At 69.4% G+C, this 115,343-nt stretch carries 94 protein-coding genes (1 of these 94 running past the window's edge); 55 read left to right on the top strand and 39 right to left on the bottom strand.

The window, feature by feature from the left end; all coding sequences use genetic code 11:
* The 4 genes from AC07NX_RS11805 to AC07NX_RS11790 all read left to right on the top strand — a co-directional run.
* A protein-coding gene (locus tag AC07NX_RS11805; RefSeq protein WP_494641969.1) for an efflux transporter outer membrane subunit crosses the window boundary here: on the top strand, positions 1–962 show its 3' portion. Its footprint begins 496 nt before the window's first position; only the last 962 of its 1,458 coding nucleotides appear in the window; the start codon falls outside the window, past its left edge; the stop codon is at positions 960–962.
* Positions 959–2,071: an efflux RND transporter periplasmic adaptor subunit gene (locus AC07NX_RS11800; protein WP_494641968.1), complete on the top strand. Its 1,113-nt coding sequence runs from the start codon at positions 959–961 to the stop codon at positions 2,069–2,071. The genes AC07NX_RS11805 and AC07NX_RS11800 overlap by 4 nt, the downstream gene beginning before the upstream one ends.
* Positions 2,068–5,196 carry an efflux RND transporter permease subunit gene (locus AC07NX_RS11795; RefSeq protein ID WP_494641967.1) on the top strand — a complete coding sequence of 1,043 codons (3,129 nt, stop codon included), beginning with the start codon at positions 2,068–2,070 and terminating at the stop codon, positions 5,194–5,196. The genes AC07NX_RS11800 and AC07NX_RS11795 overlap by 4 nt, the downstream gene beginning before the upstream one ends.
* An 87-nt stretch (positions 5,197–5,283) precedes the next feature.
* Positions 5,284–5,877, top strand: coding sequence for a TetR/AcrR family transcriptional regulator (locus tag AC07NX_RS11790; RefSeq protein WP_494641966.1), 594 nt, complete (start codon positions 5,284–5,286; stop codon positions 5,875–5,877).
* Between the two features lie 71 nt (positions 5,878–5,948).
* On the opposite strand, the gene AC07NX_RS11785 is transcribed toward AC07NX_RS11790, so the two are convergent.
* Positions 5,949–8,585, bottom strand: a complete 2,637-nt coding sequence (locus tag AC07NX_RS11785; RefSeq protein WP_494641965.1) for a glycoside hydrolase family 2 TIM barrel-domain containing protein — start codon at positions 8,583–8,585, stop codon at positions 5,949–5,951.
* 451 nt (positions 8,586–9,036) lie between these two features.
* On the opposite strand from AC07NX_RS11785, the gene AC07NX_RS11780 reads away from it, so the two are divergent.
* From AC07NX_RS11780 to AC07NX_RS11755, 6 genes are all read left to right on the top strand, one after another.
* Positions 9,037–9,330, top strand: a complete 294-nt coding sequence (locus tag AC07NX_RS11780; RefSeq protein ID WP_494641964.1) for a hypothetical protein — start codon at positions 9,037–9,039, stop codon at positions 9,328–9,330.
* Positions 9,331–9,534: 204 nt separating this feature from the next.
* Positions 9,535–10,281 carry an SDR family NAD(P)-dependent oxidoreductase gene (locus AC07NX_RS11775; RefSeq protein WP_494641963.1) on the top strand — a complete coding sequence of 249 codons (747 nt, stop codon included), beginning with the start codon at positions 9,535–9,537 and terminating at the stop codon, positions 10,279–10,281.
* Positions 10,282–10,676: 395 nt separating this feature from the next.
* On the top strand, positions 10,677–12,074 hold the full coding sequence (locus AC07NX_RS11770) for a B12-binding domain-containing radical SAM protein (RefSeq protein ID WP_494641962.1): 1,398 nt from the start codon (positions 10,677–10,679) through the stop codon (positions 12,072–12,074).
* Between the two features lie 8 nt (positions 12,075–12,082).
* Complete coding sequence (locus tag AC07NX_RS11765; RefSeq protein ID WP_494641961.1) at positions 12,083–12,901, top strand: class I SAM-dependent methyltransferase; 819 nt, start codon at positions 12,083–12,085, stop codon at positions 12,899–12,901.
* A gap of 11 nt (positions 12,902–12,912) precedes the next feature.
* Positions 12,913–13,701 (top strand): class I SAM-dependent methyltransferase, encoded by a 789-nt coding sequence (locus AC07NX_RS11760; protein WP_494641960.1) that lies wholly within the window; start codon positions 12,913–12,915, stop codon positions 13,699–13,701.
* A complete protein-coding gene (locus AC07NX_RS11755; RefSeq protein WP_494641959.1) occupies positions 13,698–15,281 on the top strand; it encodes a B12-binding domain-containing radical SAM protein in 1,584 nt (527 codons plus the stop codon). Before AC07NX_RS11760 ends, AC07NX_RS11755 begins: the two co-directional genes overlap by 4 nt.
* Here AC07NX_RS11755 and AC07NX_RS11750 read toward each other — a convergent pair.
* The gene (locus AC07NX_RS11750) at positions 15,228–16,337 is read right to left on the bottom strand and encodes a nucleotidyltransferase family protein (protein ID WP_494641958.1); all 1,110 of its coding nucleotides are present in this window, start codon (positions 16,335–16,337) and stop codon (positions 15,228–15,230) included. The two genes, AC07NX_RS11755 and AC07NX_RS11750, sit on opposite strands and share 54 nt — an antisense overlap.
* A gap of 234 nt (positions 16,338–16,571) precedes the next feature.
* On the opposite strand from AC07NX_RS11750, the gene AC07NX_RS11745 reads away from it, so the two are divergent.
* From AC07NX_RS11745 to AC07NX_RS11735, 3 genes are read left to right on the top strand one after another with little or no spacing between them, the layout of a single operon-like run.
* Positions 16,572–17,465 carry a hypothetical protein gene (locus AC07NX_RS11745; RefSeq protein WP_494641957.1) on the top strand — a complete coding sequence of 298 codons (894 nt, stop codon included), beginning with the start codon at positions 16,572–16,574 and terminating at the stop codon, positions 17,463–17,465.
* A 4-nt stretch (positions 17,466–17,469) separates the two neighbouring features.
* Complete coding sequence (locus tag AC07NX_RS11740; protein ID WP_494641956.1) at positions 17,470–18,585, top strand: glycosyltransferase family 4 protein; 1,116 nt, start codon at positions 17,470–17,472, stop codon at positions 18,583–18,585.
* On the top strand, positions 18,582–19,691 hold the full coding sequence (locus AC07NX_RS11735; protein ID WP_494641955.1) for a glycosyltransferase: 1,110 nt from the start codon (positions 18,582–18,584) through the stop codon (positions 19,689–19,691). The genes AC07NX_RS11740 and AC07NX_RS11735 overlap by 4 nt, the downstream gene beginning before the upstream one ends.
* Positions 19,692–19,812: 121 nt before the next feature.
* Here the strand turns inward: AC07NX_RS11735 and AC07NX_RS11730 are convergent, their stop codons facing one another.
* Positions 19,813–21,723 carry a polysaccharide biosynthesis protein gene (locus AC07NX_RS11730; protein WP_494641954.1) on the bottom strand — a complete coding sequence of 637 codons (1,911 nt, stop codon included), beginning with the start codon at positions 21,721–21,723 and terminating at the stop codon, positions 19,813–19,815.
* 229 nt (positions 21,724–21,952) lie between these two features.
* Here AC07NX_RS11730 and AC07NX_RS11725 point away from each other — a divergent pair, with 229 nt between their 5' ends.
* Genes AC07NX_RS11725 through AC07NX_RS11710 form a run of 4 tightly spaced genes read left to right on the top strand, consistent with a single transcriptional unit; the run spans position 21,953 to position 26,459 of the window.
* Positions 21,953–22,990 (top strand): polysaccharide biosynthesis protein, encoded by a 1,038-nt coding sequence (locus AC07NX_RS11725; RefSeq protein WP_494641953.1) that lies wholly within the window; start codon positions 21,953–21,955, stop codon positions 22,988–22,990.
* Positions 22,980–24,095: a polysaccharide biosynthesis C-terminal domain-containing protein gene (locus AC07NX_RS11720; protein ID WP_494641952.1), complete on the top strand. Its 1,116-nt coding sequence runs from the start codon at positions 22,980–22,982 to the stop codon at positions 24,093–24,095. Before AC07NX_RS11725 ends, AC07NX_RS11720 begins: the two co-directional genes overlap by 11 nt.
* Positions 24,092–25,228 (top strand): non-hydrolyzing UDP-N-acetylglucosamine 2-epimerase, encoded by a 1,137-nt coding sequence (gene wecB / locus AC07NX_RS11715; RefSeq protein ID WP_494641951.1) that lies wholly within the window; start codon positions 24,092–24,094, stop codon positions 25,226–25,228. Before AC07NX_RS11720 ends, wecB begins: the two co-directional genes overlap by 4 nt.
* A gap of 25 nt (positions 25,229–25,253) precedes the next feature.
* Entirely contained in the window at positions 25,254–26,459 is a 1,206-nt protein-coding gene (locus tag AC07NX_RS11710; protein ID WP_494641950.1) for a glycosyltransferase family 4 protein, read from the top strand.
* Here AC07NX_RS11710 and AC07NX_RS11705 read toward each other — a convergent pair.
* The 3 genes from AC07NX_RS11705 to AC07NX_RS11695 are packed head-to-tail and all read right to left on the bottom strand — an operon-like array spanning position 26,431 to position 30,332.
* Positions 26,431–27,681, bottom strand: a complete 1,251-nt coding sequence (locus tag AC07NX_RS11705; protein WP_494641949.1) for an oligosaccharide flippase family protein — start codon at positions 27,679–27,681, stop codon at positions 26,431–26,433. The genes AC07NX_RS11710 and AC07NX_RS11705 overlap by 29 nt on opposite strands.
* Positions 27,681–29,087: a hypothetical protein gene (locus AC07NX_RS11700; protein ID WP_494641948.1), complete on the bottom strand. Its 1,407-nt coding sequence runs from the start codon at positions 29,085–29,087 to the stop codon at positions 27,681–27,683. Before AC07NX_RS11700 ends, AC07NX_RS11705 begins: the two co-directional genes overlap by 1 nt.
* A gap of 15 nt (positions 29,088–29,102) precedes the next feature.
* Positions 29,103–30,332 carry a glycosyltransferase family 4 protein gene (locus AC07NX_RS11695; protein WP_494641946.1) on the bottom strand — a complete coding sequence of 410 codons (1,230 nt, stop codon included), beginning with the start codon at positions 30,330–30,332 and terminating at the stop codon, positions 29,103–29,105.
* 108 nt (positions 30,333–30,440) lie between these two features.
* Between AC07NX_RS11695 and AC07NX_RS11690 the strand changes: the two genes are divergently transcribed.
* The 7 genes from AC07NX_RS11690 (at position 30,441) to AC07NX_RS11660 (ending at position 37,622) form a co-directional block, all read left to right on the top strand.
* Positions 30,441–31,571 carry a DegT/DnrJ/EryC1/StrS family aminotransferase gene (locus AC07NX_RS11690; protein WP_494641945.1) on the top strand — a complete coding sequence of 377 codons (1,131 nt, stop codon included), beginning with the start codon at positions 30,441–30,443 and terminating at the stop codon, positions 31,569–31,571.
* Positions 31,568–32,401, top strand: a complete 834-nt coding sequence (locus tag AC07NX_RS11685; protein WP_494641944.1) for a transketolase — start codon at positions 31,568–31,570, stop codon at positions 32,399–32,401. Before AC07NX_RS11690 ends, AC07NX_RS11685 begins: the two co-directional genes overlap by 4 nt.
* The gene (locus AC07NX_RS11680; protein WP_494641943.1) at positions 32,394–33,359 is read left to right on the top strand and encodes a transketolase family protein; all 966 of its coding nucleotides are present in this window, start codon (positions 32,394–32,396) and stop codon (positions 33,357–33,359) included. Before AC07NX_RS11685 ends, AC07NX_RS11680 begins: the two co-directional genes overlap by 8 nt.
* 104 nt (positions 33,360–33,463) lie before the next feature.
* Positions 33,464–33,700 carry a hypothetical protein gene (locus tag AC07NX_RS11675; RefSeq protein WP_494641942.1) on the top strand — a complete coding sequence of 79 codons (237 nt, stop codon included), beginning with the start codon at positions 33,464–33,466 and terminating at the stop codon, positions 33,698–33,700.
* Between the two features lie 192 nt (positions 33,701–33,892).
* Positions 33,893–35,140 carry an O-antigen ligase family protein gene (locus tag AC07NX_RS11670; protein ID WP_494641940.1) on the top strand — a complete coding sequence of 416 codons (1,248 nt, stop codon included), beginning with the start codon at positions 33,893–33,895 and terminating at the stop codon, positions 35,138–35,140.
* Complete coding sequence (locus tag AC07NX_RS11665) at positions 35,137–35,844, top strand: TylF/MycF/NovP-related O-methyltransferase (RefSeq protein WP_494641939.1); 708 nt, start codon at positions 35,137–35,139, stop codon at positions 35,842–35,844. The genes AC07NX_RS11670 and AC07NX_RS11665 overlap by 4 nt, the downstream gene beginning before the upstream one ends.
* Positions 35,844–37,622 (top strand): ATP-binding cassette domain-containing protein, encoded by a 1,779-nt coding sequence (locus tag AC07NX_RS11660; protein WP_494641938.1) that lies wholly within the window; start codon positions 35,844–35,846, stop codon positions 37,620–37,622. The genes AC07NX_RS11665 and AC07NX_RS11660 overlap by 1 nt, the downstream gene beginning before the upstream one ends.
* On the opposite strand, the gene AC07NX_RS11655 is transcribed toward AC07NX_RS11660, so the two are convergent.
* Genes AC07NX_RS11655 through AC07NX_RS11640 form a run of 4 tightly spaced genes read right to left on the bottom strand, consistent with a single transcriptional unit; the run spans position 37,565 to position 40,728 of the window.
* Complete coding sequence (locus AC07NX_RS11655; protein ID WP_494641937.1) at positions 37,565–38,221, bottom strand: TorF family putative porin; 657 nt, start codon at positions 38,219–38,221, stop codon at positions 37,565–37,567. The genes AC07NX_RS11660 and AC07NX_RS11655 overlap by 58 nt on opposite strands.
* A gap of 43 nt (positions 38,222–38,264) precedes the next feature.
* The gene (locus tag AC07NX_RS11650; RefSeq protein WP_494641935.1) at positions 38,265–39,542 is read right to left on the bottom strand and encodes a S8 family peptidase; all 1,278 of its coding nucleotides are present in this window, start codon (positions 39,540–39,542) and stop codon (positions 38,265–38,267) included.
* Positions 39,539–40,192, bottom strand: a complete 654-nt coding sequence (locus AC07NX_RS11645) for a zf-HC2 domain-containing protein (RefSeq protein WP_494641934.1) — start codon at positions 40,190–40,192, stop codon at positions 39,539–39,541. The genes AC07NX_RS11650 and AC07NX_RS11645 overlap by 4 nt, the downstream gene beginning before the upstream one ends.
* An 11-nt stretch (positions 40,193–40,203) precedes the next feature.
* Complete coding sequence (locus tag AC07NX_RS11640; protein WP_197060821.1) at positions 40,204–40,728, bottom strand: sigma-70 family RNA polymerase sigma factor; 525 nt, start codon at positions 40,726–40,728, stop codon at positions 40,204–40,206.
* 330 nt (positions 40,729–41,058) lie between these two features.
* On the opposite strand from AC07NX_RS11640, the gene AC07NX_RS11635 reads away from it, so the two are divergent.
* The 7 genes from AC07NX_RS11635 (at position 41,059) to AC07NX_RS11605 (ending at position 48,801) form a co-directional block, all read left to right on the top strand.
* Entirely contained in the window at positions 41,059–41,409 is a 351-nt protein-coding gene (locus tag AC07NX_RS11635; RefSeq protein WP_494641933.1) for a cupredoxin domain-containing protein, read from the top strand.
* Positions 41,410–41,596: 187 nt separating this feature from the next.
* Positions 41,597–42,274 (top strand): class I SAM-dependent methyltransferase, encoded by a 678-nt coding sequence (locus AC07NX_RS11630; RefSeq protein WP_494641932.1) that lies wholly within the window; start codon positions 41,597–41,599, stop codon positions 42,272–42,274.
* A 3-nt stretch (positions 42,275–42,277) separates the two neighbouring features.
* The gene (locus AC07NX_RS11625; RefSeq protein ID WP_494641930.1) at positions 42,278–43,339 is read left to right on the top strand and encodes an amidohydrolase family protein; all 1,062 of its coding nucleotides are present in this window, start codon (positions 42,278–42,280) and stop codon (positions 43,337–43,339) included.
* Positions 43,336–44,724 (top strand): hypothetical protein, encoded by a 1,389-nt coding sequence (locus tag AC07NX_RS11620; protein WP_494641929.1) that lies wholly within the window; start codon positions 43,336–43,338, stop codon positions 44,722–44,724. Before AC07NX_RS11625 ends, AC07NX_RS11620 begins: the two co-directional genes overlap by 4 nt.
* Positions 44,725–44,726: 2 nt before the next feature.
* On the top strand, positions 44,727–45,443 hold the full coding sequence (locus AC07NX_RS11615) for a polysaccharide biosynthesis/export family protein (protein WP_494641928.1): 717 nt from the start codon (positions 44,727–44,729) through the stop codon (positions 45,441–45,443).
* Positions 45,444–45,445: 2 nt separating this feature from the next.
* Complete coding sequence (locus tag AC07NX_RS11610; protein WP_494641927.1) at positions 45,446–47,632, top strand: GumC family protein; 2,187 nt, start codon at positions 45,446–45,448, stop codon at positions 47,630–47,632.
* Positions 47,633–47,634: 2 nt separating this feature from the next.
* On the top strand, positions 47,635–48,801 hold the full coding sequence (locus tag AC07NX_RS11605; protein ID WP_494641925.1) for a hypothetical protein: 1,167 nt from the start codon (positions 47,635–47,637) through the stop codon (positions 48,799–48,801).
* A gap of 60 nt (positions 48,802–48,861) precedes the next feature.
* On the opposite strand, the gene AC07NX_RS11600 is transcribed toward AC07NX_RS11605, so the two are convergent.
* Together AC07NX_RS11600 and AC07NX_RS11595 are read right to left on the bottom strand one after the other, a co-directional pair.
* The gene (locus tag AC07NX_RS11600) at positions 48,862–49,386 is read right to left on the bottom strand and encodes a GNAT family N-acetyltransferase (RefSeq protein WP_494641924.1); all 525 of its coding nucleotides are present in this window, start codon (positions 49,384–49,386) and stop codon (positions 48,862–48,864) included.
* Complete coding sequence (locus AC07NX_RS11595) at positions 49,383–50,222, bottom strand: sugar transferase (RefSeq protein WP_494641923.1); 840 nt, start codon at positions 50,220–50,222, stop codon at positions 49,383–49,385. Before AC07NX_RS11595 ends, AC07NX_RS11600 begins: the two co-directional genes overlap by 4 nt.
* A gap of 819 nt (positions 50,223–51,041) precedes the next feature.
* On the opposite strand from AC07NX_RS11595, the gene AC07NX_RS11590 reads away from it, so the two are divergent.
* The 6 genes from AC07NX_RS11590 to AC07NX_RS11565 all read left to right on the top strand — a co-directional run bounded on the left by AC07NX_RS11590 (position 51,042) and on the right by AC07NX_RS11565 (position 57,360).
* Entirely contained in the window at positions 51,042–52,331 is a 1,290-nt protein-coding gene (locus tag AC07NX_RS11590; RefSeq protein ID WP_494641922.1) for a Xaa-Pro dipeptidase, read from the top strand.
* Between the two features lie 109 nt (positions 52,332–52,440).
* Positions 52,441–54,567, top strand: coding sequence for an ATP-binding protein (locus AC07NX_RS11585; protein ID WP_494641921.1), 2,127 nt, complete (start codon positions 52,441–52,443; stop codon positions 54,565–54,567).
* A gap of 97 nt (positions 54,568–54,664) precedes the next feature.
* Positions 54,665–55,678, top strand: coding sequence for a methionine ABC transporter ATP-binding protein (locus tag AC07NX_RS11580; protein WP_494641919.1), 1,014 nt, complete (start codon positions 54,665–54,667; stop codon positions 55,676–55,678).
* The gene (locus AC07NX_RS11575; RefSeq protein ID WP_494641918.1) at positions 55,675–56,340 is read left to right on the top strand and encodes a methionine ABC transporter permease; all 666 of its coding nucleotides are present in this window, start codon (positions 55,675–55,677) and stop codon (positions 56,338–56,340) included. Before AC07NX_RS11580 ends, AC07NX_RS11575 begins: the two co-directional genes overlap by 4 nt.
* Before the next feature lie 313 nt (positions 56,341–56,653).
* Complete coding sequence (locus AC07NX_RS11570) at positions 56,654–57,025, top strand: hypothetical protein (protein WP_494641917.1); 372 nt, start codon at positions 56,654–56,656, stop codon at positions 57,023–57,025.
* Positions 57,022–57,360 (top strand): hypothetical protein, encoded by a 339-nt coding sequence (locus AC07NX_RS11565; protein WP_494641916.1) that lies wholly within the window; start codon positions 57,022–57,024, stop codon positions 57,358–57,360. The genes AC07NX_RS11570 and AC07NX_RS11565 overlap by 4 nt, the downstream gene beginning before the upstream one ends.
* Here the strand turns inward: AC07NX_RS11565 and AC07NX_RS11560 are convergent.
* On the bottom strand, positions 57,357–57,605 hold the full coding sequence (locus AC07NX_RS11560; protein ID WP_019848154.1) for a hypothetical protein: 249 nt from the start codon (positions 57,603–57,605) through the stop codon (positions 57,357–57,359). The genes AC07NX_RS11565 and AC07NX_RS11560 overlap by 4 nt on opposite strands.
* A 153-nt stretch (positions 57,606–57,758) precedes the next feature.
* On the opposite strand from AC07NX_RS11560, the gene AC07NX_RS11555 reads away from it, so the two are divergent.
* Entirely contained in the window at positions 57,759–58,571 is an 813-nt protein-coding gene (locus AC07NX_RS11555) for a MetQ/NlpA family ABC transporter substrate-binding protein (protein ID WP_494641915.1), read from the top strand.
* Between the two features lie 17 nt (positions 58,572–58,588).
* Here AC07NX_RS11555 and AC07NX_RS11550 read toward each other — a convergent pair whose 3' ends face one another.
* Positions 58,589–59,083, bottom strand: a complete 495-nt coding sequence (locus AC07NX_RS11550) for a pyridoxamine 5'-phosphate oxidase family protein (RefSeq protein WP_494641913.1) — start codon at positions 59,081–59,083, stop codon at positions 58,589–58,591.
* Positions 59,084–59,296: 213 nt separating this feature from the next.
* Here AC07NX_RS11550 and AC07NX_RS11545 point away from each other — a divergent pair, with 213 nt between their 5' ends.
* From AC07NX_RS11545 to AC07NX_RS11535, 3 genes are all read left to right on the top strand, one after another.
* Positions 59,297–60,022: a GntR family transcriptional regulator gene (locus tag AC07NX_RS11545; RefSeq protein ID WP_494642072.1), complete on the top strand. Its 726-nt coding sequence runs from the start codon at positions 59,297–59,299 to the stop codon at positions 60,020–60,022.
* A 217-nt stretch (positions 60,023–60,239) separates the two neighbouring features.
* Entirely contained in the window at positions 60,240–62,651 is a 2,412-nt protein-coding gene (locus AC07NX_RS11540) for a TonB-dependent siderophore receptor (protein ID WP_494641912.1), read from the top strand.
* Positions 62,652–62,818: 167 nt separating this feature from the next.
* On the top strand, positions 62,819–64,084 hold the full coding sequence (locus AC07NX_RS11535) for an MFS transporter (RefSeq protein WP_494641911.1): 1,266 nt from the start codon (positions 62,819–62,821) through the stop codon (positions 64,082–64,084).
* A 69-nt stretch (positions 64,085–64,153) separates the two neighbouring features.
* Here the strand turns inward: AC07NX_RS11535 and AC07NX_RS11530 are convergent, their stop codons facing one another.
* Positions 64,154–64,876: a TorF family putative porin gene (locus tag AC07NX_RS11530; protein WP_494641910.1), complete on the bottom strand. Its 723-nt coding sequence runs from the start codon at positions 64,874–64,876 to the stop codon at positions 64,154–64,156.
* 254 nt (positions 64,877–65,130) lie between these two features.
* Positions 65,131–65,955, bottom strand: a complete 825-nt coding sequence (locus AC07NX_RS11525) for an SDR family NAD(P)-dependent oxidoreductase (protein WP_494641908.1) — start codon at positions 65,953–65,955, stop codon at positions 65,131–65,133.
* Between the two features lie 70 nt (positions 65,956–66,025).
* Between AC07NX_RS11525 and queF the strand changes: the two genes are divergently transcribed.
* Positions 66,026–66,481 (top strand): preQ(1) synthase, encoded by a 456-nt coding sequence (queF, locus tag AC07NX_RS11520; protein WP_019848146.1) that lies wholly within the window; start codon positions 66,026–66,028, stop codon positions 66,479–66,481.
* Positions 66,482–66,648: 167 nt separating this feature from the next.
* On the opposite strand, the gene AC07NX_RS11515 is transcribed toward queF, so the two are convergent.
* Positions 66,649–69,498, bottom strand: coding sequence for a TonB-dependent receptor (locus AC07NX_RS11515; RefSeq protein ID WP_494641906.1), 2,850 nt, complete (start codon positions 69,496–69,498; stop codon positions 66,649–66,651).
* Between the two features lie 300 nt (positions 69,499–69,798).
* Positions 69,799–70,416, bottom strand: a complete 618-nt coding sequence (locus AC07NX_RS11510; RefSeq protein WP_494641905.1) for a nitroreductase family protein — start codon at positions 70,414–70,416, stop codon at positions 69,799–69,801.
* Positions 70,417–70,491: 75 nt separating this feature from the next.
* Here AC07NX_RS11510 and AC07NX_RS11505 point away from each other — a divergent pair, with 75 nt between their 5' ends.
* Both AC07NX_RS11505 and cysE read left to right on the top strand, forming a co-directional pair.
* A complete protein-coding gene (locus AC07NX_RS11505; RefSeq protein WP_494641904.1) occupies positions 70,492–71,100 on the top strand; it encodes an NUDIX domain-containing protein in 609 nt (202 codons plus the stop codon).
* Positions 71,101–71,209: 109 nt separating this feature from the next.
* Positions 71,210–72,040, top strand: coding sequence for a serine O-acetyltransferase (gene cysE / locus AC07NX_RS11500; protein ID WP_035077709.1), 831 nt, complete (start codon positions 71,210–71,212; stop codon positions 72,038–72,040).
* A 59-nt stretch (positions 72,041–72,099) separates the two neighbouring features.
* Here the strand turns inward: cysE and AC07NX_RS11495 are convergent, their stop codons facing one another.
* From AC07NX_RS11495 to AC07NX_RS11485, 3 genes are all read right to left on the bottom strand, one after another.
* On the bottom strand, positions 72,100–72,774 hold the full coding sequence (locus AC07NX_RS11495) for a hypothetical protein (RefSeq protein WP_494641903.1): 675 nt from the start codon (positions 72,772–72,774) through the stop codon (positions 72,100–72,102).
* Between the two features lie 48 nt (positions 72,775–72,822).
* Positions 72,823–73,350 carry a hypothetical protein gene (locus AC07NX_RS11490; RefSeq protein ID WP_494641902.1) on the bottom strand — a complete coding sequence of 176 codons (528 nt, stop codon included), beginning with the start codon at positions 73,348–73,350 and terminating at the stop codon, positions 72,823–72,825.
* A gap of 161 nt (positions 73,351–73,511) precedes the next feature.
* Positions 73,512–74,477, bottom strand: coding sequence for a hypothetical protein (locus AC07NX_RS11485; RefSeq protein ID WP_494641900.1), 966 nt, complete (start codon positions 74,475–74,477; stop codon positions 73,512–73,514).
* 140 nt (positions 74,478–74,617) lie between these two features.
* Here AC07NX_RS11485 and AC07NX_RS11480 point away from each other — a divergent pair, with 140 nt between their 5' ends.
* Entirely contained in the window at positions 74,618–75,211 is a 594-nt protein-coding gene (locus AC07NX_RS11480; RefSeq protein ID WP_494641899.1) for a PAS domain-containing protein, read from the top strand.
* 408 nt (positions 75,212–75,619) lie between these two features.
* Here the strand turns inward: AC07NX_RS11480 and AC07NX_RS11475 are convergent, their stop codons facing one another.
* The gene (locus AC07NX_RS11475) at positions 75,620–77,284 is read right to left on the bottom strand and encodes a choline dehydrogenase (protein WP_494641898.1); all 1,665 of its coding nucleotides are present in this window, start codon (positions 77,282–77,284) and stop codon (positions 75,620–75,622) included.
* A gap of 425 nt (positions 77,285–77,709) precedes the next feature.
* On the opposite strand from AC07NX_RS11475, the gene AC07NX_RS11470 reads away from it, so the two are divergent.
* The 3 genes from AC07NX_RS11470 to AC07NX_RS11460 are packed head-to-tail and all read left to right on the top strand — an operon-like array spanning position 77,710 to position 80,510.
* Positions 77,710–78,654, top strand: coding sequence for a YybH family protein (locus AC07NX_RS11470; RefSeq protein ID WP_494641897.1), 945 nt, complete (start codon positions 77,710–77,712; stop codon positions 78,652–78,654).
* A 60-nt stretch (positions 78,655–78,714) separates the two neighbouring features.
* A complete protein-coding gene (locus AC07NX_RS11465; protein WP_494641895.1) occupies positions 78,715–79,773 on the top strand; it encodes a sensor histidine kinase in 1,059 nt (352 codons plus the stop codon).
* On the top strand, positions 79,770–80,510 hold the full coding sequence (locus AC07NX_RS11460) for a LytR/AlgR family response regulator transcription factor (RefSeq protein WP_494641894.1): 741 nt from the start codon (positions 79,770–79,772) through the stop codon (positions 80,508–80,510). Before AC07NX_RS11465 ends, AC07NX_RS11460 begins: the two co-directional genes overlap by 4 nt.
* Positions 80,511–80,534: 24 nt before the next feature.
* Here AC07NX_RS11460 and AC07NX_RS11455 read toward each other — a convergent pair whose 3' ends face one another.
* The 7 genes from AC07NX_RS11455 to AC07NX_RS11425 form a co-directional block, all read right to left on the bottom strand.
* Positions 80,535–80,972, bottom strand: a complete 438-nt coding sequence (locus tag AC07NX_RS11455; RefSeq protein WP_494641893.1) for a DUF6265 family protein — start codon at positions 80,970–80,972, stop codon at positions 80,535–80,537.
* A 110-nt stretch (positions 80,973–81,082) separates the two neighbouring features.
* Entirely contained in the window at positions 81,083–82,141 is a 1,059-nt protein-coding gene (locus tag AC07NX_RS11450) for an alpha/beta hydrolase (protein WP_494641892.1), read from the bottom strand.
* 235 nt (positions 82,142–82,376) lie between these two features.
* Entirely contained in the window at positions 82,377–82,700 is a 324-nt protein-coding gene (locus AC07NX_RS11445) for a DUF6683 family protein (protein WP_494641891.1), read from the bottom strand.
* A 338-nt stretch (positions 82,701–83,038) separates the two neighbouring features.
* Positions 83,039–83,563, bottom strand: coding sequence for a DUF4303 domain-containing protein (locus AC07NX_RS11440; protein WP_494641889.1), 525 nt, complete (start codon positions 83,561–83,563; stop codon positions 83,039–83,041).
* Positions 83,564–83,621: 58 nt separating this feature from the next.
* On the bottom strand, positions 83,622–84,152 hold the full coding sequence (locus tag AC07NX_RS11435) for a DUF4303 domain-containing protein (RefSeq protein ID WP_494641888.1): 531 nt from the start codon (positions 84,150–84,152) through the stop codon (positions 83,622–83,624).
* Positions 84,153–84,168: 16 nt separating this feature from the next.
* Positions 84,169–88,629, bottom strand: a complete 4,461-nt coding sequence (locus tag AC07NX_RS11430) for an RHS repeat-associated core domain-containing protein (protein ID WP_494641887.1) — start codon at positions 88,627–88,629, stop codon at positions 84,169–84,171.
* Entirely contained in the window at positions 88,626–89,045 is a 420-nt protein-coding gene (locus tag AC07NX_RS11425) for a DUF1795 domain-containing protein (protein ID WP_494641886.1), read from the bottom strand. Before AC07NX_RS11425 ends, AC07NX_RS11430 begins: the two co-directional genes overlap by 4 nt.
* A gap of 414 nt (positions 89,046–89,459) precedes the next feature.
* Between AC07NX_RS11425 and AC07NX_RS11420 the strand changes: the two genes are divergently transcribed.
* Positions 89,460–92,270, top strand: a complete 2,811-nt coding sequence (locus AC07NX_RS11420; protein WP_494641884.1) for an MGH1-like glycoside hydrolase domain-containing protein — start codon at positions 89,460–89,462, stop codon at positions 92,268–92,270.
* A 39-nt stretch (positions 92,271–92,309) separates the two neighbouring features.
* Here AC07NX_RS11420 and AC07NX_RS11415 read toward each other — a convergent pair whose 3' ends face one another.
* Positions 92,310–94,424 carry a TonB-dependent siderophore receptor gene (locus AC07NX_RS11415; protein WP_494641883.1) on the bottom strand — a complete coding sequence of 705 codons (2,115 nt, stop codon included), beginning with the start codon at positions 94,422–94,424 and terminating at the stop codon, positions 92,310–92,312.
* Positions 94,425–94,556: 132 nt separating this feature from the next.
* Here AC07NX_RS11415 and AC07NX_RS11410 point away from each other — a divergent pair, with 132 nt between their 5' ends.
* From AC07NX_RS11410 to AC07NX_RS11400, 3 genes are read left to right on the top strand one after another with little or no spacing between them, the layout of a single operon-like run.
* The gene (locus AC07NX_RS11410) at positions 94,557–95,291 is read left to right on the top strand and encodes an ABC transporter ATP-binding protein (RefSeq protein ID WP_494641882.1); all 735 of its coding nucleotides are present in this window, start codon (positions 94,557–94,559) and stop codon (positions 95,289–95,291) included.
* Entirely contained in the window at positions 95,288–96,721 is a 1,434-nt protein-coding gene (locus AC07NX_RS11405) for an ABC transporter permease (RefSeq protein ID WP_494641881.1), read from the top strand. Before AC07NX_RS11410 ends, AC07NX_RS11405 begins: the two co-directional genes overlap by 4 nt.
* Positions 96,718–98,076 carry a DUF3526 domain-containing protein gene (locus tag AC07NX_RS11400; RefSeq protein WP_494641880.1) on the top strand — a complete coding sequence of 453 codons (1,359 nt, stop codon included), beginning with the start codon at positions 96,718–96,720 and terminating at the stop codon, positions 98,074–98,076. The genes AC07NX_RS11405 and AC07NX_RS11400 overlap by 4 nt, the downstream gene beginning before the upstream one ends.
* Positions 98,077–98,091: 15 nt before the next feature.
* On the opposite strand, the gene AC07NX_RS11395 is transcribed toward AC07NX_RS11400, so the two are convergent.
* The 3 genes from AC07NX_RS11395 to AC07NX_RS11385 form a co-directional block, all read right to left on the bottom strand.
* Positions 98,092–100,179, bottom strand: coding sequence for a TonB-dependent siderophore receptor (locus AC07NX_RS11395; RefSeq protein WP_494641878.1), 2,088 nt, complete (start codon positions 100,177–100,179; stop codon positions 98,092–98,094).
* 248 nt (positions 100,180–100,427) lie between these two features.
* Complete coding sequence (locus tag AC07NX_RS11390) at positions 100,428–102,518, bottom strand: ATP-binding protein (protein WP_494641877.1); 2,091 nt, start codon at positions 102,516–102,518, stop codon at positions 100,428–100,430.
* Positions 102,519–102,591: 73 nt separating this feature from the next.
* Complete coding sequence (locus AC07NX_RS11385; RefSeq protein ID WP_494641876.1) at positions 102,592–103,122, bottom strand: gamma carbonic anhydrase family protein; 531 nt, start codon at positions 103,120–103,122, stop codon at positions 102,592–102,594.
* A gap of 315 nt (positions 103,123–103,437) precedes the next feature.
* Between AC07NX_RS11385 and AC07NX_RS11380 the strand changes: the two genes are divergently transcribed.
* On the top strand, positions 103,438–104,223 hold the full coding sequence (locus AC07NX_RS11380) for a PhoH family protein (RefSeq protein ID WP_089924606.1): 786 nt from the start codon (positions 103,438–103,440) through the stop codon (positions 104,221–104,223).
* A 127-nt stretch (positions 104,224–104,350) separates the two neighbouring features.
* Positions 104,351–106,339 (top strand): OPT family oligopeptide transporter, encoded by a 1,989-nt coding sequence (locus AC07NX_RS11375; RefSeq protein WP_494641874.1) that lies wholly within the window; start codon positions 104,351–104,353, stop codon positions 106,337–106,339.
* Positions 106,340–106,549: 210 nt separating this feature from the next.
* Here the strand turns inward: AC07NX_RS11375 and AC07NX_RS11370 are convergent, their stop codons facing one another.
* Positions 106,550–107,236, bottom strand: a complete 687-nt coding sequence (locus AC07NX_RS11370; RefSeq protein WP_494641873.1) for a GNAT family N-acetyltransferase — start codon at positions 107,234–107,236, stop codon at positions 106,550–106,552.
* Positions 107,233–107,859 carry a TetR/AcrR family transcriptional regulator gene (locus AC07NX_RS11365; protein ID WP_494641872.1) on the bottom strand — a complete coding sequence of 209 codons (627 nt, stop codon included), beginning with the start codon at positions 107,857–107,859 and terminating at the stop codon, positions 107,233–107,235. Before AC07NX_RS11365 ends, AC07NX_RS11370 begins: the two co-directional genes overlap by 4 nt.
* Positions 107,860–107,928: 69 nt before the next feature.
* On the opposite strand from AC07NX_RS11365, the gene AC07NX_RS11360 reads away from it, so the two are divergent.
* Positions 107,929–109,194, top strand: a complete 1,266-nt coding sequence (locus tag AC07NX_RS11360; RefSeq protein ID WP_494641871.1) for an MFS transporter — start codon at positions 107,929–107,931, stop codon at positions 109,192–109,194.
* Positions 109,195–109,323: 129 nt separating this feature from the next.
* Here the strand turns inward: AC07NX_RS11360 and AC07NX_RS11355 are convergent, their stop codons facing one another.
* The 4 genes from AC07NX_RS11355 to ybiA form a co-directional block, all read right to left on the bottom strand.
* Complete coding sequence (locus AC07NX_RS11355) at positions 109,324–109,533, bottom strand: DUF3126 family protein (protein WP_028041048.1); 210 nt, start codon at positions 109,531–109,533, stop codon at positions 109,324–109,326.
* Positions 109,534–109,584: 51 nt separating this feature from the next.
* Positions 109,585–110,544 (bottom strand): LysR substrate-binding domain-containing protein, encoded by a 960-nt coding sequence (locus tag AC07NX_RS11350; protein ID WP_494641869.1) that lies wholly within the window; start codon positions 110,542–110,544, stop codon positions 109,585–109,587.
* 238 nt (positions 110,545–110,782) lie between these two features.
* Positions 110,783–113,734: a M16 family metallopeptidase gene (locus AC07NX_RS11345; protein WP_494641868.1), complete on the bottom strand. Its 2,952-nt coding sequence runs from the start codon at positions 113,732–113,734 to the stop codon at positions 110,783–110,785.
* Between the two features lie 206 nt (positions 113,735–113,940).
* Positions 113,941–114,459: a riboflavin biosynthesis intermediates N-glycosidase gene (gene ybiA / locus AC07NX_RS11340; RefSeq protein WP_494641867.1), complete on the bottom strand. Its 519-nt coding sequence runs from the start codon at positions 114,457–114,459 to the stop codon at positions 113,941–113,943.
* Between the last annotated feature and the right edge of the window lie 884 nt (positions 114,460–115,343).

The following is a 115,343-nucleotide window of genomic DNA, read 5'->3' as shown; positions in this document are numbered from 1 at the left end:
CCAAGGCCGACTTCGCCGCCGCGCGGTTCGCCTATGAAGGGACCCGCGCCTCGGTGGCCGCCGAGGTCGCCGACAGCTACTTCCAGGCGCGCGGCCTGGCCATCCAGCTGCAGGACGCGCACGAGAGCGCTCGGGTCCAGAAAGAGCTCTACGACATGACCGAGCGGCGGGCGCGGGCCGGCCTGTCGGCCGACGCCGACGCCGACCGGGTCGCCGGCGACCTCTCGCAGTCCAACGCCAGGGTCGCGTCGCTGGAAGCGCAGTTGCAGGCCCAGAAACGGGCGCTGCTGATCCTGGTCGGCCGGGTGGTCGACCCCACCGCTTCGATCGCGATCGCCGCCGATGTCGGGGTCGCGCCGGCTCCGCCCGCCCTGGTGCCCGGCGACCTGCTGACCCGCCGCCCCGACGTGCGTGAAGCCGAGGCGCGCCTGGCCGCCGCGTCGGGGCGCGCCAATCTGGCCCGCCTGGCGCTGTTGCCGACGGTCAGCTTCATTCCCGGCCTCGGCTACTCGCGCCCCTCGACAGGCGGCGCGACCACCACGGCCAGCCTAGGCCTGGCCTTGAGCCAGCCGTTGTTCGACATGCCCAGGCTGCTGTCGCAGGCGGGCGTGCAGAAGGCCCAGGCCGCCCAGGCGGCCATCGCCTACGAACGGACGCTGCGCAACGCTTTCAAGGACTCCGAGGCCGCGCTGGTGGGCCTGGACGCCGACCGCAGCCAGATCGTCCTGCTGGCCGATGGCGAAGCCCGCGCCGCGCGCGCCTATCGCGCCGCCCGCGCCAACTACGGCCGCGGCCTTACCGATCTTCAATCCACCCTGTCGGCCGAACAGGCCTGGCGGACGACGCGCACCCAGCTGACCTCGGCTCAGGTGCAGGCCGTCCGGCGGGCCGTGCAGGCTTACCAGGCCCTCGGCGGCGGTTGGCCCGTCGACCGCTATTCGTCTGTCGCGAGCTCGAAATGACCTCTTCCAAAAAGCTGCTGGCGGCGACCCTGCTCGTCGCCGCCGCCGCGCCGGTCCTGGCCGGATGTCATCGGACCCCACGTCCAGCCGCGTCCCGCGCGGCCGAGCTGCGTTCGGTATCGGTGATCACCCTTGCGCCGCGCGCCGTCGCCGGCAGCCTCGTCGCCACGGGCGACCTGACGCCGCGCGAGGAAGCCGCCGTCACGCCCGAGGTCAGCGGCTATCGCGTCACGGCGGTCCTGGCGGACGTCGGCGATACGGTCCGGGCGGGACAGGTGCTGGCCCGCCTCGACCCGGCCCTGATCGAAGCCCAGATCGCCCAGCAGGCGGCTCTGGTCGCTCAGGCCGAGGCCCAGGCCGCCCAGGCCGTGGACCAGGCCAATCGCACCAACGGCCTCGACGGTTCGGGCGACCTGGCCCAGGAGCAGATCAATCAGCGGCGCTTCCAGGCCAAGGCCGCCCTGGCCACGGTGCAGGCCCAGAAGGCGGCGCTGCGCGACCTGCAGATCCGTCGCGGCAAGCTTGCCGTGACGGCGCCGGTCGGCGGCGTTGTCCTGGAACGCGGCGTGCGGCCGGGCGACGCGGCGTCGGCGGGCCAGGCCGCCTGGTTCCGCCTGGCGCGGGATGGCCAGATCGAGCTTCAGGCCCAGTTGGCCGAGGCCGAGCTGGCCAGGATCCGCGTCGGCCAGTCGGCCAGCGTCACCCTGCCCAGCGGCGCGACCGCGACGGGTCGCGTACGCCTGATCAGCCCGCAGATCGATGCGAAATCCAAGCTGGGCTACGTGCGCCTGACCCTGCCGGTCCGTCCCGACATCCGCGCGGGCGGCTTTGGCCGCGCCGTGTTCAGCGACGCGGCGGACCAGGGCCTTTCGGTCCCCGAGAGCGCGGTGCGCTATGACGCCGGCGGGGCCAGCGTCATGGTGGTCGAGGCCGGCGACCGCGTGCGGCGCGTGGCGGTCAAGACCGGGGATCGCGGGGCGGGCTGGGTCCGGCTGACCGCCGGACCTTCGGTCGGCGCGCGGATCGTCGAGAACGCCGCGGCCTTGCTGGTCGACGGCGACAAGGTGCGCCCGGTGGTGAGCGCGAGCCTGGCGGGGACGGGCCGATGATCGCGCCGACCACGGGCGATGGCCTGAAGATCTCCGCCTGGGCCATCCGCAATCCGATCCCGGTGACGGTGCTGTTCCTGGCCCTGCTGCTGGCGGGCGTACTCAGCTATCTGCAGCTGCCGATCAAGCAGTATCCCAATGTGCAGCTGCCGATGGTGTCGGTCACCGTCACCCAGAACGGCGCCTCGCCCGGCGAGATCGAAACCCAGATCACCCGCCAGGTGGAGGACGCCGTCGCCGGCGTCTCCAACGTCGAGAACGTCCAGTCGGTGGTGACCCAGGGCGCCTCGACCACCAACATCACCTTCCAGATGGGCGAGGACCTGCAGAAGAAGACCGACGAGGTCCGCACCAAGATCGAGCAGGTTCGCGCCCAACTGCCGCGCGACATCGACGCGCCCACGGTCCAGCGGGTGGAGATCGACAGCGCCCCGATCATGACCTACGCGGTCTCGGTCGACGGGCTGTCGGACGCCCAGCTGTCGTGGTTCGTCGACGACACCATCGCCCGCGCGTTGCAGGCCGAGAAGGGCGTGGCCCAGGTCACGCGGGTCGGCGGGGTCAATCGCGAGATCAACGTCCTGGTCGACCCGGACAAGCTGACCGCGCGGGGGCTGACCGCGGCCGACGTCAACAGCGCCCTGGCCGGCTTCCAGCTGAACGCCGGCGGCGGCCGCGTCGAGATCGGCAGCCGTGAACAGACGATCCGTATCCTGGGCCAGGTCGAGACGACCGACAAGCTGCGTGACCTGACCATTCCCACCAGCGGCGGCGGCTATGTCCGCTTGGCCGACATCGCCGAGGTCGGGGACGGCTCGGCCGAGGCGCGGGGCTTCGCCCGGCTGAACGGCCGCCCCGTGGTCGGCTTCCAGGTCATGAAGACCCGCGAGGCCAGCGACGTGGCCGTGGACGATAGGGTGATCAAGGCTCTGGCGGCGTTGGAAAAGGCCCGGCCCGAGGTTCATTTCACGCGGATCTCGGCGACGGTCGACGAAACGCGCACCAGCTTCGAGGCCACCCGCGGTGTGCTGCTGGAAGGCATGGCGCTGGCGGCGGTCGTGGTCTTCTTCTTCCTGAAGGACTGGCGCGCGACCCTGATCACGGCGGCGGCCATGCCGATCTCGCTGATCCCGACCTTCGCGGCCATGGCGTTCCTGGGCTTCTCGCTGAACGTCGTGACCCTCCTGGCCCTGACCCTGGTCATCGGCATTCTGGTCGATGACGCCATCGTCGAGATCGAGAATATCGAGAAGCGGGTGGCCGCCGGCTACCAGCCCTATGACGCGGCCATGGAAGGCGCCGACGCGATCGGCCTGGCCGTGGTCGCCACCACCTTCGCCATCGTGGTGGTGTTCGCCCCGGTCAGCTTCATGCCGGGCATCGCCGGCCAGTTCTTCAAGGAGTTCGGCCTGACCATCTCGGTGGCGGTGCTGTTCTCGCTGGTGGTCGCCCGCCTGCTGACGCCGCTGATGGCCGCCTACCTGCTCAAGCCCCGGACCAAGGCCCATGAGCCGGCCCCGCTGCCCAAGACCTACCTGAAGGTCCTGACCTGGAGCCTCGACCACCGAATGCTGGCCTGCGCCATCGGCGGGGTTCTGTTCATCGGCTCGCTGGCCCTGCTGCCGCTGCTGCCGACCGCGTTCACGCCCGAAGGCGACCCCGACTATCTGAACCTGAAAATCCAGGGCGCGCCGGGGGCGACCATCGAGCAGATGGACCAGGCGGTCTCTCGCATCGACGCGGTCTTCGCCCAGGAACCGGCCGTGGACGGTGTCTTCGCCACGGTCGGCTCGACCTCGGGCGACCCGTTCCGAGGCGGCGGCGGCGCGGACCTGCGCAGCGGCTCGGTCACGGTGCTGCTGAAGGCCGACCGCAAGGTGAGGGGGCAGACCCTGCGCGAGCGCTATCGCGCCGCCATCATGGCCATTCCGGACGTGCGGATCGGCTTCCTCAAGGCCGACGGCCAAGCGGGGTTCCAGCAGATTCTGACCGGCGACGACCCCGACGCGCTGTCCAGCGCCGCGCTCGAGCTGCAAGGCCAGATGCGCGATCTGCCCGAGCTGGCCGACCCGCATCCGTCGGCGCCACCGGTCGGACCGGAGATCGTCATCCGCCCGCGCGCCGACGAGGCCGCTCGCCTGGGCGTCTCGGTGGACGCCATCGCCCAGGCCGCCCGCGTCGCCACCAGCGGCGACATCGACGCCAATGTCGCCAAGCTGAATGACAAGGAGCGACGGATCCCGATCCGCGTCCGCCTGCCGGCCGACGCGCGCGCCGACCTCGACCGCGTCCGCGGGCTGCGCCTGAAGACCGCCAGCGGCGAGACGACCCGTCTGGAGGCGGTCGCCGACGTCAGCTTCCAGGCGGGGCCTGCCCGCATCGACCGCCTGGATCGCCAGCGCCAGATGACCGTGGAGGCCGAGTTGACCGAGGGCGCCACCCTGGGCTCGGCGACCAAGGCGGTGCACGGCCTGCCGATCTTCAAGGCCCTGCCCGCCAGCGTGCGGGCCAGCTCGATTGGGGACGCCAAGGCGATGGCCGAGCTGTTCGGAGGCTTCGGCCTGGCGATCTTCGCCGGGGTGGCGATGATCTACGGCGTGCTGGTCCTGCTGTTCGGCTCGTTCTTCAAGCCGATCGTGATCCTGTCGGCCCTGCCGCTGGCGGTGGGCGGGGCGTTCCTGGGCCTGCTGGCCTTCCATCAGGCGCTGTCGATCCCGTCCCTGATCGGATTCCTGATGCTGCTGGGCCTGGCGGCCAAGAATTCGATCCTGCTGGTCGAGTACGCCATCGAGCTGGAGCGCGGCGGCATGCGGCAGCGCGACGCCCTGATCGAAGCCTGCCGCGAGCGGGCGCGGCCGATCGTCATGACCACCGTGGCCATGGCCGCGGGCATGCTGCCGACCGCCCTGGCGCTGGAGCATGGCGCGGAGTTCCGTCAGCCGATGGCCGTGGCGGTGATCGGCGGACTGATCACTTCGACCCTGCTGTCGCTCGTCCTGGTGCCGGTGGTCTACGAGTTCGTCGACGACTTCGAACAATGGCTGCGGCCGCGCCTGGCGAAGCTGGTCACCCTGCGCGTCGTGACGCCCGGGGCCCCGCTCGAGGATGGCGAGGCGAAGGCGTAGCCGTCGACGGGCTGTGAGCATGGCGATGGTTATCGGGCGCCCGGCGTCCTTCACAGAGCGCGGGCCAGATGTCAGGAGACGGTGTCCATGACCCGCCAACCACGACGATCGACGGGGCAGGACGACCGGCGTGAGCGGATCGTCGAGGCGGCCCGCGACTGCATTGTCCTGTCGGGCATTCACGGCGCGGCCATGGCCGAGATCGCCGAGCGCGCCGAACTTGGGGTGGGCCAAGTCTATCGGATCTTCGAGAGCAAGGAGGCGCTGATTGCTCAGATCGCCACCGACGATCTGGCGGAGATGCGAGCGATGCTCGACGCCCTGGACGGCGGTCCAGCCGGTTTGCTCGACGAAATCTGCGCCCTGGTCCCCCAGTCGATCGACCGGTGCTTCGATCCGCGCCGTGTCGCGCTCAGGACCGAGTTCGCCGCCGAGGCCGCGCGCAATCCTCGCGTCGCCGAGATCCTGCGCGCCGTGGATCAGCAAGGGCGAGCGGCCTTCGAGGACTTGATGAGCGCGTTAAGGCGTCCCGGTGAGGCCGGCGGCGACTTTCGAGCGCGCTGCGAGTTCGTCCACGTGCTGTTCGATGGACTGGCGGTACGCTCGATCAACCATCCGCAGGCTGATCGAGCGACATTGACGCGCCTTGTCCAGATGACGCTCCGACGACTCTTCGCCTAGAGCGCGTTGGGCGAAAGTGTGAGCGGTTTCGCCCGCTCAACGCGCTACAAATGTTTGAATCTAGAGCCTGTTCAGGGACGAGGCGCGGCGTCGATGGACGAGACGATCGCCTTGCCGGTCTTGCCCTTGAAGGCGATCGTCAGGCCCGCGTCGGTCGCGTCGACGGGGACGCTGCGTATGACGGTGGCGCGCTCGCCCTTGGCCGCCCCGGCGATGTCGAAGTCGGCCAGCACGACCTTGTCGTTGATCAGCACGTCGAAGACCCGCTCGCCCTTGGCGTAGGTCGGCTCGACGAAGGTAAGCGTGACGGTGTAGCGGCCCGGCGCGGCCGGGATCTGGTAGCGGAAGTCGCCTTCGCGATAGGTGCGAGCCACCGGCCACGGCGCCGCGCCGGGCTCTCCGCCGCCTTGGCCTGTCATCGCCTTGGCCGTTCCGCCGGTGAAGAAGGCGTCCGAGCCCATGCGGACGCCGAGGCCGGCCGGGACCAGAAGGGCGCCGCTGTCGATGGTGAAGCGATCCTTGCCCTCGGGCGCCAGGCGCCAGGTCAGGCGGTCCTCGGTTGGGCCTTTCTCGAACCGACCTTGGGCGACCAGGGTGTTGTCGCCCGGGGCGAGGCGGACGCTCTTCCAGACGCAGATCTTCTGCGGACAGTCGGTCAGCGCGCCCAGGGACTTGCCGTTGACCACCAGGTCGGTGGACGGGGCGTTGCTGTAGACGCGCACGTCGGTCACCGGATAGGCGCGGTCCACATAGCGGCGGCCGCTGATGTGCACCGACGGCTCGGCGCTCCAGTTGGCCCTGTAGAAGTAGAAGGCGTCTTTCTTGACCTGGCGATCGTAGGTCACCAAGCCCTTGGTGTTGATGCTCTCGCCGTCGCCCTCGTGGCGGTCGCCGGTGGCGAAGTCGAAGCTGTTCCACAGCCAGGACGCCCACAGATAGGGCTTGGAATCGAGGATCGCCCAGTTCTTCTCGTGGACGAAGGCCTGGTACTCCTCGGGCTGGGCGCGGCCGAACGAGTCGAACGGACCGCCCAGCGGATCGTCGGTGTGCTGGCTGATCGCGCCGCCGGCGCCGTATTCGCTGACCGACAACGGCTTGTCCGGACGCTTCTTGCGCAAGGCGTCGAGCGCCGGGCCCAGCAGATCCGAGGGCGTGTAGTACCAGCCGAAATAGCGGTTGGCGCCGCTGGTGTCGGTGATGGCGGCCACCTCGGGCGCGTTTGGCTGCAGGCCCTCGCAACAGGTAGCCTGGGTCGTGGCCCGGTCGGGATCCTCGGCCTTGGCCAGGGCCTGCAGTTCCTTGAGCAAGGGCATTGGGTCGCGCTGGACGATCTTGGCCGCGCCCATGAACGACGGCGGCGTGCCGCGCAGGTCGACCTCGTTGGCGATGCCCCAGACGCCCACGGAGGCATGGTTGTAGTTCTGGCGGATCAGTTCCTGGAGCTGCTGCTTGGCGTCGGCGACTAGGCCCGGCGTCGGCTCGACCTGGTCGGCCGCCAGGGTCATGACGCTGACGAACGGGATCTCGTCCCACAGGATCAGACCGTACTGGTCGGCCAGCTCGTGGATGGCGGTTCCGTGCTGGTAGTGGGTCAGGCGGATCGTGTTGGCCCCCATCTCGCGGATGATGGCCATGTCTTCGGCGGTGTCGGCCGCGCTGACCGCCCAGCCCTTGCCCTCGCGGTCCTGGTGGTAGCCCACGCCGTGCAGGCGCAGCGGCTGGCCGTTCAGGATCAGGCCCTGCTCCGGGGCGATGCGGATCTGCCGGACGCCGAAACCCTGGTCTAGGCTGTCGACGACCTGACCGCGGGCGTCCTTGATCACCGACTTCAGCCGGTAGAGGTAGGGGTCCTTGACGCCCTGCCACAGGTGCGCGTCAGCCAGGGCCAGGTCCTGCGGGACCTCGATCGACTGGCCGGCGGCCAGCAAGACGGGGGTGGCCACCTGGGCGGCGACGGCGCCGGAGGTGTCGACCAGCTGGGTGGTCAGCACCAGTTTGGCGCCACGCTTGGCGTCGTTGCGGAGCTTGGAGCGCACGGCCACCGTGGCCTTGCCGCCGCCGATCGCGGTCGTCCGGGCGTAGACGCCGGGGCCGCCGAAATCGAGCATGTCGAAATGAGCCTTGTCGGTGGCGACCAGGCTGACCGCGCGATAGAGCCCGCCGTGGACGAAGAAGTCGCCGCCCAACGGCAGGGTGTCGGCGGTCGGGCCGCCGGCCACCGGCCGGCTGGCGTCGACCTTGACGACCAGCAGGTTCGGCTGGCCTGGCTTGATCGCCTTGCTGGCGTCCAGACGGAAGCGCGAGAAGCCGCCAGCGTGGTCGCCCAGGTGGACGCCGTTGAGCCAGACCGAGGCCTTGCGGCTGGCGGCGTCGAACTGAAGCCAGGCGGCCCTGTCCTTGATCGCGGCCGGCGCGGTGAAGGCTAGGCGATACCAGCCCACGCCCTGCTTGGCGTTGATCGTGGCCGGCGTGTGCAGGTGAGGACCGCCCGACAGATAGTAGCCGGCGCGGTTCCAGGTGTGGGGCACGCTGACGGCGGCCCAGCCCTTGTCGTCGAAGCCCGGCGCCTCGGCCCCGGACAGGGCGTCGTCCTGGGTGAACCGCCAACCATCGGTCAGCGGGACGGTCAGCCGTTCGGCCGCGGAGGCAAGGCCGCTCGTGGCGGCCAAGGCCATAGCGAAGGCGGACGCGGCCAGCTTGATCGTCATGACGTTTTCCACCCAGGTTCTTATGGCTTTTCCCGGCCAAGTATCAGCCGCGCCGTCGTCGAGTCAATAATCGAACGACATAGGTCTATTTAGAGCAGTTTCGCGTCGCTTCGGAGCGCATCCCTTTCGTGGAATCGGCATTCCGATCGCTGGAATGGGTGTCGAAGAGCGCCCATCTGATCGTCGTGTCATGATTATCGACGGCCGCCGATGCCCGGCCGCGAGGCGATGGCGGATTGTCCAGAAATGGCTGAATTCCGTTATATCGCAGATGGAAAATAAGAAACTTGGGAAACGCCTTTCCCATGTTCGCAAGGGGGGAGCGCCGCGTCGATCGCTGGGCGCGGGGTAATTTTAGGCATTAATTGATCGGATTCGTCTTATTTAGGATTGCCTTCGCGCCTGGACAAGGCATCATGAGCTCAACGACCCTTGAGAGAAGAGGCCGACCATGCGTCCCATCCGAACCGCTATGGCCGCCGTGTCGCTGATGGCCGCCGCGGGCGTGGCCGTCGCGGCTCCACCCCTGAGCACGGCGACCACCACCATCGGCGAGATTCTCGACACCCCCGCCGCCAAGGCCGTGGTCGACAGGCATCTGCCGTCGGTCTTCGCCAACCCCCAGATCCGGATGGCGCGCCCGCTGACCCTGAAGGGGCTGCAGCGCTTCGCCAAGGAGACCATCAGCGACGGCGCCCTGGCGGCCATCGACAAGGATTTCGCCGCCCTACCGGCGAAGAAGTAGTTCGGGCCGCGGCTTCGCGCCGTCGCCAGGGCGTCTCGGCTCCGCCGCCTTCGCGCGGAGACGATTTCCTCCTCCACTGAGCCGGAGCCCTGACGGGGTCCGGACGGGGCGCTCGCCGATCGAGCGCTCCGCACTTTTTCCTGTTCCGAGCGTCCGCGCCTCGCGAAATGGCCGGACGCCTCCTCCTGCCAAAGGGTGGCTCACATGCCGCATTTCAGCTCAAGGTTCGCCGGCAAGACCGTGGTGGTCACGGGCGCGGGATCGGGCATCGGCCGGGCTACGGCCGAACGCCTGGCCGCCGAGGGCGCGCGCGTCGTCGCTACCGACATCGATCCGGCGCGCCTGGAGGTGGTCGAGTTGGGCGCGGCCGGCGTGAAGGTCTCTGGCGACATCACCCAGCCCGCCGTGGTCGCGGAGGTGTTCGACGCCTGCGAGGGGCGGCTGGACGGGCTGGCCAATGTCGCCGGCATCATGGACGGCTTCCTGCCGATCGCCGAGGTCGACGACGAGACCTGGGACCGGGTGCTGGCGGTCAATGTCACGGCCGTGATGCGATGCACCCGAGCCGCGGTGCGGCTGATGGAGCCGGTCGGTGCAGGCTCAATCGTCCAGGTCGCCTCGGAGGCGGGCCTTCGCGGCTCGGCGGGCGGGGTGTCCTATACGGCGGCCAAGCATGCGGTGATCGGCCTGGGGCGCAGCGCCGCCTTCGCCTGCAAGGGAACGGGCGTGCGGGTCAATGTGGTCGCGCCTGGCGGCGTGATCACCGGCATCGACGCCACGCCGCGCTCGGAAAAAGGGCTTCAGTCGGTGATGACCGTGCTGATGGCGGCCGCGCCGGGCCTGGCCGACGCCGACGACATCGCCGCAGCGATCACCTGGCTGCTCAGCGACGAGGCCAGGAACGTCAGCGGCGCGGTCCTGGCGTCGGACGGCGGGTGGTCCTCTGTCTGATCGGGGAAGCGGGGCCAGGGGGCTCGGGCGATGCAGCGGGGTTATGGCAGTGGTCAACCATTGAGCTTGGCCGTGAACCCGCCTTTCGAAGATCGCGCGGCCGGGTCGCGGACCAAGGTTGGTCTCACTGGCGACACCCGTCGAGAACCCGCGACCAGCTTCTAGCGCGAAGCGCCAATATTCACGCCCAGCGGAACTATTCGCCGGGCGATGGGCCGTGGCGAAACGCGACAGGAATTTCGTGGCTGCGATGAACCTTCGTAGCGACGCTGGCCACACAAGATGACGGGCGCGTGGGTCCGCAAGACGTCTGGTCGAGTCGGAATGGATGAGATGGCCGGGGAAGAAGCGCATGCGGCCGATCGGGCGGCGCGGGCGACCAAGACGGGGGCCGCATGATCCTGCTGTGCCACTCCTACTTTCTCGCGCACGACATCAAGCAGCGCGCGAGAATGAAGCCCTATCCGCCGCTCTCGACCCTGCTGACGGCGAGCCTGCTGCGGCGAGCCGGGCATCCGGTCGCTGTGTTCGACGCCACGTTTGCGCCTGGCGTCGAGGCGTTCGCGGCGCAGCTTGACGAGGTCCGCCCCGGGATCGTGGTGCTGATCGAGGACAATTTCAACTTCCTGACCAAGATGTGCACGACCGCGCGACGCGCCGCGGCCCTGTCGATGATCGCCGCCGCGCGAGCTCGAGGCTGCAGGGTCGTGATCAACGGGCCCGACGTTGGCGACAATCCCGCGATGTACCTGGCCGCGGGCGCACACGCCATCGCGCTGGGCGAGGGCGAGGCGGCGCTGCTGGACGTCGTCGATGGCTGGTCGGGCGGCGAGACGCCGCTGGAGGAGACGCCGGGCCTCATCCTGCCGGGTCCTGACGGGATGCGGAGCACGGCCCACCGCCGCGCCTTGCAGGATCTCGACCATCTGCCCCATCCGGCCTGGGACCTGATCGACATCGAGGCCTATCGACAGGCCTGGCTCGACGCGCACGGCGAGTTCTCCTGGAACATGGCCACGTCGCGGGGCTGCCCCTACGCCTGCAACTGGTGCGCCAAGCCCACCTTCGGCCGCCGATACACGGCCCGCTCGCCGCACGACGTCGTCGCGGAGATGGCGCGCCTCAAGGCCGAGGTCGCACCGGACCATCTGTGGTTCACCGACGACATCTTCGGCCTCAGCGTGGACTGGATCTGCACGTTCGCGGACGAAGTCCGCCGCGCGGAGGCGACCATCGCCTTCTCCATGCAGTCCCGGGTCAATTTGATGACGGACCGGGCGGTCGCCGCCCTGGCCAGCGCCGGGGCGCGGGAGGTCTGGCTCGGCATCGAATCCGGTTCGCAGAAGGTCCTCGATGCGATGGACAAGGGCTCGACGGTCGAGGAGGCGGTCGAAGCAACTCGCGTCCTGAAGAGGCATGGGGTCAAGGCCTGCTGGTTCATCCAGCTCGGCTATCCGTCGGAGACCTGGGAAGACCTGCTGATGACCCGGAACCTGATCCGCGCGGCGGCGCCGGACGAGATCGGGGTGTCGGTCGCCTATCCGCTGCCCGGCACGGTGTTCCACGAGCGCGTGCGCGCCCAGCTAGGGCGGCGGAAGAACTGGCGTGACACTGGCGACCTGGCCATGCTGTTCCAGGGAACCTACGACACGGCCTTCTATCGGAAGGTCCGTGACCTGCTGCACCGGGAGGTCGATGCCGGCCGGCCGGACGACGCGGCCTGGGCGGCGCTGGAGCAGGAGGTCCACCTGCATCGCTCTCCCGATCCCTCTCGTTTGGCGATCGAAGCATGAGCATGGCGATGGCCGCGCTTCCGCCCGCCGCCCTGGCCTTCGACACCATCGCTGAGGGCTTCGACGATCGGTTCGGCGCCTGGCTGAGCGTTGCGGCCCAGCGCCGCGTCGTGCGTCGGGCGCTGGCCGAGGCCTTCCCGGTCGGCGCGCGGCTGCTGGAGGTGGGTGGCGGCACTGGCGAGGACGCCCTGTGGCTGGTCGAGCGTGGCCGCGAGGTTGTGCTGACCGACGCCTCGCCGGCCATGGCGCGTGTCGCCGCCGCGAAGCTGGCGGGCCACGCCGGCGCCTCCGTCGAGATCGCGCCCGCCGAGGCGTTGGACGACATGGCCGGCGAGTTGGCCGGCTCCCGGCCGTTCGACGGCGCCTTTTCCAACTTCGCCGCCCTGAACTGCGTGGACGATCTTGCCGGGTTCGGGCGCGGCCTGGCCCGGGCGCTGCGGCCCGGCGCGCCAGCCCTCCTGGTGCTGTTCGGGACCGCCTGTCCCGGCGAGATGCTGGTCGAAGGCCTGCGCGGCCGTCCGCGCAACATGTTCCGCCGGTTCGCCAAGGATGAGGCGCCGGCGCGCCTGGGCGGAAGGACCTTCACCATCCGCTACCATCGACGCAAGGATGTCGAGCGGGCCCTCTCGCCCTGGTTCGCGCCCGTCGCGCGCCGCGGCGTCGGCGTCCTTGTACCGCCGAGCGCGGCCGAGCCTTGGATCTCTGGCTACCCGAGACTGCTCGGGGGGCTGGAGGCGCTGGACCGGTTGGTGTCCAGACCCCTGGCCGGCCTTGGCGACCACATCCTGTACAGCTTCGTGCGCACCGATGCGGGGGCGCCGGCGTGACGGCGGAGGGGGTGACCAATTTCGCCGCGGAATACGCCGCCCAACGCGCCGCGGAAGGCCGGGGCCATGCGGGGGAGGAACTGCTGAGCCTGCCTTACCTGCGTTCCGGTCCGCTGGCGCGCCAATGGGGCGTCCGCGCCAGAAGCTTCGAAGCGTTTCGTCGCCATGTGATCCGCCCGCACGCCTTGCAACGGGAGCGACCGCTGTCGGTGCTGGACCTCGGGGCGGGCAATGGCTGGCTGAGCCACCGCCTGGCCCTGGAGGGGCACAAGACCATTGCCCTGGACATCCGCGCCGACGCGGTCGACGGCCTGGGCGCGGCCGAGAGCCTGGAGGTGTGCTCGGGGGGGCGCATGAGCCGCTTGCTGGCGGCGTTCGACGATATTCCTCTGGACCCGTCCGTCATGGACGTTGCGGTGTTCAACGCCTCACTGCACTACGCCCTGGATCTGGAAAAAGTCCTGCGGGAAGCCGCTCGCGTCGTCCGTCCGGGCGGCGTGCTGGCGATCGTCGACTCGCCGTTCTACGCAGGCGAGGCGCAGGGCGCGGCCATGGTCGCCGAGAAGCGGGCCCAGGCCGCCGACCGTTTCGGCGATCGAGCGGGAGTGCTTCTGGCCCCGCCGTTCATCGAGTTCCTGACCCGTGAGCGGCTGGCGGCGGCCTCGGCGCGCCTGGGCCTCGTCTGGCGGCGCCGGCGGGTCCGATATCCGGTGTGGTATGAGGCGCGTCCGCTCTTGGCGATGATCCGTGGCCAGAGACCGCCCTCGCGCTTCGATATCTGGAGCTGCGAGCGCCCATGATCCTGCTGGTCAATCCCCGCGCCACCAAGCCATCGAACCGGCGCTTTCCCCTGTCCGTGATGGCGATCGGCGCGGCGCTGCCGGCCGAGATCACCTGGGAGATCGTCGACGGCAATCTGCCCGACATCGACGTACTGGCCGAGATCACCGCCCATGTCCGGCGCCAGGCGGGCGGGCCCGATCCCGTCCAGGCTGTTGCCTTGACCGTCATGCCGGGACCACAGCTGGTCAACGCCGTACCGTTGTCCAAGGCGCTCAAGCGCCGGTTCCCGGCCATTCCGATCATCTGGGGCGGCAACTTCGGCAGCCTCTATCCCGAGCCGGTGCTGAACGCGCCCTATGTCGACTGGGTGGTGCGCGGCCAGGGCGAGCAGACGTTCCTCGAATTGCTGGACGTGCTGGCTGGCGAGCGTGATCCCAAGACTGTCAGGGGCTTGGCGTTCCGGCAGGTGGATGGGACGATCTGGAAGTCGCCCGAACGGGTATGGCTAGGCCCCAACGAGCTGCCCTCGCCGCCCTATCACAAGATCGATGTCGGCCAGTATCTGCACCCGACGTTCCTAGGCAAGCGGTCGGGCGTCTACCAGGCGTCGATCGGCTGTCCCTATGGCTGCAATTTCTGCGGCGTGATCTCGGTGTTCGGCCGCAAGGAGAAGGTGGAGACGCCGGCGCGGGCCGCCGAGCACCTGGCCTGGCTGGTGCGCGAGCACGGCATGGACTCGGTGCACTTCTACGACAACAATTTCTTCCTCAACGAGAAGCACGCCATCGAGATCGCCAGGGCCTTCAGGCCGCTGGGGATCCGCTGGTGGTGCGAGGCGCGGGTCGACGCCTTGACCCGGTTCTCGGACGAGACCTGGCGCGCCTTGCGCGAGGCGGGCCTGACCATGGTGTTCTGTGGCGCGGAGTCTGGCTCGGACGAGATCCTGGCCAAGATGAACAAGGGCACCACCACCGACCAGATCGTGACCACGGCGGCCAAGACCCGCGAGCACGGGATCGTCCCGGAGTTTTCGTTCGTGTTCGGCGATCCGGACGAACCCGAGGGTGAGATCGAAAACACCCTCGCCTTCATCCGCAAGCTGAAGACCATCAACCCCACAATGGAGCTCATCAGTTACTTCTACACTCCGACGCCGCAGCGCAAGGAGACCTACGGCAATGTCGACGCCCTGGCCGGCACGCCCGACACGCTGGAGGAGTGGATCCAGCCCCAGTGGGTGACCTGGATGACCCACGAGGATCCGGACCTGCCGTGGATGGCGCGACGGCTGAAGGCGCGGGTCGACGATTTCGAGCTGGTCTTGAAGAGCCGCTTCCCGTCGGTGCACGACAAGCGTACGCGGCCGTGGGGCAAGGTCTTGGGCAAGATCGCCGCCTGGCGCCGGTGGGCGCGGGCCGATTATGACAATCCCAAGCTGCTGCGGCTGATCCGCGCCTGGGCCCGCATCGTCCCGGACGACGATCAGGCCTACGGCCATCTGCGGCCGGAGGGCGAAGAGAAGGGCTTGCCGAGGTTTGAGCCGCTAGCGGCTGAATCGGCCCCGCAGCAAGCGCCAAGCCCGGTTCTCGTAGATTGACCACAGCTTGCGCCACGAGCGCGTCGAAGGCGCGATGTCGGCGACCAGCTGCGCGGTGCGCCCGCGCCAGCCTTCGGTCCACATGAAATGCTCTTGCACGGAGGCGCGGTCGATGCGCTGGGCCGTCGCTGGGGTGAGGTTCTTCAGGACCCGCGACACCCCCGCCGGCGCCTGGCGGCCGCAGGCCTCCAGCACGAAAGCGGGAACCGAGCCGGACGACAGGTCCTCGCAAAGCTTGAGGGCCGGATAGCAGAAGCCCAGCAGGCCCGCGCGCTCGCCGAGCGCCAGGAAGGCGTCCCACGAGAGGGCGCCATCAGTCAGATCGCGCCGGATCACCAGGTGCAGTTCGACCAGCCGCAGCAGGGTCAGGTTCTGCAGGCCCGATCCCGCATGGGCGGCCAGGTGCAGCAGCAGCAGCGGCTGGTCGAGCGTCCTGGCTCTGGGATTGGGCGCCCACCGGGCGAGACCGGTCATGGGGCCGGCCAGGTCCAACCGGGCCAGCGGCGCGCCGGCGCTGACGAAGATGTCGAGTGAGGCGTGCAGGTCGATGCTCCAGGGATCATCGGCGTGGACCAGGGTCAGGGCCCGTGGGGATGTTGGCCCCTGCGCCGGCCGCCAGCTGCTTTCGCGGGCGCCCCGGCTCGCTTCGACCAAACCTTCCGCCTGCAGCACGGCCTCGGCCGGGACCACCTGTTCGGCGCGCACTAGCAGGTCGATGTCGGAGGCGGGGCGCGCGCCGGGATCGGGAAAATAGTCGCGCGCGGTGTGGGCGCCTTTCAGGACCACCACGTCGAGGCCCTTCCGCGACAAGGCCTCGACGACCCTGATCGCGGCGGTCTCCATCCGCGCGGCCCGGAGCCTGTTGTGCCGCAGGTGCAGTTCCAGGACCCGGCCGACACCGGGTTCTGCCGCGATCAGCCCCGTCTCGCGCCACCAGCCCAGCAACGGCCCCATGCCGGAGATATAGCCGGCCAGGCCGATCGCGGCGGGGTCGCCGTCCAGGACGCCGGTGCGGCCGGAAAGCACCGCTCGGGCCGTGGCCTCGATCTGGCCCATGGCGTTGCGCCAGGCCTCAAGGGAAACGTCGGGCCAGAGCCAGGTCGGGCGGCCCTGTCGTTTAGCCCAGAGGAAGCGCCGCGCGACCTCATCCTGTGAAATATCTTGAATATTGAAATCTATTAGGTTGGCATTATCTTCCACTACCATCATTTGTGCCTTAATATACCAAAATATGCTTTTCCTGTGTTTAAGTATTTGACATGATTATTGTGCGTGTTGAATATAATGGGTATGCAGTGTTTTGAATTCTTCGGAATTTTCGTCACCTTCATCGTCAGCGACCAAGCCTTGCTGGCGACGGTGCGAGCGGCGTATCCCGATGGCGTGGTCGACGCGCCGGCCGGTGCGCCGGCTGTCGAGATCAGGCTCGAGTTGGGCGAGGTTGGCGACGCCGACGAGGCTATCCGGGTTGACGGCGCCCGGCTGACCCTGCGGGGCAGGGGTCTCCGGGCCTGGGCCGACGCGAGCAAGGGCCGCGCCCACGGCGTGGCGTCGGCCCGTCTGGTCGGCGATCCCGTCGCCTTGGCCGGCGAACTGGTGGACACCCTGCTGCTGTTCCTGCTGACGCGTCGTGACCGCACCCCGGTCCATGCGGCGGGTCTGCTAGTGGAAGGTTCGGCGCTGGTCCTGGCCGGGCCGAGCGGATCGGGCAAGAGCACCCTGACCCTGGCGGCGATGCAGCGGGGCGTTCCGATCCTTTCCGACGACACCCTGTACATCCAGCTTCAGCCTGTCCTGCGCGTCTGGGGCTTCCGGCGCCCCCTGCATGTGTTTCCCCAGGACGCGCCGAGGTTCACCCTGGGCGAGCGCCGGCGCGGCGGGAAGCTCAAGGCCGTCGTGCCCCTGGCGCCGACGGCGCTGGTCGGTTCCGCCGTGGCCGAGCGGGCGATCCCGCTGCTGCTCGAACGCGGCGAGGCGGTGGACCTGCGACGGCTGGACGCCGCCGAGACGGAGGCGGGACTGATGCGGCTCGACGCTGGCTTCGATCTCCTGCCGCGGGAATCGGCGCGGGCGGCGCGGGCCCTGGCCGGGGCGGGCGGATGGCGACTGACCTTGTCGCGCGATCCGGACGCGGCGATCGACTTCCTGATGGCGCGCTTGCCGTCACTGCTGGCGGAGGCATGAGGCGATGCGCGTCGTGCATGTCAATCTCGTGCGCCCGCGCGGGCGGCCGACGCCAGAGGCCCTGCTGGAAACCTGGCCGACCCTCGGCGACGTGGCTGGCGCGGTGGCGAGCGCCGGCGTCGAGGTGGTGGTGGTCCAGTCGTTTCACCAGGCGGCCGACCTCACGCACGATGGCGTCCGCTATCGGTTCGTGCCGGAACTGGCCTTGCCGGACCGGCCCACCGGCCTGTCGCCCCGACGACTGGCGCGCGCCGTGCGCGAGTGCGCGCCGGAGGTGATCCATGTGAACGGCCTGGACTTCGCCTGGCACACACGGGTGCTGAGCGCGCTGGGCCCGCCCGTGCTGGTCCAGGACCACGCGAGCACGGCCGAGCGGGCGTCGCGGTTGATGCGATGGGGGTTGGAAAGGGTGGCCGGAGCGGCGTTCACCGATGCGACGCAGGCGGAGCCGTTCCTGGAGCGCGGGCTGCTGCGCCCGGGCCTTCCGGTCTTTTCCGTGCCGGAATCCTCGACCCGTTTCACCAGCGGCGATCAGGACGCCGCCCGCGCCGCCTGCGGGCTGCATGGCGACCCGGCCGTGCTGTGGATCGGCCGCCTGCAGGCCAAGAAGGATCCCCTGACCGTGCTCGACGCGGTCGAGATCGCCGCCGCCGAACTGCCGGGGTTACGGCTCTGGTGCTATTTCCACGAGGCGCCGATGCTGGCCGAGGTTCAGGCGCGGGTCTCCGCCTCGCCCATCCTCGCGTCGCGGGTCCACCTGCTGGGCCGCGTGGACCACGACGATATCCAGACCCTGTGCCGGGCGGCGGACATCTTCGTCTCGGCCAGCCGCTTCGAGGGCTCCGGCTACGCCCTGATCGAGGCCATGGCCTGCGGCGCGACGCCGGTGGTCAGCGACATCCCCTCGTTCCGGGCGCTGACGGGGGACGGCGCCATCGGCGCCATGGCGCCGGTCGGCGACGCGGCCGCCTTCGCGCGCGCCTTGGTCGAGGTGTCGGCTCGTCCGGGCGGGACCCAGCGGCGGGCGGTTGTCGAACATTTCCGGCGCACGCTGGCCTTCGACGTCGTCGGCGCGCGGCTGCGCGAGATCTATGCGACGCTGGCGGAGGCGCGGCGATGAAGGTCGCGCTGGTGGTTCCCGGCGGCGTCGACCGATCGGGCGAGAGGCGGGTGATCCCCTGCCTGCTGTGGCTGATCGAGCGCCTTGTGGCCGCCGGCGACGAGGTCCACGTCTTCGCCCTGCAACAGGAACCGTCGCCAGGGCGATGGAGCCTGCTAGGCGCCCAGGTCCATAACGCAGGTCGCCGGCCCCGGCGGCTGCGCGCGGCCGGCGACCTGCTGGCCGAACATCGCCGCGGACGCTTCGACGTCATCCACGGCTTCTGGGCGGCGGGACCCGGGGTGGTCGCCGCCTTCTGCGGCCGCCTGACCGGCGTCGCGGTGGTGCTGACCCTGCCCGGAGGGGATCTGGTGGCGCTGAAGGACATCGGCTATGGCGCGCGGCTCACGCTCGGGGGGCGGCTCTGGACGCGGCTGGCTCTGGCCGCCGCGGATCGCGTCGTGGTCCAGAGTTGGTGGATGGCCGAACAGGCGTCGGCCTTCGGCGTTCCAGCCGAGGTCATTCCATTCGGCGTGGCGCTGGACCGATGGCCAGCCGCCCCGCCCCGCCGCCGCGCGCCCGAAGCGCCGCTTCGCCTGGTCCATGTGGCCAATCTCAATCGGATCAAGGATCAACCGACGCTGCTTGACGCCATGGCCGTGCTGCGCGCACGCGGCGTCGATTTCCAGCTGGACGTCATCGGCCACGACACCTTGGACGCCGCCGTACAGCGGCGGTGCGCCGAACTGCACCTGGACCGCCACGTCGCGTTCCATGGCTTCCTGCCCCATGCCGAGATCCGAACCTGGGTCGCAGGAGCCGATCTGATGCTGGTCAGTTCGCGCCACGAGGCCGGCCCGCTCGTCGCGCTGGAGGCCGCGGTGGCTGGCGTGCCGAGCGTCGGCACGGCGGTGGGACATATCGCCGACTGGGCGCCCGAGGCGGCCGTGGCGGTTCCCATCGGCGACAGCCTCGCCCTGGCCGAGGCGATCGGGTGGTTGGCGGGCGACGAGGACCAGCGGCTGCGCCTGGCCGGGGCCGCCCAGGCCCTGGCCCTGGCCGCCGACGCCGACGTCACGACGGAGACGACGCGGCGGCTCTATGCGGCGGTTGTCAAGGCGCGCTAGCCAGAGCGTTGGGCGAAAGTGTGAGCGGTTTCGCCCGCTAAACGCGCTCTAAATGTTTGAATCTAATGTTTGAATCTAGAGCCTGTCGGGATCAGATGATTCCATCTGATCCCGACAGGCTCTAGGCGATCTTGCTAAGCGCCGCGGCTTCAAGCCGCTCGAGGTGGGTCCAGTCAACCACGCCCTCCGTGTTGTGAAACTCCGGCACCAGATCGCGCAGGGCCGCGATCAGTTCGCCGCGAGCATCGACCGTCAGTAACCTCCTGATCCCCTCCAGCTTCGGGCGCAGAAGATCGATCGGCAGCAGGGCCTCGGCGGCCTTGAAGATCCGGGGATGGGCGGTCGGCTCCGGGGCGTCGCCGATCAGCAGCTCCTCGTAGAGCTTCTCGCCGGGGCGAAGGCCGATCTCGACGATTTCCACGTCCCCGCCGGGGCGCTGGGCGTCACGCGGCCGCAGGCCGGCCAGCTCGATCATGTGCTGGGCCAGGTCGACGATGCGGACCGGTTGGCCCATGTCCAGGACGAAGACCTCGCCGCCTCGCGCCATGGCCCCGGCCTGGATGACCAGTTCCGCGGCTTCCCCGGCGGTCATGAAATAGCGAGTGATCCGGCGGTCGGTCACCGTCACCGGGCCGCCGGCGCGGATCTGCCGCTCGAACAGCGGGACGACCGAGCCGCTGGTGCCCAGCACGTTGCCGAACCGGACCATGGCGAAGCGGGTGGCTGGCGAGGCCTGGTCCAGCGCCTGCAGGACCAGCTCGGCCGCCCGCTTGGTCGCGCCCATGACGTTGGTCGGCCGCACGGCCTTGTCGGTGCTGACCAGCACGAAGTTCGGGACGCGGCGGCGGGCGGCGACGGACGCCAGGGTGAACGTGCCCAGGACATTGGTGCGCACGCCCTCGGCCGGATTGTGCTCGACCAGCGGCACGTGCTTGTAGGCCGCGGCATGGTAGATGATCTCGGGCCGCCAGGCGCCGACGATCTCGTCCATCCGCGCCTCGTCGCAGACCGAGCCGAGCAAGGGCACGATCCGCGCCCCGCCCCGCGCCGACAGCTGGCCGTGGATGTCGTAGAGACCAAATTCGCTGATCTCGACCAGCAGCAGGACCGCGGGTTCGAGCGCGAGCAGCCGGCGGCAGAGCTCGCCGCCGATCGAGCCGCCGGCGCCGGTGACCAGCACCACCTTGCCGCGGATATGCCCCCGCATCAGGTCCAGGTCCGGCTCGACGCGCTCGCGGCCCAGCAGGTCCTCGACCCGCACCTCCCGGACGTGGGCCATCTCCACCCGGCCCCGGGCGATGTCCATCAGTCCCGGCAGGGTGCGGACCTGGACGTCGGCGCGGCGGGCCGCGGCGATGATCGCCTTGCGCCGCTCATGCGGGGCCGAGGGCAGCGCCACCAGGATCTCGTCGGCCAGTCGCGTCCTGACTACCCTGGCCAGGTTCGCCGGGGCGTGGATGCGGCGACCGTCCAGCACGCTGCCGATCAGCGTCGGATCGTCGTCGAAATAGCCGACGACCTCCATTTCCGAAGACTGGGCGATGGCGGCGGCCAACTGCCGTCCCGCCGAGCCCGCGCCATAGATCATCACCCGTCGTCGAGGGGGCCGCGCGCTCGAGGCGGCGTCCACGAGCCAGTAGCGGGCCAACAGGCGCGACGCGGCGACGGCGACGAACAGCAGGATCGGCTGGATCAGGCTGACGGTGCGAGGAATCCCCCAAATACCGACCACCGTGAACACCGTCGCGAAGGGCAGTGCGTAGATCGCGCAGGCGCGGCCGATGTCGACCATCGCCCGGACGCCCGACTGGCTGAAGATCTCTCGATAGAGGCCCAGGACGTGGAAGAGCGGGATCGCCAGGACGATCGAGACGGCGATCATCACGGCGAACGGCGTGTCACGGGTCGGAAAGAAGCCAAGCCTCAGGACGACCGACAGGAAGCAGGTGACGGCGCAGAGGCCGGTGTCGACCAGCATCACCACGCCGCGTTTGGTCGGCCGCCGCCGGGAGATCGCGAAGGCCGCCAGCATCGACCATAGCGGAGCCCGCGACCTTTTTGGCCGCTGCGTCGTCTCCAAAGCCAAGATGCCCGACTGCTGATCCACGCATGATGGGTGGCCGGCGGCGCCCGTAAGGTTCAACGCCGCTAAAGTTGGCGGCCCATGTGAACGCCCGGACGGGCGGCCGGTACCCACCTCCCGCGAGCTGGAGTTTTCCCGTTCGCTGGCTGGACACCACAAGGGACGCGGCGCACCCGACATGAAGGATATAGCGGGCACGACGCTGATGATCACCGGAGGCACGGGGTCCTTCGGCTCGACCATCCTGCACCACTTCCTGGCCTTGCCGGTCGCCGAGATCCGCGTCGTCAGCCGGGACGAGAAGAAGCAGGAAGACCAGCGCCAGCGCTTCAACGACCCCCGGATCAAGTATCACATCGCCGACGTGCGCGATTTTCGCGCCATGGAAAGCGTCACGCGGGGCGTCGACTTCATCTACCACGCCGCGGCGCTGAAGCAGGTGCCGTCCTGCGAGTTCCATCCGATGGAGGCGGTCAACACCAACGTGACCGGCACGAACAACGTGCTGGACGCGGCGATCCGCAACGGCGTGCGCCGCGTGGTCTGCCTGTCCACCGACAAGGCCGTCTATCCGGTCAACGCCATGGGCATGTCCAAGGCCCTGATGGAAAAGGTGATGGTGGCCAAGGCCCGCGTCGCCCAGGGCGGCCAGACGGTCATTTCCGGCACCCGCTACGGCAATGTGCTGGCGTCGCGCGGGTCGGTGGTGCCGCTGTTCATGAATCAGGTTCGGCGCGGCGTGCCGATCACCATCACCGATCCGGAGATGACCCGCTTCGTGATGACCCTGGACGAGGCCGTCGCGCTCTGCCTCTACGCCTTCGAGCACGGCGCCAACGGCGATCTGTTCGTGCAGAAGGCCTCGGCCGTGACGATCGAGCGCCTGGCCCGGGCGGTGTTGGCGGTCATGGACCGTCCCGATCACCCGGTGCGGATCATCGGCACGCGCCATGGCGAAAAGCAATTCGAGACCTTGCTCAGCCGCGAGGAAATGGCCCTGGCCGAGGACCGCGGAGCCTATTTCCGCGTCGCCCCGGACAATCGCGACCTGAACTACGACGCCTATGTCCGCGACGGCGAGGAGCGGGTGTCGCGCCAGGCCGACTTCAACTCACACAATACGCGACGACTGGAGGTCGACGAGCTGGCGCAGCTGCTGCGCGGCCTGCCCTACGTGCGCGCCGCCATGGCCGGGAGCCTTGTCGATGACCTCTGAGACCAGGATCGTGGCCGTGACGGGGGCGGCGGGGTTCATCGGGCGCAACCTCGTCGTTCGCCTGCGGGAGCTGGGCTTCGACACTCGGGCGATCACCCGCGACACCCCGGATCCCGAGGCGCTGGCCGCCCTGCGCGCGGCCGACGTGGTCTTCCATCTGGCGGGCGCGGTGCGGCCTCGGGACCGCGAGGAGTTCGCCCGCTCCGACGCCTATGCGGCCTGGGTCGCCCTGGCCGTCGAACTGGGCGGCCGGCGGCCGCTGGTGGTCTGCGCGTCCTCCGTTCGTGCGGGCGACGACAGCGATTATGGCCTCAGCAAGCGCGCGGCCGAGGAGATCATGCTGCGCCTGGCCGATCGCGGCGCGGCGACGGCGGCGATCTATCGCCTGCCCAACGTATTCGGAAAGTGGGCCCGCCCACACTACAACTCCGCCGTCGCCACGTTCTGCCACAACCTGGCGCGGGACCTGCCGATCCGGATCGACGATCCGGATGCGCCCCTGGCCTTGCTGCACGTGGACGACCTGATCGACCAGTGGCGCGCGCTGATGGCCGCCACGCCGAGGCAAGGCGGCTTCATCGAACCCGATCACGTGCATCGAACGACCGTCGGCCAGGTGGCGCGGCTGATCGGCGCCTTCGCCGCGGACCGTCGAGGCGGGCGGATCGGGGAGGTGGGCGTCGGCCTCGAACGCGCGCTCTACGCCACCTTCGTCTCCCATCTTCCGGCTGAAGCGTTCAGCTATGACCTGACCGCGCACACCGATCCGCGCGGAAGCTTCACCGAGGTCCTGAAGACCAGCGCCAGTGGCCAGTTCTCCTACTTCACCGCCCATCCGGGAGTGACGCGGGGCGGCCACTACCACCACAGCAAGGTCGAGAAGTTCCTGATCGTCCAGGGGCGAGCGCTGTTCCGTTTCCGTCACATCCTGACCGGCGACAGCCATGAGATCCGCACCTCCGCCGAGACCCCGGTGGTGGTCGAGACCATCCCCGGCTGGACCCACGACGTCACCAATGTCGGCGACGACCTGATGGTCTCGCTGATCTGGGCCAACGAGGTGTTCGACCGCGAACGGCCCGACACGGTGATGATGGCCCTATGACCGTGGCCAGGCTGAAGGTGATGACGATCGTCGGCACGCGGCCGGAGATCATCCGGCTGTCGCGCGTGATGGCGGCGCTGGACCGCTGGACCGACCACGTCCTGGTCCATACCGGCCAGAACTACGACTACGAGCTGAACGGCGTGTTCTTCGAGGAGCTGGGGCTGCGCAAGCCGGACCACTTCCTGGAGGCGGCGGGCGGCACGGCGGCCGAGACGATCGGGCGGGTGATCATCGCCGCCGACCGCGTGCTGGACGCCGAGCGGCCCGACGCCCTGCTGGTCCTGGGCGACACCAACAGCTGCCTGGCGGTGATTCCGGCCAAGCGCCGGCGCATCCCGATCTTCCACATGGAGGCCGGCAACCGCTGTTTCGACCAGCGCGTGCCCGAGGAGACCAACCGCCGCATCGTCGATCATACGTCCGACATCAACATGCCCTACTCGGCGATCGCCCGCGAATACCTGCTGGCGGAAGGTTTTCCGGCGGACCGGATCGTCAAGACCGGCAGCCCGATGTTCGAGGTGCTGGCGCACTATCGCGAGGCCATAGACCGGTCGGACGTCTTGGCGCGGCTGGGGCTGGCGGCGGGCGGTTATTTCCTGGTCAGTTGCCATCGCGAGGAGAATGTCGACTCCGACCGCCAGATCGTCCGTTTCGCCGAGACGCTGCGGGCCGTCGCCGAGCGCTACGACGCCCCGATCATCGTCAGCACCCACCCGCGCACCCGCAAGCGCATCGAGGCGCTGGGCCTGTCGTTCCACGAACGGGTGCGGCTGCTCAAGCCGTTCGGCTTCCTCGACTACAACGCCCTGCAGCGTCACGCCCGCGCGGTGCTGTCGGACAGCGGCACGATCAGCGAGGAATCGTCGATCCTGGGCTTTCCGGCCCTGAACCTGCGCGACGCCCACGAACGTCCCGAGGCCATGGAGGAGGGCGCGGTGATGATGACGGGTCTCGGCCAGGCGCGGGTGATGCAGGCCCTGGCGATCCTGGAGGAGCGGGACGACGCGGGTGAGGCGGTCGTGCGCCTGCCGGCGGACTACGCTTGCCCCAACGTGTCGGAAAAGGTCGTCCGGACGATCCTCAGCTATACCGACTATGTCCGCAGCACGGTGTGGAAGGCGTTCTGAAACTCCGGCCGACGAGGGCGACGCCATGCGCTTCCTGATGGTCTGCATGCAGTACCCGACGGGCCCCGGCCAGTCGTACATGACCACCGAACTGGCCGACGCCCTGGTCGCGGCGGGCCATGAGGTGGAGGTCCTGCACCTGGACTGGAGCGGCCCGGCCGACGGGCCGACGGAGGTCTTCACCACGGCGTGCGGCGTGCGGGTGGTGCGCTGTCCGCCGGGCCGGGCCGGAGGGCTGGGCGGCCGGGCCGCCGAGGCCGGCAAGTTCGTGCTCAGCGGCGTCCGCGCCGCCCGCGCCGCCCGCGCCCATCTGGACCTGGCCTCGTTCGACGTGCTGCTCGCCTGGATGCCGGCCATCGCCATCGCCCCGCTTGTCGGGATGGCGGAACGGGCGGGGATCGCCCGGCGGCTGCTGTTCATCTGGGACTTCTTCCCCGACCATCACCGCGAGATCGGCCGCATCCCGGGCGGCTGGCCCTACCGGATCGCCCGGGCGTGGGAGCAGCGGCTGCTGGCGCGGTTCACGGCGGTCATCTGCACCCTGCCGGGCAACGCCGACTATCTGCGCCGGAACTATCGGCTGGGGCCGAGCCAGCGGGTCCTGGTCACGCCGATCTGGTCGAACACCGCGCCGCTTCCGCCGGCCGATCGGGCCGGTCTTCGCCGACGCCATGGCCTGCCCGAGGATCGACCGATCGCCGTGTTCGGAGGACAGCTGGTCGAAGGGCGGGGATTCGAGCAGATGCTTGACGCGGCGCGGGCCATGGACGCGGCCGGCTCGCCCTTGCTGTTCCTGTTCGTCGGCGATGGCCGGCTGGCGCCGATGATCCAGGCGCAGGCGGCCGCGCGGTCCAACCTCGCCTGGCGGCCGCCCCTGTCCCGCGACGCCTATCTGGAGCTGCTGGGGGCCTGCGACGTGGGGATGGCGGTGACCGTGCCGGGTGTCACCTCGTTCAGCATCCCGACCAAGACCATCGATTATCTGCGCGCCGGACTGCCGATCGTCGCCGCCGTCGAGGCGGGCAGCGACTTCGTCGCCATATTGGAACGATATGGGGTCGGCAGCACCGTGGGGTTCGGCGATCCCGTCGGCTTCGGCCAGGTGGCCGAGCGCCTGGCGAGCGACCCTGTCCTTCGCGCCGAAGTCCGCCGCGCCGCGCCGATCTGCCTGGACGCGGTGTTCGACGTCCGGCACGCGCTGGCTACGGTGCTGGAAGCGGCTGGCGCCTAGATCCGCGGGTTTTAAAGAAGACCAGGGTGACGACGCCGGCGGAGATCGCCTGGGCGCCGACATAGGCCGATTGCGGCGCCCAGGCCTTGCCGGCCGAGATCAAGCCGGCGGCCATGATCGCCATCGCGCCCATGACGGCGATCTCCACGGCGGCGTAGCGGCCGGGGCGCCCTTCAGCGAACGCGGCGTACATGGCCAGGCAGGTCCAGACCCGCAGCAAGTCGCCGACCATATAGGCCTGGATGACCGGCGCGGCCGGCAGGAACGCGTCGGACAGGAACAGGCGCACCAGGGGTTCCAAGGCCAGCGAGAAGACGATCAGGGCCGTGGCCATGACGGCCGCGCCGAGTCCCCAGAAGCGGACGACCAGGGCACGCCTCTCGGCGAGATCCGGCGTGGCCGCGAACCTCGGCACGAACGCCTGCAGCATGACCAGGCCCAGCAGCTGGGTCGACATGTCGGAGATGCGATTGGCGGCCATCCAGTAGCCCAGCTGGGTCGGACCGAAGGCGTCGCGGTAGACGGCCCGCAGGCCGAACAGCGCCGCGGCGGTGAAGCCGGCGGTCGCCAGCAGGGCCGCCGAGTAGCGCATCAGGGGCGGAACGCCGGCCAGCGCGATATGCGGGGCGACGGTCCGGATCCGGAGGCGCGCGGTGAACCCGAAGGCGGCCGCCGTGGCGGCCAGACCGCCGCCGGCGAAGGCCAGGGCCGCCAGGATCGGCGCGCCGTGGACGATCAGGCCGGTCGCCCCCGCCGTTCCGACCAGCAGGCCCAGGGCCTGGGCCGAGAGGCTTTCGACCGTCCGACCTCGGCCCGACAGCAGGCCGCACCAGATCTGGCCAGGCCCGGCGGCCAGGCTGAGGGCCGCGACGCCGACGATGGCCGGGCCGTGTCCCGGCGCGCCGGTCAGGAGGCGCGAGAGCGGGCCGGCGGCCAGGGCGATGGCGGGGACCAGGACCACGGCGCTGGCCGCCCAGAGCAGGAAGGCCGCGCCCTGGGTGCGGGCCAGGGCCGCCGGGTCTTCGTCGGCGGCGGCCTGGCGGATCAGCCCGCCCTGTGCGCCGCCAATGGCCAGCATGTTCAGCAAGGCGGCCAGCAGCAGCAACTGCGAGAACACCGCGAAGCCGGCCACGGGAAGGAAATGGGCCGAGACTTTCAGCAGCAGCAGGCCCGAGGCGACCCGTGCGCCGAAGAAGGCGGCGACGAAGGCCAGGCGCCGCATCAGCGGACGGGTCCGAACCCCGCGCCCGTCTGGGCGGAAAGCACGCGTCCCTGGCGGTGCCGGAGCCAGATCACGATCCACACCGCCAGGACGAGGTAGCCGTCATAGCTGGCCAGGACCTGGTTGTTGGCGGGCAGGTAGACCATCATGGTGGTGGCCAGGCAGAACAGCACCGCCGCCGGATCGCTCATGCCCGCGGCCGCCTCTCGCCACCAGAGACCCCATAGCCAGGCCACGAGGCCCAGGACGGCGACCGCGCCGGGAAAGCCGACGTCGTTGGCCAGCCAGGTCATCAGGGTCGACCAGTAGTATTCCTCCGACCAGCGATCCGCCCCGTTGCGATAGGTGAAGGTGCGAAGGTGCGGCGCGGGATCCTCGGTCACCGCCTCGTAGACCGACAGCGCCGCGGGGGAATGGCCCACGCCCAGGGCGGAGTCGAACGGCTTCTCCAGCGCCAGGTTCAGGCCGTAGTAACCCGAGCAGGTCGAGAGGATGAACACGGTCGCCCCGAAACGCTGGGGGAGGGGCATCCAGGCGATCCAGGGGTTCTGCAGGTCGGCGCAGATGCGGCTGTTGTTGGCGCAGACCACCGTGCGGTTCACGTAGCCGCCCAGGCGCTGGTCCTTGCGCTCGATGAACAGCCCCTGGGCGAAGGTCGCGAAGACCAGGCCGACCAGCGCCCACGACCAGTAGCGGCGCACCAGTTGGAAGCCCTGATGGCCGAGCGCCCGGCTGCGGCCGAAGGCGACGAAGGCCGCGGCCACGCCGACGATCAGCAGGTCGGCGATCTCCTTGTCCGTGCCGCGCATGATCGAAAAGACGATCGAGGACAGGACGGCCGTCGCCACGGCGGCCCGGCCGGCCCAGCCGATCGTCGTCCAGCGGACAATGCCGAGCGGCAGGACCACATAGGTCAGCGGCGCGGTGAAGGCGCGCAGGGCGACCACCACATTGCGCTGCCCGGTGGTGGCCAGCAGCTGGCTTTGCAGACGCCGATAGGCTCCGCCCTGGTCGCGCAGGGCGTCCAGCGCTTCCCAGGGCGGCCGGCCGGTATAGGCGAAACTGGTCGGAATCAGCAGCAGGGCCGCGGCGATCGCGCCGACCACCAGCAGAACGGTCGTGAACCGAAGAGGCGCGACGACCCGGGTGTCGCCCGAGGATCCGATCAGGGCGCCGCCGCCCACCACGGCCAGGCACAGGACCACGTAGCCGATCAGCCGCGCCCAGTCGCCGGCGTGATAGATCGGCCAGTTGATCGGCCAGGCCAGGAACAGGACGAAGGTGGCGACGATGTAGCCGAACACCAGGAGAAGCGGCAGGCGGGGGATCGCGTCCCGGGGGGTGACGACCGCGATCGTGCGGACGGTCGGCGCGGCGGGCGGAACGGCGACGGAGGCTTCGGTCACGGCGAGGGCGGCTCTTCAGGTCGCTGGTCGTTGCTCCGCGTAGGTACCGTCCAGCAGCCGAAGGGTTCGAGCCATGCCCTGGTCGAACGAAAGAATCTCGCGGTAGAAGGCCAGGCCCTGGCGGCCCATGGCCTCGCGGCGGTCACGCGGCGTGTCGGCCATCGCGCCGATCGCGTCCGCCAGGGCCCGGGCGTCGCCCGGCGGAGCGACCATCGCCGCGCCCGACCGCCGCAGCAGGTCGGCCGCCTCGCCCGCGACGCCCGCCACCACCGGGCGGCCCAGGGAGAGGTAGAACTGGGTCTTGGACGGCACGGTGATCGAGAACAGCGGGTCGTCGGCCAGATGCATCAGCAAGGCGTCGGCGCGCCGGAAGACGCCGATGATCTCGTGCTGGGGCCTGTGCGGTTCGAACCGCAGGATGGTCACGCCCGCTCGCTGGGCGCGCTCGCGCAGGGCGACCGCCTCCACGCCGTCTCCCTGAAGCACGATCTCGATGTCCGATCGCCGGCCCTGAAGCAGGGTGGCGGCGTCGACGACGGTTTCCAGCGCCTGGGCCCGCCCCAGATTGCCGCCATAGACGAGCGTGAAACGCGTATCGTCGGACGGCGCTTCGTCGGAGGCGGCCGCCTCGCCGAACTCGGCGTCCGACCAGTTGTGGATCATTGTCAGCTTGGCGGCCGGGACGCCGCGATCGATCAGCGCGGTCCGCATGCCGTCGGACTGGACGACGATCGCGGCGGCCCGCCGGTAGACATGGTCGCACAGCCGGCCCAGCCAGCCCACGAGCCGCCCGGCCCCGACCATGCCGGTGGCCGCGATCGTGTCGGGCCAGAGGTCCTGGACGTCCAGCACGAACGACAGGCGGCGAACGCGCCCGGCCAGGGCCGCGGCCAGGCCCACGGTGATGGGCGGATGGTAGACATAGGCCAGGTCATAGCGCTCGCGCCGGACGAGGCCGTAGACCAGGGCGGCGGCGAAGAACGACAGGAAGTTCAGCGCGCGGCGGGCGGCCGAGGCGTCGTGGCTGGGATAGAGCGGCAGCCGCACCACCCGTACGCCGGCTATCGTCTCGCGCTGGATCCAGCGCAGACGATAGCCCGGATAGAGCTTGCCGGTCGGATAGTTCGGAAACCCGGTGACCACCGTCACTTGGTGCCCGGCGGCCTCCAGGGCGCGGACGAAGGCCAGCCCCTTGACGATGTTCGGCTCGGGCTCGAACCACTGCGTCAGGTACATGATGCGCATCGATGGACCCTGGCCGCGCGGCTGCATTGAACCGTGACTAGGCCAAAGCGCACCTACGCACAATCGGCGGGCGCGGCTCGCGGCGACTGACGGCGAGGCGCGTGGTTCATGTGTTCTAGAGGCGGTCCTCTCGTCCCGTTCTTCGACTGGAAGGCCCTCTACGCCGAGCGCGCCGACTCCTTCGCCGCCATCCTGCACGAGACCGCCTCGTCCGGCGGATTCATCCTCCACGAGGCCGTCCAAGCGTTCGAGACCGCGCTGGCCGACTATCTCGGCGTCCGCAATGTGGTCGGGATCTCCGATTGCACGCACGCCATGCTGCTGGGCCTGAGGGCCTCCGGCCTTGAGCCGGGCGCCGAGGTCATCATGCCCGGGCACGGCTTCATCGCCGCCGCCCAGGCGATCCACCACGCCGGCGGCCGGCCCGTGCCCGTCGAGCTGTCGGAGGACGACTGGCTGGTTGATCCCCAGGCGGTGCGGGCGGCGATCACGCCCCGCACCCGCGCCATCCTGGCCGTGCACGTCAATGGGCGCGTCTGCCGGATGGACGAATTGATGGACATCGCCGCCGAGCATGGCCTGGCCGTCTACGAGGACGCCGCCCAGGCGCTGGGCGCGCGCGCGAACGGCCGCGTCGCCGGGGGCTTCGGCGCCTGGGGCGCGTTCAGCTTCTATCCGTCCAAGACCCTGGGCTGCTTCGGCGACGCGGGGGCTCTGGTCACCGACGACGACGCCCTGGCCGAAAGGGTCAGGGCGATGCGCAACCACGGCGCGGGACCCGACAAGGTCATCCCCAGAGACTGCGACCTCTGGGGCGTCAACGCCCGCCTCGACAACCTCCACGCCGCCATTCTCGCCTACAAGCTGACCTATTACGACGAGGCCATCGCCCGCCGCCGCGAGATCGCCGCGCGCTATCACGAGGCCTTCTCGTCGATCGCAGCGCTCGACCTGCCGCCAGGGCCGCAGGGTGGTGACCGCTTCGACATCTTCCAGAACTACGAGGTCTGTTGCGACGCGCGAGACGCGCTGCGCGGCCATCTGGCGGCGCTGGGCGTGGGCACCATCGTCCAGTGGGGCGGGGTGGGCGTCCACCAGTTCCGCGGCCTGGGCTTCGACCAGCACCTGCCGCTGACGGACCGGTTCTTCGCCCGCTCGATGCTGCTGCCGATGAACCACCTGCTGGGCGACGCCCAGGTGGCGGCGGTGATCGACGGCGTCCGGGGGTTCTTCGCGTGAACGCCCTGACTGACATCCGGCTCGACACCGAGGCGCTGGCCCTGCGCCTGCGTCGCCACGTCGTGCGGATGTGCGCCTCGGGCAAGAGCGCCCATGTCGGTTCCGGCCTGTCGATGGCCGATATCATCGCGGTGCTCTATGGCGACGTGCTGCGCGTGCGGCCGGACGAGCCGTCCTGGCCGGCGCGGGATCGTTTCATCCTGTCCAAGGGTCACGCCGGCGCCTGCGTCTACGCCGCCCTGGCCGAACGCGGGTTCTTTCCAGTCGAGATGTTGGCGGACCATTACCAGAACGGTTCAGTGCTGTCGGGCCACGTCAACCACAAGGGCGTGTCGGGGGTGGAGCTCTCCACCGGATCATTGGGTCACGGCCTGGGCGTCGGGGTCGGCATGGCGATGCAGCTGCGCCGGGCCGGCGGCGCCCAGCGCGTCTATGTGGTGCTCAGCGACGGCGAGTGCGACGAGGGCTCGAACTGGGAGGCGATCCTGTTCGCCGCCCACCATCGGCTGTCGAACCTGTGCGCCGTCATCGATTACAACAAGCTGCAGGCGGTGGGGAGGACCGAGGCGACCGTGGCGCTGGAGCCCTTCGCCGACAAATGGCGCGCCTTCGGCTGGGACGTCGTCGAGATCGACGGCCACGACCATCAGGCCTTGAGAGCGGCCTTCGCCGACGCCACGCGCGACGCGCGGCCGCGCTGCGTCATCGCCCATACGCTGAAGGGCAAGGGTGTCTCGTTCATGGAGGACCAGATCCTCTGGCACTATCGCAGCCCGGCGGGCGAGGAACTGGCCGCGGCCCTGGCCGAGCTGGGCGCGGGTCATGCGTGACAGCTTCATCCGGGCGCTGACGGAGCTGGCGGCCGAGGATCCCCGGCTCATGCTCCTGACCGGGGACCTCGGCTTCGCGGTGCTCGACGACTTCACCGCGCGGTTTCCCGACCAGCACCTCAACGCCGGAATCGCCGAGCAGAACATGACCGCCGTCGCCTGCGGCATGGCCCTGGCCGGGGCCCGCGCCTACACCTATTCGATCGGCAACTTCCCGACGCTGCGGTGCCTGGAGCAACTGCGCAACGACGTCTGCTACCACAGGGCCGACGTGATCGCCGTCGCCGTCGGCGGTGGGTTCTCCTACGGCCAGCTGGGCATGTCCCACTTCGCCACCGAGGACCTGGCGATTCTGCGCGCCTTGCCGGAGATGACGGTCGTCGCGCCGTCCGATCCCTGGCAGGCTTACGCCCTGACACGCCAGCTTCATGCGCGGGGCGGCCCGGGCTACCTGCGCCTCGACAAGGCCCAGGCGGGATTGCCGGAAGCCGAGGTCGAGCTGGGCAAGGTCCGGACCGTGCGCGATGGCGACGACGCGGTGATTTTCTCGACCGGGGGCATCCTCGGCGAGGCGCTGGCGGCGGCCGACCTGCTGGCGCGGGAGACGATCTCGGTGCGGGTGGTGGACGTCCACACGCTCAAGCCGTTCGACGCGGACGGCGTCCTGGCCGCGGCGCGGGCCTGTCCGTACGTCCTGACCCTGGAAGAGCACACGGTGATTGGCGGACTGGGCGGCGCGGTCGCGGAAGCCTGCCTGGAGGACGGGGTGGCGCTCAAGGGGTTCGCGCGCGTGGGCCTGGCGGATCTCTATCCCAGCGAGGTCGGCGACCAGGGCCACCTGCGCGCCCACTATCAGCTGGACCGGCTGGCCGTGGCGCGACGGCTCCGCACGATGCTGCGCAGCGCCGGCCCGGCGCCGCCGATGGTCTCCATGGAAAAAATTCGAGGGGACCGTTGAACCCTTCCGCGCCGGGCGGGGACCTACGACGCGGAGCGGACTGACGCTCCATCGGCGCGACGCCGTGCGTCGTGTTCCGTTCTCGCGATCATGGGAGCTTGCTGATGCGTTTGACCCACCTTCTGGCCGCCACGGCGGTCCTTTCCATGGCGGCGCTTCCCGCGCTGGCCGATCCGGCGAAAAACCCGGCGAGCAAGCTGTCGCTCGCCGGCGACGCGCCGTCCAAGGGCTCCAAGACGGGCCGGGCGAACACCCCGATCATCGCGGGCGTCGCCGTCGCGGCCGTCGTCGTCGGTGCATTGGCTCTGTCCAAGCATGACAGCAAGGCCGCGAGTTCCTAACCGCCGCGTTCGAAGCGACCGGGCGGCGGCGCGTCTCGCCGCCGCCCTCATGCCGCCATGGGGAATCGTTTGAGCCGTTCTTCGCGACAACAGGCCGGTGGCGCGGGCTATCGCCTTCTGCTCATGGCCCTGCTCGGGCTCTTTCTGACCTTGGCGGGCGGCGCCTCGCGGCTTGACGAGGATCAACAGTCGTTGGTCCGATGCGCGGCCATCGCCGCCATCGCCGCCACCCTGTGGCCGCTGGAGTTCGACGTCCTGCGTCGTCATTGGCGCGCGGCGACGGCGGTCGGGGCGGCCTACCTTCTGGTCCTCCTGCAACTGGTTCCCTTGCCGCCCGCGCTCTGGGCCGCCTTGCCGGGCCACGCGGTCTACGCCCAGATCGCGCAGGCGGCCGACGCCGTCGTCTGGCGGCCGCTGAGCCTGACGCCCGACCTGACGCTGAACGCCCTGGGCGCCCTGTTGCCGGCGACGGCGGCGGCCCTGGCGGCGCTTCATCTCGACTTTCGCGGACGCGTGCGCCTGGCCCACGCCGTGGTTGTCGTGGCGTGCCTCAGCGGACTGCTGGGCCTGGCCCAGCTGGCGTCCGGCGGCTGGCGCCTCTATCGCGAAACCAGCGCGGACTCCGCCGTCGGCTTGTTCGCCAACCGCAACCACCAGGCGGCGCTGATGGCCTGCGCCTTGCCCCTGACCGGCGCTCTCGCGGGGCTGCGCCTGCGTGAGGGTGGCGAGCGGCCGCTGATACCGATCCTCGGCGCGACGGTGGCCGCCTTCCTGTGCTTGGCGCTGATCTCGACCGGCTCGCGCATGGGCCTGCTGCTGGGGGCCGTCGGCCTGGCGGGCGGAGCCTGGGCCTTTCGGACGAGCGGCCAACACCTTTGGCCCGCCGCCGTGGGCTCGCGCTGGGCGACGGTCGGCGGGGCGGCCGTCCTACTGGCGACGATCGGCCTGGCCACGGCGCGCGGCGGCGCGGTCGAGCGACTGCTGATGCAGGACATCGTCTCGGAGACTCGCGTGGCGATGATCCAGCCGCTGCTGGCCACGGCCAAGGCCTTCCTTCCGCTCGGCGCGGGTTTCGGGGCCTTCGACAGCGTCTATCGCCAGTTCGAACCGAACGCGCTGCTGTCGACCATCTACATGAACCAGGCTCACAACGAGCCCCTGCAACTGGTCATCGAGGGCGGGATCGCGGCCGCGGCGTTGCTGGGCCTGTTTCTCGCCTGGTGGGGACGGACGGCCTGGCGGGCCGCGCGGACCGCCCCGAGCGCGCGCCGCCGAACCCTGGCGGCGGCGGCGGCGACCGTCACCGTGATCCTGATGGTTTCGAGCCTGGTCGACTATCCGTTGCGCACGCCGCTGCTGGGCGCGCTGTTCGCCGTGGCCTGCGTGGAGCTGGCGTTGACGGCCGACAAGCGCCCGGTCGGTGCAGCGAGGCCGACATGACCGCCGGCCCGCCCCGCCTGCATGAGCGGCTGTCGCCAGGATGGCTGCATCGGGCCCTCCTGGCGCGACGTGGCGCGATCCAGGCCCCGCTTGGACGCGCATGGCGCAACGAACTGACGGCCCTGCGCGAGACGCGCCGCCGGACCGCGCTGCTGATGAACGATGCGGCCGCCCTGCAGATCCAGATCTGCGTCAGGGCCGCCCGCGCGCGCGCGGGCGTCATGGCCGAGGCCGGGGTGTTCATGGGCGGTAGCGCCCGACTGATCTGCGCGGCGAAGGGGGATGTCCCGCTGCACCTTTTCGACGTTTTCGACACCCTGCAGGCTGGCGGCGCGTCCACGGCGACCGGAGCGGCCGAGGTCCGGGCCCATTTCGGCGAACTGCACGGCAAGCAGGAGCAGGTCGAACAACTGCTCGCGGCCTATCCGGCCGTCCAGCTGCATCCCGGGGTGTTTCCGACCTCCACCGCGGGGCTCGAGGCGCTGCGATTCTCGTTCGTGCATCTGGATCTGGACTTGCCGGGCGCCACGCGCGAGGGGCTGGCCTTCTTCCATCCGCGGCTGACGCCGGGAGCCATCCTGATCGGCGACGACCATGACGACCCTGGCGTGCGGGCGGTGTTCGCCGACTATTTCGCCGGGCTGAACGATACGGTGATCGACTTGCCCTGGGGGCAGGTAATGGTCGTCAGGCAGGGGCCCTGATGCGCGGCGCGACCCGCCGGCTTGGGCCGGAAGCCTCGGCCTTTCTGACGGCGTTCCTGAGGTTCGCCCGCTGGCGAGCGGCGACGGCGGCTGGGCTGATCGGCCTTGGCGCGCTGTTTGACGGTGTTGGCCTGCTGTTGCTCGTCCCCTTGCTGGATCTCGTGCTCAGGCCTCAGGGCGAGGGCGGCCTTGGCGCGCCCCTGGCCTGGCTTCTCGACGGGCGCGGACGATCGGAGCGGCTGCTGCTGTTGCTGGGCGTTTTCGCGCTGCTGATGACTTTGCGAGGATTGGTGCTGTCGCGGCGCGACCGTCTGCTCGATCGACTGCAGATGGAGTTCGTGGAGTCGATCCGAACCGGGCTGATTGATCGTCTTGCGAGCGCGGGCTGGGGCAGGGTGGCGGGAATAAGCCACGCCCGCGTCGTCCAGGCCCTGAGCGTCGAGATCCACCAGATCGGCATCGCCGCCAACTCGACCCTGCTAACCGGGACGGCGTTGGCGATGCTGGTCGGCCATTGCGTGCTGGCCCTGCTGCTGGCGCCGGCGGCCGGCGGTCTGGCGATCGGCTTCGCCGTTCTCGGGGCGGTGGCCAGCCGGCGCTATCTGATACGCGCCCGCGACCTGGGCCAGGCCGTCACCAAGGCCCATTTCGGCATGACGGACGGCGCCTTGGCGTTCCTGGGCGGTCTGAAACTGGCCACCGCCCAGGGACACCAGCGGGCCTTCGTCGACCAGTATGGCGAGGTCTCGGCCACAGCCTTGCGCGACCGGCTGGCCTTCGCGGGGCTGCAGACCGGATTGCGCGCCACGATGGCCGGATCGGCGGCGGTCGTGGGGGCCGCCACCGTGGTGGCGGGCGTCGTCCTCTTTCACATAGATCCGCCGAAGCTGGTGACCTTGCTGCTGGTGCTGGCGCGGATGGGCGGCCCGGCGATGATGGTGCAGCAGGGGTTGCAGCAGATCCTGCACAGCCTGCCCGCCCATGGCATGGCGCTGTCGTTGTCCGAAGAGCTGGCCGGGAGCGCGGCCGACGGCTTGGCCAAGCCCGGACCGTGCCCAGCCGCGCCGGATGCGGCCATCGCCTTCAGTCATGTCACCTATGGCCGTGCGGGGGGAGATCCGGCGCTTCGCGACGTCAGCCTGGCGGTCCCGGCCGGCGCGTTCGTGGGCGTTGTCGGCCCCTCCGGAACGGGCAAGACGACCTTTCTCGACCTGGCGGCCGGCCTGTTGGCTCCGACGGAGGGGCGGGTCACGGTGAAGGGGCGGGACCTTTCGGGCGCGACCCTCGCGCGGCATCGGGAGCATATCGCCTATGTGGCGCAGGACGCGTTCCTGTTCGACGACACGATCCGCCGCAACCTGTCCTGGTCGCGACCGGACGCGTCGGAAGAAGAAATGCTGGACGCGTTGGGCAAGGTCGGAGCCGGCGACCTGCTTGCCCGGCTGGCGCATGGACTCGACAGTCGGGTCGGCGAGCGGGGCGGATTGATCTCGGCGGGCGAACGCCAGCGCATCGCCCTGGCCAGGGCCATCCTGCGGCGGCCGGTTGTGCTGTTCCTGGACGAGGCGACGAACGCGATCGATCTCGTCGGCGAGCGGGCGATCCTGGCGATGCTTGACGAGATGCGGCCGGGAGTCACGATCCTGATGGTGTCGCATCGGTCCGAGAGCCTGGCCTTCTGCGACCGGGTCCTGACCTTTCCCGACGCCGTCCTGACCGTTCAGAAGGCCCAGCTGGCGCCGACCACGAAGGCCGGCGCGCGATCTGGCCTTCGGTAGAAGAGGTTCCTCTTGGATTCAGCGTCGGAAAACGAGGCGCTCAGGTCGAGCGGTCCGAACTGTCGCGAGAGGCCCAGGCGCCAGTCATACTGGCTCGTGCAGCGACGCCGGCGTGGCGCCTCGAGGCAGTCCAGATAGCCGATGTGGGCGTCCAGCCTGATCCCGGCCACGGTTTCCCAGCCGCCGTTGACTTCGCCATAGAGGGTGGAGATCCCGTGGCGGAAATAGTCCGGGGAATAGGACAGGCGCGACGACAGATGGGGCGAGTTCAGGCCGACATAGGCCTCGGTGTAGCGCCCCGTCCCGGTGGTCCCGTAGCGCTGGAAGTATTCGGAATGGACCAGGCCGACGTCCGCCGAAGTACGTGAGGACAGGCGTCGGGCATAGCCGATATTCTCGACCACGCCGGTCACCGCCGGGTTGTCCTCGCGATCCCGGCCGACGATCGCGACGCCGTTCAGATAGACGCCGCTGTCGTGGTCATAGGACAGGTTCAGCAGAGCGGCGGGCTGACCATGGCTCATAGAGTAGCCGCGGATGCGATAGTCGCTTTGCAGGCTCACGGCTCCGGCCACCTGGGCGCCGGCCGCGCCGGCCATCAGAGCCGGGACGGCCGCGAGCGCGAAGGCGAGAAGGGTGGTCCTAACGCGCCGATTCGTTTCGGGCGACCATGGCGCACGATCGGCCGCAACTCCTGGAGGCTTGCAACAGCGTGGCGTAGGCGTCGACCAGGCCGCCCGTCGGCCGTGCGGCCACCAAAAGCGCCTTGGATCCCGACGGTCGGCCTTCACGAACAAGCGCGATCAGTCCGCTGACATGGGCGGCCGCGTAGGAGCTGCCGTTGACCAGATTCCATTTGTCCCCCGGCTGAGTGGTCGGCACATCCCGATCCGGGGCACTGTATACGCCGGGTGGAGACGGCGACAAAGATTCTGCGGCCACCGCGATCACGCCGGGTTCGGACGCCGGAAAACCACCCTTGGGCAGGCTGGGGTCGAACGCGGCGACGACGGAGACGCCACGGGCCATGGCCACGGCGATCAATTGGGCCAGCAGCCGGTCCGGCGGGCCGGTCAGGCTGAGATTGATCACCTCGGCGCGCTGGTCGACGGCGAAGTGGATGGCCTTGGCCAGGCTCAGGGTGTCGCAGACCGTGGCCGCCGACGGTGAGCCGTCGCGGCTCTGCCAGCAGGCGCGCAGGGCCAGGAGCCGCGCGCCGGGCGCGACGCCCGCGATGCCCATGCCGTTGCCGGACTTGGCGGCGATGACGCCGGCGACGCCGGTGCCGTGCCGCTCGGCCGACGCCGGGCGGCCGCTGACGAAGTCCCGATCGATCAGGATCTGCCCGGCCAGGTCGGGATGCGCGACCTCGACCTGGCTGTCGACGACCGCGACCCTGACGCCGCGCCCGGTCGCCACGCGATGCAGGTCGGCCAGGCGCCAGGCCTGGGCGGCCGGCTGCACGGGAAACAGGGGGTCGTTCTCGCGGTCGTAGCGGCCCTGGGTGCGATACAGGCGCATCGGTTCGGACCAGGCCACGCGAGGATCATGCGAGACCTGCGTGACCACCTCATCGACCGGTCGGTCCTCGGCCACGCGCATCACATAGCAGTCGAGGCCGACCAGGGGCATCGCCCAGCCGTTGTCCACCAGCACCAGGCCGTACTGGCGAGCGATGGCCTGGGCCAGCCGCCGGCGCGCGTTGCGTGTCATCTGGTCGCCATAGACGCCGCCGTAGCTGGCGTTGGGTCGGTAGTGGTCGGCTGAAAGCCGCAGCATCACCAGGAGTTCGCGCGCTTCCGGCGTAGCGGGTTCGGCCGAGGCGGCCGGCGCGGCGAGCGCGGGCCTGGCGCCGCCCAGCGCCAGGATGGCGACGAAGGCCAGGGCCGCGTGAACGACCGAACGCCAGGTCGCGCTCACGAGCGCGGTTCCCCGTCGATCGGTTCGGCCAGTTGCACGTCATCATTGGCGCGCAGGCGGGACAGGGCGTCGGCGCGTCGCGCCGGCTCGACATGCAGGATGTAGGCGTCGGCCGTCGTCGGTCCGTCCACCAGACGCGCGCCGGCCTGGCGCAGCGCCTGGCGCAGCGCCTGTTCCGAGGCGCTCGGCTTGAACATCACCACGACATTGCCGACGGTCGCCGGAGCGGCCGAACTGAGCGCCCGGTAGTGCGCGTCGGAGTCGCCCCTGATCCGGGGCGCGAACGAGACCACGCCGATCACCGCCAGGGCCAGGCACGCGGCCTGGGCCGTGATCGCCCAGCCCATCGGGACGGGCCTGCGCAGGAAGGCCCCAGATTGGCGAAGGGGGGAGAAGTCACGCGCGGCCGGTTGCGGCCCCAGCCGCTCACGCAGCGCCGCCCAGCCGTGGTCGACGTCCAGCGACAGGCTGGCGACCTCCTGGCCGAGGGTGCGTTCCGCCTCGAGGTCGGACCGGCATTCGGGGCATTCGGCCAGATGCGCCTCGACGGCCGCGACTTCGTCGGGATCGAGCGTGCCGTTGACGTACCAGGGCAGCAGGGTCTGAGCCTGCTGATGCCGGTCGCCTCGAAGATGGAAGATTTGGGTCATGACGGATCGTCCTACAGCCAGTCCGGCAACTCGCCCGCCAACCGGCGCTTGAGGTGGCGTCGCGCGTGGAACATTCGGGTCTTCACGGTATCGACAGGGCACTTCATGATCTCGGCGATCTCCCGATAGCCCATTTCATGGAAGTAGGTGAACTCCACGACCGCCCGGTGCTCGGGGGAAAGGTCGTGAATCGCCCGCCTCAGCAGAACCTGGGCTTTCTGCCGGCCCAGTTCGTCCTCCGGCGTCGGTTCCAGGCTGGCCCGCTGCTCGGCCTGGGGGTCCTCGATCGGGTCGTCCTGCTTGCGCAGGGCCTTCATGGCCTTGCGGTAGGCGATGCCGAAGATCCAGGTCGACAGCTTGCTGGCGCCGTTGAACGAGTCGGCCCGTTCCCACACCACCATGAGCGTGTCGTTCAGCACCTCCTCGACCATCTGGGGCCGATGGATCAGCTTGACCAGGAACCGGGCCAGGCGCGGGTGGTAGGTCCGATACAGCTCCTCGAACGCCGACAGGTCCTTGACGCAGATGCGCGCCACCAGCGCCGCGTCGTTCGGCGAGCTCCTTCGCGCTGATAACTCGTGCAGACTGATCTTATGCTCCCGCGGTTCGAAGCCTTCGACATTACGCGACTGGGAATGAGTGCTCCCCCACCGGCCAAAGGTTTAGCTCCGAACGCGAGAATAATCGGTTCATAGCCGACCGCGGCGAATTTCCGGCCGACCGCGGCATGTCGCCGCGCCTGAACCACCAGAGCGCTCGCCAGGATCGTCCCCCGGGTTGGATTTTTTGAGGCTGGAGCCCGGTCGACTTAAACCTTTCGCGCGCGGCGCAGCATTCATCCGTGACTGACACGGAAGGATCACGACGTGAAGGAAGCTGTTTCGATGACCGCCCGGCGCGGCCTGGCCATGGCGGCGGCGCTGGCGGTGCTGGCCGCCGCCGGCGGCGCGCTGGCCCAGGGGGCGTCGCGATATGTCGTCACCATGGCCGACATGAGCTACGGCCCGCTGCCCGCCAACCTCAAGGTCGGCGACACCATCGTCTGGACCAATCGCGACACCGTGCCCCACACGGTGACGGCGCGGGACCACAGCTTCGACCTGCGCATCGCCCCCGGGAAGAGCGCGCCGATGACGCTGCAGAAGCCGGGGACCTTCGCCTTCTACTGCACCTACCACACGATGATGCGCGGCAAGCTGACAGTGGCCGCGAAGTGACCGAGGACCCGGCGCCGCGACGGCGCCGGGCTTCCACCGATCGGCGGGCCTTTGAACCTCCCCACGACGGTGCGGAACACAAATTCGAGACGGTCGGGGCGCCCATGCACTTTCCCAAATCTTCGTTGCCCCCAGGCGCCCCTTCCGGAGGGGCGGACAGGCGCGTCGCCAGACGATCGGCCGCGCGATGACCGTACTCGGCGCGCGTGAAGGCTATGGCCGCTGGGCGTCCACCTATCGGAGCGAGACGGCGATTTCGCACCTGGAGACGCGCCTGGCGGACGCTTTGACGCCGCCGCTGGCCGGCCTTCGCCTGCTCGACGCCGGCTGCGGCGTCGGTCGCCGCCTGCTGGACACGGGCGCGGCCTCGGTGACCGGCGTCGACCTGTCGCCCGAAATGCTCGACGCGGGCCTGGGTCGCGGAGTTCGCCGGCCGGGTGTGACGACGATGGTCGGCGACGTCAGGAACCTGCCGCTGCCGGATCGCGCCTTCGACGTGATCTGGTGCCGGCTGGTGCTGGGCCATTTGCCGGACTGCGCGTCGGCCTATCGGGAACTGGGGCGCGTGGCCGACGCCCGGGCGCGGGTCGTGGTCACCGATTTTCATCCCCGCGCCTATGCGGCCGGCCATCGCCGCACCTTCCGCGACGACGACGGCGTCCACGAGGTCGAGCACCATGTTCACGAGGTCGCGACCCACGTGGCCGCGGCGCGGGAGGCCGGCCTGGTCCTGTCGTCGATCCGGCAAGCGGAGATCGGTCCCGAGGCGCGCCCGTTCTACGAAGCGGCCGGCCGAGAGGCTCTGTATGCCGAGCATGCCGGCCTGCCCGTCGTTCTGGCCTTCGCCTTCGAGCGGGAGGCCTGACGGATGCGCATGCTGATCACCGGCCAGGAACGCGCGGTCGCCGTCGAGGACGGCAGGATCGTGGAGCTTGGCGGTTCCTACGACCTGAGGCTTGAGATCCCGGACGGCGAGATCCGGCCCGGCCTGATCAACGCCCACGACCACCTGCATCGCAACCACTACGGGCGACTTGGCCGGCCGCCCTACCGTAACGCCTATGCCTGGGCCCACGACATCCAGGCCCGCTGCGGGCGCCACATCGCCGACCGCCGCCATGCGTCCCGGCGAGACGCGCTGTTGATCGGCGCCTGGAAGAACCTGTTCGCCGGCGTGACCGCCGTCGCCCATCACGACGCCTGGGAGGCGGATTTCGACCGCGACTTCCCCCTTCGCGTGGCGCGCGGGTCCAGCGCCGACTCCCTGGGCATGACCCCGGCCCTGGAAGGGTTGGAGGGCGAGGAAACCTATTGGCTGCACCTGGCCGAGGGCGTCGATCTGGAAGCCGCCGAGGAGGTGCGGGCGCTCGCCGCGCGCGGGTTGCTGACGTCCGGCCTGATCGCCGCCCACGGCGTGGGCGTGGACCCCGACGGCGTCGCCCGACTGCGCGCCTGCGGCGCGGCCGTCGCGTGGTGCCCGACATCGAACCTCTTCCTGTTCGGGCGGACCGCGCCCGCTGAACTCCTCGCGCCGGGGATCGACGTCCTGCTGGGCAGCGACTCCCGGCTGACCGGCGACGGCGATCTTCTCGACGAGCTGCGATGCGCCCGGACGCTGGGTCTGGTCGATGAGCATCGGCTGGAGGCGGCGGTCGGATCAGTGGCCGCTCGACGCCTTGGACTGGCGGAGCCGTCTCTGGAGCCCGGCGCGCCCGCCGATCTGATCGTCCTGACCAGGCCGCTGCTCGACGCCGGCGCCGAGGACGTCGCCCTGGTCATGGTCGGCGGGGTTCCACGCGTCGCGCGCCCGGACCTGGCCGCCAGTCTCGATCGCCATGTCGCCGAGCCCGCGCAGATGCGGATCGGCGACATCGTCCGCTGGGTCAACGGACCCCTTCCCACACCATCCAGTATGAGGTTTCTCCCATGACGCCGGGATCGCTGCAGCACCGCCGAAGCTCCACCATCCGGACCGGCAAGGCCGGCGCGAGCGCGCTGGCCCTGGTGCTGGCCCTGGGCGGCCTCGCCGCGCCGGCCTTCGCTCAGGAGGCGTCGTCCCCGGCGCCCGGCCCCGATCCGGAGCCGTCCGCCGCGGCCGCCTACGACGACAGCGGGTCGAAGACGGGGATCTTCTCCCCGGAAGCCTTCACCGTCCTGCTGGACGCGCGGCTGGTGGTCGCCAACGGCGCGACGTCCTTCGCCAACGGCGGCTTCGGCAAGACCCGGTTCCAGGGCGACGCCGACGGCGGCTTCAAGGCCCGCGTGGTCCCCGTCGAGGCCGATCTGATCTGGGCGCCGCAGTTCACCTCGTCGCTGAGCGCCAACGTCTCGGTCGCGATGCAGAAGGGACAGGAGAACGACGTCGACCTGATCGAGGCGTTCGTGAACTACCTGCCCCAGCGCACCGGCAAGGTCGGCGTCTCGGCGCGGGTCGGTCTGATGTGGCCCGAGATCTCGCTGGAGCATTCCACCGGCGGCGCCTGGAGCGTGGTCAACACCATCACGCCCTCGACGATCAACGCCTGGGTCGGCGAGGAGGTGAAGGTGCTGGGCGGCGAGGCGACCCTGCACACCAGCCTGGGCGAGCACGAGCTGACCGCCACCGCGGGCCTCTTCGGCTACAATGACACGTCCGGCACCCTGCTGTCGTTCCGCGGCTGGGCGCTGCATGACGAGAAGGCCACGGCGTTCGGGCACTTCCCGCTGCCGCCGCTGAACAACTTCATCGTCCACCTGCAGGAGGACCAGACCCGGTCGACGATCGAGCTGGACGACAAGGTCGGCTTCTACGGCCGGCTCGACTGGCGTCCGCCCTATCCGTTCGGCGTTTCGGCCTTCTACTATGACAACAAGGGGGACCCGGAAGCCTTCAACGTCGCCGGCCAGTGGGGCTGGCGCACGCGCTTCTGGAACCTTGGCCTGAACGCCGACCTCGGCCCCAACACCAAGCTGCTGGCCCAGGGCATGACTGGCTCGACGATCATGGGCTTCGAGCAGAACGGCGGACGCTGGGTCCACACCAAGTTCCAGTCGGCCTTCGTGCTGGTCACCCATCGGATCGGCCGCGTGGCGGTCACGGGCCGCGCCGAGGCGTTTTCGACCGACGAGCGCGGCAGCCAGATGCCGCCGAACAACAGCGAGGACGGCTGGTCGCTGACCGCGGCGGCGCGCGTGCCGATCAACTCGCATCTGACGGCCGTGTTCGAGGCGCTGAACGTGCGGGCCAGCCGTGGCGCGCGGGTCGAGCTGGGCGGCCTGACCTCGCCGTTCGAGGGACAGACCGTCTTCCAGGCCGCCTTGAGAGCGAGGTTCTGACCGTGCGGTTTCCAGCCTTCCTGATCGGTGGGGCGCTGCTGCTGTCGGCCTGCGCCGAGGAACCGCGGCTGAACGAGCTGCGCGGCCCGATGGCGGTGGCGCAGCGGGCCGATCTGCCGCCTCCGACTGGAGCGGACCTGGTGGCGGCCACCACGCCCTACCGCATCGGTCCGCTGGACAAGCTGTCGGTTTCCGTCTTCGGCGTGCCCGACCTCAGCGGCAAGTTCCAGGCCGACGCGGCCGGAGGGCTGTCCCTGCCGCTGATCGGGGCGGTCGACGCTTCGGGCCAGACGCCCACCGAACTGGCGGCGACCATCGCGCGGCGGCTGCGGGAGAACTTCGTCCGTGATCCGCAGGTGACGGTGAACCTGGAGGAGACCACCAGCCAGGTCTTCACGGTCGACGGCCAGGTCGGCCAGCCGGGAAGCTATCCGGTGGTCGGCAACATGTCGCTGATGCGGGCGGTCGCGACCGCCAAGGGAACCGCGGAGTTCGCGCGCCTGGACGATGTCGTCATCTTCCGGACGGTCAACGGCCAGCCGCTGGCCGCGCTCTACAACCTCGGCGCCATCCGTCGCGGCGTCTACGCCGATCCCAAGATCTACGCCAACGACGTGATCATGGTCGGCGACTCCGTGGCCCGCCGCCGCTTCCAACAGTTCCTGCAGGTTACGCCCCTGCTGACGACGCCTCTCATCCTGGCCCTCGAAAGATTCTGAGCATGGAACGGATTTCACCCCAGATGCTCGGACTGGCCAGCGAAGTGACCCTGCTGGCGGGCAAGGGCGAGCCCGCGACGGTTTCCGGGCCGCCGCCGCTGCGGCGACTGCTGCGCATGGCGCTGCGCTGGCGCTGGGTGCTGCTTGGCGGCGTCGCCGCCGGGGCCTTGGCGGGCGTCGCGGTCACCCTGCTGATGCCGCGCCAATACACCGCGACCGCGCGGCTCGAGATCTCGCGCGAGACGGCGCGAGTGGTGAAGATCGACAGCGTCGAGCGCGACACCAGCATCGGCGACCAGGAGTTCTACCAGACGCAATACGGCTTGCTGCGAACCCAGGTGCTGGCTGAGCGGGTGGCCCGCGACCTGGGCGTGGTCGATGACCCGGCGTTCTTCAAGCTGTTCGGCCGCCGCGACATGTTCGACGGCGATGCGGCCAGCCCGGCCAGCCGCGCCAAACGCAACGAGATCGCCGGCAAGATCCTGCTGCAGCACGTTGGCGCGGCTCCGGTCCGGGGCTCCAGCCTCGTCGACGTGTGGGCCGTGACACCCGACCCCGTGCTGTCCCAGAAGATCGCCAAGACCTGGGGCGAGGACTTCATCGCCAGCAATCTCGAACGGCGCTTCGAGTCGTCGAGCTATGCCCGCCGCTTCCTGGAGGGGCGGATCGAACAGTTGCGCGAGAAGCTTGAAGCGTCCGAGCGCCAGGCGATGGCCTATGCATCTGGGCATGGCATCATCAATCTGCCGTCGCCGATCGACCCTGCCAGCGGCGGAGCGGCGGGGGGACGGTCGCTGCTGACTGACGACCTGATCGCCCTCAACTCCGCCCTGGAAACGGCGATCGCCGAACGCATTCAGGCGCAGAGCCGGCTGATCGAGGCGCGTCGTCCGGACGCCAGCAGCATCGCCTTCAGCAACGACGCCATCTCCTCGCTGCGCCAGAGGCGCGCCGACGCGGCGGCCGAATACGCCAAGCTCCTGGTGCAGTTCCAGCCGAACTATCCGCAGGCCAAGGCGCTGGCGTCCCAGGTCGAGGCTCTGGACGCCTCGATCGCGCAGGAGGAAGAACGCGTCCGTTATTCGCTGCGGCAATCCTACGAATCCGCCCTGGCGCGGGAGAAGGCCCTGTCGGCCCGGGTCGAGGGGCTCAAGGGCGACCTCACCGACCTGCGCCAGCGCAGCATCCAGTACAACATCTACCAGCGCGACGCCGACACCAACCGCGAACTCTATAGCGCCCTCCTTCAGCGCTATAAGGAGATCGGGGTCGCCGGCGGCGTCGAGAACAACAACGTCGCCATCGTCGATCCCGCCAGGCTGCCGGATCGCCCGTCCTCGCCCAAGCTGATGCTCAATCTCGTCCTGGCCATGCTGGCCGGCGCGGTGGCGGGCGCCGTCCTGGCCACGGTGCTGGAGCAGATCGACGAAGGCATTGCCGATCCGGCCGACCTGGAGGAGAAACTCGGCCTGCCGCTGCTCGGGGTGGCCCCCAAGCTGCCGATCGAGGATCCGCTGCAGGCGCTGCGCGATCCGCGCTCGAAGCTGGTCGAGGCCTATCTGGCGGTGCAGGCGAACCTCGAACTGTCGACCGCTCACGGGACGCCCCGTTCGCTGGCCGTGATCAGCACGCGTCCGCGCGAGGGCAAGTCCACGACCACGGTCGCCCTGGCCCTGTCCCTCGCCCGGGCCCGCCGAAAGGTGGTGCTGATCGACGCCGATCTTCGCTCGCCTTCGGTTCACACCGCCTTCGCGATCAGGAACGGCGCCGGGGTCAGTAACTTCCTGTCCGGCGGAGAGGACATCGACGGCGCCCTGCACGCCAGCGACCAGGAAGGGCTGTGGATCATGACGGCCGGGCCGCAGCCGCCCAACGCCGGGGACTTGCTGATGAGCGATCGGCTGTCGAAACTGGTCGCGCGGCTGAAGGAACGGTTCGACCACGTCATCGTCGACTCTCCGCCGGTGATCGGGCTGGCCGACGCGCCGCTGGTCGCCGCGGCCGTCGACGGCGTGGTCTACGCCGTGGAGGCCCGGTCGGTGCCCGGCGGCACGGCCCGCAACGCTCTGGCGCGGCTACGGACCTCCCAGGCGAGAATCCTCGGCGCGGTGCTGACGAAGTTCGAGGCCAGGAAGGGCGGCCAGGGCTTCGACTATGGCTACGGCTTCGACTACGACTACGGGCGCTAGCCATGCGGGGACGGCTCGTCGCGAGGACGGCGATCGCGGCGGTCGCCCTGTGCGCGATCGCCGCGACGCTGTGGAGCGGGGCGGCGACGCACGCCAGTCGCGGCGATCCGCGAGGGGCGGCCAGGCTGGCGCCATTCGACGCAAGGATCGCTGTCCTGGCCGCCCAGGCCGGCGACACGCGGGCCCCGGCGCTGACGGACCGTGCGCTCGCGCGCGACGTGACCATCCCTGCCGCCATCGAACTACGGGCGCTGCGGGCCGAGGCGGCCGGCGACGCCGCTCGGGCGGCCCGTCTTTTCGCGCTGTCGGACGCCATCAGCCGGCGAAGCCTCGCCACCCGCACCTGGCTGATTCAGCGCGCCGTCGACCGTGGCGACGTTCCAGGCGCGTTGGAGCAGTTTGACATCGCCCTGCGGACCTCGTCGACGGCGCCGCGAATCCTGTTCCCGGTTCTGGCCCAGGCCAGCACCGATCCCGCCTTGGCCGAACCCATCGCCCGCGTCCTGGATCGGCCGCAGGAATGGCGGATCATGTTCCTGCGCTATGCGATCGGGGAGGGCGGGGCGGCCTCGTCGATCGCCGAGGTCGTACTGCGCATGCGCGACCGGCGCGCAATCACCGATACGGGGATTGACCAGGCCCTGGTCGCCGCCCTGGTCTCCCAGGAGGCTTTCGGCCAGGCGCGCCGAACCAACGAGACCTTCCATCCTTCGCCGGGCTCACGCGGCGCCGTGGTCGATCCGGAGTTCTCGCCGAGTCGCGCGGCCTATCCGTTCGGATGGGCCTTGACCGAAAGAGGCGAGGCGGGAGCCAGCCGGGCGCGGGTGCAGGGGCGACCGGTTCTCGCCTATCAGTCCCTGGCCGGCGGTTCGGGATCCGTGGCCGTCCAACTGCTCACCTTGCCGGCCGCAGCCTACCGTCTGGCGACCCGGACGGCGACCGGCGCGGCCGATCCCGGGGCCACGCCTTTCTGGACCTTGACCTGCGCCCAGGGCGGCGGGACGCAGATCGCCCTGCTGGACCAGCCGGCAGGGCCAGGAGCGGTGGCCGTCGCCGCGTTCGTCGTCCCGCCCGACTGCCCGGCCCAATGGCTGGTGCTGCACCTTCGAGCCAGTGACCAGGCGAGCCAGTCCGGTGCGATCGCCCGCGTCTGGGTGGACAGGCTATAGATTCAAACATTTGGAGCGCGTTCAGCAGGCGAAACCGCTCACACTTTCGCCCAACGCGCTCTAGGTCGGGTCCAGTCGAAACCGGCCCGCCAGGTGGAGGCCCAGCGGTCGCGTCCTTCGGCCCGCGCCGTGAAGCTGGAAGCCGACGGACTCGGCGAGGCGCGCCGAGGCGTCGTTTCGCGCATCGACCAGGTACCAGACCCGGTCCGCGTGGCGGGCCAGCCGCAGGGCCTCGGTGATCGCCGCCCGCGCCAGGCCTTGACCGCGCGCCGCCGGATCCGTCCAGAGATCGCCCAGTTGCAGGTCCCCGCGTCCCATGAACGGAAAGCGGAACCAGCGCGGTGTGACGATCAGCCTGTGCAGCCTGCGGCCGTCGCGCCAGAGCGTCAGTTCGACGAAGCCCGGCTCCGCGAACAGGCCCAACGCTTCGAACGCCCACCAAACCCAGTTGCTGGTCCGCCCGCGCGAGCCCCTCGGTGGAAAGCCCTGCTCGCAGGGACGCCAGGTCCGAAGGATGACGTCGCCGGGGAGATCGGCGCGCGGCGGGTTGGCGTCGGCAGCGCTCCGGTAGAAGAGGATGGTCAAGCCAGCTGTCCTGGCGGATCGGCGCGCGGCGGCGCTTCCTGGCGGCGGCAGACACGCCGCAATTCCTCTCCCGCGCCCCAACGAACCAGGATCGAGTCGACGCCCCTTAGCGCCAGGGGACGGGAAACGACCGCCAGGGCTGTCAGGCCGAGGATCATAAAATCGGTCGGCAGGTCGCGATGATCGATGTAGAGCAGGCCCAGCCGGCTCTTCCATGGACGGATGACCGCGTCATAGAGCGCGTCGGGGTCGGCGGCGCCGTCGAGGATGTCCGCTTCGTCCGCGAAGAGGATCGAGGCCAGGTCGGTGATTCCGGGTCTTACGCTCAGGAGCCGTGTCTCCTCGGCGCTATAACGGTCAACTCCGCCGCGACGGGTGTTCGGGCGCGGTCCGACCAGGCTCATGTCTCCGCGCAGGACGTTCCAGAACTGCGGGATCTCGTCGAGCTTCCAGCGGCGCACGACGTGGCCCAGGGGGGTGATGCGGCCGTCCGAGCGGCTCGTGGAGGCCGCGCCCCGGAATTCGGAATCTGGACGCATGGATCGCAGCTTGGCCATGCGGAAGTCGCGCTGGTCGCGCCCGACCCGCAGGCCCATGAAGAGGGGAGAGTGTCCGTCCTGGGTCCAGATGAGCAGCATCGCCAACGCCATCAGGGGCGCCGTTAGCGCCAGCGCCAGGACGGCTACGCCAATGTCGAGGATCCGCTTAAGCACTACGCGTCGCGCCGCGCCATCGGTGCGGGCGCTACTGGACGGTGGGCGCCTGGGCTGGTCGTCGTCGACATAAAAGGGCTCCCGAAAAGGCGATCGTCCACGACATGACATGCGCTCGGCCATAGGTTCTGCTCGTGACCGTTTTGGTTCAAGAACGCCGCCGCAGTTTGCCCAACCTTGTATTCACGCCGTGAAGCTGGCGCGGAGGGCGCGGCTCGACGCGTTTTCCGGCGAACACCAGCCCGCGCATGCCGCAGCAGCCGATCAGAACGCCGTGCTTGGAAGGGACCGGCGAAATGGCGCCAACGCCCAGGCCTCGCCGTGCCGATGGGGCTCCTTTGGGCGCCGTGCGCCGACGTCTGTCCGTGAAGTGGTGCGGGCGGCCGGAATCGAACCGGCATAGCCTTGCGGCTGACGGATTTTCGTACCACTTCGGCTTTCGCCGCCGTCCCGATATCGGGACGTTCGTGGTCTGGACTATCCCTTCACCATGCTCCGAAATCGGAGGTTAGGTGCTGCCCGTCTAGTCTCTACACCTTCCCTCGGAGAGGGCTTGGCTCGGGATCGCCATCTGACAGGGTTCCCCGAATTTGAGCAGTTCTACGTCCCGGATTTCCCCGGGCGCACTCAATCCTGTGGCTTAAGTCCGTTGCGTCTACCAGTTCCGCCACGCCCGCCTAAACCGAGCCGAGCTATAGTCGGCCAGGACTTGGTCGTCGAGGATTTCGAACGGTCTTCCGCGGCGCCCCCCGTTCATGCGGTGGATGCGGTAGTCGGCGATCATGCCCGTACGGGATGGGCGAGGAAGCTCGCCAAGGGCGGGTGTGGAACTGGCGCCCGGCTTCGCGGCGCCCGAGCGGAAACGCGACCGTTACGGCTCGACGCGGGGCCGACGCGTGATAGCGTCGCCGTCCTCGATCGTGCGGGACTGGGATGGTGATCATGCAGCGTGAACTGGCCGCTCTGGCGGTCCTGGCGGCGACCTGCGCCGCGTCCCTGGCGCCCGTCGCGGCCCAGGCGGCCGAGGTCGAGGTGGTGCGCGCCGCGCGGCTGCTGGATGTGGCCACGGGCAAGTATGTCGACAGGCCGCAGGTGGTGATCACCGACGGGCGAATCTCGGCGGTGGGCAAGGCGGGCGACGCGGTCCCGGCCGGGGCCACGGTGGTCGACCTGCCCGACGCGACCCTGCTGCCGGGCCTGATCGACATGCACGTGCACTTGGACAGCGTCGCCGAAATCGGCGGCTACAACGGCCTGCAGTACAGCGACGCCTTCTGGAGCGTCGTCCAGACCGCCAACGCCAAGCGCACGCTGGAAGCGGGCTTCACGACCGTGCGCAACGTGGGGTCGGAGGATTTCGACGACGTGGGCCTGCGCGAGGCGATCGACGAAGGCTATGTGCCCGGCCCACGCGTCGTCACCGCCACCTACGCCATCGGCGCGACGGGCGGCCATTGCGACCAGACCTTCTTCCCGCCGTCGATGAACCAGAAGAGCCCCTACAACGTCGACAGCCCCGACGAGGGGCGCAAGGTGGTGCGCACGCTGAAGAAATACGGCGCCCAGGTGATCAAGATCTGCGCGACCGGCGGGGTGTTCTCGCGCGGCGACGAGCCCGGCCAGCAGCAGCTGACCCTGGCCGAGATGCAGGCGATCGTCGATGAGGCCCACATGGCCGGGCTGAAGGTCGCGGCCCACGCCCACGGCGCGGCGGGGATCAAGGACGCCATCCGCGCCGGCGTCGACACCATCGAGCACGCCAGCCTGGTCGACGACGAGGGGATCAAGCTGGCCGTCCAGAAGGGCGCCTACTTCTCGATGGACATCTACAACACCGACTACACCCAGGCCGAGGGCGCCCGGAACGGCGTGCTGGAGGACAATCTGCGCAAGGACCGCGACATCGGCGAGGTGCAGCGCGAGAACTTCCGCAAGGCGTTGAAGGCCGGGGTGAAGATGGTCTATGGCACCGACGCCGGGGTCTATCCGCACGGGACCAACGGCAAGCAGTTCGCGGTGATGGTCCGCTATGGCGCGACCCCGCTGCAGGCGATCCAGGCCGCGACGATCACCGCGTCCCAGGCCCTGGGCCGCGAGAAGGACGTCGGCCAGGTGGCCGTCGGCCGCTACGGCGACCTGATCGGGGTGTTCGGCGACCCGCTGGAGGACATCACGACCCTGGAGGAGCCGGTGTTCGTGATGAAGGGCGGGGCGGTGATCGTGCGCCCCTAGATTGTCGCGCTGCTACACAATGTCGCGGCGGTAGCGGCGGGGAGTTAACGCCAAGGTTCCACTCGAATGCTAGGCCAGTGCCTTGTCGTTCTTGGAGCCGCTCCGGACCATGGGCCTGACCTCCGCTCACCGCGCGTTCCGCCGGACCATGACCCTGATCGCCGGCGGCAATCCCCTGTGCACGGCGTTGCTGGCGATCGTCCAGGCGGTGGAGGCCGAAGACCCGAGCATGGTCTGCAGCATCCTGCTGCTCGACGCCGAGGGCGAACGCCTGCTGCTCGGCGCGGCCCCCAGCCTTCCCGATTTCTACAACCAGGCCATTCACGGCGTCCGGATCGGCCCGTCCACGGGCTCGTGCGGCACCGCCGCCTTCACCGGCCGCCGGGTGATCGTCGAGGACATCCAGACCGACCCGCTGTGGGTGGACTACAAGGCGCTGGCCGCCGAGGCGGGCGTCGCCGCCTGCTGGTCCGAACCGATCCGCAGCGCCAGCGGCAAGGTGGTCGGCACCTTCGCCCTCTACCACCGCCAGCCCAGCACCCCCAGCGAGGAGGACGTGGCCTTCATCGAGGCGGCGGCCGAGCTGGCGGCGATCGCCATCGACCGGCAGCGGGCCGAGGACACCCTGATCGCCAGCGAGGCGCGCGCCCTGCGCGCCGCCCAGAGCGCCCTGGAGACGGCCAGCAATCTGTCCACCTTCTTCGAGGTGTCGCTGGACATGCTCTGCATCCGCGACCTGGAGGGGCGGTTCGTCAAGCTGAACAAGGCCTGGGAGACGGTGCTGGGCTATTCGGTCGAGGAACTGGTGGGCGCGCCGCTGCTGCCCCTGCTCCATCCCGACGACGTCGCCGCGACCAGGGCGCACATGTCGCGGGCCAACAGCCTGGGCGAGGTGGCCGGCTTCGTGAACCGCTACCGCCGCCGCGACGGCGAGTATCGCCAACTGGAGTGGCGCGCGCGACGGTCGGGCGACCTGATCTTCGGCGTCGCCCGCGACGTCACCGAGCGGCTGCGCGACCAGGCCGACATGGCCGCGGCCCGCAGCGCCGCCGAAGCCGCCAACCAGGCCAAGAGCGACTTCCTGGCCAATATGAGCCACGAGATCCGCACGCCGCTGAATGGGGTCATCGGCATCGCCGCGACGCTGGGCGACACACCGCTGACCCCCGCCCAGCGCGAGATGGTCGACCTGATCCGCTGCTCCGGCGCGACCCTGGAGCGGCTGGTGTCGGACATCCTCGACGTCTCCAAGATCGAGGCCGGCCAGATGACCCTCGAGACGGGCGTCTTCGACCTGGAGCGCGCCCTCGACGGGCCGCTGGACGTCACCCGCCTGCGCGCCGAGGACAAGGGCCTGCTGTTCCGGGTCGAGCGCGGCGAGAGCGCCCGCGGGGCCTTCCTGGGCGACAGCGTCCGCATCGGCCAGGTGCTGGGAAACCTGCTCTCCAACGCCCTGAAGTTCACCGACCGGGGCGAGATCGTCGCCCGCATCGAGGTCGAGCCCGTGGAAGGCCATCCGGCGAACGGCGGGGCGGACGCGCGCCTGGTCCTCGAGGTCGAGGACACCGGCGTCGGCTTCGACGCGGCGCAGGGCGAGATGATCTTCCAGCGGTTCAGCCAGGCGGACTCGACGATCACCCGCCGGTTCGGCGGCACGGGCCTGGGCCTGTCGATCAGCAAGACCCTGGTCGAGATGATGGGGGGCGAGATCTCGGCGCGATCGCGCCCGGGAAGCGGCAGCCTGTTCCGGGTGGTCCTGCCCTTGCGGCGGACCGACGGCCAGGACCTCGACGTCGCCGGCGAGACCGCGGCCGGCGCGGCGCCCAGCGATCGGCCCGAGGGGCTCCGCGTACTGCTGGCCGAGGACCACCCCGTCAACCAGAAGGTCGTGCAGCTGATCCTGGAGCCTCATGGCGTCGAGGTCACGGTGGTCGAAAACGGGGCCCTGGCGGTCGAGGCGTTCAAGACCGGGGCCTATGACCTGATCCTGATGGACATGCAGATGCCGGTGATGGACGGTCTGGCCGCGACCCGGGCCATCCGCCGGCTGGAGCAGCCTGGCCGGGCCGGCGCGCCCATTCCGATCATCATGCTCAGCGCCAACGCGATGACGCACCACCGCCGGGACGCCCTGCTGGCGGGCGCAGACCTGCACCTGGCCAAGCCGGTCACCGCGGCCGACCTGATCAACGGAATCGGCCAGGCGCTGGACGAGCGCGAACGCCGCGCGGTCTGAAAGCGGGCGGCTCGGCTTCACCTTTGGCCCGGCAGCGCCTAAATCGTGCGGCTCGCGGCGTTCGCGCCGACCGACCCTCCGCTCCAAGGCCGCGCCCGTGATCACCTTCGAAGACGTCTCCAAGACCTATGCCGGGCCTGGCGGGAAGGCGAGCGACCGCGCCGCCCTGGCCGGGGTCAGCCTGTCGGTCGCGCCCGGCGAGGTGTTCGGGGTGATCGGGGCCTCGGGGGCCGGCAAATCCACCCTGATCCGGCTGATCAACGGCCTGGAGACGCCGTCGGGCGGCAAGGTGATCGTCGACGGCGACGACGTCGCGGCCCTGGGCGTCGAGGGCCTGCGGTCCCTGCGCCGCCGGGTCGGCATGATCTTCCAGCACTTCAACCTGCTGTCATCCAAGACCGTGGCCGGCAATGTCGCCTTCCCGCTGAAGCTGGCCGGGCGTCCGGACGCCGAGGTCAAGGCCCGCACCGCCGAGCTGCTGGCGCGGGTGGGCCTCACCGACTTCGCCGGCAAGCACCCGGCCCAGCTGTCGGGCGGCCAGAAGCAGCGGGTGGGAATCGCCCGCGCCCTGGCCACCGGCCCCAAGGTGCTGCTGTGCGACGAGGCCACCAGCGCCCTGGACCCGGAGACGACCGAGCAGATCCTGGACCTGGTCTCGGGTCTCAACCGCGAGCTGGGCCTGACGATCGTGCTGATCACCCACGAGATGGACGTGGTCCGCCGCGTCTGCGACCGGGTGGCGGTGCTGGAGGCCGGCAAGGTGGTCGAGACCGGCCCGGTCGAACAGGTCTTCCTGCATCCGGCCAGCGCCACGGCCCGGCGGTTCGTGATGGAGGCGGACGGCGTTCCCGGCGAGGCCGGCGCCGCGGTCGACGGCCGCGTGGTCCGCCTGACCTTCCGCGGCGAGGCGACCTACAGGCCGATCCTGGGCGCGGTGGCCCGCGAGACCGGCGTCGACTATTCGATCCTGGGCGGCCGCATCCACCGCCTGCGCGAGACGCCCTATGGCCAGCTGACCCTGTCCCTGACCGGCGGCGACGTCGAGGCGGCGATCGCCCGGTTCCAGGCGGACGGCGTCCGGGTCGACCTGGTCACGGAGGCGGGCCGATGAGCGCGTTCATGGACAACATCGACTGGGCCGAGATCGGCCAGGCGACGCTCGACACCCTGTCGATGCTGGGCGGTTCGATGGTGCTGACGGTGATCCTGGGCCTGCCCCTGGGCGTGATCCTGTTCCTGACCGGACCCGGCCAGATGCTGGGCAACCGCCTCGCCAACGGCGTGCTGTCGCTGGTGATCAACATCCTGCGCTCGGTGCCGTTCGTGATCCTGCTGATCGTGATGATCCCGCTGACCGTGGCGCTGGTCGGCACCTCGCTGGGCGTGGCGGGGGCGATCCCGCCGCTGGTGGTCGGCGCGGCGCCGTTCTTCGCCCGCCTGGTGGAGACCGCCCTGCGCGAGGTGGACAAGGGCGTGATCGAGGCCAGCTTCGCCATGGGCGCCAGGCGTCGGCAGGTGGTGCTGGGCGCCCTGCTGCCGGAAGCCATGCCGGGGCTGATCGCCGCGGCGACGGTCACGGCCATCGCCCTGGTGTCCTACACCGCCATGGCCGGCGTGGTCGGGGCCGGCGGCCTGGGCGACCTGGCCATCCGCTTCGGCTATCAGCGCTTCCAGACCGACGTGATGGTGGTGACGGTCGTGTTGCTGCTGGTGCTGGTGCAGGCGTTGCAGATGGTCGGCGATGCGGTGGTGAGGCGGGTCTCGCACCGCTGAGGCGGCCCCCTCAGTCGGCTTCGCCGACAGCTCCACCAGAGGGGAGCACCTGGAACAATCGATCCTCCCCCTCTGGGGCAGGGCTATCGCATATGGAAATTCCGGCCCAAATCAGGGTTCGGACCGGCTTTGGCGCCACCTGGATCGACCCAAGGAAAGCTTCGGATCGCGCGCGAATACTGACTTTCGAGTCGGCTCCACTGCGCACCGAGATGGCCGTTTTTCCATATGCGATACCCCTGCCCTCTGGGGGAGGTGGCCCGAAGGGCCGGAGGGGGCTCACGGCTTGGGCCGATTTGGGCTAGGAAGCCCCATGACCGACGACGACATCCCCATCCTGTCCGCCCCGCCACTCGAGCATTGGGACGAAGGCTTCGCCCAGGGCCTGGTCGGCAAGACCATGCTGGTGAACCTGACCTTCCTCGACGCCGAGGGCGAGCTGGAAGGCCGCGAGGCGTTCTATGGCGTGGTGATCACCGCCGACGCGGAGGAGGGGATTCTGCTCGACCTGCTGGGCCCGCAGGACGGCGACACCACGACCCTGCCGCCCCAGACCTCCAACATCCGCCGCGCCGAGCCGGGGCTCTATCCGCTGACCGGCGGCGAGACGGTGGAAAACCCCGACTTCCTGTCCAGCTGGACGATCGCGGGACCGGAAGAGCCGGCGAACGACGAGGACGCATGAGCGACCAGCCTCAACCGGAATGGGATCAGGCCTTCGCCGACGCCTTGCTCGGCAAGACGGTGATCGTGGGCCTGACCTATGTAAACGACGCCGACGAGGTGACGCGCCGCGTGCAGATGCACGGTGTGATCGGCCTCGCGGACCGCATGGAGGGCGTCCGGCTGGATCTGCAAGGCGTGAAGGCGGGCCAGGCCTATTGGCTGCCGCCGCAGATCGACAACTTCGAACCGGCCGCGCCCGGCGTCTATCGCCTCAAGGAAACCGGAGCGGAAGTGGTTGATCCCGACTTCATCTCGACCTGGACCATCCACGCGCCAGTTACGGCCAACGATTAGCCCTGGTCGAACGGAAACGGCAGCCGGCCGGCCTTGAACAGGATCTGCGGGTTCTCGTCGTAGTCGCCCAGCTCGACGTCGGCCGAGGCGGCGAAGGCCACGACGCCTTCGCGCAGCGGGGCCAGGCGCTCGGCCTTGCGGCGGGCTTCCTCGGCGTCCTTGCAGCCGACCTGCTGCTCGGCCTTCAGGCCCTTGCCGCGGCCGGCCTTGTAGGCTTGGACGATGTAGACGGTTTCTCGGGCCATCCCTCTCCAGGCGCCCTGTTTGGCGGCGAGGTCAAGGCCGCGGCGGAAAATGATCCCAAGGCAAAGGGTTCAAGACTCTGCGCGCCGGTTCAGGAAAACTGATTTCCCGATCCGCCGGGAAGCGGGCAATACCCTACCTGCATAGTCGCCTTAATGGAGCCGTTCATGGTCGCCCGCCGCGCCCTTCTCGTCAGCCTCGCCGTCCTGTCGCTGGCCGCCTGCGGCAAGAAGCCCGCCGCCAGCGCCGGCGACACCCTGACCGTGGCCGCCACCGCCGTGCCCCACGCCGAGGTGCTGGAGTTCATCAAGCCGAAGCTGGCGGCGGAAGGGCTGAAGATCGACATCAAGGTCTTCAACGACTACGTCCAGCCCAACATCCAGGTGGCCGAGAAGCGCCTGGACGTGAACTATTTCCAGACCCTGCCCTATCTGGAGACCTTCAACGCCGACAAGGGCACGACCCTGATCCCGGTGATCGGCGTGCACATCGAGCCGCTAGGCGCCTATTCGCGCAAGGTCAAGGCGATCGGCGAGCTTCCCGACGGCGCCGTCGTGGCCATCCCCAACGAGGGCAGCAACGAGGGCCGGGCCCTGCTGCTGCTGGCCCGCAACGGGGTGATCACCCTCGGCGACCCCCAAAAGGCGCTGTCGACCCTGAAGGACATCACCGCCAACCCGAAGAACCTGAAGTTCAAGGAACTGGAGGGCGCGACCCTGCCGCGCGTGCTCGACCAGGTGGACCTGGCGGTGATCAACACCAACTACGCCCTGGACGCCAAGCTGGACCCCTCCAAGGACGCCCTGCTGATCGAGGACAAGAACAGCCCCTATGTGAACTACCTGGTGGGCCGGCCGGACAACAAGGACGACCCGCGCGTCCAGAAGCTGGCCAAGGCCCTGACCTCGCCCGAGGTGAAGGCGTTCATGGAGCGAACGTACCACGGCGCGGTGGTGCCGGCGTTCTGAACCAAAGCTCCCGAGCGCTATTCGGCCGGCTGAAGAGCGCCGGTCGACGGGTCCACGTTCAGCAGCACCGGCCGGTCGAGCGCGCCGTGGGGATTGATCACCGACATCACCAGGGGCGTGGCCTTCATCACCGCCACCGAGGCCCCTCGCGGCGTAAAGACCTCCTGCTCGGGATAGCGCGCCACGAGCATGGCGTTGAGCCGTCGAACCTCTTCGGAGCCGGTGACCTCGACGGCCTCGGCGGCCAGGGACAGGCCCCGCAGATCGGGCCCCTCGCCGTCGTGCCGCCCGATCGCGATCGAAATCCGGGGATCTCGCTGGATGTTGGCCAACTTTTGCCCGTCGCGGGCTATGACGAAGTACAGCACCAGGCCATCATGCACGTAGCCGACCAGGGTCGTCTGCGGCCAGCCGTCCGGGCGCAGCGTGGCCACGGCCATGACCCGGTTCTCCGAGAGGATCCGCAGCGCGGTCTCCTTGAGGGCTTCGGCGTCGACGCCTGTCGGGTGCATGGTGGTGTTTCCTGTTCGCTCGCCGACCGCGCTCCGGCGCGTGGCCCGTGGGGGCCTTGGCGAGGACCGAGCGCGCCAGGGTAGCACAAACGCCGCTCTTCCGCCGATCGTTGCGGAATCACATTCTAGCCTCGCCTGACATTTCACCGTACATATCAGGACGGACTTACCCGGAGCGCCGCCTTGCGACAGTTGATGGCCCCTGACGACGCCCTGGCCACCGGCCAAACAACCGGGGGCCGCGATCGGATGCTGGTGCTGGACATCTGCTCGTCCTCGGGGCTGGAGGACTGGTCGCCCGACCTGCAGAAGGCCAAGGTCTACGAGCGCATCCTGCTGGACCTGATCCTGGGCCGCCTGGCGCCGGGCGCGCGGCTGGACGAGCAGTCGCTGGCGGCGCGCTACGACGCGGGCCTGGCCGGGGTGCGCGACGCCCTGGGGCGCCTGGCCCTCGAGGGGCTGGTGATCCGCCGGGCCCGTTCGGGCACCACCGTGGCGCCGCTGGACCTGGTCGAGCTGCGCCAGGGCTACGAGGCCCGGGCCCTGATCGAGCCGCATTGCGCGGGCCTGGCCGCCAGGCACGCCAGCAAGGCCGAGGCCGAGGCCATCCGCGCGGCCTTCGACGGCGGCGAGCAGGCGGCCCGCGACCGCGACCTGCCCGCCCTGGTGGCCATGGACCAGCGCTTCCACGCCGCCGTGGCCCGGGCCGGGGGCAACATGGCCCTGGCCCGCATCCTGATCCCCCTGCAGCACAAGGCCGCGCGCTACTGGGTGTTCTCGTTCGGCGCGGCCACCGAGGCCGAGCTGATCGCCGATGTCGAGCAGCACCGCGCCGTGGCCGACGTGATCGCCCGCGGTGACGTCGAGGGCGCCCGGCTGGCCATGATGCGCGTGCTCAACATCATGCCCGAGGCGACCCGGCCGATGGTTCAGGGGTAGGGCGCGGCGCGCGGGGTGGGGGACACGCCCTCGCCCCATGCCCGTGCAAGTCCGGGTCGGCCGGAGGGCTTTAGTACCCCCTGTTTGTGGCGTGGTTCATCTAATGACGGTGTTAGTATAATTCTTTCTGAAATGTCAGATAACGTTTTGACGAACGTTGCGTAAGGTCTCATTGGCTAGCTTCACCGCCTCATTCGGCGGATCTGGAGCTTTCACGATGTCGATCCGCGCCTGCCTGCTCGCCTCCGCCATGGCCGTCGGCGTCTTCGCCTCGGGCCAGGCTTTCGCGCGGGAGGGGGCCGAGGACGCGCCCCAGGCCGACGCCGTCGACGCGGTGATCGTCCTGGCGCGCGACAAGGCCGGCCTGCTGGAAAAGCAGCCCAGCACCACGGTGTTCGGCCTGGAAAAGCCGCTGCTGGAAACCCCGCGCTCGGCCAGCTTCGTCAGCGACACCACGCTGGAACGGTTCGGCATCGAGACCATCGACGGCCTGACCGCCGTCTCGCCCGGGACCTACACGGCCAGCTTCTACGGCGTGCCGGGCGCCCTCAACATCCGCGGCACCCTGGCCGAGAACTATTTCCGCGGCTTCAAGCGCATCGAGAACCGCGGCACTTATTCGACGCCGATCGGCGGCGCGGCCCGGATCGAGATCGTGCGCGGCCCGCCGACCCCGATCTACGGCGCGGGCAAGGTCGGCGGCATGCTGAACTTCATCCCCAAATCGGCGCGTGACGAGGGGCGGTTCCTGACCGACCCCAAGGGCGAGATCACCGCCACCTTCGGCGCCTATGACAAGAAGAACCTGACCGGCCAGGTCGCCCTGCCGGTCAAGCTGGGCGTGGCCGACGGCGGCGTCTACGCCTATGGCGAGATCGACGATTCCAAGAGCTTCTACCGGGGCCTCCACCCCAAGCGCCAGCTGGCCGAGGTCTCGGCCGACTTCGACCTGAACAACGGTTGGAGCACAGTCTTCGGCGGCATGGTCTATCACTCGACCGGCGACATCCAGACGCCGGGCTGGAACCGCCTGACCCAGGACCTGATCGATCATCGGACCTATGTCACCGGCCGCGACACCTCGCTGGTCGACGCCGACGGGAACGGCCGGATCACGCCCGGCGAAGTGGGCCCGTATCCGTTCGGCAGTTCGCTCTACATCCCCTACTTCGGTTTCCCCGCCAGCGACGCCAACCATACACTGGACGCCGGGGTCGGGACCACCAGGCTGGATCCGCGCACCGTCCATGTCAGCGCCGCCGACTTTTCCAAGACCTGGACCAACACGCTCTATTTCGACCTGGCCAAACGGTTCGGCGACGACAGCGTGCTGAAGCTGCAGCTGTTCTACGACGACCAGGAGAACAAGCGCTTCGTCTCGTACGGCTATCCCGCCTGGTTCGACAGCTCGGTCTGGGAGGCGCGGGCCAGCTACGCCTTCAAGCGCGACTTCGGGGCGATGAGCGCCGAGACCATCGTCGGGGCGAGCTACCGCGACTTCTCGGGCCGCCGGCGCGAGAGCTTCAACAGCGGCATGATCGCCATCGACCGCCGCGACATCTCGGTCGGCGCCCAGCCCAACGACATCATCGACAGTCCGTTCAGCGCAGAGCCCGCCGGCGTCCAGGGCCTGGAATGGGAGAACGACAACCGGGGCGCCTGGAGCCAGGCGGGCCTGTTCTTCACCAGCGACGTCAAGCTGGGCCAGCGCCTGACCCTGACCCTGGGCGGCCGCTACGACTGGTACGACGTCGAGGCCGAGGACACCGGCGTCCTGCCGTTCACCGTCGCGGGGCGCCAGGCCGACGATCGCGGGAAGGCGACCTACAGCGCCAGCCTGACCTACCAGACCCCGGTCGGCCTGATGCCCTATATCAGCTACGCCAAGGCCTCGGCCCTGGAGGTCAGCCAGGCCGGCGAGATCGCGCCGGGCCTGGTCGCCGACGGCTCGTGGCTGTCGGACAGCGACCTGGCCGAGGCGGGGGTGAAGTTCCAGCTGCTGCGCGGGACGCTGGTCGGCTCGCTGGCCGCCTATCGCCAGAACCGCACCCAGCTGTCGGGCCTGACGCCCGTCGTGCAGGGCACGCGCGCCAAGGGTGTCGAGCTGGAGGTCCGCTGGCTGGCCTCGGAGCACCTGAGCTTCACCGCCGCGGCCAACGCCCAGCACACCACGGTGAAGGGGCCGGACAACTCGTTCCAGTACATCCCGGCCTATACGGCGGGCGTGCCGGGGGCCCAGGCCTATGGCGGCAGCTATGTCGTCTGGACGTTCAGCGGCCTGCCGGGGCGCGGCGGCGACTACGACTACACCCTGATCCCCAAGTCGGTGGTCAGCCTCTACGGGGCCTATACCAGCGACCGGCACGACTGGGGGCAGGCCGGGGCGACCCTGGGCGTCACCCACGTGACCAAGACCTCGGGCACCGTGCAGAACGCGGTGACCTATCCCGCCTACGCCGTGGTCAACGCCTCGGCCTATGTCACGCGCGGGCCGTACACCGCCGAGCTCAACATCGATAACCTGTTCGACAAGCTCTATTTCACCCCGGACGCCGACACCTATGCCAATCTGGGGGCCCTGCCCGGCAAGGGGCGGGAGTGGCGCGTGACGCTCAAGCGGAGCTTCTGATGACGGGCCATGACGCCCCCTCCGTCCGCTTCGCGGCCACCTCCCCCGTTGCACGGGGGAGGAGAAGGTCCATGTCCCTTCCTCCTCGCCCGCAAGGCGGGGAGGTGGCGCGCGGCGTAGCCTCGTGACGGAGGGGGCGTTCCCGCGCCTTGAATGGAGAACACGGCATGCCGGACCTTGAGACCTCGATGTCCTCCCGCTGGCGCCCCTGGCTGCTCGTCGCCGTCTTCAGCCTGCTGCTGTTCCTGATCACGGCCGCGACCTATTCCTCGCTCGGCGTGGTCATCCCGGCCATGGTTCCGGAGCTGGGCTGGAGCTGGGAGCACGCCTTCCTGGGGTTCACGATCCTGGGGGTGTTCACCGGCCTGTCGTCCTGGCTGCCGGCCCTGCTGATCCGGCGGATGGGCGTGCGCGGGACGGTCCTGGTCGGGGTGGCGGTGATGGCCGGCGGGCTCTACTGCCTGTCGCGGGTCCACGCCCTGCCGATCTATTTCCTGGGGACGGCCCTGTGCGGGATCGGCTTCCAGATGGCCGCCCTGATCCCCGGCACCCACGTGCTGTCGGCGATCTTCAAGGCCCGGGCCCTGCCGTTCGGCGTCTATTTCACCTTTGGCGCCCTGGGCGGGGTGGCGGGGCCGTGGATGGTTGTCGGCGTCCTCTCGGCGACCCACAATGACTGGCGGCTGTACTGGGCCCTGCAGGCGGTGGTGGTGGGCCTGGTCGGCCTGGTCTGCGCCGTCGCCGTGGGCGGGCCGCGCTGGCTGGCGCAGGCCGGCGCCGCCCTGGACCGCGAGCTGGACGCCGAGGCCAAGGCGGGCAGGGCGCCCGGCCACGTCTATCACACCGACCACGAATGGAGCGTCCGCGACGCGGTGCGCACCCCGCAGTTCTACGTGCTGCTGGCCGCCTATTTCAGCCACCTGCTGGCGGGCGTCAGCGCCGCCAGCCTGACCCAGGCCCACCTGACCCAGCTGGGCGTCGCCGGGGCGGTGGCGGCGGGCATGCTCAGCCTGGAAGGCGGCATGCAGGTGGCGGCCCGGCTGGGCGGCGGCGCGATCGGCGACCGGGTCGATCCGCGCTGGCTGCTGGTGTTCGCCCAGGGGCTGCTGGTGGTCGGACTGCTGGCCCTGTCGCGCGCGACCACGCCGCTTCTGCTGGCGCTCTACGCCGTCGGGGTGGGGATCGGCTTCGGCCTGACGGTGCTGGCCGTCAGCCTGCTGCTGCTGAACTATTTCGGCCGCCGCAACAATGTCGAGCTGTTCTCCCTGACCTGCCTGATCGGGGCGGTGTCGGCGGCGGGGCCGTTCGTCGGCGGCGCCATCCGCGACCGTGTCGGCTCGTTCACCCCGGCCTTCCAGCTGTTCGCGGCCCTGACGGCGGTGGTGTTCCTGGCGGCGCTGTTCATGCGGCCGCCGAGGCCGAGGTCGGCCTGACCGGCGCGCAAAGAAAAAGCCGCCCCGACCGAAGTCGGGGCGGCTCCTTCGCGTGTCCGCGAGAGACGCTTAGAACGCGACCTTCAGCGAGGCGGTGACCGCCGCGTGATAGATCGAGCCATAGTTGCTCTTGTTGGTGTCCGAATAGCGGATGTCGGCGCTGACGTGGTCGGTGATCGCGGCGGTGACGCCGGCGTTCCAGGTCACGTAGCTGTCGGTCGCGCCGCCGAAATAGGTCGAGGCGTCGACTTCCTGACGGCCCAGGGCGCCGCTCAGGGTCAGCTTCTCGCCGATCGGGGCCGAGCCGTTCAGTTCGTAGTACAGCGCTTCGCCGCCGTCGCCCGGGAATTCCGGCGAGTAGTAGAAGGCGGCGCCGACGGTGGCCGGGCCCACGGCGGTCGAGGCCGCGGCCTTGACTTCGGTGTAGCTGTACGAGCCCGGAGCGCCGTTCTTGTCCTTGGTGTAGCCGTAGTAGATCACGCCCAGGTCGAGGTTGAAGGCGCCGACGGTCGGCTTCACGCCGGCGTAGACGTCGATTTCCTGGTCGGGGTTGGGGGTGCCGAAGTCGACGTTCGACGTCCAGACGCCCGCATAGCCGATGCCGTAGGTGGCGTCGACGCCGCCGAACACCTGGCCATTGGTGTTGGTGTTGCTGATGCCGCGGAAGATGTAGTCGCTGGCCACGCCGACGTTGTACGACAGCTTCAGGCCGCTTTCGTCCTGGGCCATGGCGGCGCCGCCCATGGCGACCGAAGCGGCGGCGGCGACCAGCGCCAGTTTCAGAAACTTCATGTGTTCTATCCCCTTTATTCTGTTTTGTCGGCGGAAGGGCTTGGAGCCTTCACCGATCAGCGACGCCTGCAAGCGCGTTGAGCACAACGGCAGTAGTTGTCGAGCAGGCCTTTGTTGCAATCTTGCTGGTCAAATCGCCAGCAGAAAGCGCGCCGGCGGCGCAAAGTTTGGGCGGAGTGTGACGATTTTGCTTCAGAAGTGGCGTCAGGCGCCACAGTGTCAACGGAAAGATTGTTTCGGCTTTACCTGCGGCTTTAGCGCATCGCCAAGCTTGCGCCGCCCAGGTGCAGGCCGGCGTCCACCAGCAGGGTTTCGCCCGTGACGTGCCGCGAGGCGGGCGAGGCCAGGAACACGGCGGAGCCGGCGATGTCCTCGGCGGTGGAGGCGACTTTCAACGGCGTGGCCGCGGCCGCCCCCGACCGCAGGCGGTCGACGCGCTCGGCGTCCATGGCCTTGCCGAACCAGGGGGTGTCGATGAAGCCGGGGCAGACGGCGTTGACCCGGATGCGCGGCGCCAGGGCCCTGGCCAGGGACAGGGTCATGGTGGTCAGGGCGCCCTTGGAGGCGGCGTAGGGCACCGACGAGCCGTTGCCCACCACGCCGGCGATCGAGGCGGTGTTGACCACCGCGCCCGGCCGCGGCGCGGCCTCCAGCAGGCTGCGGGCCGCGCGGACCATCTGGAAGGCCCCGACCACATTGACCGCGTAGAGCCGCAGGAAGTCCTCGGCGTCGACCGCGTCGAGGTCGGCGTGGTCGGGCGCGAACTTGGTGATCCCGGCGTTGTTGAACAGGGCGTCGATCCGGCCCGAGCCCGCCGCCGCCTGGGCGATCCTGCGGCAGTCTTCGTCCTGGGCCACGTCGCCCTGGACCAGGACGGCCCTGGCCCCTTCGGCCTCGACCAGGCGGGCGGTTTCCTCGGCCTCGTGGGCGCTGCGGGCGAAATTGACCACGACGAGCCCGGCGCCGCGCCGCGCGGTCTCCACCGCCATGGCCCGGCCCAGGCCCGTGGAGGCGCCGGTGACGACCACCGTGAAGCCGTCGAAATCGCGTCCGCTCATCGCGCGCTCCCGTCCCAACATCTGTTTGACGTCACGATAGCGACGCCGCGCGCGCTTGTCTCGCGGGGGCGTGGGGCCTAGATGACCGTCCATGACCGAACTTCATGTGACCCAGCTGGGCCAGGTGGTCGAACCCGCCGCCAGCCCCGACCAGGCCGTCCTCGAGCGCGTGCCCAATCCGCAGAGCGACGTGACCTACCTGGCGCGCTTCGTGGCCCCTGAATTCACCTCCCTGTGCCCGGTGACCGGCCAGCCCGACTTCGCGCACCTGGTGATCGACTACGCGCCGGGCGACTGGCTGATCGAGAGCAAGTCGCTGAAGCTGTACCTGACCAGCTTCCGCAACCACGGCTCGTTCCACGAGGACTGCACGGTCAAGATCGGCCGCAAGATCGTCGAGATCGCGGCCCCGCGCTGGCTGCGGATCGGCGGCTACTGGTATCCGCGTGGCGGCATCCCGATCGACGTCTTCTGGCAGACCGGCCCGGCGCCGGAGGGCCTGTGGGTTCCGGACCAGGGCGTCGCGCCCTATCGCGGCCGGGGCTGACCGCCCCGCCATTGCACGGGCGCGGATCGGGCGTTCCACTTCGGAAGCGAAAAGCCTCGTCCTTCGACAAGCTCAGGATGAGGCCTTTCTACCGCCGACACCTGTAAATGGCCCTCGTCCCGAGCTTGTCGAAGGACGAGGCCACGCGCGGCGAAGACCCATAGGCCCTATCTCGGCGGTTGCTGAGCCGGCGGCGGGGTCGGGACCGCCGGCGGCCGCTGGCCCGGTGGCTGCACCGGGCGGGACGGGCCGATCAGCTTGCGGAAGCTGATCCGCACCGTCCGGCCGATCGGGTCGCGATAGTCCGGCTGGTAGGCCTGTGGCGTGAGGCCCAGACGGTCGTGCACGTCCTGGCGGGTGTCGAACAGGTTCTGGGCCTGCAGTTGCACGCGCGAGCCGCGTAGCCACGGATGGGCGCGCAGCAGGTCCGGGCGCGACGACAGGTCCGCGAACAGGTTCAGGCTGAACGTCGACTGGTCGCTGAAGAACAGGTCCTGCTGGGCCGTCGCGCCGTTCAGGCGATAGCCGCTGCGCCAGCTGCCGTTCAGGAACGCGCCCATCCCGCTCTTGAAGACGCCGACCTGCAGCTGGACCTCGTGCTCGGGCCCCGCGCCCGACCCGCCGTCCAGGCGGTCGATGACCGGCAGGCCGTCGCGGATGGTGACCTCGTCCTTCAGTTTCCAGGTGTGGTAGAGCGAGACCTGGAACTGGCCCTGGCCGGGGCGCGGACCGTTGCGGAAGCCGCCGCCACGGAAACCGCCGCCACCGCCACCGCCGCCGCCGCCCGGACCGGCGCCGGGACCGCCCTCGGGCCCACGGCCGCCGCCGCCGCCGCCGCCGCCGGGAGGCGGGCCGCCGCCGAAACCTGGCGGCCCCGCCCGCGGCTTGCCGAACGGACGCGACAGGTTGAAGCCCCAGCGGATCTGCTCCTGCTCGGACTTGGCGTAGTTCACCGGCCGCGAGTCGACCGAGATCAGCCGGCCGTCGGCGTCGCGGACGATCCGGTCGGGGAAGGCCTGCTCGATGTCGGCGGTGATGGCCGGGAAGTTGTTGATCGAGTCGTCGATCCGCGTGGCCGTATAGTTGGCGCTGATCTGCAGGTTGGTCTTGGCGTCCTTGGGCAGGGGCCGGATGTTGACGCTCAGCTTCATGACCTGGCGGCTGTCGGACACCAGGTTCGGGTTGCCGCCCTCGATGCGCGTGGCCAGCACGGACTGGCCGGTGTTGAAGTCGTAGATCGAGACGTTCGGCGTCGACAGGATCGGGTCGTTCAGCTGCGACGGCGTCGGGGCGCCGTCCTCGCTGGTGTAGCTGACCAGGAAGCTGAGCGGATTGATCGGCGACCAGTTGGCGCCGGCGCCCAGGGTCGTCAGGCCGCCGAAGTCGGACAGCTGCTCGTACTCGCCGTTGAAGTTGACCGACAGGTCGCCCAGCGCCGGCAGCACGCCCTTGTCGCGGTCGGCGATCGGGACGTTCAGGCTGGCTTGCAGGTTGCCGCTGGTGCGCGAGATGTCGCGGTCGACCACCACGCCTCGGCGGACGCTGCGGGAGTCCAGGGCCTGGGTGTCAGCGCCGACCTTGAACGTGGTCGAGACGCCGCCGGCGGGGGCCTGCAGCAGGTTGCCGACGAGCACGACCTCGGCGTTGGCGGTGTTGGAGGTCGACTTGGCGGTGTCGGGCGAGACCCGGGCCAGCAGGGTCGAGGGGATGTTGCCGAACGGGTTGAGCGCGGGATCGCCGGCGGCGACGCCGGCCGCGAAGGCCGCCGCATCCAGGCCGCGTCCGGTGCTGGTGTCGGTGGTGGAATAGACGTAGCCGCCGGTGGCGCTCCAGCGCCACTCCTTGATCCGCCCGTTGGCCGCCGCCGACACCGTGGCCTTCTGGGTGTCGGTCTTGCGGGCCATCGAGACGTAGTCGTCGGCGTAGCGGTAGAGCTGGACGTCCTGGCTGAACGGCGAGAACGGGTTGGTTTCGGGCACCTCCAGGCGGATGCCGGGCAGGCCGAGATACGAATAGGAGGTGGAATCTTCGAACGATCCGCTGAGCGTGGCCATCGACGACTTGCCCACCGGCCGGGTCAGGGCGCCGGTCAGCGAGGCCGAGGTCCCCCGCGGCGCGAGGCTGCGCCAGGCGGTCAGGTCGTCCGTCGCGGCGGTCCCGGCGTTGGTCGCGAAGTCGGCCAGGCTTGCGGGACCGCCCAGGGCCGCGGTCGGAACCGGCGTGACGGTGACCGGCGAGCCGACCAGGGCGGTCAGGTCCGGATCGATCGGCTGGAAATAGACGCCGTTGGCGATGTCCGGCGGCTGGAGGGCCAGGCCCGTGACGTTGCCGGTCAGGTCGTAGGGCTGGCCCGACGGCGTGCGCACGATGTCGCGGTCGTTCTCGAACAGGGCCGTGTCGTGCGAGACCTTGCCGTTGAACAGCCAGCGATTGTCGCCCTGGACGCGGAAGAAGGTGCTCTGCAGGTCGGTGGACGTGCGGTCGCCGGCGGTCGGGACCTTGACCCCCGCCTCGGTGGTCAGGGCGCGGAAGCGGCGGCGCAGGACGATGTTCACCACCCGCTGGTCGGCGCGGTAGCCGTAGGTCAGCGACACTTCCTCGGGCAGGATCTCGAAGCGCTCGATGGCCTCGGGCGGGATGTCGCGGATCTCCTGGAAGCCCGAGATGCGGCGGCCGTTGACCAGCATCACCGGCTGGCCGTCGCCACGGCTCTGGCTGGTGCGCAGCTGCGGCTCCAGGAAGGCCATCAGTTCGGAGATGCTGCCGGCCCCGTAGGCGCGGATCTGGGCCGGGTTGAGCGTCAGCTCGGGCTTGATGTCGCCCTCGACCGAGCCGCGCGGCTTGCCGGCCACCACCTCGACCGCGTCGACCTCGGCAGCGTACGGATCGGCCTCGGCGGGCGCGGCCTGCTGCGGCGCCCTCTGGACCTGCGCCGGAGGGTCTTGCTGCGCCGGCGCGGCTTCGGGCGCGCCGTCCAGGGCGGTGGTCATGCCAAGGATCAGGAGGGAGAGCGTCATAAACCCCGTCGGCCGTAAGTTATGGTCGGCGTGTAGGTACGCAGACAACGTCGAGCTTGGCCTTAGGCAATGCAAGGCCGTGTAACAAGTTACGGATGCTTAAGGTGGATTTGATGCAGGACTGTTACACAAAATGTCGCGACTGATGCACGACAAAGCCTGCGCCCCGCAAGTCCCACGCCTTGGGATTGGAGACTAGTCGAGTGGCGGTTCTGTGGCGTCGGGCCGCTATTCGAGCCGGCTGGGCGGGAATAAAGGCGCCGGACCGATGCGAAAACGCCACAGGGACGCGCGTGACGTTCAGTCGGCGGACCATTCGGTGGTGATCGCGCCGATGTCGGGCCGCACCCGCTCCTGCGGGGCCTCGGTCGAGGTTCCCAGATAGAGGAAGCCGGCCACCCGTTCGTCGTCGGTCAGGCCGAGGATGGCCTGGGCGCGCGGGTCATAGGCGTACCAGTCGGTGATCCAGTTGGCCCCCCATCCCATGGCGGCGGCGGCCAGCAGCATCTGCTGGCAGACCGCCGAGGCGCTCTGGCGCTGTTCCCATTCGGGGATCTCGCCGGGGATGTGGCGCGAGATCACCGTCACCGCGACCGGCGGACGGGTCAGCTTGCGCAGGGCGGCGTTGGCCTTGGCCGGATTGGCCTGGCTGTCGGCGAGGGCGGTGATCTTCTCGGCGAAGGCGTCCTTGGCGGGGCCGCGCAGGATCACGAACCGCCAGGGCGCCAGCTTGCCGTGGTCGGGCACCCGGGCGGCCAGGCGCAGCAGGTCGGCCAGCTGGGCGTCGTCGGGGCCCGGCGCGACCAGGCTCATGGCCGAGGCCGATCGCCGCCTGGCCAGGAAGTCCAGCACCGCCGGCGACGGCTCGATCGGCAGCACTTCACCGAATTCTGGGGCAGGGGGGACAGAACCGGTCAAGACGACCTCCGGGAAGCAGGATAAGCAGCACACCTATGGCCGAGCCTCGGTCGCCACAAGTCGCGAGTCGTTCGCATGTCCGAAAAACTGCCTTGGCTCAAAGCGCATGGGACGCCGTGGAGCGTGACCCGGGAGACCGTCGTCTACGACAACCCTTGGATCACCCTGACCGAGTACGACGCCGTCGCCCCCACGGGCCGGCCGGCGCTCTACGGCAAGGTGGCATTCAAGAACCGGGCGATCGGCATCGTTCCGCTGCACGCCGACGGCACGGTCACCCTGGTGGGCCAGCACCGGTTTCCCCACGCCAACTACAGCTGGGAGATCCCCGAGGGCGGCGCGCCGCTGGACGAGGATCCGCTGGACGGGGCCAAGCGCGAGCTGGCCGAGGAGGTCGGGCTGCAGGCCGCCGACTGGCGGCTGATCCTGACCATGGAGCTGTCCAACTCGATCACCGACGAGATCTGCCACGGCTATCTGGCCCTGGACCTGACGCCGACGGCGACCGCGCCGGACGACACCGAGGATCTGGCCATCGCCCGCGCGCCGTTCGGCGAGGCGCTCGACGCGGCGGTGTCCGGCCACATGCCGGACTCCTTGACGGTGGCTTTACTGCTCCGGGTGCACCATATGGCGGTGAAGGGCGAGTTGCCGGCCGACCTGGCAAAGCTTGTGCTCGCCTGACGACGGTCTTAAGTGCGCGGATGGTTTCGCGCGCCAGTCGCTGAAACCTGGGCGCCTGGAGCATTTCTCAAAAAGATGCTCTATAGGCGGCGTGGGAGAGGAGAGCCCGGTGGCCAAGCATCTCGAGGTCGTGACGCAGGAAACGACGCCGCCCGTCTGGGCCGCGCTGCGCAACCAGGCCGAACACGCCGCCAAGGCCGAGCCGGCCCTGGCCTCGCTGCTCAACGCCGTGATCCTCAGCCACGACAACCTGGCCGACGCCTTGACCTTCCAGCTGGCGCGCAAGCTGGGCGACCAGGAGATGCGGGCCATGACCGCCCGCGAGTTCGCCGCCGACGCCTTCGACAGCGATCCGGCGCTGGTGACCGCCGCCGAGGCCGACCTCGTGGCGGTGTTCGAGCGCGACCCGGCCACCAAGGGCTATGTCCAGCCGTTCCTGTTCTTCAAGGGCTTCCTGGCCCTGCAGACCCACCGCGTGTCGCACTGGCTGTGGAGCCAGGGCCGCGAGACCCTGGCCTTCTATCTGCAGAGCCGGGCCAGCGAGGTCTTCCAGGTCGACATCAACCCGGCCGCCCGCATCGGCCAGGGCGTGTTCATCGACCACGGCACCGGCATCGTCATCGGCGAGACCGCGGTGGTCGGCGACGACGTCTCGATGCTGCACGGCGTGACCCTGGGCGGCACCGGCGCCGAGCGCGGCGACCGCCACCCGAAGATCGGCAAGGGCGTGCTGCTGGGCGCGGGCGCCAAGGTGCTGGGCAACATCACGATCGGCGACTACGCCAAGGTGGCGTCCGGCTCGGTGGTGCTCAAGCCCATCCCGCCGCACTGCACGGCCGCCGGCGTGCCGGCCCGCATCGTCAACTGCCCCACCTGCGAAGAGCCGGCCCGGACGATGGACCACACGCTGGCCGACGTGGTCTACGACTACGTGATCTAGGGACCGATCGCCGTTCAACGCCCCGCGTGGACGAGGTTTTCAGCCCGATCGCGCGCAGCTCAGTTCGACGGAGGCAGCGCGTCCAGCCGGGCCTGGTAGTCCCGCACCAGGGCCGGATCGGCGTCCTGGCGGTGCTTGGCGAGGAAGGCGGTCAGGGCTCCTCGATATTCCGCGATGAACGCCGGGTTGCCGGGGCTGACGGCGAACTGGTTGGCCGCCTTGTCGACCGGCCCGCGGTCCCGGTCGATCCTGTACGCCTTCCCGTAGGGCGAGAGGTCGCGCATGATCACCAAGTTGCGCGGGAAGCCCGGGACGTATTTGGCGACGAAGACCTCGCCCTCGGGCGGGATCAGGATCTCGTTGGTGATCGGATAGATGCTGGCCGTCATGGTGGTGAAGCCCGTCACCACGTCGCGGCCGTCCGCCGTCTTCAGCACCGCGTCATAGGCCCATATGGGCTGGTCGTTGAGGGTGGAGCTGGTTTCCTCCGAATGGGTCACGACCGCCGTGCCGGTCTCGCCGAACGCGTTGAGGAACAGCGCGTTGAAGATGTGGCCGGTGAAGATGTTGGCGATGCCGAAGAAGAAGAAGGGCGCCATCAGCAGGGCCCAGCCCGGATGGCCCCGCCACCTGGCCATCCCCAGACCCAGCAACGCGCCGACGAGCACGAGGACGGGCCACGACAGAAGCGGGTGCTGGGCGAGGCAATACAGGATCGCCGACAGGATCGTCATGAAGGGGCTGTCCCGACAGAAGGCGCGCCGTGCGCGTTACCGGGCGCGTTACTGGCCCTTGGACTTTTCGTAGGCTTCCAGGGCCGCCCGGTCCTCCTTCGAGACGAATTCGCAGGCCAGCAGCGTCTTGCCAGGCAGAGCGGCGCTTTCCCGGGCGACGATCGAGACCGTTCCGGCGTCGGGCCGGGGCTGCTCGGCCGACGGCAGTTCGCGCGCGTAGCCCCTGGTGGACGTCCCGAGCAGGTTGGAGCCCTCGGGCTTGAGCTGGTAGCGCTGGGCCAGCGCCTCGGCCTGCTGGCCCTGGACCAGGACGCCGACCGATGTGCCGGCGAACACCACCTCGCTGGTCTTGAAGCCGTCCTGGCCGAGGTCCTGCGGCAGCTTGTAGACATAGGCCGTCAGCAGCGAGGTGTCGGGCTTGGCCAGCTTCTCGGCCGCTTCGTACAGCGCCGTGGCCGAGTCCATCGTATAGGGCGGCTTGCAGAGGGCGGCGTCGTAGAAGGGCTCCGCCGCCAAGGCGTCGGCGGCCGGGAGCGTTCCCGCGGTAATGGCGAGGGCGAAAAGCTTGCGACGCATCGGTGCTCCCTACTGGCGGTTCATCGGCGATGATTCCTCACCCAGGATAGCAACCGTCGGGGCGTATTTCGCGATAAAGTCGCAAATGCGAGCGATTCCGCCAGGAAAAAGGGCCGCTCCCGGAGGAGCGGCCCTTGCTGTTTCGCAAGTCGAAGCGGTGGCTAGTACACCACCCCGCCGACGCCGCCGTCCAGGCTGAGGCTCAGGCCCGAACTGGACTGTTCGCGCACCGTCTCCTCGCGATAGGCGGTGTATTTCTCGGTGGTCAGGATGGTCAGGACCTTCACCCCGGCGCCGTAGCGGCGCAGCAGAGAGCGCTCGTTGCAGTCCCGGGCCGGGCGTTGGGGGCGGCAGGACAGGGCGCCGCCGCGGCCGTCGGGGCCGCCGGCCAGGCCGGAGCCGCCGCCACCGCCATAGCCGGAACCGGAGCCGCCGCCGTAGTAGAGGGCTTCGTTCTTGCCGCAGACATAGGTCTCGCCGCCGAAGTTGGCCGCGCTGTAGCCTTCATAGGCGCCGACCACATACTGCATGCGCGAGCCGGCGATGCAGCGATAGAGTTCGCCGTCGTAGCCGCCGTCGATGTCGCGGTCGGGCGTGACCTGCGAGGCCGGGTGGGGAATGTCGCGGTCGTCCAGGCAGACGGCGCGGATGACCACGCGCTTGAACTTGGTGCGGGTGGCCTCGTAGGAGGCGCGACGGCGGGCTTCGCCGCCCTCGACGTTCAGGCCCTGGATGTAGCCGGTCGAGACCGGGCCGGAATAGTAGCCGCCGTGGGTGCCGCCGCCGTAATAGACGGTCGAGCCGGCCGAGGCCCCCGCGCCCGCGCCGGCGCTGGACCCGGCCGTGGCCGTGCTGGTCGCCGAGGCGTTGGCGTTGACCACGACCGAACCGCCCACGTGGATGTTGATGCCGGGCACATAGACGTTGTGACCGCCGCCGCCGCAATTGTTGCAGCCGGGCGGGGTGGGCGGCCGCGGCGGGGCCGGCGGCGGCGCGCAGCAGGGCGGGGGCGGCGGCGTGCAGCCGCTGTTGCACTGGGCGTAGGCGGCTCCCCCGAGCACGAGCGCGCCCAATCCGGTCGCCAGGCTGATCCACAGCTTGGGCAAGGTCATTTTCGGCGCCTTCATCGGCCTTTTCCCTTCACAACACGCCAGCGTGTCGCTCGGCCAAAGGCCAAGCAAGTTTCACGCCATGTCCGCCGCTCCACCGGGAAACTGTCCCAGGACGGCACGGTCCTGGGGCTGGCCCGGTTCTCCCTGCAAGCCTGATGCGGTCGAAAACGACCGCGCGTGAGCTCGCCAGGGGAACGACGATGTTCCATCCAAGCACGGAACGGTTGATAGACTATTGGCGTAGCAAGGCCGTTAACGGCGGCATGCCCGCGCGCGCCGCCGTCAATCCGGGCGATTTCCTGGATCTGCTGCCGCAGATTTTCATCCTGGGGCGCGACGGCAAGGGCCGTTATCCGGTGCGGCTGGCCGGGGGTTTCGTCGCCGACCTGCACGCCCGCGACCTGCGCGGCGAGGACGCTCTGGGCTTCTGGGCCCTGTCGCATCGCCTGGAGGTCAAGTCCGCCCTGGAGGTCGCGCGTCGCCGGGGCGAGCCGGTGGTGGTCACCGCCGACATCCGCGCCATCGGGGCGCCGTCGGTGGGCATGGAGGTGCTGCTGGCGCCGATGACCGGCGTCGACGGCCAGGCCGACCGTTTCCTGGGTCTTTACCAGCCCATCGCCATGATCCAGCGCCTGATGGGCCGTCCGGCCTCGGAGCTGGGCGTGCGGCGGATTCAGAGCCTGGGTCCGGCCAACGAAGAGGCGCCGCGCCTGCGGCTGGCGACGCTGCACGGCCGCCGGATCGCCTGACGGGCGTCACGAGCTTTCCGTCGGGGGGCGGAAAGAGCGGCGCGGGGAGGGGCGCGCCGCGGATGGGGAGGGGGCGCCGCATGGCGACCCCTCCTTATCTCGACACCCGTCATCCCGCCGCGTTAAGGGCTTCGATCACCTCGACCGGCGGGTCAGCCGGGCCGCGCTCATCAACGCGTTCAGCTGCTCGATGCTGGTGGCGCTGGCCAGCGGGGCGGTCGACAGGCCCGAGCGGCCGAGGGGGCGGTGGTTCATGACTTAAACTCCGATTACCTCAGCGGTTGTCATCCCGGCCGGAGCGTAACGCAGAGCCGGGACCCAGGGGCACCGCTGTGCGCCGGCCCCGGGTCCCGGACAGCCTCTGCGAGGCTTCCGGGATGACAACGATGGGGGGGCGGCGCCGAGAAATCAGGCCGCCGCCGCCCGTCCGTCCTCGAACACCGGGACGTCCACGGCGGGCAGGACCGTCTTGCCGCGGATCAGGTCGGAGGCGCGTTCGGCGATCATCAGGGTCGGGGCGTTGGTGTTGCCGCCGATCAGGGTGGGCATGACCGAGGCGTCGATCACCCGCAGCCCGGCGATCCCCTGCACGCGCAGCTGGTCGTCCACCACGGCCAGAGGGTCGCCCGCCGCGCCCATCCTGCAGGTCCCGACCGGATGGTAGATGGTCTCGGCCTTGGCGCGGACCCAGGCGTCGATCTGCTCGTCGGTCTTCACGTCGCCGCCGGGCGAGTATTCGGCCTCGCGATAGGGATCCAGGGCCGCCTGGGCCACCACCTCGCGGGCGATCTTCACCCCCTCGCGGATCGCGCGGCGGTCCTCCTCGGTCGCCAGGTAGTTGGCCAGGATGGTCGGATCGTCGAACGGGTCGGCCGAGCGCAGGCCGACCTTTCCGCGGCTCTCGGGGCGAAGCTGGCAGACATGCAGGGTGAAGCCGTCCTTCTCGACCTGGACCTTGCCGTGGTCCTGCATGATCGCCAGCACGCCGTGGATCTGCAGGTCGGGCCGGTCGAGGTCGGGGCGCGATTTCAGGAACGCGCCGCTCTCCAGGAACTGCTGGCGGCCCAGCCCCTTGCCCAGCAGCATGTAGGACAGGCCCACGCCCAGCTTGTTCAGCCCCTTGTTGGCCGAATAGGCGGTGACCAGGTTCTTCGTCGTCCAGGACAGGCAGACGTCCAGGTGGTCCTGCAGGTTGGCCCCGACGCCCCGGGACTCGTGGACGACCGCGATCCCGTGGGCCCGCAGGTCGTCCGGATCGCCGATCCCCGACAGTTGCAGGATGTGGGGCGACTGCACGGCCCCGGCGCTGAGCAGCACCTCGGCGTCGGCATGGGCGACGAGGCGGTCCGGGCTGGCCCCGACGACGTACTCGACCCCGATCGCACGGCCGTTCTCGACCAGGATCCGGGTGGTGCGCGCTCCGGTCACGCAGGTCAGGTTCGGCCGGGCCAGGGCCGTCGTCAGATAGGCCGCCGCCGCGCTCCAGCGCCTGCCGTCGCGGATCGTCAGGTCGTAGGGGCCGAAGCCCTCCTGCTGGTAGCCGTTGAAGTCCTTGGTCGTCGCGTGTCCCGCCTGGCGGCCGGCCTCGACCAGGGCGGCGTAGAACGGGCTCCTGGACTCGCCGCGCGACACGTGCAGCGGCCCCGAGGCGCCGTGATAGGCGTCGCCGCCCCCGTGATGGCTTTCCGAGCGCATGAAGTAGGGCAGGACCTCGGCGTAGGACCAGCCGGCCAGCCCCATCTGCCGCCACTGGTCGTAGTCGCGCGCGTGGCCGCGGATATAGATCATGCCGTTGATCGCCGAGCTGCCGCCCAGGCCCTTGCCGCGCGGCCACCACAGCTTGCGGTCGTTCAGGTGCGGCTCGGCCTCGGTCCAGAAGCCCCAGTTCTGGTCGCCCTTGGCCTTGATCAGCTCGCCCACCCCGGCCGGCATCCGCACCAGGATCGAGCTGTTCCGGCCCCCGGCCTCCAGCAGCAGGACCTTGACGGCCGGGTCCTCGGTCAGCCGCGCCGCCAGGACGCAACCGGCCGAGCCGGCGCCGATGATGACGTAGTCGTAGCGCGTGCTGGCCATGGCCCGACGTCGCCTCCCTGGAATGTTATCGTTGTTAAGTCAGAGAGTGATCCGGCTTGCGGCGGTCGGCAAGAGGGTTTGGCGGTGTGTTCGTGAAGGTTAGAGCTGACCCCGATTCAAGTTTGCGTCGTCGGCTTCGCGAGCCGCTCGCAGGCGCCGCGTTTGGGCGCAGCCGCGACGGTCGGCAACTGATGCTGCGTGGCCGATGCTCAGCGAGCGGGGTGGAATGACCTAAGGCGCCTGCTTGATCCTCGGGTTCGCACACTCGATCTGATCGATCCCGTTCACGGAAGCGCCGATCCCGCTCGCCCCTCCCTGCTTGCTCGCGGCCCTTGGTTCGCGCGCCCTCGGGGAACCCACGGCGAGGAACGGTCATGACCAGCCATCCATCTCAACAGCCGGACTTTTTCTGCAGAAGGCGCCTCGTGGCGCTGGCCGTGGCCGGGCCGCCGCTGATCGCTTTCCTGGCGTCCAGTCGAGCTCGACCGGCCGCCGCGACGGTCCGGCAGGCTTCGGCGCAGTTCACCGCGGAGATCCAGCGGCGGAACGCGGACCTCTCGGCCACCTGGCTGAACGGGGACGTCGACCGGCGGTTGGCCCACTACGCTCCCGACAGCGTCAGCAATCCGGACTACCAGCCGCGACTGTATGGCCCCGGTTCGATCGCTCGCTACTATCTGGCCCTGGCGTCCCGGCAACGGGTCGGCGCCTATGCCCGCCGCACGACCGAGATCATCCCGCTCACCGACGAAAGCGCGTTGGAACTCGGACGCTTCGAGATCGCCTACACACCCGCGGGGGGCGGGGCGTCGCGCAGTCATCAAGGCCGGTACGCGAACCTGTGGCGGCGTCAGTCCGACGGCGCCTTGAAGCTGAAAGCGGAGGTCTGGGGCTATCTCCAGCGGATCGAGGACCCGTCCTCCCACAGCCTGGGCGAGCCCGAGACGGCGGGTAGCGCCGCCCCGCCCGGAGATCCCGAGGTCGAGGCCGAACTGGCCAGGCTGAACCGCCTCGACGCCGAGGCGGTCCGGACCTACGACACCGCCGCGAAGGTCGCCCGCTACGCCGACGACGCCGTCTACATGCCCTATGCCGATACGCCCAAGGTCGGGATCGGCGAGATCAGGGCTCACCTGGTGCGCTACACCGAACAAGGCCGCGGCGCGACATTCGACTCGGTTCGGGTTTGGAACGAGGGCTTCGAGGTACTGGACGACTACGTCGTCGAGTATCCCAAGTTCGAGGTCCGCTGGCGCAACGGCGCGGACGCCGGCGTGGTCTCGGGCGGAGGCCTTCGGCTGTGGCGTCGGCAGGCCGACGGCTCGCTGAAGATGTTCCGCCAGATCGCGACCCACGACCATCGCGCCTAGCCGCCGATGGAAGTGGTCTCGGCCCTCGGCTAAGCTGCCCAGGATCAGGAGCGTCGTCAGATGAACTTCGTGGGCCGCGGCCGAAGTTACGCGCTTTGGGGCCTTGCCCTGCTGGGCGTCTGGTCAGTCGTGGCGCTGCTCAATTCCCTGCAGTGGTACATGGGCGGCCTGGTGTCGGGACAGGGGCCGACCTGGCCGCAGCTTCTCGGCTATTCGGTCGCCGGCAACAGCATCTGGGTGCTTCTCACGCCCCTGGTCGTCGCCTTCGCCCATCGCGCGCCGTTCGAGCCGCGCCGCGGCGTCCGGTTCTTCATCGTGCACCTGATGGCCGGTGTCGGGTTCGCCCTGCTCCAGACGGCGCTCTACGTCGCGTTGATGTGGTTGCTGGGCGCCGAGGCGCTGGGGCGGATGCTCTTGCAGAAGCTGTCGGGCAATTTTCAGATCAATCTGCTGATCTATGCGATCATCGTCGCCCTGGTGGTCGGCGCGCGGGCCTATCGCGCGCTGCGCGATCGCGAGGTGGCCGGCGCGCGGATGGAGGCGCGCCTGGCTGAGGCCGAGAGCGCGGCGTTGCGGGCGCAATTGCAGCCCCACTTCCTGTTCAACACCCTCAACGCCATCTCGGCCCTGGTGGAGGACGAACCGCGCCGCGCGCGGCGTCTGATCGCCAAGCTCGGCGACCTGCTGCGCCTGTCCATCGAGGACCATCGCGCGCCGGAAAGCCCGTTCGGCGACGAACTCGATTTCACCGAGGCCTATCTCGCCATAGAACAGGCGCGACTGGGATCGCGGCTGCGGGTCGTGCGCGACGTCGCGCCCGACGCCCTGACCTGCCTGGTGCCGACCCTGCTGCTTCAGCCGCTGGTGGAGAACGCCATCCGCCATGGGATCGCGCCCCTGGTCGAGGGCGGGACCGTGACCATCGCGGCGAAGGTCGTCGGCGAGCGGCTGCAGGTGACCGTGGCCGACGACGGCAGGGGCGCCGGCGCGATCGTCGAGCGCGTGGGGCTGGGAAACGCGCGCCGGCGGCTGCGGCAGCTCTACGGCGATCGGCAGGCCCTGGAGATCGATACGGCGCCGAGGGCGGGCTTCAAGGTCCTGCTGATGACGCCGCGATGATCAGGACCCTCATCGTCGACGACGAACCGCTCGCGCGCCGCCACGTCGCCGCCCTCCTGCGGGCCCAGCCGGATTTCGAGATCGTCGGCGAGGCGGCGCATGGGGCGTCGGCCATCGCCCAGATCGAGACGGCCAAGCCGGATGTGGTGTTTCTCGACGTGCAGATGCCCGAAGTGACGGGCTTCGACGTCGTCGAGGCGATCGGCGTCGAGGCGATGCCGATCACCGTCTTCGTGACCGCCCACGACGCCTTCGCCGTTCGCGCCTTCGAGGTGCAGGCCATCGACTATCTGCTCAAGCCGTTTGGCGACGGCCGGTTCGCTCAGGTCCTCGAGCGGGTCCGCCGCCAAGTGTCCGCCGGTCCTGGGCGGGGCGACGCCTTGACGTCCCTGCTGGCCAGCGTTCCCCGGACGCCCAGGCTGGTGGCGCGGGGCAACGGCGTGGCGCGGATCATTCCGCTGGAAGATGTCCTCTGGATCGGCGCGGCCGGAAACTACGCGGAAGTCCATACGGCCGCCCGAACGCTGCTGATCGACGAGTCGATCGCTTCCCTGGCGGCGCGGCTGCCCGCCCAGGACTTCGCGCGCATCCATCGCGCGGTGATCGTGCGCCTGGACGCCATCGCCGAGGTTCGCGCCGGATCGCACGGCGACGGCGCGGTGCGCCTGGCCAGCGGCGTGGAACTGCGGATCAGCCGCCGCTATCGGGAGGCCGTCTGGACCTTTCTGGACGCCTGACTTGCACAGGGCGAGGTCATGGAGTCACTTCCGCCTGAACGGAATGACCAGCGTCTCCCGCTCTTCCTGGCCCGAGCGGTTGAGAAAGTAGACCGTGAAGCTGTCCTTGCCGGTCCTTAGAAAGGTTATGCCGTCGAAGAACAGGGTCTTCGCGTCCCGGTCGACCAGCGGGCGATCGATATGGATGTCCTGCCCCTCCCAGCCGACGAGCAGGGGCGTGAAGTGCTTGACCTTGTAGCTAACGGAATCCCCCGCCTGGGCGAACACGCTGATCTCGTAGAAGATCACGCCCTGAGGGCTCACCGCGCGAACGAAGCCCGGCATGTGCCCAAACTTCGGGCCCAGGATGACATGCTCGACCGGGCCTTCGGGCATCTCGCCGATCCAATGCCCCTCGAGCCAGGCCAGATCGGCGATGGTGGTCGGCGGACCCGATGCGCCCTTGGCCAGAAGCTTGATCATGGACCGCGGAGGCCCCGCCGGGGCCTCGGCCAGGGACGGTGACGCGGCCATGACCATCGACGCGATCAAGAGCGCCTGAAGGCAGGAACGAATGCAGCGCGGGGTCATCTTCACGCCTCCTCGAAGGCCAGATGACGGGCGAAGAACGGCAGGACGTCGGTATGGACGCGGCCCCGCTCGCCCCAGTGCCGATCGCGAAAGCCGCCCCCGTGCTCCTCGGCCTCGTGCGGCACCCCGTATTCGTCGAGCAGGTGGGCGAACGCCTGATTACCGTAGACATGGTCGACGATGGTGTCGGCCCGTCCCCAGTCGAACTTGAGGCCCCGAAGCGTCTTCAGGTTCTCGGCGTGGGACGGAAGCTGCGCGGCCAGGCTGAAGTGGTCGTGGAACCGGGCCATGACGGCGGTGTCGACCTCCACCCGGCCGTTCAGGCCGCGCGCGGGGGGATCGAAGAACAACGGAGGCCGGTCCGGGTTTGGCAGAAAGGCCTGGTAGATCGAGGTGAAGATCCGCGAGAAGCCGTCGTCGCCCAGGTCGTCCAGCGAGCGCGCCCGCGCCAGCCGATCCCAGTTCGGCCGACCATGGCTGGTCTGGAGGTTTCCACCCGCGGCGACCGGCTGCATCCCGTAGACCGAGCCGAACACCTGGGGATGCCGCATGCCCAAGCGGATCGCGCCATAGGCTCCGACGCCGTCGCCGACCGCGCCGCGCGAGGCCCGGCTGGCCAGGGTCCGGTAGTTGGCGTCGACATAGGGGACCAGCTCGCGCACCATGAAGTCCTCCCAGTTCCCGGTGGCGGTCGAGTTGACGTACCAGGAACTGCCGGCCGGCGTTGAGAAGTCCGCGGCGACGACGATGACGTCGCCGATCACGCCCCGCGCGATCGCCTGGTCGAACAGCGTCGCCGCGCCATGGTTCGCGAAGGGCGCCGTGTGGTCCTCGAAAAAGTGGTTCAGATAGTAGAGGACCGGAAAGCGCTTCCCCCGGTCCGAATAGCCGGGCGGCAGATAGAGGGTCAGCCTGCGCAGCGGAGAGACGCCGATCTTGCTCCGGGAGAAGTTCGTGGATCGCAGTTCGGCGGCGACCAGCGGTCCTGGCGGCTGGCCGACCGCCGCCGGGGCGATACCGAGCAGCAGAAGGCCGAAACAAAGCTCGCGGCGCTCGTGCATGGGAATCCTCCGTCACCATGGCCCGCAAGAGGGCGCGGAAAGGATTCCTGTCACAACTGTCCTTGGCTGAGCGGGATCGACGGCTCCGTGAGCGGCGTCAATGTCTCAAGGCGCGTTGGCGGCTTGCCGGAACGGCGTCGAGACGCGCCAAGCCGTCGCGGGCGAACCGCTCGATATCGGCCGCACCCAGCGGACCTGGCCTATCGAAGCCTGTCAGCCCCGAGGCGGACCCGCGTCAGGTCCATGCCGAAGCTCGCGCGGGTCCCCTGGCCGATCGCAACCTGGATCGCCGGCATCGCCGCATCGCTTCGGCCACTTCCTGCTTGAGGGCGTCGCTGGCGTCGATGAGCACCGGATCGGCCCTCAGCGCGCGGCCGACCTGGGCGCTGGCCGCCTTGAACTCGGCCGGTTCTCCCTCGGTCGATCCGCGTACGCCGTAGTAGGCGGTGACGAGATAGGTCGCGACAGCGTCGGCGACATTGTCGGGGTTGAGGCCCGCGGGCTGCATCACCTGTTCGATCTCGGCGATGGGATCGCGACTTGCGAAGGTGCGCTGCAAGTCGGCCGCGCCGGCCGGGTCACCTTGGCGACCCCGTTGCAGGCGACTTTCCCTTTCTGAAGCCGATATTCATACGCCCTCATCGCTGATCGCGGCATACGTCCCCAAGTAGTAGGGCTCCACAGCTTGCAAATACTTGCCCATCTTCGATCCTACATCCCTGGCCGCGGCGGATCATTGCCGGGTGGACCAATGCCGAGCCTGTTGCGCGGCCAGGGAATAGCTAATCACTCGACCCTGTTCGGTCGCTCACCTCGGCGGACGACGCCCTTGGTGTCGAAACGCACCTGCGGCATCCCCATGGGTCAGTCGCGCCCGGCCAGACCTCTGGCCGCGGCTCAACCGAAGCGGCGCAAGAAACGGCCGGCAAGATCGGCCGCGTTGATGCGGGTGGCCGAGGCGTTCTCGATCTCCTCGGCGTCGTCGCTGTCCGTCACGGTCACAAACGCCGTGACGTCCGCAAGCCGCTCGCCCAGCGCCGCCTTGGTCGCCGCCAGCGCAGTGGTCATCGCTTCGATCAGATTGCCGAAGTAACTGTCGAAATCCGATTTCTCCTGTTGCGCGAGCAGCGCGTTCACCCGTGAAAAGACAGCCCGGTCCCAGCCTTCCACGGCCCATTCGGCCGCCGCCCAACGGTAGTAGATCTCATCCTCCGGTGAATTCGGCTCATCCTCGGCTTCGGCGGCCAAATGCGCCTGATAGCCTTCTTCAGTGTTGGCGGCCATAGAGACGTTGGCGCTGTCCTCGGATGTAAATAGAGCCAACGCATAGATATGCTCGCCCTCATACACAGACAGAAGATTTCTTGCCGCCGTCAGCGACGCCGCTTGAAGGTCTTCGAAAACGTCCTTCCAATTGGCCAACGACTTCCTCAATGCTAGAGACACTCGCCCTTCCAGGCAGGTGCGTTGCAAGCGCCGCCTAGTCCAAGGGGCGGCCGAACTGACCGGCGAGGGGTGGTGGAGTCAGGCGATCGACTGACCGCCGTTCGACCGCTTTGGCCTCTTCGCTGTCGGAGATCGTCACGAACACCGTAACGCCTTCGAGCGCCTGCGCCCGCTCGGCCCGCAGATGGGCGAGCGCATCGATCATCGCGTCGATGAGGCGGTCAAAATAGGCGCTGAAATCCCCATTTCCATTGAGGCTCGCCGCGGTGAGGTCGCGATTGATGTCCGCGAAGTGGTCGTCGCCGAAAAACTCGTACCGCCACTCGGCGGGGGCCCAGCGTAGGTAGGCTGAGTATTCCGGGGTCATGTCTTCGATTTCGGCCTCGGAGGCGCGTTTCTCGGCGTAGCCTTCCTCGGTGTTGGCGCACAGCCCAACGCTCATGCCGTCGTCCGCCGTCTGAAGACAGATCGCGTAGAGGCGCTGGCCTTCGAGTGACGACGTCAGCGTGTCAACCGCCGCGATTGTCGCCGTGCGAAGCTCTTCCACCTTTGCGTCCCAGTCCACGCGCGTTTCCTTTCGATCACGGCCAGCCGAACACGTCCTGGCCAATCTGCTGCAACTCGGTCTTCATAGCCTTTGTTGCGTCAGCCTTGGGGAGATTTTGCGCCGCAATGCGGGAATCGGCCGCCTCCAACCGGGAGGCCACCGTGCGTGCGTTGGCGACGCTGTGCCCCCGGTTGGGTGCCCACATGAGAGCGTCAGGGTCATTGACCCCGTCGATGCCATATTTCGACAAGACGCCACGGCTGCGGGCGAGCGCCGATTGCATCGCTGGATTTTCGGCGAATTCGCCCTTGTAGACGATGTGGTGCGCGTGCGGGCGAGGCATACCTTCGGGGTGCGATGTCCCGGTCTTTTTGGCGAACCACTGGCCCCAATTGCATTCCGCCAGGCCGAGCGGATCCATCCACCGCACCGGATCATGCACGTAAGCATGGGTTCTCAGACCCCCGCTCACCCCAATCGGGTCCGGCGACAGATACTGCCCTGTTTCCGGATCGTAATAGCGGTTGAGGTTGTAGTGCAGACCGCTCTCGGCGTCCTCCCACTGGCCCGGAAAACGCAGCGCGCAGCCGGGCTCTTCCGCCTCGTCTCCGGCTTCGCCCTGCCGCTCGCGCAGCAGGGCGCGCGCGGTGCGCGTGCGGCCCCATAGCTCGGGCTCGGCGCGCCAGCGGCATGTGCCTTCCGCGCTGAACAGCGCGTGCGGCGCGCCGATCTGGTCGGCGACGATCGGCAGAAGTTCCGCCTCGCCGCGCGCGGGTGCGCCGTCGGTCCCGACGCGGACCAGTTCCTTGGCGAGCGGACGCACGCCGTCCGGCTCGAAGTGCCAGCGTTCGATGCGGAGCGGGTTGGAGCCGGGAGCGCCCTCGCCGCCGTCTCCGCCTCGGCGCCAAGCCTCGGCGATGGCCTGGCCCTGCCACACATAGTCCACCCGCCGATTGGGCTCGCCGAGCAGCGCCTTGCCCACCCGCCGCCCGAAGGCGTCGTAGGTGTAGCGCCAGCGCGCGCCGTCGGGTGTCTCCAATCCCACCAGCCGGTCGAACCCGTCCCAGCGATAGCGCCAGCGCCGCGGGCGGAAACCGTCCTGGGTGAGCACGCGCTCGGTCATGCGCCCGCGCGCGTCGTAGCGGAACCGGTTGGGCCCCGCCTCGACCACGCAGTCGCGCCAGTAGCGATGTTCGCCCGCCAGGCCTTCGGCGAGGTTCATCAGCGCGTCGTAGCGATAGGTCTCGCGGCCGCCGGCGCGCTCCACCGCCACGGCCTGGTCGCGCAGGTCGTAGTGATAGCGCGTCACGCCTTGCGCGCCGGCCGCCGCGCCGGTCTCGGCGGCGCCCGCCAGGCGGCCGAGGCGATCCCATTCATAACGCCGGGTCAGGGCCTCGGGCTCTTTCCGCCCGGCCGCGAAGACGGTGACGCCGCCCGCCCGCTGCTCCGCGAGCCGCCCGGCCGGATCGTAGCGCTGGCGAAGCTGGAACGCGGTCGGCGTGCCGATCGCCGCCAGCTCCCGCAGCGTCTCGAGCCCGCTCGCATCGTGGGCGAAGCGCAGGGCATGGCCGTTGCTCTCGTAGCGCGTGAGCAGCCCGGCCTCGTCGAACGCCAGCGCCGTCTCGCCGCTGGGGCTGGAGCGGCCCACGCACCGGCCCGCCTCGTCATAGCGATAGGCGACGGCGATCCCGTTCTGCTCCTCGCGGACAAGCCGGCCCTTGTCGTCGTACTCGAGCGAGACGTCGGCGATCCGCCGCGGCGCGCCGTCGGCCAGCACCCAGGTGCTCGCGCCGACCAGCCTGTCCTGATCGTCGTAGCGATAGGAGATCGCGTCCTCGCCCGCGATCACCCGCACGATGCGGTCGCGCGGGTCCCATTCGAATTGCTGTTCGGCTCCGTCCGGCATCCGCTTGGTCTGGACGCGCCCCAGGACGTCGCGGTGGTAGAGCGTCTCTCGGCCCGCCCAGTCGATCTGGGCCGAGAGCCGCCCGGCCGGGTCGTAGCGGAATCGCCATTGCTGCCCGACCGCGTCGGTGATCGCCGCCAGGCGGCCGGCGCCGTCATAGGCGAACTGCGTCGTGGCGCCGAGCGGGTCGATGACCTGGCGCAGGGTGTCGAACGCGCCATGGACAAAGCGGGTCGTCTGCCCGTCGCCACGGATGCGGGCCTTGATCAGTCCTTCGCCGTCATAGGCGAAGCGAATCTCCCCGACGTCGGGCGTGTGCGAATGACTGACCGAGCCGCGCGGGTTCTCGGGCGAGCGCTGGTACGCCCAACTGCTGGTCCGTCCCGCGGGGTCGGTGAGCGCCAGCAGGCGCCCCAGCCGGTCCCACCCGTAGCGCGAGACCCGGTCGCCGGGATCATGACGGGCGAGGGGGCGACCGGCCGCGTCATTGTCCCACTGCGTCGCGCCAAATCCGGCGACCTGCTCGCGGACCAACGCGCCGCGCTCGTCATACGCCGCGGAGCCCGAGGCGCCGTCCGCTTCCTGCCACGCGACGATGTTGCCGCGGGCATCGCGGGTCCAGCGGGTGACGCCGTCCGGCCCCTCGAACTCGACGAGGGCGCCCCAGGCGTCATAGGCCCAACGGGTGTTGCGTCCGGCCCAATCGGTCTGGCCGATCAGGCGCCCGTCGCCGTCGTAGGTGAAACGCGTCTCACGGCCGCCGGGGTCGATCCGGCGCTGCAGCCGCTCGAGCGAGTCCCATTCGCTGATCGTGCGCGCGCCGAGCGGATCCTCCTCTTCGACGACGAGGCCGTTGGCGTCGTAGCGGAAGCTGGAGACCGCCCCGGTGGCGTCGACATAGCGCGAGCGCCGCTCCTCCGGGAAGTAGAGGAAGCGGTCGTTGAACATCCCCTCGCCGGTGTGGGTGCCGGTGACCCGGCCCGCCGAATCGTAGGCGATTTCCACCTCGGTCAGGCCGCTGTCGCGCCACCCGTTCAGCCACCCTTCGGACGTGTACCGATAGTGGAATTCGCCGGTGAACGCGCCCAGGACATGCAGCAAGCGCCCGTCCGCATCATAGTCGTAGCGGACGAGCGGCTCGGACTCGCCTTCCATCCACAGCGTGCTCAGCCAGCCCTGCGGCGTGGTCTGCACGCGGAACATCGTACCGTCCGCATGCTGGATCTTCGTCAGGCGCCCCTTGGCGTCGCGGTGGAACACGATGCGGTTGCCGTTGCGATCCTCGATCCCCACCATTTCAAGGATCGCCGCGTCGCCGACGGGCGCGAAGAGCAGGAACTGCCGGGTGCGGCTGTCGAACAGGCGAAGCTGATCGCGCGTGCCGGTCAGCCGGTAATAGGGCGCCTTGAGGTGGCGGGCGTCGATCTGGGTTCCGCTTCCGATCGCGAACAACAGGCGCTGGCCGCCGGCATCCTCGAGCAACGCCGTGCCCGCCTTCCGGTCGAGCAGCACCCGCTGCGACCAGTTGCAGATCCAGCGCGGGCCGAGCATGCCCTCCACCTGCATCCGCCCAGGATAGGTCCGCTCCAACTGCAAGGGCAGGATGCCCGGATAGTGGAAGTCGGTCCGCTGATCGGCGTAGTCGCCGGTGACGATATCGACCGGCTCGCCGAACAGTCGTCGCAAACTACCGTCGAGCAATCCGCCCTGGCGCACGGCCGACCGCATGCCCGCGACCTCGGCCACCGAGAGCAGCAGCTGCTCGGCGATCGAGAACTCGGCGTCGGGGACGCCGTAGCTGCCGGTCGTATCGTCGCCGAGCACGGTGCTGCAGCCTTGTTGGACCACGGCATTGCACGACAGCTTGTGGCCGATGCGCGCCATCGGCAGGCCGTTGATGAAGATGGTCTTGCTGCCCTCGATGATCAGCGAGGGGACCGACGGATGCTTGATGCAGGCGGCGATGTCGGTGACGCGCGCGGCGGGCTTGCCTTCGAAGAACACATTGAGGGAGCCGCTGCCGATCGGGCCGGACAGGGTGGCCATCTTGGCGCCCGCCCCCGCGATCGCGGCGGTGACGAACCCGCCCGCCGCGCCGGCGCCGAAGGCGACCGCCGCCCCCACGAGCGGCGCCGCCATGCCCGCTGTGCCGATGATCGCGGCGGCGCTAACCGCGACGAGGGCTCCGACGACGATACCGGCGGCTATGCCGGCGAGCAGGCCGGCAAAGGCGTTGCTATGCGCGATCTGGTGCGTGAGGTGCGCGGCCTGCTTCCCGGGACCCGCGAGGCGCTTGGCGCCAAATTGCTGCGCGACCCAGAACGCCGCTTCGTCGGCATGGACCTGCTCCGCGATCGCGGCTCCCGCCATTGCTCCCGCGATCGGCGCGGCGATCCGGCCAGCAAAGCATTTCAGCGCGGCCAATCCGCCCGAGCTGTATGCCGAAGCGGCCCCCGCGGCGACAATGCCGCCGGAGACGACGTGTCCCGTCGTCGCGATCGCCGAAACCGTTCCCGCGTTGCTCGTGGCCGCGGTGCGGTCGCCAAGCTCGCGCAGCTTGTCATTGGCTATGGGGGTCGCGTCGGTCACGGAGCGAAGGTGAAGGACGTGATCGCTGAGATCAGCGCATTTCGAGTTTCCTCATCGCGCCCGCCTGGGATCGACCCGGTGAAGGTCAGCACGGCATTGGCCTCGTGCAGCACGATCGCCATCACCTGATGGATGGGCTTGCCGTCACTGCGCCAGCTCAGCTCCATGAGCTGCGCCTCGCGACCGTCGACCTGACCGGCCGTGTCGGCGAAAATCTCGCATCCGGCCAACTGCGCCATGAAATTCTGGCGCATCTGAGCGACATAGTCGTGGAAGGTCAGGCCAAGCGGTAGGCGATCCCTCGCGATGACCAGGTTTGCGCCATGTACCTTGGCGTCCATGGGCAAAAGCACGTTAACGCTTTGATCCCGCCACTCGGAGGCCAGTGTTAGTGATCCCTCGGCGATCCGATACACTTTTTGCGTCCCATTGGTGCGTTATGGGGGCTCTATACCCTGGGACGTCAAGATGGCCTACCCCGTTCGGGAGCGCAATGACCGGCTGGAGAGATCTCGTCGCTGATAAGGGATATCCGTGCTTGGCGGTATGAAGAGTTCGAAGGGCTAACCTGGCCAGATCATCTGAAATCGTTAGCGGAGCCCCCTGTTCTCGACAGTATTTATGCGCCGGGTTCGCCCCGCGGGGGGCATGTTCCAGGAACGGTTTGAGTGTCCGGAGCGGGCGCCGCCTCGCGACCGGCGGCGCGATTGACCTGCACCTCAGGGCGGGCCGGCCAATCCCATAGCTGTTGACCCCTTCACGGCTCGACGGTCAGGCTATCGAGGCTCCGCATAATTTTGTAAGGCGTCGATTGTCGTGAAAGGATCCGCATGCCCACCCGGCGGAACACTCTGGCGCTTCTGGGCGCGGCCGCGGGCGCGACGGGTGTGAACGCCGACGCCGAGGGCCGGTCGGTGAATTCAGCCGTGATGTGGCCGCGGCCCGCGCACCGTGACATACCAACGCCAGACTGGGGCCCCTATAGCGACCATTGGAACGGGATTTCCCACATCACGGATCGTGAGCGTGGACTGCGGATGGATTTCGCGCTCACGCCCGCCGTCCTGCGGCGGGAAAGTCTGATCCCGTTCGCGCATGGCGGCCTGGGCATGCAGCCGGTGCGCGCGGACCCCGACTTGAGCTACTACGCCTGGCTCTATCGGCTCGAAGCGGGCGTCGAGGTTCGCCTCGAATGGCTGCGCCTGTCCGAGGCGGGAGGGGTGCTCAGGGCTCGTGTTCGCAACCTTTCCGACGTCGCCTGCCCTGTCGTCCTGAACTGGACCGCGCGGCTTTGCCCGCCCCCATGCCCGGCCCGCCTCGAGCGCCCGCGATCGTCGGACATTGGTCACCGGGCGGTCCCGCGCACGCCCTTGCGGCCGGCGCGCGTGTCCCTGCCCAGCGATGCGGTCTGGGTCAACGCGCTCTTCTACGACCATTTCCAATGGGCCAAGCCTGGTCCGGACGAGAGCCTCCCCTACGACGGCCGCCGCCACGGCGAGGTGGTGGAGCATGGCTTCGTCGACGGTTACGGCATTGGCCAGGGTTTTGGACGCGCGAAAGGCGACCAGGTCCGCTGGCGGGTGAAGCTGGCCAAGCCCCTCGCCAACGCGGTCCTGCGCCTTCGATATCGCTGCGCGTTCCCGTCCGCCAGAGTCGTGGCCAGCGGGCTTTTCTCCGGCGTCGTCACGCTGGCCGGCGGCGATGATCCGCAAGCCTTCATGGAACTTGACCTCGCCGTGGGAAGGCTCGCGGCGGGCGAGCATGATTGGTCGCTGACCGCCATGGGCGACGCCGCCGTCGAGTTGAACGGCTTTGTTCTGTTCGAGCGGGACGCCGCCGACGCCGTTCGCTTCGCCCCTCACGATTGGGCCCTGCGCCCGCAACGCCGCGACGCCGCACGATCGACGGTCCTGGCCTTCGCCGAGGAAACCGACAGCACCTACGCCCTGAGCTGGACAGACGATATCCTGCCCGTTCGCACGGTGGCCAACGATGATCTGCGCCTGCTGGAGACGGCCCTGAAGTCTCCGGCGAGGTTCACCATGGGTCGGGTGCCCGACGCGCAGACCCCCGAACACGTCACCGTGCTCACCCACCGGGTGTTCGACCTGGAGCCAGGGCAAACCGCTTGGCGAGACCTGCGCGTGGCGGTGGGAAAAGGGGGCGCGACCGGCGAGCTTCCCGTGGCCGACGCCGACGCGCTTGATCGGCAATTCGCGGCGGCTCGCCAGAAGTTCGGTGATAGCGATCGAGCCGCCGGCGACTGGCGCGCCGAAAGCGCCGAACGCCTGTTGGCGACAGCCGCCACCAACATGCTGTTTCCGATCTGGACCGGCGGCGCCTGGGTGCGCAACTACAGTCCAGGTCGCGAATGGCCGTCGGTCTATACCTGGGACTCCGGTTTCACGGGGCTGGGCCTGGCCAAAAGAACGCCGCGCCTGTCGACCGCGCTTCTGGACACGTATCTGAGCCCGGTCCAGGACAGGCAGGCCGCCTTCCTGCACCACGGTTCGCCGCTCCCGACCCAATTCTATCAGTTCGAGGCGCTTTGGAACCTGAACGGTGACCAGGCTTTCGCGCGGGAGCGCTATCCCAGGCTCAAGCGGTACCTGGAGTTCTTGCTGGGGCGGGCGCCAGGCTCGACGTGCCGGACCTTGGGCAGCGGTTTGGTCAGAACCTACGACTATTTCTACAACGCCGCCGGCATGGATGACTATCCGGCGCAGATGGCCATGCACGCCGGCGGCCTGGCCGCGCGCGTCGCGCCGGCCATCAGCACCGCCCATGCCATTCGCTGCGCCAAGCTTCTGCGCCGCATCGCCGGGACGCTTGATCTCCATCGCGACGTGGAAGCCTGGAACCGGGACATAGAGGCGCTCGGCCACGCCTTGCAAACCCATGCCTGGGACGCCCAGAGCGGCTACTACGCCTATGTCCTGCACGATGCGACGGGCGCGCCGACCGGCTGGCTGAGGAGCGCGGCCGGCGAAAACTTCAACATGGGGCTCGATGGCGTCGCGCCCCTCGTGGCCGATATCGCCGACGCCTCGCAGCGACGCGCGATGATCGACAACCTGATGTCCCCGGAGCGAATGTGGACACCCAGCGGCGTCACCGCGGTCGATCAGCGGGCGAGTTATTTCGATCGCGCCGGCTACTGGTCGGGCTCGGTATGGATGGCCCACCAGTGGCTGATGTGGAAGGCGATGCTCGACTATGGGCAAGGCGCGCTGGCCTGGCGCATCGCTCGGACGGCGCTCGACGTCTACAGCCGCGAGATCGCTCGAAGCGGCTTGGCCTACGAACAGTTCGACGCCTTCACCGGACGGGGAGGGGGCTGGTCGCCCTTCGGGGCCCTCTCCTCGCCCATACGCAACTGGTATGAGGCCTACTACCAGCCCCGAACCTTGAGCGGCGGTTTCAATACCCACGTCCGCCAGCAGCATTGGTCGGCGCAAGGTCTCCTGGCGCGGCTGAACGTCGAGGGCGAACACGCCGCATCCGTGCTCGTCGTGGCCGACCGCCCGCCGCGCAAGGCGTCCTGGCGAGGCGCGGCGGTCGATATCACCCTCCGCGACGGGCGCGCCGCCGAGATCGTTCTGACGCCTGGGGACGGAGTCCTGGAGTTGATCGGCGACTGACCGGAAGGCTGCCGGGCCGCGCCTCCCGGGTGTCAAGGATCAGCGGCGCGGGGCGCGGTGTGGAGCGATCGTCCATTTCGCCCGGATCGTGATCGTCCTGGGCGCGCCCGGCGTGATCCAGACGTTGCTGTAGGAACTTTCCAGGTAATAGGCGTCCAGCAGGTTTTCGGCGTCGACGTGCAGCGACAGTCTCTGGGTCGCCTGGTAGCTCAGGTTCAGCCGGCCGGTGACGTAGCCCGGCAGCTTGAAGCCGGAATTGACGTCGTCTCCCGGACGCCGGCCCACATAGACCAGGCCGCCGCCGACCCCGACGGCGCCGGGGCCTGGCCGGGCCGATCGCCAGCGCGCATAGACCGCTCCTGAGTGGCGGGGGATGTTGCTCAGCGCGCTTCCCACGAAGCCGGCCCGGGTGTCGCGGGTGATCTGCGTGTCGGTGAAGGCGTAGACCCCGGTCAGGCTCAGCTGGTCGCTGAGCTGGAGGTTGGCGTCGAACTCCACGCCCTGGCTGCGGGCCGCGCCCACGGCGACGAAGAAGCCGCTGTTGGCCGCGTCATTGACCAGGATGTTCTTCTTGTTGATCCGGAACGCCGACAGGGTTCCGGTCAGGCGACCGTCGCCGAGGGCGTACTTGACGCCGCCCTCGAGGGCCTCGCCTTGCTCTGGCGCGAACGCCAGCCCGGCCGCGTCGGCGCCCTGGTTGTAGCGGAACGACTGGCCCCAGCTGACATAGGCCGACAGTTGGTCGGATGCCGCCCAGGTCAGGGCGGCGCGGGGCGAGATCCGCCCTGGGCTCTGCTTGGTGGCGGTGTTGTTGCGGTAGTTGGTTGTGGTCTGCTGGATCCAGTCGTGGCGCAGGCCCAGGAGGGCCGTGAAGCGACCGACGACCACCAGGTCCTGCGCGTAGAGGCTCTGGCCACGCAGTTCCTCCAGCAGGTCCTGGTTCAGCGCGGCGATCGGCTTGGGCTGGCCATGGACCGGGTTGAAGACGTCGATGGCGTAGGGCGCGGCGGTCGTGGGGCTGGAGCGCAGGAAGATCCGCCGTTGGTCGTAGGTGAAGGCGTCGCCGCCGAGGCGAAGCTGATGATCAACGCCGGCCCACTGGCGTTTGACGCTCAGTTCGACGCGGCCCGACAGGTCCTGCCAGTCATAGTCGTGGACCCGCAATTGGCGACGCAGCTGGGTTCCGACCAGGGTCGCGTTATGGGTCGACTGGCCCTTGAAGAACCCTTCGCGATACTGGACGCCGCCCTCCAGCGAGACGTCCTCGGCCAGGTCGAAGACGCCGGTGACCTGGTGCTGCAAGCTCCGCTGATGGATCTTGCCGTCATTGGGCTCGCCCAAAAAGCGCTCGCGCGGCAGGGCCTTGCCGTCGCCGCCCACGGCCACCAGGCCCCGATCGTGGACGAAATGCACGTCCATGACCTCGAACTGATAGAGCAGATGGGCCTCGTGGGTGGGGTCCCAGGCCAGGGAGGGGGCCAGCACCAGGCGGTCGCTGCCGACATGGTCGCGAAAGCCGTCCGTCGTCTGGTAGGCGCCGACGAGACGCGCCGAGACCGTTCCACTCACCGGTCCGCCCGCGTCGCCCACGGCCCGCCAGGTGTCGAAGCTGCCATAGCCCAGCTCGGCCGAGGCGTGGGCGTGGCCCAGCGGGGCCTTGGTGACGATGTTGATCGAGCCCCCAGGCTCGCCCTTGCCCGACAGGGCTGAGGCGGGGCCCTTGAGCACCTGGAAGGTCTCGACGGTGGCGGTGTCGCGGCGCGGATTGAAGCCGCGGTTGGCGGTGAAGCGGTTCACCAGGAGATCGGGTCCCTGGTTGATGTCGCCCGAAAAGCCCCGGATGGCGTAGGCGTCCCAGGCGCCCCCGAAACTGTTCTGGCGAGCCATGCCGCCGGCCAGGTCGAACAGATCCGACAGGTTGGCCGCGCCCGTCTGGTCGATGAGCTCGCGGTCCAGGACGCGTACGCTTTGCGGCAGGCGCAGGGGATCGACGTTCAACCCGTTGATGCTGGCGTTGGCGCGGCGCGCGGTGACCGTGACGTCCTCCACCACCGTGTCGGCGGCGTCCGGATCGACCTCCGCGCTCGCGCCCGTCGACACCCCGAACGCCGTGCATCCCGCCAGCAGCGCGATCCGAAATTCCGCCAAGCCCATGCCGTTCCCCGAAGTCCGATAGCGGTCAATCCAGGATTGACATGCGATGTATGTGTTACGTTATAACGTATTAGTTCGGGGCGGCGCGGCTTTGCAAGCGCCTTCGCGTCGATGAAGAGTGGGAGCAGCGTCTTGACCATCACCGCCGCCAAGGCGCTCGAGGCCGTGGGCCTCGAGCAGCGCTATGGAAGCCAGCCGGTTCTCCGGGGCCTGGATTTCTCGGTCGGGGCGGGGGAGATCTACGCCTTGCTCGGCGGCAACGGCGCGGGCAAGTCGACGACCCTGAACCTGTTCCTGGGCTTGGCCAGCCCCGCGGCCGGCGCCGCGCGGGTCTGCGGGGTCGAGGTCGGCGCGGACCCGACGGCGGCCCGCTCGCGCATCGCCTATGTGCCCGAGAACGTCGCCCTCTATGAACACCTGACCGCGCGGGAAAACATCGACTACCTGCTGACCCTGGCGCGGGCCGACACGGATCGGGCGGTGATCGAGGAGGCGCTCGACGCCGTCGGCCTGATGCGGGAGGCCTGGGACCGCCGGCTCGCCGGCTTCTCCAAGGGCATGCGCCAGAAGGTGGCCATCGCCCTGGCCATCGCCCGCCGCGTGCCGGTGCTGTTGCTGGACGAGCCGACCTCGGGCCTGGATCCGCGCGCCACGGCCGATTTCAACCGTCTGCTGCAAACCGCGCGCGCTCGGGGCGTGGCGACCCTGATGGTGACCCATGACCTGCTGGGCGCGAGCGAGGTCGCCGACCGGATCGGCTTCCTGGCCGATGGCCGTATCGAGGTCGAGCTCACCGCCGAGGGCGAGGAGCGCTTCGACGTCCGCGCCCTCCACCAGCGCTACGTCCAGGTCGGAGCGGCGGCGTGAAGGGGCGGTTCGATCTGATCGGCCGGGTGGCGCGCGAGGAGTGGCGCGCCTTGGCCCGCAACCGGGTGTCCGTCGTGGCCGGCGTGATCCTGGCGGCGCTCCTGGTCAGCGCCGCCGTGCTCGGCGTCGAGCAGCGCAACGCCATCGTGGCGGCGCGAGAACGGCATCAGGCCAGTTCCGACCAGCAGTTCGACGCCCAGCCGGACCGACACCCGCATCGCATGGTCCATTACGGCCAGTTCGTCTTTCGGCCGCTGTCGGCCCTGGGGTTCTTCGACCGAGGGGTCGACAGCTTCACGGGCCATACCGTGTTCCTGGAAGGCCATCGGCAGAACAGCGCCAATTTCAGCGAGGCGCGACAGTCGTCCCTTCTGCTGCGATTTGGGGAGCTGACGCCGGCCTTCGTGCTGCAGACCCTGGCGCCGCTGCTGGTGATCTTCCTGGCCTATGGCGCGGTGGCCGGCGAACGCGAGCGCGGAACGCTGCGCCTGATGGCCGCCCAGGGCCTGGCCCCGGGCCACATGCTGATGGGCAAGCTCGCGGCCCACGGCGGCCTCGTGGCGCTGATCCTGGCTCCGGCGGCGGCCGCTCTATCGGTCGCGGCCCTGGCGGGCTGGGCGCAGCCCGGACCGGCCCTGCTCCTGGTTTTGATCTACGGCCTCTACCTGGCGATCTGGGCGGTGGCGGCGGTGCTGGTCTCGGCCGTGGCGCGTCGGTCGCGCGACGCCCTGATCGTGCTGGTTTCGGCCTGGATGGTGCTGGTGGTGCTGGTCCCGCGCACCCTGCCGGAGGTCGCCGCCCGCCTGCCGGCGCCGACCCGGATCGAGACCGATATCGCCATTCACCGGGACCTCGCCAAGATCGGCGACAGCCACGATCCGAACGATCCCTACTTTTCGGCCTTCAAGGCCAGGACCCTGGCCAGGTACGGCGTCCGGAGGGTGGAGGACCTGCCCGTGCAGTGGAGCGGCCTCGTCGGCATGGAGGGCGAGCGCCTGACCAGCCAGCTTTTCGACCGCTACGCGCGGGAGGCCTTCGCTCGGGAGCAGGCCCAGAATGGCGTCGTGCGCAGCTTTGGCGCGGTCAGCCCGGTGATCGCCTTGCGCCAGGCCTCGATGAGCCTGGCGGGGACCGACGTCGAGAGCCACCAGGACTTCCTCGACCAGGTCGAGCGCTATCGCTACGCCTTCGTCCAGGCCCTGAACCGCATGCAGGTCGAACAGATCCCCAACCGCGATGCGGGTGAGGACCCGCGCATCTCCGCCGACAACTGGAAGCGCGTGCCCAGCTTTTCCTATGTCGCCCCCGATGTGCTGCGCCTCGCGCGCCTTCGCATCGTGGCCAATCTCGCCATCCTGTCTGTTTGGCTGATCGCGCTGCTGGCCCTCGTCGCGCCCGTCGCCCGCCGCCTTCGCGAGGACGTCCGATGATCCGCCTGCGATACGAACTGCGCCTGCTGTTCCGCTCCAAGGTCAGCGCCGCGGCCTTGGTCCTTCTGCTGGTGCTGTCGCTGGTGGCGGTGATGTCCGGGCTGGCGGCCAGCGCCCGGCAGAACGCGGTCATCGATCGGGTGGCGGCGGCGCAGCAGCGCGATCTCGCCGCCGTCGCCAGGCAGTATGGCAAGCCCGACGGCGAGGCCGGCTACGCCGCCTACTACACGTTCCACCTGACCTCGGACCGTCCGTCGAAGCTGGCCTTCGCCGCGATGGGCCAGCGCGACATCCAGCCCTATGTGCTGCGCGTGCGCGCCCTGGGCCTCCAGGCCCAGCTCCATGAGACCGAGGCCGTCAACGCCGAGCTGGCCCTGCCGGGGCCGTTCGATTTCGCCTTCGTGCTGATCTACCTGGCGCCGTTGGCGGTGATCGTGCTGATGCACGACCTGGTCTCCGGCGAGCGGGAGGCCGGGCGCCTTCGCCTGCTGAGCGCCCTGCCGACCCCGCCCGGCGTGCTGTGGCTGCAGCGCGCGGCCTTGAGGCTGGGACTGGTGCTGTCGGCGTTGCTGGCGCCGCTGCTGGTCGGCGCGTTCGTGGCCCGGGCGCCCGTCGCCGGCGTGGCGACGCTGAGCCTGGTCGCCGCGCTCTATGTCGCCTTCTGGACGGGGCTTGGCCTGTGGGTCGGCGCCTGGGGGCGTCGCTCGGCCTTCAACGCCGCGGCGCTTGTCGGGAGCTGGATCGTGCTGGTGCTGCTGATCCCGGCCCTGGGCAACGCGGTGTTGTCGCGCGCCGTACCGGTCGGGCGCGGGGTGGACCTGACCCTGGCCCAGCGCGAAGCGGTCCATCACGCCTGGGATGTCCCGCGCGAGGCGGTCATGGAGCCCTTCGTGGCCAAGCATCCGGAGTGGAAGGGCACGCCGCCGGTCGGCGGGCGCTTCCACTGGAAATGGTATTACGCCATGCACGAGATGGGCGACGACAGCGTGGCCGGGCAGGTCGCCGCCTACCGCGCCAGCCTCGCGGCCCGCCAGGCCTGGACCGAGCGCCTGGGCTGGCTGTCGCCCGCCGCCGCCGCCCAGAGCCTGGTCCACCGCGTCGCCGACAGCGACCTGCCGGCCCACCTGGCCTACCAGGACAGCATCGCCGCGTTCCATCATCGCCTGCAGGCCTTCTACTATCCCTACATCTTCAACGAGCGGCCGTTCCAGCGCGCGGACTTCGACCGGTTGCCCGCCTATGCGCCGCGCGCCCCGTCCGGATCGACGCCCGTGGTTCCCCTGCTGGGGCTGCTCGCCCTGACGGCCGCCATCTGCGCCGGAGCGGTCAGTCGTTCGCGTCGCACCACGGGGTGACGGCCGCATTGACCGTCAGAAGGCGTGGCGAAGGGTCAGGCGCACCCGGCGAGGCTCGCCATAGACGAAGCCGGCGAACCAGGCGTTGTTGCTGTAATAGGTCTTGTCGAACAGGTTATCGACATTGAGCTGGATCGAGGTTCGATCTGTCACCGCGAACTGCCCCATCAGGTTCACCAGCATGTAGGCCGGCTGGCCGACGGCCTCGGTCTTTCCCGTGCCCGGGTTCACCGCCGTCTGCGGCGGCCGGCTCTCCCAGCGCAGCGACCCGCCCAGGCTGACGCGGTCCAGGGCGCCAGGCAGCGCGTATTTGGTGGACAGGCGGAAGACGCGCCGCGGGTGATGGGCCTGGACGTTCACGCCGTCGCCGTCCTTGGCCGAAAACTGGCTCCAGCCCATGCTGACGTCCCAGCCGTCCAGCACCTGACCCTGGACCTCGACCTCGTAGCCCTTGGACACAGTGCCTTGGGCGGCCCGATAGGCGGGGTCGATCGTTCCTGGAACGAAGAAGCCGTCGTCGACGACGGGGAAGTTGTTCTGTTCGACGCGGAAGATCGCGGTGGACGCCCTGAGCCGCCCCCCCATCAGATCCGCCTTCAGGCCCGCCTCGTAGTTGTCGCCCTCGAGCGGGTCGAGGTACTTGCCGTTGCGATCCTTGTAGTTCTGCGGATCGAAGATGCTCGTGTAGCTGGCGTAGGCCGACACGTTTTCCGTGAAATCATAGATCACGCCGACATAGGGCGTGAGGACGTCGGTCTGCTTGAGGGTGAAGGCCGCGGGCGTGTAGGTCGCGACCTCCTGGTCCCGCCGCCAGTAGCTCAGGCGCGCGCCGGCGATCAGCTTGAGCCGGTCCAGGACCTGCAGGCGTGTCGCGCCGTAGACGGCGGCTTGCTTGGTGGTTCCCAGATCGGACAGGTCGTAGCGCGGCCCCCAGGCGGGTTCCGGATAGCTGCCGTCCCAGAGGCGAAAGTCTCCCGCGTCAGGCACGGCCGAAACGGGATCCTGGTTGGTCCAGCCGGTGGACAGCCGATTGTACATGGCGCCCAGGACCAGCTCGTGCTCGCGGCCGAAAAGGCTGTAGGCGCCCTTGACCGTGAGGTTGAGGTTCCACTGCTCGGGCTTGGTCTTGTACCAGTAGGGCCAGGCGCTCATCCCCACGCCGGTCTGGGCGTCCAGGTCGCCCCACATCCACAGCAGCTTGGAATCTTCCGTCTGGCGGTGATAGGCGGCGTCGCCGCGGACCGACCAGCGCCCGCCCAGGGCATGCTCGAGGGTGACGAACGCGGTCTGCTCGGTGGTGTTCCACTGGTTCCACTTGGCGGCGCTGGTCTGCGAGCGGGGCCAGCGAGTCCGCGTGCCGTCGCTGTACCAGTAGGGAAGCTGCCCCCACAGGACGCCGCTGCGTTCGTCGCGCTGGTGGCTGGCCCCGACGCTGAGCCGCGTCCTGTCGCCCAGGTCGGCGTCGATCACACCGTACAGGGTGAAGCCCTTGTTGGCTTCCAGGTCAACGAAGGCCTCCTCGTCATAGGTCTCGGCGACGAAGCGGCCGCGCACCGCGCCGTCCCGGGTGAGCGGGGCCGACACGTCCGCCGTCCCCGAGAAGCGGTTCCAGGATCCGGCTTCCAGGGTCAGTTCGCCGGAGAAGGTCCGGGCGGTGGCATGCTTGCGCACCAGGTTGATCGAGGCCGAGGGCTCCCCGGCGCCCTGCATGAGGCCGGTCGCGCCGCGCACGACCTCGACCCGCTCGTAGATCGCCGTGCTCGTTTCCTCCAACCCGATGTTGCCGGTCTCGAACGGCACGCCGTCGAGCTGGAAATTGGTGATCTCGAAGCCCCGGGCGGACAGGCCGTTGCGGCCCCGGTCCACGGCCTTCACCGAGACGCCGGTCGTATAGGCCAGCACGTCGGTCACCCTTGACGCGGCCTGGTCCTGGATCTGCTCCCGGGTGATGATGCTCAGCGACTGCGGCGTCTCGCGCGGCGTGAGGTTCAGGCCCGTGGCCGTCGTGTTCTTGGCGACGCCCCGCCCGTACACCACCAGCTCGTCCACCGCGATCTTGTCCTCGGCCGCCGTTTCCTGCGCCGAAGCCAGGGCGGGCAGCATGAGCAGCGCCGGAGCCAGGGCGAAAAGAGACGCTGCTCGCGACCCCTTGAGCCGCTGCGCGACCCTTGAAGATCCTGTTCCTGGCATTGAAGGCTCCACTCAAATCGGGGAGCTTCACCTATTGCATATGATATTCACTTGCAAGTTGTCGTTACGGTGGAGCGCCGCTTGCCGACCTGGCCGACGCTTTCGCGTCGCGTGGCCGGAGCAACCGACGCGATGGGCCGCCGTGGCGCGGTTCGCCGACTCTAGCCCGGAAGGTTGGCCGCCGCCTTCTGGTCCGGCGCGGCCGGCGCCAGGGCCCGTCCCACCGCCGCCACCAGCTCCTCCCGCCGGATCGGCTTGGCCACGTGGTCGTCCATGCCCGCCGCCCGGCAGCGGGCGACCTGGTCGGGCAGGACGTCGGCGCTGAGCGCGATGATCGGCACGGCGCCGTGCGGCGCGGGCAGGGCGCGGATGGCGCGGGCGGCGGCCAGGCCGTCCAGGCCGGGCATGTGCACGTCCATCAGGATCAGGTCGAAACCGCCCAGCCGCGCGGCGTCCACGGCCTGGGCGCCGTCGTCCGCGGTGGAGACCTCGCAGCCGGCCAGGGTCAGCAGGGCGTGGCCCAGCTCGCGGTTCATCGGATGGTCGTCGACCAGCAGCACGCGCGGCGGCCGTTCGGCCTCGAGCGCGGCCGGCGCCGGGGCGGGGGCGGGCTCCGCCGCGGCGACCCGGGCGGACAGCGCGATCCAGAAGCGCGAGCCCTCGCCCGGCGCGCTGGCGACGCCGATCTCGCCGCCCATCCGGTTGATCAGGGCCTTGCTGATCGCCAGTCCCAGGCCGGCGCCGCCATAGCTGCGGCTGATCGAGCTATCGGCCTGGCTGAAGCGTTGGAACAGGCGGGCCTGGACCTCGGAGGCGATGCCGATGCCGGTGTCGACGACCTCGAACCGTAGGTCGCCGGCGGCCGGACCGATCGTCAGCCGCGCGGCGACCTCGCCCTCGGCCGTGAACTTCAGGGCATTGGCCAGCAGGTTCAGCAGGATCTGGCGCAGGCGGGTCTCGTCCAGGGCCAGCAGGACGGCCTCGTCGCCTTCGCCGGTGGTCTCCACGGTCACCGACAGCGGCAGGCCCTTGGCCTGGGCGGCGGGGGCGACGATGGCGACGGTGTCGCGCAGCAGGGCGGCCGGCGAGACGGGGGCCAGGGCCAGGTCGAGGCGGCCGGCCTCGACCTTGGCGAAGTCCAGCAGGTCGTTGACGATCTCGGCCAGGGAGCGGCCGGCGCGGCCGACCAGGTCGAGGCGGCGGCGGTTCTCGGGCGACAGCTCCGGGTCGTCGCCGACGATCGCGGCGAAGCCGAGGATGCTGTTGAGCGGGGTGCGGATCTCGTGGCTGATGGTGGCCAGGAAGTCGGACTTGGCCTGGCTGGCGGCCTGGGCCTTGGCCTGGGCGGCGCGGGCGACGGCCTGGCGGCGGACCAGCAGGGCCTGCAGCCGCTTCTGCTGGCTCAGCGCCAGGGCGGCGGCCAGGCAGACGGCGTAGAGCACCAGGTGGAAGATCTGGGCGTCGCGGAGCGGCGGCCGGGCGACGGCGGGGTCCAGCCCGGTCCTGTGCAGCACCGTCGGTATGGTCGCCGCCAGCGAGCTGGTCACCAGGACCGCCGCGGCGCGCGGCCCGCCGCGGAACACCGCCAGCAGGGCGGGGGCGAACAGCAGCACCTGCAGGCTGGCCTCGGCGGCGAACACGGCCACGGCGGTGGCCAGCACCAGGGCCAGGACCAGCAGGAACTCCGGCGGGCTGACGCGAAAGGCCTCGCGATGGCGGCGGTCGAACAGGATCAGCAGGGTCGGCAGGGCGATGGCCACGCCCAGCACGTTGGAGAGGGTCCATTCGGTCCAGCCCCGCCAGAAGCCGCCGCCGAAGCTGATCGACAACAGGCCGTTGACCAGGATCGAGCCCGCCGCCGTCAAGGCCGTCGAGGCGGCCATCAGGACGAGAAAGCCGCGCATGGAGCGCACCCGGATCGGCGCGCGCGCCAGGCGCAGCAGGGCCGCCGTCGCGGTGGCCAGCAGGGCGTCCAGCCCAGTGACGGCCAGGGCGAACCACGGGGGATCACCGATCGACAGCTCGATGGCCACGTGCAGCGCGGCGGTCAGGACCAGCAGGACCGCGCCCTGCCGGCGGTTGAGCAGCAGAAGGCCGGCGATCAGCACGGCGTTGGCGGTCCAGAGGGCGGGAATTTGTTGCGAGGCCCCGGCCAGGAGCAGGCTGTAGGCCATGCCCGCCACATAGGCGGCCGTCAGGATCGCCAGGCGCCGGTGCGCCTGGATCCAATCTCGCCTCGGGCTCGTGACCATAGAATTCCCCCACCCTCGACCCGACGATCGTCGTAAACCGTCGGTATTTCGTTAAGCGAAGCGCCGCGACCGCTCAATCCAGGCGAGAAAGTTCGGCCCGATAGCGCTTCCAGTTCTCGACATAGTGCAGGGCCGAGGCCTGGAGGATCAGGGCGTGGCCTTCGCCGATCTCGCGGACCACCTTGCCGGGCGCGCCCATGACCATCGAGTTGTCGGGAATCACCTTGCCCTCGGTAATCAGGGCGCCGGCCCCGATCAGGCAGTTCCTCCCGATCTTCGCCCCGTTGAGCACGATTGCCCCGATGCCGACCAGCGAGCCGTCGCCGATCGTGCAGCCGTGAAGCATCACCATGTGGCCGATCGTCACATTGGCCCCGATGGTCAGCGGGCTGCCGACATCGGTGTGAAGTACTGAGCCGTCCTGGACATTGCTGTTCTCGCCGATCTCGATCGGGTCATTGTCGCCGCGAACTATTGCGCCCCACCATACGCTGGAATTCCTCCGAAGGATGACGTTTCCCATCACCGAGGCACTGGGCGCGATCCAATATTCGTCGCCTGCGGGCAGCGAAGGACTTGCGGCGCCCAAGGAATAGACAGTCATCCGTACACCTCGTGTTCTAAAAGCAGGCAGGGCCTTAACGGGTCATAAACCATGCCTGCCCCATTGTATTTGTGCGATTCGAGGGGGAACACTCCCATATCGGGAGTCATTCTTCTCGTATCCGAGCCGCGCTCGATCGCCGAACGCGGCCTCCCGGTGACGGAGACCTTGGGTGTCGGTTTTGGGGTTTGGGCGTACATCACCGCCTTCGGGGGCAAGCTCCGAACCGCCCGGCCGCGCTCGCGTCTCCGTTCTTCACTTCTCCACCTGCTCCAAGGACGTCGCCATTCGGCCACGTCCTTTTTTCATGCCTGAATGGAGGCTTACATGACCAAGCGAGCTCTCAAGCGGATGGTGCGCGAAGGCGCGAACGACGCCGGCCGGTACGACGACGACGCCAAGGTGCGCCGCCTGCCGGTGGAGCATCGCCAAGCTTGGTCGCCGCTGGGCAATCCGGGGCATGAGGATCGGGACCAGAGTTACCTCAAAACGATCAAACCCAAATCGCCAGGCCAGGCCAGCCTGATGGAGGCGATTGACGAGAAGAACCTGATCATGGCGCTGGGGCCGGCCGGCACCGGCAAGACCTACATCGCCATCGCCAAGGCGGTGGAGGCCCTGGAGGCCGGCAAGGTCGGCCGCATCGTGCTGTCGCGCCCCGCCGTCGAGGCCGGCGAGTCGATCGGCTACCTGCCCGGCGACATGGAGGACAAGCTGGCCCCCTACCTGCGCCCGCTCTACGACGCGCTCAGCGACCGCCTGTCGGTCAAGCGCATGCGGGCCCTGATGGCCGAGGGCGCCATCGAGATCGCCCCGGTCGGCTTCATGCGCGGCCGCACCCTGAACAACGCCTTCGTGGTGATCGACGAGGCCCAGAACTGCACCTACATGCAGCTGAAGATGCTGCTGACCCGCCTGGGCTGGAACTCGACCATGGTGGTGACGGGCGACCCGAACCAGTCGGACCTGCTGCCGGGCATCTCCGGCCTGGCCGAGGTGTCGGCCAAGTTCGAGCCGGTCGAGAACATCGCGGTGGTCCGCCTGGCCGACCGCGACATCGTCCGCCACCCGCTGGTCGCGGAGATGCTGGGCGTGCTCTAGCCGTTCCCGCGAGGGGCGATTTCAAGGGTCGCCGCGACCCGGAAATCGCCGAAATTCGGATCAAGACTTGAGTTTGGGGCGGTCGGACGTGCAAGGTCCGACCGCCTTAACTGTTTTGGGACCCTGCATGTCGTCCGACGCCGCCGCGACTCCCCGTTCGGAGTTCACGATCCGAGGGGTGCTCCTCGGCATCCTCATCACCCTCGTCTTCACCGCCGCCCAGGTCTATCTGGGCCTGAAGGTCGGCCTGACCTTCGCCACCTCGATCCCGGCGGCCGTCATCTCGATGGCCCTGCTGCGCGCGTTCAAGACCGCGACAATCCAGGAAAACAACATCGTCCAGACCATCGCCTCGGCGGCGGGGACGCTGTCGTCGGTGATCTTCGTGCTGCCGGGCCTGCTGATGATCGGCTGGTGGAGCCACGTGCCGTTCCTGACCACCTTCGGCGCCTGCCTGGTCGGCGGGATCCTGGGCGTGATGTACACCATCCCCCTGCGCCGGGCCCTGGTGACCAATTCCGACCTGCCCTATCCCGAGGGCGTCGCCGCCGCCGAGGTGCTGAAGGTCGGCACCGGTTCGCGGGCCGGCGCCGCCGAGGGCCAGGCCGGCCTGATCGCGGTGGTGCTGGGCACCATCGCCTCGGCCCTGTTCGCGGCCCTGGCCGCCGCCAAGATCTTCGCCGCCGAAGTGGCGGGCTATTTCAAGGCCGGGGCCGGCGCGACCGGACTGGGCGCGTCCAGCTCGCTGGCCCTGATGGGCGCGGGCCACCTGATGGGCATCACGGTCGGCGTGGCCATGTTCGCCGGCTTGGCCATCGCCTGGGGCGTACTGGTGCCGGTGATGACCAACCTGCACCCGATGCCGGACGTCGACGTCGCCAAGCACGCCCTGACCGTCTGGAAGACCGAGGTGCGGTTCATGGGCGCGGGCGTCATCGGCGCCGCCGCCATCTGGACCCTGGGCAAGCTGGCCCTGCCGATCTGGTCGGGCCTGGTCTCGGCGTTCGAGGCCAGCAAGGCCCGCAAGGTCGGCGGCGCGGTGATCCCGCGCACCGAGCAGGATATCCCGATCGGCATCGTCGGCCTGGTCTCGCTGCTGCTGCTGGCCCCGGCCGGCTGGTTCCTGGCCCACTTCCTGACCGGCGGCCCGATCACCAGCCTGGCCGCGCCGCTGGTGGCCATCGGCATCGGCTATGTCGTGGTCGCCGGCCTGCTGGCCGCCGCGGTCTGTGGCTACATGGCCGGCCTGATCGGCTCGTCCAACAGCCCGGTCTCGGGTATCGCCATCCTGACCGTGCTGGGCGCCTCGCTGATGGTCGGCGTCGTCGGCCGCGGGGTGATTGGCCCCGACATCGCCAAGGCCCTGGTCGCCTACGCCCTCTATGTCACCACCATGGTCCTGGCCGTGGCCGTCGTGGCCAACGACAACCTGCAGGACCTGAAGACCGGCCAGCTGGTCGACGCCACGCCGTGGAAGCAGCAGGTGGCCCTGGTCATCGGCGTCGTCGCCGGCGCCATCGTCATTCCCTTCGTGCTGGAGGTGATGAACGGCTCGTATGGCTTCGCCGGCGCGCCCAACCTGCACGCCGTCGCCGGTACGGAACCCCTGAACGCCCCGCAGGCCACCCTGATCTCGACCCTGGCCAAGGGCGTGATCGGCGGCGACCTGAACTGGACCCTGCTGGGCTATGGCGCCCTGATCGGCCTGGGGCTGGTGCTGATCGACATCATCCTGCGCCGGACCAGCAACGGCCGCCTGAGCCTGCCGCCCCTGGGCGTGGGCCTGGCCATCTACCTGCCCAGCGCCGTGACCGCGCCGGTCGTGGTCGGGGCCGTGATCGGCTGGCTCTACGACAAGATGGTCGACAAGGACCGGATGGGCGAGGCGGCCAAGCGCCTGGGCGTGCTGATCGCCTCGGGCTTCATCGTCGGCGAGAGCCTGTTCAACGTCGCCTTGGCGGCGATCATCTATTTCAGCAAGAACCCCGAACCGCTGGCCGTGCCCTTCGCGCCGTCCGAGCACGTGGGCATGATCCTCGCCCTGATCGCCGCGGCGGTCGTGGTGGCCGTGCTGTACGGCTGGGCCCGGCGGTCGGCGAACAAGATCCAGGCCTAGGGTTCAGGCCGGAGCGTTTCGAAGGGACCCGGAGGGCGGAAGCTCTCCGGGTCTTTTTGGTTCGAACCAGCAACAATCTGAACCGCTCATCCCGGCGAATGCCGGGACCCAGATCCCAAAGCGGTGTGGTGGATGGAAAAGGCGCAGCGCTCATGGCGTCAGCCGCACCGCCATTCCATCTGGGTCCCGGCATTCGCCGGGATGAGCGGCTTATTGGGGCGCCAGCACCGTCAGCACCTGCTCGCAGCGGAACCGGAACCCCAGCGCCTCGTACAGCGCGATGGCCCCGGTGTTGTCGGCGTAGCTGTGCAGGAACGGCGTCTCGCCGCGTTCGGCGATCCTGCCGGCCACGTGCAGCATCAGCCGCGCCGCATAGCCCTTGCCGCGGTGGTCGGGATGGGCGCAGACGCCGCTGACCTCGGTGAAGCCTTCGGGCCGCAGGCGCTCGCCGGCCATGGCCACCAGGCGGCCGTCGACCTTGACCCCGACGAAATCGCCCAGCTCGTGGGTGCGCGAGAAGAACGGTCCGGGCGCGGTCAGGGCGGCCAGGGCCACCATTTGCGGCGAGTCGGCGTCGCCCAGGGGCTGGATCTCGAAATCCACGGGCTTGGGCCGGGCCAGGGTCTGGGCGACCATCTGGTGGAGGACCGCGCGTTTGGTCACCTGGGTACCCGGGACCGGCGGTAGGTCGAACCGCTCCACCACCCCGACCTCGCCGGGATGGGCGTGGACCAGCCGCACCAGGGCGGTCAGGGTCTCGGGCGCGTGGTCGGCCGTCGCGGCGAACAGGCCGAAATCGGGGTGGACGCGGAGCGCTCCGCCGTCGCGCAGGGCCAGATGGGCTTGGCGGGTCGTGAAGGCGGACCAGACGGGGCGGTCGAGCGGGTGGTCGTTCATCCAGGATTCCCCGGGCAATAGGCCCCGATCAGCGCCTTGACCGCGCCAACCACGGCCAGGGCCGGCTTGTCGTCGTCGTCGAACATCTGGCTGGAGGTGAACACCCCCTCGACCAGCAGCATCATGGCGTCGCCCAGCGTGTTCGGGTCGGACGCGCCCATCTCCGCCGCCTTGGCCCGCAACCGCGCGCGAAGGTCCTGCTTGTGGACCTGGGCCACGGCCCGGCCGGCGTGGTCGCGGTCCGGATACTCGACCACGGCGTTGCTGAGCGCGCAGCCGCGATAGTCGGCCCCGCCCGAGCGTGCGGCCAGGCCTTCGAAATAGGCGATCATCTGGGCCTTGGGGTCGTCCGGGAACGCCGTCTCGGCCGACTCGAACCGCTCCCAGAACCCGGCCTCGACCTCGCGCAGCACGGCGGCGACCAGCTCGTCCTTGGACTTGAAGCTGCGATAGAGGCTGGGCTTGGTCACCCCGGCCCGGGTGACGATCTCGTCGACCCCCACCGCCCGGATGCCCTCGCGATAGAACAGGTCCCGCGCGGTCTCGAAGATCCGCTCGGCCGCCCGGGCCCCGGGGCCGTAGGGCAGGTGGTGCTCGGGAATTTTTTCGTCGTTTTCGGCCATGGCGCTTGACGATGTTACTTACCGGTACGTATGCAAGGCGACAAGCCCCGTACCGATCGGTTACATCGCATGCAGATTCTTCGCCGCACCCTCGGAAACCGCTACGCCTTCGTCGTGGCCGCCGCGACGTTCCTTGCTCTCTTATCGGCCGCTGGCCTCAGGGCTGCGCCGGGCGTGCTGATCCTGCCGCTGGAAAAGGCCTTCCACTGGGATCGCGGCTCGATCTCCCTGGCGGCCGGGGTCGGCATCTTCCTCTACGGCCTGACCGGGCCGTTCGCGGCGGCGCTGATGCAGTCGTTCGGCGTGCGGCGCACGATCAGCCTGGCTCTGCTGCTGATGGCGGCCTCCACGGGCCTGTCGGCCTTCATGACCCAGAGCTGGCAGTACGTGGCCACCTGGGGCGTGATGGCCGGGGTCGGCAGCGGGGCTGTGGCCATGGTGCTGGGCGCGACCATCGTCAATCGCTGGTTCGTCCAGCGGCGCGGCCTGATGCTGGGCCTGCTGACCGCGGCCACGGCCACCGGCTCGCTGGTCTTCCTGCCGGCCATGGCCTGGATCGCCGACCACGGCGGCTGGCGGCCGGTGGTGCTGACCGTGGCCGCCGTCGCCGCGATCATGGCCCCGATCTGCTGGCTGTTGATCCCCGAAAGCCCCGACGCCATCGGCCAGCGCCCGTTCGGGGCGCCGGACGACTGGACCCCGCCGCCCAAGGGCTCGGCCGCCAACGCCCTGTCCGGCGCTTTCGGAGCCTTGGCGCGGGCCAGCCGCACCCGCACCTTCTGGCTGCTGTTCGGCGGCTTCTTCATCTGCGGCCTGACCACCAACGGCCTGATCGGCGTGCACATGATCGCCTTCTGCGGCGACCGGGGGATGCCCGAGGTCAAGGCCGCCGGCCTGCTGGCGCTGATGGGCCTGTTCGACCTGTTCGGCACCACCGCCTCGGGCTGGCTGACCGACCGCTACGACCCGCGCAAGCTGCTGTTCATGTACTACGCCCTGCGCGGGCTCTCGCTGATCTGCCTGCCGTTCCTGGACTTCTCGCTGCTGAGCCTGTCGGTGTTCGCGGTGTTCTACGGGCTGGACTGGATCGCGACGGTGCCGCCGACCGTGCGCCTGGCGACCGAGGCGTTCGGCGACCGCGACGGGCCGATCGTGTTCGGCTGGATCGGGGCGGGCCACCAGCTGGGCGCGGCGACGGCGGCGATCGGCGCGGGCGTGATCCGCGCCCAGTCGGGGCAGTATCTGGAGGCCTTCGTGATCGCCGGCGTCGCGGGCCTGCTGGCGGCGGGGGCGTCGCTGATGGTGCGTCGGTCGGTGGTTGTTAGCGCGGCGTGACTTGCCCCCTACGGACCGCTTCGCGGTCGTCTTCCCCCAGAGGGGGAAGAGCGCTTGGCGGAGGCTCCGCCCCCTATGGGGGCGGACAGGCGGCGAAGCCGCCAGGTGGGGGCAAGTCGGAGGCCGGGATTAGCCTTCCAGATCCTCGGCCAGGATCGCCATCTCGAACATGAACGAGCCGTCCTCGTCCTCGTCCTGGAAGACGACGCCGATGAATTCGCCCTTCACCTCGACCTCGGCGGAGTCCTTCTGCTTGGGGCGGGCCTTGAGGGCGATGTGCGGGTTGCCGAAGGTGCGCTTCAGATGGCCTTCGAGCTTGGCGATGGTGGCGGCGTCCATGACGGCTCCTGATATCGATGGGGCGCGCGGGGCGCGGGGGATCGGCGGAAACTAGAGGGCCGGACGCGAAAGTGTAAGGGGTTTTGCGGCGGCGGGCTCGACCAGCTGTTGAGAACCGGGCGGCGAGGCCGTCGCCGCGCCCTGGGCGACCAGCCAGTCGCGGAACCGCCGGGCCGCGCGGGTGGCCCGGCCCCGGGGCGTCAGGGCGCAGACCTCGGCCTGGCCCGGGACCAGGCCCAGCGGCGCGACCAGGCGACCGGAGGCCAGGTCGTTCTCCACGAAGGCGAAGGGGCTGAGGGCCACGCCCAGGCCGGCGGCGGCGGCCTCCAGCATGTAGAAGTAGTGGTCGAACTCGCGGTTCACCGCCGCCGGCGGCAGGGCGACGCCGGCCGCCGCCTCCCACTCGGCCCAGCTCTCCGGGAAGGTGCGGGTGTGCAGCCGGGGCAGGCCGGCCAGGCTTTCCAGGTCCCGGACCTGGGCGGCCAGGCCGGGCGAGGCGACCGGGCCGACGGCGTGCTTGAGGAACGGGGTGACGTCGGCGTCCGGCGAAGGCGGGGCGTCGGGCAGGCGCATGCGGATGGCCAGGTCGACCCCGTCGGCGCGGAAGTCGAACGATCCGTTGGACTCCACGATCCGCGCCTGGATCTCGGGATGGGCGACGACGAAGTCGGGCAGGCGCGGGATCAGCCATTTCATGGCGAAGGTCGGCAGGCACGAGACGACCAGGGCCGTGTCGCGGCCGTCGGGCGCCGGCGGCAGGGCGTCGTCGATCAGGTCGAAGGCCCGGGTCAGGCCCTGGGCCAGCTTCAGTCCCGCCTCGGTCAGGACCAGCCGGGTGCGCGGACCCTCGGTCAGGGCGACGCCCAGATGGTCCTCCAGCTGGCGGATCTGGCGGCTGATCGCCCCGTGGGTGACGCACAGCTCGTCGGCCGCCAGGGTCATCCGGCCGCGCCGGCCGAACGCCTCGAAGGCGCGCAGGGCGTTGAGCGGCGGGAGCGGGCGGGCGACCATGTGACGAAACCTCACAGATGCCCGCTGATAAGTCGTTATTCGCGGAAGGGCAACCGGAGGATACGGAGGGCATGCGTCCCCGCTCTTCCATCACCCCCGCGCAATGGTTGGCCGTGCTGGCGGTCTGGGGCCTAGTGGCGTACGGGGCCTTGGCCGCGCCGCAGGCGGAGACGCGGCGGGACCAGGTTCACCTGATCGCTTGTCGGTAAGCCCTCGGATCAAAGAGGGGCGTTGATCCCTACTTCCCCTCCGGCTTGACCACCATGGTCCAGGACTTGTCGTCGCCCAGGAAGGTCTGGGCCGCCTTCTGGACGTCGGCGATCGTCACCCGCTGCAGGCCGGCCAGCACCGAGCGGGTGGCGGTCAGCAGCCGCGGGTCGGCCTGGGCGCCCGACAGCGCCCCCAGCCAGTATTCGTTGGTCTCGCGGGCCTTCTCGATCTGGTCGATGCGCGGCTTCTTGGCCCGATCCAGCTCGTCGGCGGTGACCGGCTTGTCGCGCAGGTCGGCGGCGATCTGGCGGATGGTGGCGATCACCCCGTCGATCTTGTCGGGCGGGGTCTCGACGCTGACCGCCAGATAGCCCCAGCCGGTGAACGCCACGCTGGCCGTCGCCGAGGCCGAGGGCGAATAGGTCGCCCCCTGCTTCTCGCGCAGCTCGTCGGTCAACCGCAGCTGCATCACCTGGGCCAGGACCTGGGTGTTGCGGGCCCGCTGCAGGTCGGAAAACAGGTCGTCGGTCTTCCAGGCCATGAACAGCTGGCCCTGGTCGGCCCGGCCCTTGTGGGTGCGCACGACCGGGACCGGCGACGGGGCGGGGAAGGGCGCCTTCTCGGCCCCTGCCGGGGCGGGGACCTCGGCGCGGGCGGGCAGGGCGCCGAAGGTCTGGGCCACCGCCGCCACCGCCTTGTCGACGGTGATGTCGCCGACGATCACCACCTCGATGGAGTCGGCGGCCAGCGGGCCGGACACCGCGCTCTTCAATTGCTCCAGCGAGGCGCCGGCGATCTGCTGGCGGCTGGGGAAGGTCCAGCGGCCGTCGCCGCCGTGCAGCAGCCCGCCCAGGTCGCGGCTCATCACCCCGCCCGGGGTGCTCTCCAGCTGGTCGTGGATCGTGCCGTAATAGGTCTTGATGCGGTTGAAGGCCTCGGGCCGCCAGCCGCCCTCGGTGGCGTAGGCGGCCAGCACCTGCAGCTCGGTGTCCAGGTCCTCCGGGCGCGTGCGGCCCGACAGGCTGAAGGCGTCGTCCTCGACCCCCAGGCCGGCGTTCCACACCTTGCCGTTCAGCACCCGCTCCATGTCCTGGGTGCTGATCTGCTTGAGCCCGCCCTCGATATAGGCCGAGCCGGCCCACAGCGGGCTCTGGCCGGCGGGCGGCAGGTCCAGCAGGCCGTGGCCGACCCTGGCCTTCACCAGGATCTGGTCGTCGCGGAACTTGGTCGGCTTGACCGTCAGGCGCACGCCGTTGGCGAACCGCACGAAGACGGTGTCCAGGTCGGTGACGTCCTTCTGTTCCACGACCTGTCCCTTCGGCCCGAAGGTCGCATAGGGCCAGGTGGTGACGCCCGGCGCGGCCGGGGCGGCGACCGGGACCTTGGCCGAGGTGGCGTAGGCGTCGGTCACCGCCTTTTCCCCGCCGTCGATGGGCGTCGGGGTCGGGAGGGTGATCAGCGGGCCGGAGCCGGAGAACTGGGCCTTGAGCAGGGCCGAGACCTTGTCGGCGGTCAGGCCCTTGGTGGCCTCGTCGAACACCGCCAGGTTCTGGGACGGGCTGGTGACGACCTCGCGGTCGTCCAGCGTGCCGACGATGGCGCCGGCCAGGGCCGTGGTGCGCTGGGTGGCCTCGCCCGCCGCGGCGGCCACGAAGCCGGCGCGCATGCCGGCGATCTCGCGATCCAGCTCGTCCTGGCGCACGCCGTACTGGACGATGCGGCGCTGCTCCTGTTCGAGGGCGGTCAGAGCCTCGTTCCAGTGGCCCGGCTGGACGGTGGCGGCCAGGGTGGTGACGTCGGCGGCGTGTTCCTGGTCGTTCTGCAGGGCCATGGCGACGATGAACGGCGGGGCCTCCGAACGGGTCAGCACCTGCAGGCGGCGGTTCAGCACCGCGAAGCCCAGGGCCTTGACCAGCTCTTCCTTGTCCTTGGCGCGGGTTTCCAGCTCCAGGTCCGGCGGCAGGGCCCAGGCCATCTGCACCGAGGTCTGGGTCCCGGGCTCGACCAGCACCTTGGCGGTCAGGCCGCGCTTGGCCACGGGACCCAGGTCGGGCCTGACGCCGGCCGGGCCGACGGCCTTCCAGTCGCCGAACCGGGCCTTGATCTTGGCCTCCATGGCGTCGACGTCGAAGTCGCCCACGGCCACCACCACGGCGTTCTCGGGCCGGTACCAGGCCTGGTAGAAGTCGCGGATGCGCTGGGCCGGGGCGGTCCTCAGGATCTCGGTCTTGCCGATCGGCAGGCGCTGGGGCGGCCGCTGGCCCTGCAGCTGGAAGCCGAAGGTGTTGACGAACACCCGGTAGCCGGGGCTGTCGCGGGTGCGCTCCTCCGACAGCACCACGCCGCGCTCGCGGTCGACGGCGTCGGGCGCGATGGTCAATTCGCCGGCCGCCTCGCGCAGCAGCATCAGCGAGGTGTCGACCGTGTCGTCGTCGGTCTTGGGCAGGTCCAGCTGGTAGATGGTCTCGCTGAAATTCGTCGAGGCGTTGGTGTCGGCCCCGAACGACAGGCCGTGGCGCTCGAGGATCTTGATCATCTCGCCTTCGGGCACGTTCTTGCTGCCGTTGAAGGCCATGTGCTCGAGGAAGTGGGCCAGGCCCTGCTGCTCGTCGGTCTCGTCCAGCGAGCCGGCGCCGATCCACAGGCGCAGGGCGGCCTGGCCGGGCGGGGTGGCGTTCTTCTGGATGGCGTAGCGCAGGCCGTTGGGCAGCACGCCGAACCGCACGCGCGGATCGGGCGCGACGTCCGACACCGCCTGCGGCCACTGACCGGGCTTGACCAGGTCGATCGTCGGCGCGCCCGGGGTCCTGGCGGGCGTAGCGGGCGTAGCGGGCGTAGCGGGCGTAGCGGGCGTCTTGGACGCCGGCGCCGACGCGGTGGCCTTGTCGCTTCCGCCGGGCTTGAGATGGGACAAGGTCGCGCAGGCGGAGAGGCTGAGCCCGGCCGAGAGAACGAGCGCCAGGCGCGAAACGCGGATCATGTGCGACCTTGAAGTGGTGGAGCGTTGGAGGTCGCGCACCTTGGCCAAAGCGCGTGGCGCAAGCAAGGCGTCGGTGGGGCGGAACGGCCACGCTTCGATGTCGGCCGTGCGACAGAGGGACGGCGTGGCGTGGTCCGTCGCGGGGATGTGTGCGAGGTGCTGAACGGGGCGGCCGCCTTCGAGCTCGAGCGGATCTAGACCAGCCGCTAGCCGAGCGCGGACCGCACCTTCGTCAGGATGCGTCCCAGCAGGTTGCCGCCCTTCCATTCGGCCGGCGAATGTACGGAAGGATCGTCGATCGCCAGGCCCACGCCCCAGATCCAGTCTCGCGGATTAGCCTCAACGAGCATGGCGTCTCCCGTTGCCCTGAGCTGGCGGGCGGCGCGCGCGTTCTGGCTGAATTTTGCGAGATTGCCCTGATAGACGACGCTGACCTTCCAGCGACCCCAAGCCTCCTGACGGAAGCCTTGGACGTTTTGACCAAGACGCTTCTGCTCGTCCGGACTGTCCGTCGCCAGGATCGCATTCGCGGCGCCGTCGTCGCCGAATAGTCGCGCTTTCGAAAACATCATCCATTGTTCCGCGGTGACGACGGTCAGTCCGTTGATCTGGAACGGCGTCGGACGCCACTGACTGAACACCCCTTTGATGAAGGGGTGGAAGCTATCGAAGTGCTCGGGCGCCGGTAGGTCGGCCTCGAAGATCAAAGGCTCATCGCGGGTCATCTCGCCATATGACCTCAGGCCAGTCGCCTTTCCACCTGTTCCCGCCGTTCGTCGAGCCGACTGGCGGAACCCGTGGGAACTCCGGTCCCCCGCATCGGCGCCCGGGAAGACCTCCCGGGCGCCTGCCAGGCCGCCTAGACGCGGTTGCCCGTCGAGCTGGGGTTGGTGGCGCTGAAGGGGGCGTCAGGGTCGCCGGGCAGACGATAATCGTCGGCGAAAACAGAGTTGGTCATTTAAATTCTCCAAATATTTCAAAAATATAGCCGCTAAAAATGCAGCGCCGCCGCGTCGTTGGCCGCCTATATCGCGACGTCTGGAACGCAACGGATGGTTTTAATTTGGAGGAAGGATGCGTCAGATGCGGACGCAGAATGTTCTATCTTTGTTCTCATTTTACCGGCGCCTCCCCTCCCTCTCCCGGAGGGGAGAGGGAGGGGCCCGCGCGAAGCGTGGGAAGGTGAGGGGTCACGCCCTGTCCGTCTTTGCTCGAACGCCCTGCCGGCGCGCCGGTTGGCGTCTTACGCCCTCACCCTCCCACCGCTGCGCGGCGGGCCCCGCCCTCTCCCCCTGGGAGAGGGCGAAGAAGAGCGTCGATGCTCGGCGGATGGAGAGCAAAGCCTAGTGATTCCAAGGCTCTAATTTTTCTCGACCCGATCTGGTCCTCCCCCCTTCGAACCACCCTTATCCTGATCCCACCTGAAGGCAGGGGAGGGCGCACGTACGGCGACCGATGCGGCTTTTAGGGGTGGACGAGCGGGAAGCGCTCGCCGGCGGTCCTTGGATGGACGCCGCGGTCGGTTCGAGGCGGGCGCTCCGATGCAAGGGGCCGAAACCTCGGCGCCGCGGTGGCGGGTGAGCGCAACAGGCCCGGGCTGAAATCGCCC

The organism is Caulobacter sp. GW821-FHT09A05 (assembly GCF_059418465.1).
Note: the sequence above shows the minus strand (reverse complement) of the source record. Positions and strands in the feature narration are given on the sequence as shown.

Coding starts and splice junctions, on each gene's coding strand:
- AC07NX_RS11800 (WP_494641968.1), top strand. CDS start 959: ATGACCTCTTCCAAAAAGCTGCTGGCGGCGACCCTGCTCGTCGCCGCC.
- AC07NX_RS11795 (WP_494641967.1), top strand. CDS start 2,068: ATGATCGCGCCGACCACGGGCGATGGCCTGAAGATCTCCGCCTGGGCC.
- AC07NX_RS11790 (WP_494641966.1), top strand. CDS start 5,284: ATGACCCGCCAACCACGACGATCGACGGGGCAGGACGACCGGCGTGAG.
- AC07NX_RS11785 (WP_494641965.1), bottom strand. CDS start 8,585: ATGACGATCAAGCTGGCCGCGTCCGCCTTCGCTATGGCCTTGGCCGCC.
- AC07NX_RS11780 (WP_494641964.1), top strand. CDS start 9,037: ATGCGTCCCATCCGAACCGCTATGGCCGCCGTGTCGCTGATGGCCGCC.
- AC07NX_RS11775 (WP_494641963.1), top strand. CDS start 9,535: ATGCCGCATTTCAGCTCAAGGTTCGCCGGCAAGACCGTGGTGGTCACG.
- AC07NX_RS11770 (WP_494641962.1), top strand. CDS start 10,677: ATGATCCTGCTGTGCCACTCCTACTTTCTCGCGCACGACATCAAGCAG.
- AC07NX_RS11765 (WP_494641961.1), top strand. CDS start 12,083: ATGGCCGCGCTTCCGCCCGCCGCCCTGGCCTTCGACACCATCGCTGAG.
- AC07NX_RS11755 (WP_494641959.1), top strand. CDS start 13,698: ATGATCCTGCTGGTCAATCCCCGCGCCACCAAGCCATCGAACCGGCGC.
- AC07NX_RS11750 (WP_494641958.1), bottom strand. CDS start 16,337: ATGGGCCAGATCGAGGCCACGGCCCGAGCGGTGCTTTCCGGCCGCACC.
- AC07NX_RS11745 (WP_494641957.1), top strand. CDS start 16,572: ATGCAGTGTTTTGAATTCTTCGGAATTTTCGTCACCTTCATCGTCAGC.
- AC07NX_RS11740 (WP_494641956.1), top strand. CDS start 17,470: ATGCGCGTCGTGCATGTCAATCTCGTGCGCCCGCGCGGGCGGCCGACG.
- AC07NX_RS11735 (WP_494641955.1), top strand. CDS start 18,582: ATGAAGGTCGCGCTGGTGGTTCCCGGCGGCGTCGACCGATCGGGCGAG.
- AC07NX_RS11730 (WP_494641954.1), bottom strand. CDS start 21,723: ATGCTGGCGGCCTTCGCGATCTCCCGGCGGCGGCCGACCAAACGCGGC.
- AC07NX_RS11725 (WP_494641953.1), top strand. CDS start 21,953: ATGAAGGATATAGCGGGCACGACGCTGATGATCACCGGAGGCACGGGG.
- AC07NX_RS11720 (WP_494641952.1), top strand. CDS start 22,980: ATGACCTCTGAGACCAGGATCGTGGCCGTGACGGGGGCGGCGGGGTTC.
- wecB (WP_494641951.1), top strand. CDS start 24,092: ATGACCGTGGCCAGGCTGAAGGTGATGACGATCGTCGGCACGCGGCCG.
- AC07NX_RS11710 (WP_494641950.1), top strand. CDS start 25,254: ATGCGCTTCCTGATGGTCTGCATGCAGTACCCGACGGGCCCCGGCCAG.
- AC07NX_RS11705 (WP_494641949.1), bottom strand. CDS start 27,681: ATGCGGCGCCTGGCCTTCGTCGCCGCCTTCTTCGGCGCACGGGTCGCC.
- AC07NX_RS11695 (WP_494641946.1), bottom strand. CDS start 30,332: ATGCGCATCATGTACCTGACGCAGTGGTTCGAGCCCGAGCCGAACATC.
- AC07NX_RS11690 (WP_494641945.1), top strand. CDS start 30,441: ATGTGTTCTAGAGGCGGTCCTCTCGTCCCGTTCTTCGACTGGAAGGCC.
- AC07NX_RS11680 (WP_494641943.1), top strand. CDS start 32,394: ATGCGTGACAGCTTCATCCGGGCGCTGACGGAGCTGGCGGCCGAGGAT.
- AC07NX_RS11675 (WP_494641942.1), top strand. CDS start 33,464: ATGCGTTTGACCCACCTTCTGGCCGCCACGGCGGTCCTTTCCATGGCG.
- AC07NX_RS11665 (WP_494641939.1), top strand. CDS start 35,137: ATGACCGCCGGCCCGCCCCGCCTGCATGAGCGGCTGTCGCCAGGATGG.
- AC07NX_RS11660 (WP_494641938.1), top strand. CDS start 35,844: ATGCGCGGCGCGACCCGCCGGCTTGGGCCGGAAGCCTCGGCCTTTCTG.
- AC07NX_RS11655 (WP_494641937.1), bottom strand. CDS start 38,221: ATGGCCGGCGCGGCCGGCGCCCAGGTGGCCGGAGCCGTGAGCCTGCAA.
- AC07NX_RS11645 (WP_494641934.1), bottom strand. CDS start 40,192: ATGACCCAAATCTTCCATCTTCGAGGCGACCGGCATCAGCAGGCTCAG.
- AC07NX_RS11630 (WP_494641932.1), top strand. CDS start 41,597: ATGACCGTACTCGGCGCGCGTGAAGGCTATGGCCGCTGGGCGTCCACC.
- AC07NX_RS11625 (WP_494641930.1), top strand. CDS start 42,278: ATGCGCATGCTGATCACCGGCCAGGAACGCGCGGTCGCCGTCGAGGAC.
- AC07NX_RS11620 (WP_494641929.1), top strand. CDS start 43,336: ATGACGCCGGGATCGCTGCAGCACCGCCGAAGCTCCACCATCCGGACC.
- AC07NX_RS11610 (WP_494641927.1), top strand. CDS start 45,446: ATGGAACGGATTTCACCCCAGATGCTCGGACTGGCCAGCGAAGTGACC.
- AC07NX_RS11605 (WP_494641925.1), top strand. CDS start 47,635: ATGCGGGGACGGCTCGTCGCGAGGACGGCGATCGCGGCGGTCGCCCTG.
- AC07NX_RS11595 (WP_494641923.1), bottom strand. CDS start 50,222: ATGGCCGAGCGCATGTCATGTCGTGGACGATCGCCTTTTCGGGAGCCC.
- AC07NX_RS11590 (WP_494641922.1), top strand. CDS start 51,042: ATGCAGCGTGAACTGGCCGCTCTGGCGGTCCTGGCGGCGACCTGCGCC.
- AC07NX_RS11585 (WP_494641921.1), top strand. CDS start 52,441: ATGGGCCTGACCTCCGCTCACCGCGCGTTCCGCCGGACCATGACCCTG.
- AC07NX_RS11575 (WP_494641918.1), top strand. CDS start 55,675: ATGAGCGCGTTCATGGACAACATCGACTGGGCCGAGATCGGCCAGGCG.
- AC07NX_RS11570 (WP_494641917.1), top strand. CDS start 56,654: ATGACCGACGACGACATCCCCATCCTGTCCGCCCCGCCACTCGAGCAT.
- AC07NX_RS11565 (WP_494641916.1), top strand. CDS start 57,022: ATGAGCGACCAGCCTCAACCGGAATGGGATCAGGCCTTCGCCGACGCC.
- AC07NX_RS11560 (WP_019848154.1), bottom strand. CDS start 57,605: ATGGCCCGAGAAACCGTCTACATCGTCCAAGCCTACAAGGCCGGCCGC.
- AC07NX_RS11555 (WP_494641915.1), top strand. CDS start 57,759: ATGGAGCCGTTCATGGTCGCCCGCCGCGCCCTTCTCGTCAGCCTCGCC.
- AC07NX_RS11550 (WP_494641913.1), bottom strand. CDS start 59,083: ATGCACCCGACAGGCGTCGACGCCGAAGCCCTCAAGGAGACCGCGCTG.
- AC07NX_RS11540 (WP_494641912.1), top strand. CDS start 60,240: ATGTCGATCCGCGCCTGCCTGCTCGCCTCCGCCATGGCCGTCGGCGTC.
- AC07NX_RS11535 (WP_494641911.1), top strand. CDS start 62,819: ATGCCGGACCTTGAGACCTCGATGTCCTCCCGCTGGCGCCCCTGGCTG.
- AC07NX_RS11530 (WP_494641910.1), bottom strand. CDS start 64,876: ATGAAGTTTCTGAAACTGGCGCTGGTCGCCGCCGCCGCTTCGGTCGCC.
- AC07NX_RS11525 (WP_494641908.1), bottom strand. CDS start 65,955: ATGTTGGGACGGGAGCGCGCGATGAGCGGACGCGATTTCGACGGCTTC.
- queF (WP_019848146.1), top strand. CDS start 66,026: ATGACCGAACTTCATGTGACCCAGCTGGGCCAGGTGGTCGAACCCGCC.
- AC07NX_RS11515 (WP_494641906.1), bottom strand. CDS start 69,498: ATGACGCTCTCCCTCCTGATCCTTGGCATGACCACCGCCCTGGACGGC.
- AC07NX_RS11505 (WP_494641904.1), top strand. CDS start 70,492: ATGTCCGAAAAACTGCCTTGGCTCAAAGCGCATGGGACGCCGTGGAGC.
- AC07NX_RS11495 (WP_494641903.1), bottom strand. CDS start 72,774: ATGACGATCCTGTCGGCGATCCTGTATTGCCTCGCCCAGCACCCGCTT.
- AC07NX_RS11490 (WP_494641902.1), bottom strand. CDS start 73,350: ATGCGTCGCAAGCTTTTCGCCCTCGCCATTACCGCGGGAACGCTCCCG.
- AC07NX_RS11485 (WP_494641900.1), bottom strand. CDS start 74,477: ATGAAGGCGCCGAAAATGACCTTGCCCAAGCTGTGGATCAGCCTGGCG.
- AC07NX_RS11480 (WP_494641899.1), top strand. CDS start 74,618: ATGCGGTCGAAAACGACCGCGCGTGAGCTCGCCAGGGGAACGACGATG.
- AC07NX_RS11475 (WP_494641898.1), bottom strand. CDS start 77,284: ATGGCCAGCACGCGCTACGACTACGTCATCATCGGCGCCGGCTCGGCC.
- AC07NX_RS11465 (WP_494641895.1), top strand. CDS start 78,715: ATGAACTTCGTGGGCCGCGGCCGAAGTTACGCGCTTTGGGGCCTTGCC.
- AC07NX_RS11460 (WP_494641894.1), top strand. CDS start 79,770: ATGATCAGGACCCTCATCGTCGACGACGAACCGCTCGCGCGCCGCCAC.
- AC07NX_RS11455 (WP_494641893.1), bottom strand. CDS start 80,972: ATGATCAAGCTTCTGGCCAAGGGCGCATCGGGTCCGCCGACCACCATC.
- AC07NX_RS11450 (WP_494641892.1), bottom strand. CDS start 82,141: ATGCACGAGCGCCGCGAGCTTTGTTTCGGCCTTCTGCTGCTCGGTATC.
- AC07NX_RS11420 (WP_494641884.1), top strand. CDS start 89,460: ATGCCCACCCGGCGGAACACTCTGGCGCTTCTGGGCGCGGCCGCGGGC.
- AC07NX_RS11415 (WP_494641883.1), bottom strand. CDS start 94,424: ATGGGCTTGGCGGAATTTCGGATCGCGCTGCTGGCGGGATGCACGGCG.
- AC07NX_RS11400 (WP_494641880.1), top strand. CDS start 96,718: ATGATCCGCCTGCGATACGAACTGCGCCTGCTGTTCCGCTCCAAGGTC.
- AC07NX_RS11395 (WP_494641878.1), bottom strand. CDS start 100,179: ATGCTGCCCGCCCTGGCTTCGGCGCAGGAAACGGCGGCCGAGGACAAG.
- AC07NX_RS11390 (WP_494641877.1), bottom strand. CDS start 102,518: ATGGTCACGAGCCCGAGGCGAGATTGGATCCAGGCGCACCGGCGCCTG.
- AC07NX_RS11385 (WP_494641876.1), bottom strand. CDS start 103,122: ATGACTGTCTATTCCTTGGGCGCCGCAAGTCCTTCGCTGCCCGCAGGC.
- AC07NX_RS11380 (WP_089924606.1), top strand. CDS start 103,438: ATGGAGGCTTACATGACCAAGCGAGCTCTCAAGCGGATGGTGCGCGAA.
- AC07NX_RS11375 (WP_494641874.1), top strand. CDS start 104,351: ATGTCGTCCGACGCCGCCGCGACTCCCCGTTCGGAGTTCACGATCCGA.
- AC07NX_RS11370 (WP_494641873.1), bottom strand. CDS start 107,236: ATGAACGACCACCCGCTCGACCGCCCCGTCTGGTCCGCCTTCACGACC.
- AC07NX_RS11365 (WP_494641872.1), bottom strand. CDS start 107,859: ATGGCCGAAAACGACGAAAAAATTCCCGAGCACCACCTGCCCTACGGC.
- AC07NX_RS11360 (WP_494641871.1), top strand. CDS start 107,929: ATGCAGATTCTTCGCCGCACCCTCGGAAACCGCTACGCCTTCGTCGTG.
- AC07NX_RS11355 (WP_028041048.1), bottom strand. CDS start 109,533: ATGGACGCCGCCACCATCGCCAAGCTCGAAGGCCATCTGAAGCGCACC.
- AC07NX_RS11350 (WP_494641869.1), bottom strand. CDS start 110,544: ATGGTCGCCCGCCCGCTCCCGCCGCTCAACGCCCTGCGCGCCTTCGAG.
- AC07NX_RS11345 (WP_494641868.1), bottom strand. CDS start 113,734: ATGATCCGCGTTTCGCGCCTGGCGCTCGTTCTCTCGGCCGGGCTCAGC.
- ybiA (WP_494641867.1), bottom strand. CDS start 114,459: ATGACCCGCGATGAGCCTTTGATCTTCGAGGCCGACCTACCGGCGCCC.